We start from the raw sequence: 114880 nt of genomic DNA on the forward strand, positions 1-114880 counted from the left end.
TCCGCGTCGCTGCAGCGTCCACCAGGTCTTGCCGATCAGGCTTCGCTCGAGGCTTGCATAGGCGGCTTCCGCTTCCCCTCTTGCGAGCAGCAACATGGCGCGGCCCGGCTCCGGGCACCAGCCCAGCGTGTAAGCCCTGTCATAGGCTTCGAGCGCTGCGTCGTCATTGCCGATTGCCGCCTGAATATCGCCCAGCACCCGGTTGGCATCGCCCAGAGACCAGGGCGCATCGCTGGTCAGGCGCGCGAGCGCGTCCTGAATGCGCGCCAGCGCTTCGTCGAGCGAGCCTCGGATGCCGAGCACCTCGGAGCGGTGCAACTGGCACGAGCCCGTCAATTCCATGCCGCTGCCCGAGCAGAAGTTCTGGTAGCTCCGCGTCCACTGGTCGGCGCGTGCCCAATCTCCGAACATCCGGGCCGCCCAGAGGATGTTGCAATAGAGGTTGCCGCCCATGATCGGGTCCAGATTGTTGCTGGACAGGGCAACTGCGGCGGCATGGTCCTGATCGGACAGTCCTCCGTGTGTGTCGCCGAGGCATAGCCGATAGAAGCCGCGATAGGCGAGGCTCAGCGCTTCGATATTGATTGCATCCTTGTATCTGACGGCGGTGTAGGCAGCATCGGCCAACGCGAGTGCCTGTTCCGGCTCGCCATCGAAAGCAGCCAATTTCGACTTCATCCATAGTACCAGGGCCGTCGTCGGAGGATCGTCGAGCGTTGAAGCCCAATCTTCCGCCCGCGCGAGCCAGCCCTTTCCGATCGCGGCCTGGCCGCTTTCGAAATGCAAGGCCGAGAGTGCTATCGCGTCGACCGTGGCGCCAGCGGCGTCACCGGCCTGGCTGCGTGCGCCGACCGCGCGAACCAGAATCGGAATCGCTGCCGTGGCCCTGCCGAGGCACTGCAGGGCAAGCGCCCAATCGTGGAAATCTTCAGCGTTGAGCTGGCCGCTTTCATCCGCGCTCGCGAACAGGGTCGCTGCCTGCAACCACAATTGTCCGGCCGCTGCGCGTCGGGCGAGACCGATTGCACCGACGGTGCCATCGACTTGCTTGGGGTCGATGCGTTCCGGCTGCCGGATCTCGGACTCGAGGAAGAAGCGATAGCCTTTGCCCGGCAGATTTCGGATCGCGCCGTCCATGCCGCCGTTGCGCAGCGCGGCGCGCAACGCACTCACCGCCCGCTGCAGCGAGTTGTCTGTGACCGTCACATCCGGCCAGACGGCTTCGAGGAGTTCTTCCTTGGGGATGACCCGGTCGCGGTGTCGAACCAGATAAATCAGCAGATCGAACACACGCGGCTGCAATGGGACCTCTTGGCGCGCGCACAGCAACACGCGTCCAGCTTCATCAAGCTCGAACAGTCCAAATGAGAATGCCATGTGTATGAGTGCGGGCTCGGCGGAAAAGGTTCAGGCAAGGATCAGACAAAGATCAGGCAATGATCAGTCCGCGGTAAGGACAGTCGGCATCGACAGCGCCTATAGCTGATCATGGCTCGCCACGAGCGCCTGCCGTTCAATAATTGCAACCGAGGAGATTTCGATGGAACTCTATGTCATTCGCCGTCCGAGCGCCTGGGCGAACATGAGCGAGCTGGAACTCGCCGGCGCAACGTCCGCAAGGGTCGGCGACGAGCAGATGCCGGACCGTGTCCGCTGGATCCGCAGCTATGTGGTGCATGAGGCGGATGGTCGCATCGGCACATTCTGCATATACGAGGCGCGTGACGGTGACTCGATCCGGGAGCATGCGCGCTGCGTCGGCATGCCGGGCGAGGAATTCTACAAGGTCGCGGCAACCGTGGTGGTGCGTGGTGATCCGGTCCAACCGCCCATTGCAGCCGAATGACGCCTGAGCGGCGTCGCATGGCGTATCCCGACCAAACCTGATCCGGAGCGCCATCACACTTCGATCAAGGAAACAATTATGTCGATTTCATTCATGGAATCCATTTCAAGTCCGGTACGAAGGCATTTTTCCTTCCTGCTTTTGCGGATCCGCCGGATCGTCAATCAATCGGTTGCAGGCATGCTCGCCCATCGCGAGCGGCAGGCCAGTCGCCTGATGCCGCGCGAGGCCGGCGGCCAGTCGAAGGGCGCCGGGAACCGCTGCTCACGGCCGATCGGGCGAAGCGCGCTGCTCGGGCTGGTGATCGCGGGTTTGTCCTCGCCCGTGTTCACCCGAGCGGAGGAACCTGTCGTTCGGGAGCATCGTGCAGCTCCGGCGCAGCAGGCCGCCTCGACTCAGCGTAGCAGCCACGGCTGCAGGCATCGCTCCGACTGGAGCATAGTTGCCGCATCGACCATCCCGATCCTGCTCGACCGCCGCACATAGCGCGCAGCACATTTGAAGTCATTGCACTGCTCGACGCCGTTTTTTGGCGCAACTCGCGGACTCTCGGCGAAGCCAGCGGCCTCGCCACGAGCCGCACCACATTTTCAAAGGAGATGCACATGAACGTTCAGACCGAAATGCCGACTGTCGATCTCGCCGCCGTCAAGGCGCGCCAGCAAGCCACCTGGAGTGCGGGCGACTACGCGATCGTCGGCACCACGCTCCAGATCGTCGGCGAGATGCTCTGCGAGGCAGTCGACCTGCGCAGCAATCAAATGGTGCTCGACGTCGCCGCCGGCAACGGCAATGCGACGCTGGCCGCGGCACGGCGCTTTGCCGACGTGGTCTCGACCGACTACGTCGCGGCGTTGCTCGAGCGCGGCCGCGAGCGGGCGGCGGCGGAGCGTCTGCCCGTCACGTTCCAGGAAGCGGACGCGGAGAAGCTGCCCTTTGCCGATGCCAGCTTCGACGTCGTGCTGTCGACCTTCGGGGTCATGTTCACCGCCGACCAGCAGCAGGCGGCGAATGAACTGCGCCGCGTCTGCCGCATCGGCGGCAAGATCGGCCTCGCAAGCTGGACGCCGGAAGGTTTCATCGGCCAGCTGTTCAAGACCATCGGGAAGTATGTGCCGCCGGCGCCGGGCGTGAAGTCTCCCGCGCTGTGGGGCACCGAAGCGCATCTCGGCGCCTTGTTCGGCCCGCAGGCGACGCTCGATGCCAGGCGCAGGCACTTCAATTTTCGTTACAGGTCGCGCGAGCACTTCCTCGAGATCTTCCGCACCTATTACGGGCCGGTGCTGAAGGCGTTCGGGGCGATCGATCCGGTCAAGCAGCAATTGCTCGCCGCCGACATGTTCAGCCTGATGGACCAGTTCAATATCGCCAGGGACGGCACGCTGGTGATCCCGAGCGAATATCTAGAGGCCGTGATCACCAGGCGCGGCTGATCCGCCGCTCGCCATTGGTCGATCTGTGCATGGCGCCGGCGTAACTCGCCGGCGCCATTCGCTCGTTTGATCGACATTGCTGCGATCGCTCGGTTACTGGCGCTTGTCCCTGGGCGGAGGCTTCGCGCCGCGAGGCGGAGGCGGCGCGCGCCGTTGCTGGAAGCCTGGACGCGCCTGCACCGCGGGCCGTTGGATGCCCGGATGCGCGCCCGGTGCGGCTTGCTGGGTGCCGGGTCGCATCTGGCCGGGCGCCTGCGGCACGGGCTGCGCGGTGCCTTGTCGCGGCGCGCCCGATTGACCCGGCTGGGGCGCTGGTTGTCCTGGCTGGCGCACGTCGCCCGGCGCCTGGGTGCGGCCGGGCTGCAGACCGCCTTGACGTGCCGGCGATTGTTGTCCGCCGGGTTGCGTCGCGCCGCCTTGGCGCGCGGGCTCTTGCGTGGGGGCTTGGCGCGTTGGCTGTTGTCCCGCCGGCTGTTGTCCGGCTGGCGTCTGGACGCCGGGCGCGTGCGGCAGCGTCGCGCCGCCGGGTTGGCCGGGCAGCGCATGCTGTGCGCCGCCCTGCTGCTGCGTGCCGGGCCGCTGCTGCGAACCTTGCCGGCCAGGCGTGCCCGGTTGCTGGCCGGGACGGTTCGGCTGACCGGGCTGCTGCATCTGGCCCGGACGGTTCTGCTGACCCGGCTGCTGCGGGGCGTTGCGGTTCTGGCCCGGCAGGCCGTTCTGCCGCTGCGGGTTCGGCTGCACGGGCTGGCCGCGGTTCGGATAGGGCGCGGCCGGATTGGCCCTGCGGAAATCGGGATTGGCGCGGCGGAAGTCGCGCTGCTCGGTCACGACCTGGCGGCCCAGCGTCTGCGCGCTATGGACCTGGCGCACAAAGCCCTGGTCGCGCGTGATCTGTTGCGGCGAGATCGTCAGCGGCACCGCGGCGAAGCGGGCACCGCCGGCGCCCGGACGAATCGCAAAGCCGCTGGCGCCGCGCGTCAGCACGCCGAGCGAGGCACCGCTGCGGTCGTTGACCTCGATGCGGCCGACATGTCCGTCGGCGTCGGGATAGAGCTTGATGCCGACATTTCTGCTGGTCGCGGTGGCGCCTTCGGGCACCTCGACGAGGCCGGTGGTGCCGCGGATGCCGAGCGTCGCGGTCGGGGTCGAGATCTTCATGTCGCCGGTCTTGGCGACCGCGGCGGCGACGAAGGCCGCCGTTCCCTTGGTGACGTTGAACAGCGCGCTGTTCTGCTGGCCGCCGTCCTCATAGACGTAATTGTCGATCGTGATCCTGGCATTGGCGCGCAGGTTGAAGGTGGTGCCGTCGTTGAAGGTGATGCCGAGCGAGGAGGTCGCTGATGTCGCGACCTCGTCATTGGCAAAGATGTCGTCGCGGATCTGCAGCGGCGTCGCGGTGTTGTTGCGCGTGACGGTCGCGGTTCCTGTCAGTGTTGCCACGTTGCCGATCGGCTCGGGCGCCGCGGGCTGCGCGCTCGCGGCCGGCGCCGGCGTTGCAGGCGCGGGTGTTGCGGGAGCGGGCGTAGCCGGCGTCGCACTCGGCGCCGGGGCGGGCGCCTGTGCAGGCTGCGCCTGTGCAAGCCGCGTCAAATCCGGCGCGGCATTGGCCGTTGATTGCCAACCGATCGTGACGCCGGCGCCAAGCAGAAGCGCAAAGAGAAAGCTGCGGCGCATCGCCATCGATTCCCGGGGGAGGCAGTGGGGACGGCAATTGAGCCGCGTCAGGCTGAATGCCGGATGAACGGTCGTGCCTTGTTGTCATGGCGGACCGAAACGATCAAGCACCGCGCTCCGTTGCCGGAAGCGCGGTGCTTGGTCGCTGTTGGGGTTTTGCTTAGCCGCGCTTGTGAGGAGTGATATTGAGCGGTTTCGCCGGCTTGGCCGCGGGCGCATAATTCGCGGGTTGCGCAGCCGTCGGCGGCACGTAGTGGAACACCGCCTTGCAGCCGTCGCTGAGCAGCGCGCGCTGACGGATCATGCAGGCGGTGACGCGATCGACGTCGGGAATTTCCGAGCTGCACAGCCGCATGGCGTCGCTGGTGCACATCTGCTGCTGCTCGTCGGTGTAGGCATAGGACGCCGAGGTCAGCAGACCGAGCGTGAACGCGGTTGCCGCCAGCAGTTTGCCGTGACGAAGCGCGGAAGCGGTGAAAGCCATCATGTCCCCCTTATGATCGCGCCGAAGCAGCGCGTTGTCGAAGCCATCACTAGGTAGGCTTGGTTTCGGCAATTCTTCGTCGTCGGGACAAAATGGTTTCGTCGCGCGGGCCGTTTGTTTCGTCGACCACACCCCTGGTCGGGGGCTACGGCGCAGCTGGCGCCGGTGCCCCTTCGAGCGCGAGCACGGCCTCGCGCTGGGCCTCTGGCATGGCGCGGATGCGGCGCCTTGCGGTGAGGCGGAGCGCGGCAAAGCCGCCGAGGAACACCACGATCTTGCTCACGATGCCGAAGATCGGCATCACGACGGCCCATGTCGTGATCTCGCAGGTCAGCGCGACGATGGCGTTCACCGCGGCGGAGATGAACATCAGGGCGGCCCAGGCATAGCCGACCTTGACGGCGACATCGGGCACGACTTTCTGGGCGATCTCGGGCAGGTAGCGGTTGAGCCAGCCGGGCTTCAGCATCACGACGCCGACGATGGCGTAGATCACGCTCGGCTTGAACAGCACGAAGCGCGGGTCGTGGGTCAGCAGCGTGGCGGAGCCGGCGGCGACAACCAGGAACAGGCTCAGCCATTCCATGGTGTCGATCCGCTTGCCGCGCACCATCTGGACGCCGATCTGCACGACGCCGAATGCGATGCCGAGGCCGACCGCGAGCGCAGTGTTGTGCGTCAGCAGGAACAGAACAAGAAACACAAGCGTCGAGGCGAGGTCGAGGGCCAACAGCCTTGCCGCGGTGAGGAAATGCTTCATTGATTGCCAGTCGCCCGCAGGTTCAATTCATTCTCGACAATGCGGCTCTTATAGCGGGTCCGGCGACGCACATGAAGCGACCGCCGGGCAGATACAAGCCATTACCTGAAGGGCGACTCGCAAAACTCGACCCGCCGTTGCACGGCGCCGCGCTGCACGCGCATCGCATTCGAGCCCTCATCGCGATCGTCGAGCTGTAGTTGTGGCGGAGTGAACGCAAAACAGCAAAGCGCCGGCGGGGGCGGCCGCCGGGCGCTGAACTCATGCCTGTCGAATGTCCTAGAACACGCCGAGAATAATGGCGCCGACGAAGGCTAACGCGATGTACGCGGCCACAATGCTCAGCTTGCTCAGCAGAGGACTCGCGAAATCCATTGGGGAAACTCCCTCGGTTCACACAACGCTGCCCGCATTAACGTCCAAGCTAGCAAGGGGTTCCAGGCCGAAAAAGGCAGTCTTGTTGTCAGGCTCGCTATTCGCGGCAATGCCGCATTGCGATGCACGGCTCAAATAGCCGCCGAATCAAGGCGTTGACGCGCCGCAAATATATTCAGCGGCGGCGCCGGTTCCAGGCGCCGATAGCAGTACCCGCTTGGATGTCCGTCGGTTGCTCTCGCGCCAGCTGCCCGTGAGCCTGTGTCGTTGCGCCGCAAGGCAGCGCCGGCATTTGTTGTGCGCCTGTCACAAACCATACCCAGATTGCCGCCCGCAATGACCGGGGCTCTACCCCGGTAATAAGTACTTGGGGGCGTTACGTGAAATCTGAGTTTCTGAGCCGCGCAAGCCGGCTTGCGCTGGCTATTTCTGCGACTTCGTTGGGGTTCTCCTGTCCGGCATTGGCCGCAAGCTTCAGCACTCCTCCCAACAGCACGACGGCGCAGACCGTCTCCAACAATGATACCGGCTCGGTCGCCGCCGGCAGCAGCCTGTCGGTGACGGGCACCGCGATCACCTGGATCACCGGCCTGTCGTCGCCCGGCGTCGTCATCACCAACAACGGCACCATCTCGGCGACCTCGCGCGGCATCGACACCTCGAGCAGCGCCATCAGCGGCAATCTCACGCTGATCAACAATGCCGGCGCGCTCTTCACCGCGTCCAATGATGCATTCCGGATCAATGGCGGCCTGAGCAGCGGGTCGGTCACCGTCGACAATGCCGGCACCATCCAATCGACGGGCAATGGCCGCGTCTTCGACTTCGTCAATGCGACGTCGAACACCACCGTGTTCTCGATCACCAACCAGAGCGGCGGCACCATCAGGTCATCAGGCAGCGACGTGATGCGGATCGGCGGCGAAACCACCACGATCACCAATTCCGGCATGATCGACGCGACCAATACGGCCGGGTCTCGCGCGATCCGCGCCACCACCAATCTCAACAACGTGATCTCACTGTCGGTCGTCAACAATGCGGGCGCGACGATCCAGTCGGCGGACGACGCCATCCAGATCAACGGCGCGTCGGGCAGCAACAGCACGACCGCGGCCAGGTTCTCGGTCGACAATGCCGGCACCATCAAATCGGCGACCGGGCAGGCGATCGACTTCGACAATCTCACCTCGACCGCCGCGAGCGTTCACATCACCAACCGCGCGACCGGCCTGATCACCGCGGCCAATGCGGACGCGATCCGTCCGGGCGAAAACTTCACGATCGACAATTACGGCCAGATCATCGCCAATGGCACGATCGATCCCGCAACCGGCCGGCCCAGCGCCGATGCGATCGATCTTCAGGGCGGCCACAACGGCACCGTCAACAACTATGCCGGCGGCCTGATCTCGGGTGCCAAGAACGGCACCGCGGGCGACGCCGGCACCATCACGGTCAACAATTTTGCCGGTGCAACCATCATCGGCCGCAACGGTGCGGGCGTCGGCGGCGGCAACGCCATCGTCACCAATTACGGCACCATCACCGGGGCGATCGACGGCGTATCGACGCGCAGCGATGGCGACGGCATCGATATCGACAATGTCCTGACGCTGACCAATTACGGCATCGTCCAGGGCACCGGCGCGACCGGCGCCGATGACGGCGGCCGCTTCAACAACAGCGAAGGCCTTGCGATCGGCGGCGGCACCATCCGCAACTACGGCACCATCAGCGGTGCCGCGGCGGGCATCGTCGTCAACAACGATTCAAATCCGGACAATTCGCGCAGCGGATCGGCGGCCCTCGACCTGATCAACTACGCCGGCGCCACCATCGTCGGCAACAACAGCTATGCGATCCGCTCCGAGAACAAGACCGGCAATGCCGCCGTCGACAACGACAGGATCGTCAACTACGGCACCATCATCGGCAACGGCACGATTCCCGATCCCAACGGCGTGACGCTGCTGCAGAACGGCACGCCCGACACCGGCTCGGTCGGCACGCTGAACGGCGTGACCTATACCGGTACCGGCTCGACCCGCTTCATCCGCGGCGACGGCGCGGCGATCCAGACCGGCGAGGGCGCCGATGTGCTGTCCAACTTCGGCACCATCATCGGCAATACCGGCCGCGCGATCAGCATGGAAGGCGGCGACGACACGCTCAATCTCTATGGCGGTTCGTCCATCACCGGGCGGATCGATGGCGGCGTCGGCACCGATACGCTCAATCTGTTCGGTCCGGGCACGGGCACGCTCTCGAACGTGATCAATTTCGAGGTGCTCAACGTGCGGGGTGGCGTCTGGACCGTGACCGACACGCAGAGCTACCAGAACGGCGCCACCATCGGCTCCGGCGCGACGCTGTTGGTCAACGGCTCGCTTGGCAATGCCGTGACCGTCAATGCCGGCGGCACGCTCGGCGGCAATGGCGGCGTCGGCAATGTCCTGGTCAATGGCGGCACGCTGTCGCCGGGCAATTCGATCGGCATCCTGACGGTGCAGGGCAGTCTCACCTTCACCGCCGCATCGACCTATCTGGTCGAAGTGTCGGCCGCGGCGTCCGATCGCACCAATGTGACAGGCGTGGCAACGCTCGGCGGCGCCACGGTCAACGCGTCCTTCACCGGCAGCACGTTCCAGAAGCAGTACACCATCCTCAACGCAGCCGGCGGTGTCAGCGGCCGTTTTGCGGGGTCGGTCAACAGCAGTTTGCCATCGAACTTCATCTCCAGCCTGAGCTATGACGCCAACAGCGTCTATCTCAATCTGGCGCTGAATTTTGCCGCAGCCTCGAAGCTCAACGGCAATCAGGCCGCGGTCGGCCATGCGATCACCAACGCGTTCAACGGCAGCGGCAGCATTTCCGCCGCGTTCGGCGCGCTGACGCCGGCGGGGCTGACGCAGGCGTCGGGCGAACTCGGCACCGGCTCGCAGCAGACCACGTTCGATGCCATGAACATGTTCCTCGGTGTCATGACGGATCCATTCACCGAAGGGCGCGGCGGCGTGCCTGCAAATGGCGGCGCGTCGCAATTCGCTGATGACACCATGAACTACGCGTCGACTGGCATGTCGCGAGCGAATGCCGCGCCCGACGCCTATGCCGCGATCTATCGCAAGGCACCGCCGCTGCAACAGATGTTCGAGCAGCGCTGGAGCGTCTGGGCGGCGGGCTTCGGCGGCGGGCAGAGCACTGATGGCGCCACCGCCGTCGGATCGAATTCGACGACGAGCCGCATTTTCGGTGTCGCTGTCGGCGCCGACTATCGGATCTCGCCCGACACGATCGCGGGCTTTGCGCTCGCCGGCGGCGGCACCAATTTCACCGTGGCCAATGCACTCGGCGGTGGACGCTCCGATCTGTTCCAGGCCGGCGCCTTCATCCGTCATGGATTCGGGCCGGCCTATCTGCTGGGCGCGCTGGCCTATGGCTGGCAGGACGTCACCACTGATCGCACGGTGACAATCGCCGGCATCGACCGGCTGCGCGCGCAGTTCAACGCCAATGCGCTGTCGGGCCGGATCGAAGGCGGCTATCGCTTCATCACGCCGTGGTCGCTGGCGCTGACGCCTTATGCCGCCGGACAGTTCACGACCTACGATCTGCCGTCCTATGCCGAGCAGGTGCTGTCGGGATCGAGCGCGTTCGCGGTGGCCTATGGCGCCAAGACCGTCACCGCCACGCGCAGCGAACTCGGCGTCCGCAGCGACCGCTCGATCGCGTTGCAGGATGGCATTCTCAGCCTGCGCGGCCGACTCGCCTGGGCGCACGACTACAACACCGATCGCAGCGTTGCCGCGACATTCCAGACGCTGCCGGGCGCGTCCTTCGTGGTCAACGGTGCGGCTCCTGCGAGCGACGCGGTGCTCACCACCGCGAGCGCGGCGATGAACTGGACTAGCGGCTGGTCGGCGGCGCTCACCTTCGAAGGCGAATTCTCCGACGTCACGTCGTCCTATGGCGGCAAGGGTGTCGTTCGCTACACGTGGTGATGGCGATCATTCTCGGCAGGGCGCGTGTCGCCCTGCCGGGTTCCGCCGCATGGTTAAGGACAGCTGAAAACAACGCATCGAAATGCGTTGAAGAGTCTTTAATCAAATTCGCAGAACCTCCGCGCCATGACGCGTGGAGTTCGTTTGTATCTCGTCGGCTCCCTTGTCCTTGTGTCGCTGGCTGGTTGCGGTCGCGGTCTGTTTCAGACCGCCGAGCGCGAACCGTGGCGGGCCGAGGCCGAGGCCGCATGCCTGAAGTCGGGCGCGGTCAAGGAGAGCGCCGACCTCGTCCGCATTGATCCGATCTCCGGTCCTGGCGTTTGCGGCGCCGAGTTCCCACTCAAGGTCGCCGCACTCGGTGAAGCCAGTTCGGCTTACGGATTCGCCGACGACAGCCTGCGGCCGCCGGCATCGATCGGCAACCAGCCGCGCTGGCCGATCAACCGCCAGCCGCCTCCGCCGCCCGCGCAGGCGCCGTATTCCAATCAGGCCGTTGGCCAGCCGAGCTATGGCAACGAGCCGAGCTATGGCAGCCGTCAGAATGGGCCGGTCTCGCTGTCGGCGCCCGGCGTTCCGCCGCAGCAGGACGAGATCGATTTGCCGTCGGAAGGCTCGCCCGATGCCAGGCGCGAGCGACCTTATTATCCGGGCCTGCCATCCAATCCGCAGCGCGACAGCGCGGCCGCGCCCTATTCACCGGCACCGTATTCCCAGCAGCCGCCCGGCGCGCCACCGCCGCCGCGGCTCGGTCCCTCGGGCGGCAATCCGGTGGTGACGGTCGGCCCCGTCGCAGTGAAGCCGGCGGCAACGCTGGCGTGCCCAATCGTCTCGGTGCTCGAGCGCTGGCTCGCCGATTCCGTGCAGCCGGCGGCGCAGCGCTGGTTCGGTGCGCGTGTCGTCGAGATCAAGCAGATCTCGGCCTATTCCTGCCGCGGCATGAACGGCAATTCGCACGCGCATATTTCCGAACACGCCTTCGGCAATGCGCTCGACATCGCAGCTTTCACGCTGGCCGACGGGCGCCGCATCACCGTGAAGGATGGCTGGAAGGGCCTGCCGGAAGAGCAGGGCTTTCTGCGCGATGTCCAGGCCGCCGCCTGCCAGCAATTCACCACGGTGCTGGCACCGGGGTCCAACGTCTATCACTACGACCACATCCATGTGGATCTGATGCGCCGGGCCAGCCGGCGCCTGATCTGCCAGCCCGCCGCCGTCTCGGGCGAGGAGGTCGCGGCGCGTGCCGGCGGCCGTAACCCCTATGCAACGCGCGAACCTTATGTCACAGGATCGCTCGGCGGCAGAAAGCCGGCCCCGCGGGGTAAGGCGGGGGTCAACGAAGAAGACGAATTCGCCGACGAATAGGGACGCGTCTGATACCCGTATTTTTACTGGGTGACACCGTGCAAACGGTAGCCACTTTTATGCTGCATATGCTTCGGAGCCGGGCGCACCCGGCTGATTTCTGGGGGATAGCTTTGCAAGACGCGCCGATCATTCTCGTCATCGAAGACGATCGTGATCTTCAGATGATGGTAGAGGACGCCCTGAGGGACGGCGGCTATGAGCCGGCGATCGCGGGCTCGGGCGAGGAAGCGTTGACGCTGCTGAAGGCGTTCCGCACCAAATACAGCGCACTGGTCACCGACATCCGCCTGCTCGGACGGCTCGACGGCTGGCGCGTGGCGCGCGGCGCCCGCGAGATCGACCCGTCATTCCCGGTGCTCTACATCACCGGCGGCGGCGGCGACGAGTGGCCGACCCGGGGCGTGCCGGACAGCGTGCTGCTGAACAAGCCGTTCTCGCCTGACGAACTGGTCGCGGCCGTGGCCAAGTTGCTCAAGAACGGCGCGCCGGCCTGAGCGACTGATCGTTCCTGCGATTTGACGATGCGCACGTTGCGCGGGCAAAACGTGCCGGCATGAATGATTTCGCACAGTCGATCACGGCGGCGGCATCGCTGATAGCCGGTCGCGATCCGGTCCTGCTTGGGATCGTCGCATTGTCGTTGCGCGTCAGCCTGCTGGCGAGCCTGCTCGCGCTTCTGATCGGCGCGCCGATCGGCGGCTGGCTTGCGATATCGAGGTTTCGCGGACGGCAGGTGGTGATCGTGCTCGCCAATGCCTGTCTCGGCCTGCCGCCGGTCGTGGTCGGCCTCGGGCTTTATCTGCTGCTGTCGCGATCCGGACCGCTGGGCTTCGCCGGGCTGCTGTTCACGCCGACGGCGATGGTGGTGGCGCAGGTCATCCTGGCGACGCCGATCGTGGTTGCGCTGGTGCATCGTCCGGTCGCGCTGCTGTGGGCGGAATATGCCGATTTGATCCGCACCGACGGCCTGTCCCGCCTGCGCAGCCTTGCGCTGGTGTTCTCGCTCGGCCGCGCCTCGCTGCTCACCGCGTTCCTCGCCGCCTTCGGCCGCGCCATCGCGGAGGTCGGCGCCATCATCATCGTGGGCGGCAATATCAGCGGCTATACGCGAACGATGACGACCGCGATTGCGCTCGAGACCAGCAAGGGCGAGTTGGCGCTCGGTCTCGGGCTCGGCGTCATCCTGCTTGCGCTGAGCGTCAGCGTCAGCACGATCGCGTTTCTGCTAGTGCGCGGCGTTGGGGAAAAATAGCTGCTCGCCGCCGACCTTGTAGCCGGCGATGGCCGACTGCCCGGCCTGCGAGACCAGCCAGTCGATGAAGGCCTCGCCGTCCGCGGCCTTCACCGTCGGATGTTTCGCCGGATTGACGAGCATCACGCCGTACTGGTTGAACAGCCGCCGGTCGCCTTCGGTCAGCACGGCCAGCTCGCCGCGGTTCTTGAACGACAGCCAGGTGCCGCGGTCGGACAGCACATAGGCGTTCGACGCGGATGCCATGTTGAGCGCCGGACCCATGCCCTGGCCGATCTCGCGATACCACTGGCCCTTCGCTGAGCCGAGATCGACGCCGGCCGCTTTCCAGAGCCGCAGCTCGGCCTCGTGCGTGCCGGAGCGGTCGCCGCGCGAGATGAAGGCCGAACTGGTCGCAGCGATCTTGCGCAGGGCATCCGCGACATCCTTGTCGCCGGCGATATGCGCCGGATCGGCCTTCGGGCCGACGATGACGAAATCGTTGTACATCACGTCATATCGCCTGGTCGCAAAGCCCTCGGCCAGGAATTTCTCTTCGGCCACGCGATCATGCACGAACACGACATCGGCATCGCCGCGCCGTCCGATGTCGAGCGCCTGTCCGGTGCCGACCGCGACCACCTTCACGGCAATGCCCGAGGCCTCCGAGAACCGCGGCAGCAGATAGCCGAACAGGCCGGACTGTTCGGTCGATGTCGTCGAGGCGACGGTGACGGACCGGGTCTGCGCGAGTGTGGGGCCGGCGAACAGCAGCGCGGCGGCGATGACAAGGTGTCGAAGGAGGGATGTCATGTGAATACTGCGTACCGGAGAACGATGTCGGTCACCATGCCGCATTTCGTCCGGTGACGCAAAGCAGGCGCGATGTCGCGCGCTGCGATCGGCGGTGATAGGGTCGCCTCGAACGAAGCAACAAGAAGGGATATCAGGTCATGGCTTTGGAGAAGGTCGCGCTCGTTACCGCAGGCGGCAGCGGCATGGGAGCGGCGGCGGCGCGGCGCCTCGCGGCCGATGGTTTCCGCGTTGCGATCCTGTCGTCGTCGGGCAAGGGCGAGGCGCTGGCGAAGGATCTCGGCGGCCTCGGCTTCACCGGCTCGAACCGTTCCAACGATGATCTGAAACGCGCCGTCGATGGCGTGGTGGAGCGTTGGGGCCGCATCGATGCGCTGGTCAACAGCGCCGGCCACGGCCCGCGCGCGGGCGTGCTCGAACTGACCGACGAGCAGTGGCACACCGGTCTCGACGTCTACCTGATGAACGTGATCCGCCCGACGCGTCTCGTCGCGCCTCACATGCAGGCGCAGAAGTCGGGCGCGATCGTCAACATCTCCACTGCCTGGGCGTTCGAGCCGAGCGCGATGTTTCCGACCTCGGCGGTGTTCCGCGCCGGGCTCGCCGCGTTCACAAAACTGTTCACCGACAGCTACGCCGCCAGCAATGTGCGCATGAACAACGTGCTGCCGGGCTGGATCGACAGCCTGCCGGCAACCGACGAGCGCCGCGACAGCGTGCCGATGAAGCGCTACGGCAAGGCGGAAGAGATCGCCGCAACCATCAGCTTCCTCGTCTCCGACGGCGCGGGCTACATCACCGGCCAGAACATCCGCGTCGACGGCGGCCTGATGCGGTCGATTTGAGGCAACTGCTAACCCGTCATCCTCAGGGGTGACTCATAGTCAGACTCTGAGGCGCAAGTGAGCTAGAGATTCACAAGCGGCACCAAATGTTCGGTGTCGTCCCGGCGTAAGCCGGGACCCATAACCACCGATGGTCATCGTTTGCGCGTCGATGGAACGACGAGTCCCGTCCACAACATCCGCCGCGGAGTATGGGTCCCGGCTTTCGCCGGGACGACATCAAAGTGTGCGGCGCCGTTCGTACCTGTTGCGTCGCCACAACTTACTTCACCAGTTGCGTCTACGCGCTGCGCGGCGCGCTCCAGGCCGCGGGCGTCACAATTGCGGCGACCTCTGATTGCGTTTGTCGTGATGACAAACTGAAGGCGCAGGGCTAGCCTTCCGTCAAATCAAAACATACGGAGGAATGGCATGCCAGACGCAGCAGTTGCAGCACGCGCTTCAGACTCCACGCAGAGCGGAACCACGCAGCAGGTCGACGTTGCGGTGGTCGGCGCCGGCTTCGCCGGACTTTACCTGCTGCATCGGTTGCGCAAGGCGGGCTTCTCGGCGGTCGCGCTTGAAGAGGGCTCCGATGTCGGCGGCACCTGGTACTGGAACCGTTATCCCGGCGCACGCTGCGACATCCAGACCATCGACTACAGCTACACCTTCGATCCCGAGCTCGATCAGGCCTGGACCTGGTCGGAGAAATACGCGACCCAGCCGGAAATCCTGCGCTATCTCGGCTTCGTCGCCGACCGCTACGATCTGCGTCGCGACATCAGGTTCGGCACCAAGGTCACGCAGGCGACCTGGAATGATGCGACCTCGCGCTGGCAGATCTCGACCAACAACGGCGCCAACGTCTCGTGCCGCTACTACATCATGGCGACCGGCTGCCTGTCCTCGCCGAAGCCCCCGGAGATCGACGGCGTCAAGGACTTCAAGGGCGAGATCTATTTCACCGGCCGCTGGCCGCATCAGGGCGTCGATCTCAAGGGCAAGCGCGTCGCCGTGATCGGCACCGGATCGTCGGGCATTCAGTCCATACCGATCATCGCCGAGCAGGCCGCGCATCTCACCGTGTTCCAGCGCACGCCGAACTTCGCGCTGCCTGCGGGCAACGGCCCGGCGCCGGAGGATCGCAAGACCTATTTCGAGAGCGATCGTGCTGCCTATCGCGACCAGGCGCGCTGGTCGATGGCCGGCGTGCCCTATCCGCAGCAGACCGTGGTGAGCTGGCAATTGAGCGACGCCGAGCGCCGCGAGCGGTTCGAGAAGGCGTGGGCGGCGGGCGACCTCGTCCACATCCTGACCCAGCTCTGGGCCGACCAGGCGGTCGATGTCGACGGCAACAGACTGGTGGCCGATCTGATCCGCGAGAAGATCGGCGCTGTGGTCAAGGATCCGGAGACGGCGGCGGCGCTGGCCCCGCATGATCATCCGTTCGGCGCCAAGCGTCCCTGCCTCGATACCAACTACTACGCGACCTACAACCGCCCGAACGTGACGCTGGTGAATCTGCGGCAGGAGCCGATCAAGGGGATCACCGCTAGCGGCATCTTCACCAACGGACGCAAGTTCGACGTCGACGTCATCGTGTTCGCCACCGGCTTCGACGCGATGACCGGGGCGATCATGGCGGTGCATCCGATCTCCGGCCGCGGCGGCAAGTCGCTGTCGGATGTCTGGGCGCACGGACCGCAGACCTATCTCGGCGTCACCGTCGCGGGCTTCCCCAATCTGTTCATGATCACCGGCCCCGGCAGCCCGTCGGTGCTGTCGAACATGGCTGTCTCGATCGAGCAGCATGTCGATTGGGTGGTGGAGCGGATCGCCGCGCTGCGCGACGCCGGCTTCGCCACGATGGAAGCGACCGAGACCGCGCAGGCCGGCTGGGAACGCCACATGGCCGATTGCGCGACGCTGACGCTGCACCGGCTCGCCAACACCTGGTACACGGGCGCCAACGTGCCCGGCAAGCCGCAGGGCGTGATGCCGTATACCGGCGGCGTCGGTCCGTATCGCAGCATCTGCAACGAGGTGGTCGGTCGCGGCATGCTCGGCTTCAGGCTCACGGGCCCCGGCGTTGCCGAGCAATGCAATGACGGCGAGATCGTGCGCTTGCAGCCGGATGTGCGGCTGGTGCTGAACCTGCTCGGCGAGATGAACCTGCCGCCGCTCGAGACGATGGGGGCGCAGGGCGCGCGCGACTTCCTTACCGAGTTCAACAAGGGCCGTCCTGCCGGCCGCCCGGTCGGCGAGGTCGGCAGCGGCATGCTGCAGGGCGCGGACGGTCCGCTGCCGTACAAGCTCTACCGGCCGGCGACGCCGGGGCCGCATCCGATCGTGGTGTATTTCCACGGCGGCGGCTGGGTGCTCGGCGACGAGATGTCGGACGATCCGTTCTGCCGCGACCTGTGCCGGCGCACCGGCATGATCGTCGTCAGCGTCGGCTATCGCCATGCGCCCGAGCATCGCTTCCCGGCCGCGGCCGAGGACGGTTTTGCCGCGGCGCGCTGGATCGCAGCCCACACCGCCGAGCTCGGCGGCAGGGCAGGGCCGCTGCTGGTCGCCGGCTGGAGCGCCGGCGGCAACATCGCGGCCGTCACCTGCCAGCTCGCGCGCGATCGCGGCGGGCCCGAGATCGCGGGCCAGCTCCTGATCTGTCCGGTCACGGATTCCACATTCGACCGGCCGTCCTATGTCGACAACGCGACCGGCTATTTCCTGACCCGCGGGCTGATGTACTGGTTCTGGGACCTGTACTGCTCGCCGGCCGACCGCACCGACCCGCGCGTCGCTCCGCTGCGCGGCAAGCTCGAAGGCCTGCCGCCGGCGTTCATCGCGACCAGCGAGTTCGACCCACTGCGCGACGAGGGCATCGCCTATGGCGACGCGCTCGCCAAGGCCGGCGTCAAGGTCGAGCAGCTCAAGGCGCAGGGCCACTTCCACTCGTCGTTCGTGATGGTCGACGTCATCATCACCGGCGTCAGCGGCCGCGTGAAGATGGCGAAGGCGCTGCGGCGCTTCGCCGGCCTGCCCGAGGAGGTCGAGCAGGACAACGTCGCCGCGCCGGAGGTCAACGCGGCGGCGAACTAGATCGGGTTTGAATTGCAGCCGCGCTCCTCTCCCGCTTGCGGACACTTGCGGGGGAGGCGCGTTGCGAAAATATCGAAAACAACCCCATGCAAAGGGGCCGGCGGCGGCAGACGTTCGACCAAGCCACTTGACACGTCGGGCAACTCACGGATATATTTCTAATATCCCGAAATCGCGCAGACGCACGCTCGCCTCAGCGTGCGTATGGCATTTGCGTGCTTCTGTAACCGACGTTTCCACGTCGTTATGGCCGATAGCCATATGCTATAGCCCTGCGTTTGCGGGGGAGGTGTAGCAGTCTGCGGCGATACTTATCCGGCTTCATCTAGCGCTAACCGAGTTCGAACGTCGTCACGCCGAACACGCGATCAATCCGCAATGGCGGGATCGTACCGGTATACATCCGCGCGGTCTCGAACACCGGTGACAACCCGAGGTCTTGCGCCAAGGCGACGGCGTCGCGGTTGACCGCGGGGACGTCGAGGAAGATCTCGCCGCCGCCTGCGCTCGCAAGCAATGCCGCGAGAACGGCCCCGGCGCCGGCACGGTCGTCGGCAACGAGCGGGCCGATCTTGCAGCCGGTTCGGCAGGGGCGGATCACGCCCCAGCCGGCCAGCTGGCCGCCGCGCATCAGCGCGCGTCCGACATGTCCCGGCGTGTTGATCCAGCTGCGCAGGAAGGCCGGGCGGGGCGCGGGAAATACCGTGGCGTCATCGGCCTCGATCAGCGCCATCGGTACATCGCTCAGCGCGACGATGCCGGCATTCGGTGCCGGCGGTGCGGCGACAGTGCCGCCATAGCGCACATTGGCGTAGGCGAGCGCGAAGCCGGACTTCTGGTAGTTCGCCTGCTGGGCCACCACGCCATCGAGCCCGATCACGCGCGGGCGCGCATGCGCGATGGCCGCATTCCAGATCTTCAGGCCATGGCCGCGGCTGCGCAGATCCGGACGCACGATGTAGATGCCCAGAAAGGAAAATTGCGCGCCGTAATTGACGCAGGAGATCACCGCGGCCGGCTCGCCATCGAGCTCGCCGATGAAGAAGCCCTGCGGGTCCTCGGCGGCAAAGCAGGGCGCATCGGCGAGACCGGGATTCCATCCCTCCGCCGCGGCCCAGTCCACCGCGAGCGCGATCTCGTTTGGCCGCATGTGTCGGATGGTGAGGTCGTTCATGGTCGATCGCCTCGTCGTGCTGGAGTTATTGATCGTGCACATCGACGGCTGGAGAACAATACCCCCCGTGACGATCTAAAGAACCTACGTCCGTCATGTTGATGAGGCTGCCAACGGTCCGCGCAAAGCGCGGCCCGTTGATAAACTACGCGGTCGTCTCAAGCACGACGGCCAATCGGGCCGCGCATGCTTCGAGGCTCGCTACGCGAGCACCTCAGCATGACGGGCCGAAGAGCGCGCTGGTCCGCGATAAGACGTCGATCTCACCCGGCCTTCGGCCGGTACGCCGCGAAGAACACGCGCGTCGCGCTGTCGACGACGGTTGCGATCCGCTCCGGCGAGGGCGACGGCCTGGCCTGGAAGATGAACGCCTGGAACAGCGTCGCCTGGCACATCTGCATGAACTGCCAGGCCGCGAGCTGGTAGTCGTCGATCACGAGCTCGCCGAGCGCGGCGCGCGCCTCGAGATAGGCGGCGAAGCGGTCGACGGTGTGGGCGATGACGTGAGTGTAGAACCGGCTGCCGAGCTCGGGCATCCGCTCGGCGATCGCCATCACGGTTCGGATCGCCGAGCCGCCGCCGGGCCGGCACAACACCGCGACATAGGCGCGGCCGAATTCGGGGAGGGTGGTGTCGACGTCGCGCGCCGGATCGAAATTGAAGGCGACCTTGCCCTGCTCGAGCTTCTCTTCCTCGACGATCGCCGCGAACAGCCCGGCCTTGTCGGGGAAATAGACGTAGAGCGTGCCCTTGGAGACGCCGGCAGCGCGCGCGATCTCGCCCATGCTCGCGCCGTCAAAGCCGAGCTCCAGGAACACCTTGCGGGCGCCGTCCAGGATCTGGCGACGTTTCGACGATTCCTCCTCGCCGACGGATTGGAGGGAGGTTCGGGGCGCTGCAACCATTGATTTAGCTTCTCGGGAAAGAACTCAACCCAGAGTAGGAAAGGGAAGAATCGAAGCTTTATAATCTAACAGGCGGAATATAGATTGACCGAACCGTTCGGTCAATGGTATCTCAGGAGTGACGATGCGCCGCACGGCCCTTATTCTGCCATCGCGCGCGTCAAGATTTTTGTGGGGAGCCTCGGCTATGGCCGCAGCACGGGATCAGGCTGCACGCATTGTTCGTTCCGAGCCTGAGATGGCCGAGGACGCGATCGCACGCGACGCATCCGCCGATCTCGGCGAGCAGGGCCGGGCCGATGAAGCCAAGCGCCCCGCTGAGGCGCCGCCCGCTTCTGCGCCCGAGCAGCCGGCGGCTTCGCCCGCTGCGGCGCCGGCGCCGAAATCCGGCAAGCGCAAATTCGTGATGATGGGCGTGGTCGGCCTGCTCGCGCTCGCCGCAGCAAGCTATGCCGCCTATTACCTGATGGTCGGGCGCTTCTACGTCTCGACCGACGATGCCTATGTCCGCGCCAACAACTCCATGCTCGGCGCGCGCGTCGCGGGGCATATCGCGGCGATCCTGCCCGGCGACAACGCACTGGTGCGCGCGGGCGACGTGATTTTCCGGATCGATGACGGCGATTACCGTATCGCGGTCGACGCCGCGCGCACCCGGATCGCGACCCAGCAGGCGACGATCGAGCGCATCGGCCGCCAGGTGGCGGCGGCGGCGAGCTCGGTCGAGCAGGCGCAGGCCCAGCTGGTGTCCGCGCAGGCCGGCCTGAAGCGCGCCGATCTCGATTTCGACCGCCAGCAGGCGCTCAGCACCAAGGGTTTTGCTTCGCGCGCCACCTTCGAAGTCTCGGAGGCCGGCCGCGATCAGGGCGCGGCCAGCGTGCGTTCCGCGCAGGCGGCCTATGATGCTGCCAAGGACAATGTCGAGGTGACCAAGGCGCAGCAGGCCGAGGCCCGCGCCCAGCTCGCCGAACTGCAGACCCAGCTCGCCAAGGCCGAGCGCGATCTCGAATTCACCAATGTCCGTGCGCCGGTCGACGGCACCTTCTCCAACCGCCTGGTCAACACCGGCGACTATATCAATGTCGGTCAGCGGCTCGGCAACGTGGTGCCGCTCGACGGCGTCTACATCGACGCCAACTATAAAGAGACCCAGCTCAAGCGCATCCGCACCGGGCAGCGCGTGACGATCAAGGTCGACGCCTACGGCTTCCGCAAGTTCACCGGCCTCGTCGACAGCATTTCGCCGGCGGCGGGCTCGGTGTTCACGCTGCTGCCGCCCGACAACGCCACCGGCAACTTCACCAAGATCGTGCAGCGCCTGCCGGTCCGCATCCGCGTGCCTGCCAGCGTCGCCAGGCAGGGCCTCTTGCGCGCCGGCATGTCGGTCTACACCACCGTCGACACCCGCGAGGGCGCGGCGGATGCCGATGCCGAAACCGATCTCGACGCGCCGATGATGATCCATCCGCAGTGATGTCTTGAAGCTTCGGACAGTGTCCGAGGCTCGGAGCCGATGAGCCCATGGCCGACGCGACCACTGCTTCGCCCTCGATGATGACCGGCGCCTCGGAGTCCGAGCGCATCCAGCCGAAGCGGCTGGTTGCCTTCATCATCATGGTGTTCGGCATGTTCATGTCGATCCTGGACATCCAGATCGTCTCGGCCTCGCTGTCCGAGATCCAGGCCGGCCTGTCGGCGAGTTCGACCGAAGTGTCGTGGGTGCAGACCGCCTATCTGATCGCCGAAGTGATCGCGATTCCCTTGTCTGGATTCCTGTCGCGCGCGCTCGGCACAAGGCTGTTGTTCGCGATCTCGGCGTTCGGCTTCACCGCCTCGAGCCTGCTGTGCGGCTTCGCCTCCTCGATCGAGCAGATGATCCTGTGGCGCGCGCTGCAGGGCTTTCTCGGCGCCGGCATGATCCCGACGGTGTTCGCCTCGGCCTACACGATCTTCCCGCGCAGCAAGTTCCACATCGTGGCGCCGATCATCGGCCTCGTCGCGACGCTGGCGCCGACGGTTGGACCGACCGTCGGCGGCTACATCACCGACCTGATGTCGTGGCACTGGCTGTTCTTCATCAACATCGTGCCTGGCGTCATCATCACGGCAGGCGTGCTGGCGCTGGTCGATTTCGACCAGCCGAACTTCGCGCTGCTCGAGCGCTTCGACTGGTGGGGCCTGATCTTCATGGCCGGTTTCCTCGGCTCGCTCGAATATGTGCTGGAGGAGGGTCCGCAATATGAGTGGCTGCAGGACACCTCGGTCGCGGTCTGCGCCGCGATCGGCTTCGTCTCGGCGGTCGCGTTCTTCTGGCGCGTCTTGACCGCGGAGGAGCCGATCGTCGATCTCTACGCCTTCAGTAACCGCAACTTCGCGGTCGGCTGCGTGCTGCAGTTCTGCATCGGCATCGGGCTCTATGGCCTGACTTACGTCTATCCGCGCTATCTCGCGGAGGTTCGCGGCTACAGCGCGCTGATGATCGGCGAGACCATGTTCGTCTCCGGCGTCACCATGTTCTTGATGGCGCCGGTGGTCGGGCGGCTGATGCAGAAGGTCGATTTGCGCTACATCATCGCCTTCGGCCTCGTCACCTTCGCGCTCGGCTCCTGGCAGATGACCTGGATCACCCGCGACTATGATTTCTACGAGCTGCTGCTGCCGCAGATCCTGCGCGGCATCGGCATGATGTGCGCGATGGTGCCGACCAACAACATCGCGCTCGCAACGTTGCCGCAGGATCGCGTCAAGAACGCTTCCGGCCTGTTCAACCTGATGCGCAACCTCGGCGGCGCGGTGGGGCTCGCCGTCATCAACGAGGTGCTCAACGACCGCACCGATCTGCACATCTCGCGGCTGCATGACCGCGTGACCTGGGGCAACACCACCGCGGTCGAGACCCTCAACATGTTCACCCAGCGCATGCAGGGCATGGGCGATTCCGCCGTCATGGCGATGAAGCAGCTCTCGCAGATCGTGCACCGTCAGGCAGCGGTGATGGGCTATGGCGATGCCTTCTTCATGCTGTCGCTGTTCTATGTCGCGCTCAGCCTTCTGGTGCTGTTCGTCAACAAGCCGCCGTCGATGACCGCAGGCGGCGGCGACGCGCATTAGGTGGTGTCATCGGTTTTTCGTAGCCCGGATGCGCGAAGCGATATGCGGGACCGATCTCGGCAGTTCATCACTGAACGTGACGCGCCCCCGGATATCGCTTCGCGCATCCGGGCTACGAAGCTTCGAGATCCCAGCCGCTGATCTGTATTGACGCAAGCGTCTGCTAGTCTGCAATATTCTGGCATCGTAGCCCGCATGAGCGAAGCGACATGCGGGACCGATCTCAGCATTTCATCACTGAACGTGACGCGGCCCCGGATATCGCTTCGCTCATCCGGGCTACGAAGCTTCGAGATCCCAGCCGCTGATCTGTATTGACGCAAGCGTCTGCTGATCTGCAATATTCTGGCATCGTAGCCCGCATGAGCGAAGCGACATGCGGGACCGATCTCGGCAGTTCATCACCGAAAGTAACGCGGCCCCGGATATCGCTTCGCTCATGCGGGCTACGAAGCTTCGAGATCCCAGGCATTGATCTGTATTGACGCGAGCGTCTGCTAGTCTGCAATATTCTGGCATCGTAGCCCGCATGAGCGAAGCGACATGCGGGGCCGATCTCAGCATTTCATCACTGAAAGTGACGCGGCCCCGGATATCGCTTCGCTCATCCGGGCTACGAAGCTTCGAGATCTCAGGCGCTGATCTGTATTGACGCAAGCGTCTGCTAATCTGCAATATTCTGGCATCGTAGCCCGCATGAGCGAAGCGACATGCGGGAATGCTGCGGGAACTGGGGCATGGTCAGATACCGACGCAACTTCATCCCGGGCGGTACCTTCTTCTTTACGGTCACACTCGATGACCGGCGATCCAGCCTACTCGTGGATCATATCACGGCGTTGCGGGATGCGTTCGGTATCGCCCGTCGCGAACGTCCGTTCTCAGTCGACGCAGTGGTGGTGCTCCCCGATCACCTCCACGCGATCCTTACACTGCCGCAAGGCGATTCCGATTTTGCAGGTCGTTGGCGTCGGATCATCAAAGGACACTTCAGCAGCCGGTTGCTTGCTGCCTCGATAGAGCTGAAGCGTCGATCGAATGGTGATCTGGCGCTTTGGCAGCGGCGGTTTTGGGAGCACACTATCCGCGATGAAGATGACTTCGCGCGGCACGTTGATTACATCCATTTCAACCCCGTCAAACATGGCTTGGTCCGGCGCGTGTGCGATTGGCCGCATTCCTCGTTTCATCGCTATGTGAGGGAGGGTGTGTTGCCATTCGACTGGGCGGGCGATGCGGGAGAAGGCGGAAGTTTTGGCGAACGTCCTGAGTGAGAAGGGTTGGCGGATCTTCATTCGTAGCCCGCATGAGCGGAGCGATATGCGGGACCGATCTCAGCAGTTCATCACTGAACGTGACGCGGCCCCGGATATCGCTTCGCTCATCCGGGCTACGAAAGTGTGCCGTTGTCGCCGGGCTGAGTGCATCGCATCGGCGCGCGGGCTGCGCCCGGTCGCGTGAATAGCTGATATCGCCGACACATTGACGCACTCACGCCGATGTTACCTTGCCAATCGCGCGTGATGCATTTATAAGCAGCGCTTCCTTACTCGAACCGGGGAGATGCGCATGAAGTCGTTTATTTCGCAGATCGCGCGCCCGCGTTCGACGGTGCTGGACGCGTTTAAGCGTTAGCTCCCGACGTTGATCGGGCCTGATCCCCGATCAGCAAAACTTCCCAACACGCTATCGACAATTTCCAGCGGCGCTCGCGGTCGGATTCTGCCCGCACGTCGCCTCAGATGGAGCCGGCACGCGCTGCAAAGGCGTGGCCGGAATGTGCCATGACCTCTCTGACGACCAAGCGGCCGGCCGCAATCCGGATCGTGCTCCCCTTTGTCTTCCGCCATTGGCTGGAACAGCCGCTGCGTGCCTCCGCGGTGACGGCGGGATTCCTCGGCGCAACCGCGGCCGACCTGTTCATGCCGGTGTTCTCCGGCCATCTGGTCGACGCGCTGACCGCGGGCGCCACCGATGCGGCCGCGCGCCATGCGGCGATGCTGGCGTTCGGCGCCATCGTCGGCCTCGGCGCGCTGTCGCTGGTGCTGCGGCTGGTCGGCATCCAGACCATCGTGCCATTCACGCTGAAGACCATGTCCGATGTCGGGCAGCAGGCCTTCATGCGGGTGCAGCGCTTCTCGACCGACTGGCACGCCAATTCGTTCGCCGGCTCCACCGTGCGCAAGATCACGCGCGGCATGTGGGCGCTCGATTTGCTGAACGACACCATCCTGATGGCGCTGCTGCCGTCGGTCGTGGTGCTGCTCGGCTCGATGATCCTGCTCGGCGTGCATTGGCCGCAGCTCGGCGCGGTGATCGCGGTCGGCTCGGTGATCTATGTCGCGATGACCATGGTGTTCCAGGTGCGCTACGTGGCGCCTGCCGCGCGCGTTTCCAATGCGTGGGACACCAAGGTCGGCGGCACGCTGGCCGACGCCTTGACCTGCAACGCGGCGGTGAAATCGTTCGGCGCGGAGACGCGCGAGGACATGCGGCTCGACGGCGTCATCAGCCGCTGGCGCCGGCGGGTGCGGCGGACCTGGTTCCGCTACAACCATACCTCGACGGCGCAGCTCGTGGTGCTGCTGTGCTTCCGTGCCTCGGTGATCGGTGGTGCGATCCTGCTGTGGGCGCAGGGCCGTGCCACGCCGGGCGACGTCACCTATGTGCTGACCAGCTACTACATCATCCACGCCTATCTGCGCGATGTCGGCATGCACATCAACAACCTGCAGCGTTCGGTGAACGACATGGAGGAACTGGTGCAGATCCATGGCGAGCCGCTCGGCATTGTCGATGCGGATGATGCTGGGACGATCGACATCCAGGGCGGCCGCATCGTGTTCGACGACGTCACCTTCCACTATGGCGGCCATCGCCGGCCGCTCTATGACGGGCTGTCGGTCGACATCGATGCCGGCGAGCGGGTCGGCCTGGTCGGGCGCTCCGGCTCCGGCAAGACGACCTTCGTCAAGCTGGTGCAGCGGCTCTACGACGTCTCCGCTGGCCGGATCCTGATCGACGGTCAGGACATCGCCAAGGCGACGCAGCAATCGCTGCGCAGCCAGATCGCGATCGTGCAGCAGGAGCCGATCCTGTTCCACCGCACGCTGGCGGAGAACATCGCCTATGGCCGGCCGGGCGCCGGCATGGAGGCGATCGAGCAGGCGGCGCGGCTTGCCAATGCGCACGACTTCATCATGCGGTTGCCGAAGGGGTACGGCACGCTGGTGGGCGAGCGCGGCGTCAAGCTGTCGGGCGGTGAGCGGCAGCGCGTGGCGCTGGCGCGCGCCTTCCTGGCCGATGCGCCGATCCTGATCCTGGACGAGGCGACCTCGAGCCTCGATTCGGAATCCGAGGCGCTGATCCAGCAGGCGATGGAACGGCTGATGAAGGGCCGCACCTCGATCGTGATCGCGCACCGGCTGTCGACCGTGCGCAGCATGGATCGCATCCTGGTGTTCGACCGCGGCGAGATCGTCGAGCAGGGCACGCATGAGGTGCTGGCCGCGCGTCAAGGCGGCATCTATCGCGGCCTGTTCGAGCGCCAGGCGACCGAGTTCGGCCAGGCCGCGGCTGAGTGAGATGGCGCGCGAGCTGGAGCGTCGATTCTGATTGGATCAGAACCGGCGCTCTCGCATCGCCTGCGCTATTTCGGCGCCAGCCCGTTCCACACCAGCGCGACGCCGGACAGGAACAGCAGCAGCAGCACGACGTCGGAAAAATTGCGGTCGCTGAGCGCGTGATAGAGCCGCGCGCCGAGCCAGGCGCCGAGCAGCGTCCCCGGAAACGCGCATGCCACCAGCCAGATCAGCTCGGGCTTCACCAGGCCGCTTGCGATCTGCACGCAAAGCGCGGCCGCCAGGATCGTGAAGTTGAAGATCTGGAACACGCCGCGGCGCTGCTGCTTGCCCCAGCCGCGCACGCTGGCCCACAGGATCGGCAGCGGGCCGGACAATCCGGCGAGGCCGCCGAGAATGCCGCCGGCAAATCCGATCGCGCCGTCGGCCCATTTGCCGCCGAAGGCGATCGACATCGGCTTGCGCTGCAGGAACAACGCGGTCGGAAACACCAGCAGGAAGACGCCGATGGTCAGCTTGAAGACCTCGGGGTCGGCCCGCGCGATCAGCAGGATGCCGATCGGCACGCCGGCGAGGCCTGCGATGACGAACGGCCAGACCAGACGGAAATCGATGCTCTTCCAGATCGACGGCAAGGTCGAGAGCTGCGCGATGACCGAGCAGACCAGCACCAGCGGCACCGCGAGTGTCGGCGGCAGCACATAGAGCCAGATGCCGAGCGCCATCAGCGCGGTGCCGAAGCCGGCAAGGCCGGAGACGAAACCGCCGGCAAGCGCGCCGAAGAACAGGATCGCATAGCTTGCCGGGGTCATTTTTTCTCCTTCGTCATTCCGGGATGGTCCGAAGGACCAGACCCGGAATCTCGAGATTCCACAATGCGCAGTTGCGCATTAGGGTTCGATGCTGGCGCATCGCCCCGGAATGACGGTGGTATTTGGCGCCACGTTTACACAACGCGTCTCGCAGGTACTATTCAAAATCGCGGCTCATCAACGACAATCGGAACGGAAGCATGCCCAACACTTCAGGCTCGCCTGCGAATTCGCAAAAAACCTTTCTGGTCTGTCACGGCGCCTGGTCGGCAGGCTGGGCATGGAAGAAGATGCATCCCCTGATGCAGGCCGCCGGACATCGGCTGGTCACGCCGAGCTACACCGGGCTTGGCGAGCGCGCGCATCTTGCGCATCAAGGACTCGACCTCGAGGCACATATCCAGGATGTGCTCAGCGTCATCAGTTACGAGGACCTGCACGACATCGTGCTGATCGGGCACTCCTATGGCGGCATGGTCGCGACCGGCGTCGCCGACCGGGTGCGCGAGCGCATCGCGCAGATGATCTATATCGACGCCTTCGTGCCGAGCGACGGCCAGTCGCTGTTCGATCTCAACGAATCGGCGATCGAGACCATGCGTGAGTTCGCGAGCGACGGCGACGGCTGGCGTATTCCGCCGATGCCGGTGCCGCCGGACACGTCGCCCGCAGACGTCGCATGGCTGAGCGCGCGGCGCGTCGACATGCCGATCAAATGCTTCGAGCAGAAATTGAAGTTGAAGCACGGCGAGAGCAGCCTGCCGCGCAGCTACATCTACGCCACCCGCACCACGCAGGCCGACACGTTCGGCCAGTTCGGCCGGCGCATCAGGAACGAAGCCGGCTGGCGCTATTTCGAGATCGACGCCAGCCATTCGCCGAACGTCACCGCGCCGGAGGCGCTGATGGCGATGCTGCAGGAGATCGTCGCGTGATGAGCCGTCGTACCATACAACGCGCAGCATCGAGGCGTCGCGGTTAGCACAGCGAGTTCCAACTATCCTTCCGAAGGATCGTGCACTTCGCCGATCTTGTGGACTGCGACATTGATCGACATGCCGAGGTAATCGGTGGGTTCGCCGAACCACGAGCCGGCCAGCGGAACAGCCTGGCCCGGATGCCGCGCAATGGCCACCGGGATGAGGTCAAAGCCGCTGCTGAGGCAGTTGGTCGGGTCATAATCCAGCCAGCCGGCGCCGGGAAGGAACACCTGCACCCATGCGTGGGTCGCGCCCGAGCCGGTCATCCCCACGTCGCCGCCATCGAGCGCCGCGTCGTACAGATAGCCGCTGACGAAGCGGGATGCGAAGCCGAGCCGGCGCAGCGTCTCGATCATCAGCCAGGCAAAGTCCCGGCAGGTGCCCGATTTGGTGCGTAGCGTCTCGTTCGGAGATTGGGTGCCTTCCGCATCTCTCCCGCGATAGCTGAACCCGCTGCGAAACGTCTCGAGCATCCGGTGCAGCACGTCGATGGTGCGATCCTGATCGCCGGCAACGAAGCTTTTGGTCCAAGCCGCGAGGCTGCCGTCCGGATCTTCGGCATGCGGACGCAGGTAACCGGAAAGGTCGGTCCATTCGTCCGGGGTATACTGCACGGGGACTTCGTCAGCCCGGGACTCCAGCGGAAACGCCTCGATCCCCTTGATGCCGAAATAGATGCCGCGAACCTTGAACGTGAATGTGAGCTCGCTGCCCTGTGCGTTGAATTCAATCACCGTGACGGCGTTGGAGCGGGAGTCGGTGACCCAATGCACCTTCGACGGCACGCTCGTGCGTGCGGACCAGCTGAGCAGGCGGGTTGAGGCGCCACGCCGCGGCAGGAACATCGCCCGGTGCGTCCCGAACCTGACCGGCTTTGCATAGCGGTAGATCGTGGTGTGCGTGATTTCGCCAATGATCGCCATGCCCTGGTCCGCTTAGCGACGTGTGCAGCACGGCGGCCGCGCCACGCCAAGTCATGTCGAGCCCGCCTCCGCTGCCGGATACAATGGGTTTGGCCGGGAGAACGTTGATCTATCTCAATGGTCGCGGGTTCGTTTGGGGCGTGGATGCGCGAATTAACCGAATGGAGCGATGGAAATGGGCATCCTCTGGACGATCATCATTGGATTTATCGTAGGAGTAATCGCGAAGTTCATCATGCCCGGCAACAAATCCGAGCCCACGGGATTCATTCTGACCACGGTCTTGGGCATCGTCGGCGCGTTCGTCGCGACCTATCTCGGTCAAGCGGTGGGATGGTATCGGTTCGGGGAGGGTGCAGGCTTCATCGGCAGTGTCGTCGGCGCAATCATCCTGCTTTTCGCGTACGGGCTTTTCACTGGCCGCGAAGGGCGCGCTTGATTGCGATTGCGACCAGCGTTGCCGACGGCGAGCGCGATTGCGCAAATGCACCAGATCGCTTCCTGGTGAGCGAACTGGTGCAAGCCTTCCGCACCGACGGCGCTGTTCTGGACTGCAGGTGCGGGCTCTCCGCCATGTGGCGCGGCCCGCACGCATGCCCTGCGATCAGTCGGCGCTGGCCTTTTCCTGCATCGCCGCCTGCAGTTTTTTGATGTCCGCGGGCGTGAGTTGCGGCCGGTCGACCTTGATCGTGAGTTTGTTGAGCTTGGCCGTCAACGGGAATGGAGGCCTATAGTCTGCATCGTTCACGCTCGTGAGCGTGTCGGAGCCGATGTCGAAGCTCTCGTCCCACTGGAGGATCATCGGCAGCGTCTTCTCCATCTTCTGGCTAGCAACCGCCTTGCCGTCGACCTTCAGCGTGCCGGTGCCGGGCTGAGCGAGGCCGCTGAAATCGTTGTACGCGAGCGTGCCGGCACCAATGCCGTCGTATTTGAAATCGAACTCAACCGTGTGCCGGCCCGGCGACAGCGCATCAGGGCCCTCCCACCTGATGCGTTCGAGATCGACCATGTTCCAGAGGAAGACCGGTTTGCCCTGCAGCAGGTAGAAGCCATAGCCGGCGAAGCGGCCCCCCGAAGTCAAGATCATGCCTTCGGCGCCGCCCTGCGGCACATCAATGTCCGCAGTGATCGTGTACGAGGTATTGAGCAGCGCGGGCGAATCCCCCTGCGGCAATCCCGTCATCGGCCGCGTGTACACGAATTCCTTGCGGCCGGCGGTGATGTTCGGGCGCGGTGCCACGATGCGGGCCGCGACGGAAGCATCGAGCGGGAAGACCTGATACTTCCTGGCTTCGGAAACGAACTTCTGCCGCATCGCCTTGACCTTCTGCGGGTTCTGCGCCGCGATGTCCTCGGTCTGGCTGAAGTCGTTGTTCAGGTTGTAGAGCTGGAAGACCTGATTGTTGAGCGGATCCGGGTTCGCCGGGCCGAACGTCTGCCAGGGCGCGCGGTTGACTTTGGTGGAGAGCATCCAGCCGTCGTCATAGAGAGCCCATTGGCCGAACATCTCGAAGTACTGGGTCTTGTGACGCGAGGAGGTCTTCGCGTTCGCCGCGTCGAAGGTGTAGGCGAAGCTGGTGCCTTCGATCGGTGCCTGCTTGATGCCGTCGACGATCTCGGGCGCGCGGATGCCGGCCGCCTCGAGGATCGTGGGGACGACGTCGATCACATGCACGAACTGCTCGCGCAAGGCTCCCTTGTCCTTGATGCGTGCCGGCCACGACACCACCATGTTCTGGTTGATGCCGCCGAGCCTGGAAGCATTCTGCTTGAACCAGTCGAACGGGGTGTCGAATGCCCACGACCAGCCGGCGGACATGTGGTTGTAGGTCTGTTCGGTGCCCCAGACGTCGTAGAACTTCATCTGCACGTCTGCCGGCAGCTCGTTCAGGCCGTTGAAGAACGCAACCTCGTTCGGCGTGCCGAGTGGTCCGCCTTCGGCGCTGGTGCCGTTGTCGCCGTTGATGTAGATGACAAGCGTGTTGTCGAGCCGGCCAAGATCCTGGAATTGCTGGATCACGCGGCCAATCTCGTGGTCGCTGTAGGCGGCATAGGCGGCAAAGACCTCGACCTGGCGGATGAAGAGCTTCTTTTCCACGGGGCTCAACTGGTCCCACGGCTTCAGCATCTCGTTGGGCCATGGTGCGAGCCTGGTGTTCCTGGGAACGACGCCGAGACGCTTCTGGTTCTCGAGGATGCGCTCGCGCAGCTTCTCGTAGCCATCGTCGAACAAATGCATCGCGCTGATCTTGTCGACCCACTCCTTGGTGGGGTGGTGCGGCGCGTGGGTGGCGCCGGGCGCGTATTTGATGAAGAGCGGTTTCGACGGATCGGTCTGGTGCATCCGCGTCATCCAATCGATGGCGTCGTCGGCCATCGCGGTGACCAGGTTCCAGGTGCCGGGCGGCTTGCCCTGGAACGGATAAATCTGCGTCGTGTTGCGGAACAGGTTGGGCTCCCACTGGTTGGCGTCGCCGCCGACGAAGCCATAGAAATACTCGAAGCCCATGCCGACCGGCCATTGGTCGAACGGCCCGACCTGGCTCGCGGCAAAGGCAGGCGTGTTGTGCTCCTTGCCGAACCACGAAGTGCCGTAGCCGTTGTCGAGCAGGATCCGACCGATTGTGGCTTTATCCTTGCCGATAATGCTGTTGTAGCCCGGGAAGCCGGTCGACTGCTCGGAGACCACGCCGAAGCCAGCCGAATGGTGATTGCGCCCGGTGATCAGCGCCGCGCGGGTCGGTGAGCAAAGCGCGGTGGAGAAGACGCGGTTGTAGCGCAGGCCGTCATTGGCGATGCGGTCCATCGCCGGCGTCGGGATGACGCCGCCAAAGGTGCTCGGCACGCCGAAACCGGCGTCGTCGGTGATGATCAGGAGTACGTTCGGTGCGTCCTTGGGCGGGACGACACGCGACGGCCACCACGGCTTCGACTGCAGGGCGCCGTCCTTGATGATACCGCCGAACTTGGGATCGGGTGGCGGAAGCTGCCTTCCGTCGATTGCTGTCGTGGCGCTGGGCGAGCCGGGTGCGCCGGTGCTTTGCTGGGCTAGCGCCGAAGTGGAGATGAGCAATCCAAGGGTAAGAGCTGACACAGCTTTGGGGCAATGCATGGCGACGCTCCCGATTCAAAAAATATGGGCAGCGTCACCTGTCATGGCGGTTGCGACATTGATGTACATCAAGCCGGAAAGCGCGGGCGAGGATTGGAGCGATCTCGACCAGGTCAGCGGCATTGACCAATGCCGCTGAAACGCCGCGCCCTGTCCGCTTCGGCATGGGGGAGGCCGCGCGCAACCGCGACGGCTGGCATATGCCGCGGGATGCCGATGCCGCGCCGGAATCAATCAGCCGCTTGTTTGCGCGGGATCATGCACCGCGCGCGTCGCGGACGGCTTGAGCGACCTTTGTCGCCTGCGATACGCGTCCGATCTTTGCGCCTGCGATGATCTTTCGTCGGCGTTCGCTTGGCTTCGACGCCATGCCTTCGCCCGCGGTGGCTCCAGCCGGGGGACGCGTTGTGAAGTTCGCGGCCCGGTGCAGCGCGAGGGCCTTTCGCGCCGCTTCGACATGCGCGGTCCGGGTTGCCAGATTGTGCTGACGCCTCAGCTCCGTGTTGACCCGTTTCAGCGCCGCCGCGAACACCTGCTTACGCTCCGAGGCATGCTTGGCGGTTCCTGGAAAGCTCGTGCCGCGAGCCTCGGCTTTTCCGCGGCTCTCTCGCTGCTTTTGTCGGCCGACCGTTCGCTCCTTGTCGCGCATCTTGCGCAAGCGGGGTCGCATGGCCTCGAGCTCGCTCACCTCGACGTCGTAGATGGCGGGATGATGCGTCAGGCGGATTGCTTCATATTCTTCGTGGCTGAGGATGCTGCGTTCGAACTTGCAGGCGACCGACATTCCTATTCCTCCTCTTGATCTTCTTGAATCTCGGGGCAGAAGGACACGTCCAGCTCTGGCGGATCATAGCTGCAATGCCGCCGGATGGCCAATCTGCCACTATCCAAACTCGGCCAGCGCTTCGATCGCAGTGATCGATTGTCTTGCTGTGGCGTCAAAGCACAGTGGCTCCTACTTTGGGCTCCTACTTTTCTGCTTCGTCGTCCTTGAGACGAATCCCCTCAGTCCGCAGAGCCGCAAACAGAGCCGCGATATCTTCGGGCTCCATATTGTTGGGGCACATCCCGTTCAGTTGCTCCGTCGTGATCGAGCCGGTACTCCTGGCGATGTCTCTCGCCTTCGCCATGATCTTCTGAAGGTCCATCTGCGATCCTCCGCGAGAGGCACACTCTACGCCCGCCACCCCATGCATGTCGCCTTTTAAGAAACGTGGGCCTGTGGCGGCACTGAAGCGATCGCTTCGCTTCGAGTTGAGATAATATCGTTCGAAGTTCGCCATCGGAATTGGGCAGCGACCGCAACTTTGTCTCGCATGTTCGGTTAAACTGCGACATAATGAACGCCTCGCGTGCTGGTGAGCATGGATTCATGAACCGCAGCCCCGTGCTCGTAGACCTGGCGCTTCAAGGTGGGGGATCGCACGGTGCGTTCACGTGGGGTGTCCTGGATCGGCTTCTCGAAGAACCATGGTTTCAGATTGCGGGCATATCCGGGACATCGGCCGGAGCGATGAACGCAGCCGTGCTGGCGGATGGTTGGACCGCGGGCGGCGCTGCCGGCGCACGCGAAGCGCTTGAAAAATATTGGCGAAGCGTCTCGCGCGCCGCCGCATTCAGTCCGTTGCAACGGTCGCCGCTCGACCGCCTGATGGGACGCTGGTCGCTTGACAGCTCCCCGGCCTATCTCTTCACCGATTTGATGTCGCGGATGCTTTCACCCTATGACCTCAATCCGCTTGGCTTCAATCCGCTACGCGACATATTGAACGACAGTATCGATTTCGAGCGTCTTGCACGCGCGCCGATCAAGCTCTTCATCACCGCCACGCGCGTGCGTACGGGCCGCGGACGGATTTTTCGCAACGCGGAGATTACCGCGGAAGTCCTGCTTGCGTCGGCTTGCTTGCCAACGATGTTTCGCGCGATCGAGATCGATGGCGAGCCCTATTGGGACGGCGGCTACGCGGGCAATCCCACGATTACACCGCTCGTTCGCGAGACCGACGCGCGCGACACCGTCGTCGTCCAGATCAACCCGACCGAGCGTCCGGAGCCGCCGCGCACGGCCGCTGACATTCTCAACCGGCTTAACGAGATCTCATTCAACTCGCCGTTGGCAAAGGAGCTGCGGATGATCGCGTTGCTTCGCCAGGTCGCCGACCCCGGCACAGGGGAAGGCGCCCGCTGGGCGCAGATGAAGACGCACCGGATCAAGAGCGACATGCTCGCGACGTTCGGTTCGTCATCCAAGCTTAATGCCGAATGGGCGTTCGTGGCGAAGCTGCACGAGGAAGGGCGGCGAGCCGCCGGTGAATTCCTTGACGCGCATGGCGCCGATCTCGGTGAGCGTTCGACCGCGGATCTCGATATTCTGCTGGCGGAGTGCTGAGACGATGGGTCTTCTCGGCATTGTCGTCGGGCTTGGACTGCTGGTCTGTCTTGCTTTCCGCGGTTGGAGCGTGCTGCTGCTCGCGCCGCTCTGTGCGCTGGTGGCCGCAGCCTTCGGTGGCGAACCGCTGCTCGCCAACTGGACGCAGACCTTCATGGGTAGTGCGTCGGAGTTTCTCGCGCAGTTCTTTCCTATTTTTCTGCTTGGCGCCGTGTTCGGAAAGCTGATGGATGACAGCGGCGCGGTCGCTGCGGTCGCGGGCTTCATCTCCCGGTGCCTGGGCGAACGCCGGATCATCCTCGCGGTCGTGCTCGCAGGCGCACTGGTCACCTACGGCGGCGTCAGCCTGTTCGTCGCCTTCTTTGTCATCGTTCCGATGGCGCAGTCGCTGTTTCGCACGGCGGGGATTCCACGTCGTCTGGTACCGGCGGCGGTCATTCTCGGGACTTCGACCTTCACCATGTCGGCGCTGCCGGGCACGCCGTCGATACAGAATGCGATACCGATGCCTTTCTTCGGCACGACCCCCTTTGCCGCACCGGGCCTCGGCGTTGTCGCATCGATCATCATGCTGGGCGTCGGGCTGTGGTGGCTGCTTCGCGCGGAGAAAGCAGCGCATCGCGCAAAAGAGGGCTATGGCGACGAGCCGCCGGTGCCGGCGGATGCAGCCGACGATGAGCTGTTGCGCGAGCGGGCTACGACGGCGCGGGAATTCGACCCGGCGGAGTTCCGCCACGGATATCACAGCGATGCCGCCGTCCCGATTTTCAACGCCTTGCTTCCCCTGATCGTCGTCGTCGCCGTCAATCTGGTGATGTCGCTGGTTGTGCTGCCTCGGCTTGATTTCTCGTTCCTGGCCGAACAGCGGTGGGGAAATACATCACTGGCTGCCGTGGCAGGTGTCTGGTCGGTGGTCGTGGCGTTGGCGGGAGCGATCGTGACGGTCATCCTCTGCAACTGGACGCGGCTGCCCGCACTGCGACGAACCATGGATGCCGGTGCCAACGCGTCAGTCTTGCCGGCGCTGAGCGTCGCAAGCCTTGTCGGATTCGGCGCCGTTATCGCCTCGCTTCCCGCTTTCGGCGTGGTGCGGGACTGGGTGTTGCGAATTGAGGGCGGTCCATTGGTGTCGCTCGCGGTCGCGACGAACATCCTTGCGGCGCTGACGGGGTCGGCTTCCGGCGGCTTGACGATCGCGCTCGATGCGCTGGGACGGACCTATATGGATCTTGCCGCGGAGGCGGGTATTGACCCCGGCCTGTTGCATCGCGTCGCGGTGATCGGTTCGGGAACGCTGGACATTCTACCTCACAACGGCGCTGTCGTTAGCCTGCTTGCGATCTGTGGGCTCAAGCATCGCGATAGCTATCTCGACATTGTCATGGTCGGCATTGTGAGTTCTGTCATTGCTCTCGCAGCGGTGATTGCGATCGGCACCGCATTCGGGTCGTTCTGACGCAAGCTGACGGGTTGGCTCTACTTCCCGCCGGCGCGCGTAGCTGGAACGATGCTGATCTGAAAATGGCGAGGGGCCCGGCGTGTCGCGCCGAGCCCCTCATACTCCAAGATATCAGCCGGCCTGTAAGCCGGGTTCTGTAGGGCACCATTCTCGCGAATGGTACGCGACGGCCATTCCTCTGGGACAAGGTTTGCACCTTGCCTCGGGCAACCTACCCGGACAGCGGGCCTGACATCGCCCTGCGGTGTTATCGCGCGTGCGCGAACTAACCGCGTTGCCGTCCCTATTCGGTTTTGCTCCCGGTGTGGTTTGCCATGCCATCTCCGTTGCCGGAAACGCGGTGCGCTCTTACCGCACCTTTTCACCCTTACTTCCTCCGAGGAGGGAGCGGTTCGTTCTCTGTGGCACTTTCCCTGGGGTCGCCCCCGCCGGATGTTATCCGGCACCGCATGTCGATGGAGCCCGGACTTTCCTCCCCCGCGGCCTTTCGGCGCTTGCGGGAGCGGCCGTCCGGCCGACTGACGGCGTACGCATGCGGGCTTTGGCCGCCCGCGTCAAGCGATTGCGATGGTTAACCTTGGCCTGGCGCCCGGCTGGCTCTCGATTTTGACATTCGCAGAGGAAGGGCCTTTGATATCGATTTGATCGATCCAAAGGTCGAGGCGCGCCATGGATACCGAGCTGGCCCGGACGTTCCTGACGGTGGTGAGCGCCGGCAACTTCATCACCGCGGCGGAGCGGCTGCATGTCAGCCAGTCGACCGTCAGCACCCGCATCCACACGCTCGAGCAGCAGCTCGGCTGCGTGCTGTTCGTGCGCAACAAGGCCGGCACCACGTTGACGCCGGCCGGCCGCCAGTTTCAGCGCCACGCCTCGGTGCTGGTCCGCACCGTCGAGCAGGCGCGCCATGATGTCGGAATCCCCAAGGGATTTTCCGCGACGCTGGTGGTCGGCGGCCGCATCGGACTTTGGGAAGAGTATCTGCTGCGCTGGCTGCCGCTGATGACGCGGGCGCATCCCGACATCTCGATCCGCGCCGAGAGCGCGCTCGAGCCCGAGCTGATGCAGGGGCTGGTCGAGGGACGCATCGACATCGGCGTGATGTACACGCCGCAGAGCCGCCCCGGCCTCAAGGTCGAGCAGCTGTTCGAGGAGCAGCTCATCCTGGTGTCGACCGATCCGAAAAGCGCACCGGAGCCGGGACCGGGCTATGTCTATGTCGATTGGGGCCCCGAATTCTACGCGCGTCACGCCACGCTGTTTCCGAATTTCGCCGGCCCCGCGCTGACGGTGAATATCGGCTGGCTCGGATTGCAGCATCTTTTGGAGAATGGCGGCTCTGGCTTCTTCGCGCGTCGTATCGTGGAGCCGCTCCTGAAGGCGCGGCGGCTGCACGCCGTCGCCGGCGCACCTGGCTTTGCGATGCCGGCCTATGTCGCCTATCCGGCGGATAGCCAGGACGATCATCTGGCGCGCGCGGTCGAGACCATGCATCGGCTTGCCGCGTCGCAGGTTAACGCCGCTACCGATGTCCCGCGGGCCAGGCCTGCCGCGCGGCGGCGGCGCTGACCGCGATTGCTATCGGCATCACCGATCCGTTCCATCGGCTTTCTTCGCTTGTCAGCGCAAACGTCCGCGTTCACAGCAGGATCGGGATCAGCAGGAGGTCAAACGATGGATATTGCGGCAGAAGTGGGAGACGCGTTGCTCAAGGGCGCCTCCGACGCGATCGTTGCGACCGATGTCGAAGGCCGCATCACCTTGTGGAATCCCGGTGCAGTCAGGATGTTCGGCTTCGGCGCCGAGGAGGCGATCGGGCAATCGCTCGATTTGATCATTCCGGAGAATCTGCGCGCGCGTCACTGGGCCGGCTTCCGGCACACGATGGCGACCGGGACGAGCCGCTACGGTCAGGGCGATCTGCTGTCGGTGCCGGCGCTGACCAGGCACGGGACGCGCATCTCCGTCGAATTCACCATCGTGATGCTGCACGATGCGGCGCACAAGGTCGCCGGCACTGTCGCCGTGATGCGTGACGTGACCAAGCGTTTCGAGGAGCTCAAGGAGTTGCGGCGCCGCGCCGCGCAGCAGGCCGGACCATCGTCGTAAAGGCTGTGAAGCCATGCCGTCACTGCGAGGAGCGGTAGCGACGAAGCAATCCATCGCTCCGCACCTGCTACAGATGGATTGCTTCGCTTCGCTCGCAATGACGCGGATAAGGCTACAAGCAAATGCCAGGTTCTCGGTCATCCCTCCGGAACTGGTCACGGCAGCTGGAGCTATTTTCCCGATCGCAGGCGGGTTTCCGCCAGCGCGGTCACAAGGCCGATGACCAGCATCGAGGCGACGATGTCGGCTTCCGCACCGAAACCAAATGCGATCACCGTCGCTGCGGCGACCGCCGCAAGGATCGCGATGGTCAGCCCTTCGTCGGCGATCAGCTGACGCAGCGCCTTCAGGCGCGTGATGCCCCGTTGCATTGCCTCCTCACACGCCGAGCGGATTGCCGCCCGCGGCGATGTTCGAGGCGACCTGACTGGCGTGGTGGCGCGGTTTCGCCACGATCCGGCTGCGCAGGATTCGGTACAGCATCGACAGCAGGAGCCGGGAAAGGCGTGTGGCTGTCTGCGGCAGTGGTGTCATGGCGAAGTCCTCCAGGCATCCGAAGGCTACGCGCAGCCATGAATTTAACAAACGAATAATATTGGCGATTACTATCGGGTTATCCGATATAAGCTTGCTCTGCGGCCCGCCGGGGCCAGTGAGACATTCACGCCGGGCGGCCAAAATAATTTATCCTGACGATGTCGTCCTGCGTGTCGCCCGTTCGACTGGGTGTCGGCGATCCAGCCGATCAAGAGGAGTTCTCAAGATGCAATATCTGTTGCTGATCTACCGGAGCGACGCGGAATATGGCCGCATGAATGCCGACGACCGCAAGGCCCTGTCGGCGGAATATGGCGTCTACACCCAGTCCATCATCCAGAGCGGACACTTCAAGGCGGGTGACGGGCTGCAGCCGGTGTCGACCGCGACCACCGTTCGGGTGCGCGACGGCAAGACGCTGACGACCGACGGGCCATTTGCGGAAACCCGCGAACAACTCGGCGGCTATTATCTGGTCGATGCCAAGGATCTCGACACGGCGCTCGGCCTCGCGGCGCGGATTCCCGGCGCCAAGACCGGCTCGATCGAAGTCAGGCCGGTGATGATCTACGACAAGTGATGGTTTCGTCGTTCCGGGGCGCGCGAAGCGCGAACCCGGAACCTCGAGATTCCGGGTTCGATGCTTCGCATCGCCCCGGAATGACGGTGAGACCATGACCCCCAGCCAGATCGAAAAAGTGTTTCGCGACGAGGCGGGCCGGGCGCTCGCAACGCTGATCCGTCTCGTCGGCGATTTCGACCTGGCCGAGGATGCGCTTCAGGATGCTTTTGCGGTGGCGCTGCAGCGCTGGCCGATCGGCGAATTCCCCTCCAATCCGCGTGCCTGGCTGGTCAATGTCGGCCGCAACAAGGCCATCGACCGCGTTCGCCGCGCGGCGACGTTTCGCGGCAAGCAGCAGGAACTGACGCATCAGATCCTGCTCGATGCAGAGTCCTCGCCCGAGCCGGCCGATGCAACGCTCGACGACGACATGCTGCGGCTGATCTTCACCTGCTGCCATCCGTCGTTTGCGGCGGAGGTCCAGGTCGCGCTGACCTTGCGCACGGTGTGCGGGCTGACGACGGTGCAGGTCGCGCGCGCCTTCCTGGTGAGCGAGGACGCCATGGCGCAGCGCCTCTTGCGCGCCAAGCAAAAGATAAAACTCGCCGGCATTCCCTATGAGGTGCCGGAGCGTGAGGCGCTGGAGCCGCGCCTCACCGGCGTGCTCGCGGTGATCTACCTCGTCTTCACCGAAGGTTATGCGGCGACCGCCGGCGAGGATCTGATGCGGCCCGATCTTGCCCGCGAGGCGATCCGGCTGGCGCGGCTGATCGATGCGCTGATACCGGCGCGCGGCGAGATCAAGGGGCTGTTGGCGCTGATGCTGCTGCATGATGCGCGCCGCGCCGGCCGCCAGACCGCCGGCGGCGATATCGTGCTGCTCGAGGAGCAGGACCGTTCGCTGTGGGATTTCCAGCAGATCGCCGAAGGCCTCGAACTGGTCGAGGAGGCGCTGCGAATGCCGGGCCGGCCGCAGTCCTACGCCGTGCAGGCGGCGATCGCCGCGCTGCACGCGCGGGCGCCGAGTTATCAGGACACCGACTGGCCGCAGATCGCCGGTCTCTACGAGGTGCTGCTGCGCATCAGCCCGTCGCCGGTGATCGAGCTCAATCACGCCGCCGCAGTGTCGATGGTCGATGGTCCGGCGCGCGCGCTCGACCTGATCGACGCGCTGGACGCGCGCGGCACATTGAAGGGATATGACCAACTGCCCGCGGTGCGCGCCGATTTGCTGCGCCGCCTCGGCCGCAGGGACGAAGCGCGGCAGGCCTATCTCGCCGCCTCGGCCGCCACGCAACTCGAACCGCTGCGGCGGCTCTATGCACGGCGGATCGCCGAGATGGGGTGACGCACCCCATCTCGTGCGTAGCCTGTGACGGCGCGCTATTCATTCACGCTATTCATTCACGATGGTCAGCGCGCCATACGGCGTTGAGCGTGCTCAGTACCCTGTCTTTGCCTTGGCGCCGGTGCTCGATTGCCCGGTCGTCGTCCCCTTCGACATGCCGGTCGTGGTGCCGGGTGCCATCTTCTTCTGCGCGTGATGGACCTTCTGGGTCTTGTGATGGGTCGACGACATGGTCTTGCTTTGGGTCGACATAGCGCCAGCGGCTGCCGGAGCGACAATGAGGCCGACGGCGGCGGCTCCTGCGATCAGTGCTTTGAACATGGACGAATCTCCACTCGGACCGCCCCACCTACAAAGACCGCTCATGCCGAAAAGTTCCAACGTGCACGCACACTTGGCCGGTAAATGCGCCGCTCCTCGCGACGACGGACGGAGGCGAGCCTAGCTCGACGCGACCACCGTCGCCGCATCCGGCGGCAGGCTCTCGAGCAGCGCGTGCAGTGTGGCCATGGTGGAACGGTCGGCGATCCCGTCGATGCGCTCCGGGCGGAAGTGGCGCTGGAAGGCGGTGACGACCTCCATGGTCGGGCCGTCGAACTTGCCGTTGTTCGGGATGTTGTAGCCGTAGCGCCGGAACGCGGCCTGCATGTTGGAAACGCTGTCGCTGATCGCACCGAGCTGCAGCGCGTCGCCGCGCACGATCGGCGCCGGCTGCACCCAGTGCCCGACGCCGGAATTGGCCAGCGAGTGCCACGGGAATTTCTCGCCGGGATCCTTCTTGCGCGCCGGTGCCACGTCGGAATGGCCGAGCACGCGATGCGCTACCACCTTGCGGCGAAGCATGATGCCGCGGCAGAGCGCGATGACGGCCGCGATCTGGCGCAGCGGAAAATCCGGATAGCCCCAATCGTGGCCGCGATTGACGATCTCGACGCCGATCGAGCAGGAGTTGATGTCGTCATCGCCGGCCCACGCGGACACGCCGGCGTGCCAGGCGCGCTTGCTCTCCGGCACACACTGCACGATGCGGCCGTCCTCGAGCACGATGTAGTGCGCCGAAACCTCGGTGCCGGCCGTGCAGAGCTGGGTGATCGCACCTTCGACGTCGGGCATGCCGGTGTAGTGCAGCACGATCATGTCGGGTTGCCGGCCATTGGCGCGATCGCCGAAGTTCGCCGACGGGATCACGTCGGAGGCGATCGAGGAATCCGGCGTGAACGTCTTCGCGTCCGCCACCCCCTTTGGAACAGGGAGGGCGCGCTGACGCTTCGAATCAGCGTTGCCGGACGAAGACGAACTTGAAGCCATACGAATCACTCAAACCCGAACCAGGAGAAAGCATTTTGACATATGGATAAACAAATAGGCGTTTACTATTCCTTTACCGTGCGGGCCGCGCAATCGACCCCTGCCGGTTCCACGATCCGCATGATGCGCTGCGCCATTGTGCCCGGAGTGGGTCGCGAGGGTATCACTCGAATGCGGATCAAAGCCGCGCGATTCCGCTAACCGATCATCAACGTTTTCTTAACGTTAAGTGCCGTTACTGAGAGGTGAAGTGCCGAACCGGTTTCGGGGGACGGCCAAAGGACGCTGAGCCCCGCTGTTTGCGCGAAATCCCATGGAAACCCTCCCAATTCCGGTCGGATATCAGGATTTGCGGCCGAGGACGGGAGTTGGCGCTGGCGTCACGCAGCGGCTTTTTCACGCGTTTTCGAGCGAAGTGGATACCGGTTCGCGTGAAGAAAACGCGTCAAGACAGGAATCCAGAGCCCCGTTCCGATCCAATCGGAACGGAGAGGGCTCTGGGCGCGAGGATTCGAGGCGCAATGAGTCGGCGCGCACCCAGCTTGCATGCCAGTTACGCGGCCCCGCCCGGGAGCGGCGCATGAGCGAGCGTGCGCCGCGTCACATTTCGGTGCTGGGCCGCGAGGCGGTCGCGTATCTCGCTCCGCGCGCCGGCGGCATCTATGTCGACGCGACCTTCGGTGCCGGCGGCTACAGCCGGGCGATCCTCGATGTCGCCGATACCCGCGTGATCGGCGTCGACCGCGACCGCACCGCGATAACCGGCGGCTTCGATCTGGTCGACGGCGCAGGCGGTCGGCTGACACTGGTCGAGGACCGCTTCTCCAACCTCGCCGAGGTCTGCGCATCGCAGGGGGTGGATAAAGTCGACGGCGTCGTGATGGATGTCGGCGTCTCCTCGATGCAGCTCGACCAGGCCGAACGCGGCTTCTCATTCCGGCTCGGCGGTCCGCTCGACATGCGGATGGCCCAGAGCGGCCCGACCGCGGCCGACGTGGTCGCGACCGCTTCCGAGAAACAGCTCGCCGACATCATCTATATCTTCGGCGAGGAGCGGCATTCGCGCGGCGTTGCCCGCGCCATCGTCGCCGCGCGCAAGGACGCGCCGATCACGACGACCGACGCGCTTGCCGACATCGTCGCGAAGATCGTGCGCGCCAAGCCGAACGAGATCCATCCGGCGACGCGGACCTTTCAGGCGCTGCGCATCTTCGTCAATGAGGAGCTCGATGAGCTCTATCTGGCGCTCGCAGCGGCCGAGCGCGTGCTGAAGCCGGGCGGCCGGCTCGTCGTGGTTTCGTTCCATTCGCTGGAAGACCGCATCGTCAAGAATTTCCTCAGCCTGCGCGGCAAGGTCTCCGCCGGCTCGCGGCATTTGCCCGAAATGGCGCAAGCGGCGCCGAGCTTTCAGATCCTGACCAAGCGTCCGGTGACGCCTGATGAGGCCGAGCTTGCCGCCAATCCGCGCGCGCGATCGGCCAAGCTGCGTGCCGCCGAACGCACCGCGGCGCCGGTGCACGCCGACGACGACCTGCCGTCATGGCCGCGTCTGTCCGACCTGAAACGGGGAGGGTGACGATGCGCCTTCTCCATCTCCTCGTCATCGGCATGCTGATCTTCGCGGCGTCCTATGTCTACCGCATCAAGATGGAATCGACCGCGCGCGTCGAACGCGTGTTGCAGCTCAATGCCGAGATCCGCGAGCAGCGCAATGCGATCGCCGCGTTGCGCGCCGAATGGGCCAAGCTCGATGCGCCGCTCCGGCTGCAGGGCCTCGCCGAGCGCCATCTGCCGCTGAAGCCGGTCAACGCCAACCAGTACGATTCCCTGAAGAACCTGCCGGAGCGGCCGCCGAGCTTCACGCGGCCCGGTTCGCGCGATCCGATCGGTGCGATGATCGACACCATCGAGGCCGCCGCGGCGCCCGACAGCACCACCGGATCGATCGACAAGGCGGCGACCGACCAGCCGGCCGCCGACCAGCCTGCGCCCGACAACTCCGGGCAGGGCGGGGGAGACCAGCAATGACGGGACCAGCCATGACCGATCCGGCACCCGCCAACACACCGGCCGTGAAACCGGCCGAGCCCTGGAACCAGCGGCTGATCCGCACGCTGCTGTATGGCAGCAATGTCGACCGCGCCGCCAAGGCGCGCGCGCGCGTTGGCCTCGCCATCCTCGCTTTCGCCGCGGTCTATTGCGTGTTGGCCGGACGTCTCGTGCTGTTCGCCGTCGGCGCCGACAGCCATGGCGCGCGCCGCACCGCCTCGCAGGACGCCATCGCGACCGCGCGGCCGGACATCACCGACCGCAACGGCGAAATCCTCGCCACCGACGTCAAGGCGCCGAGCCTGTTCGCCGAGCCGCGCCGTCTGATCGACAAGGACGAGGCGATCGAGCTTTTGACCGGAGCCTTGCCCGATCTCGACACCAGCGAGGTGCGCGATCGCCTGTCGTCGCGCAAGGGCTTCGTCTGGCTGAAGCGCGAGATCACGCCGAAGCAGCAGAGCGACATCCATCGCCTTGGCCTTCCCGGCGTCGGCTTCCTGCGCGAGAACAAGCGCGTCTATCCGACCGGCAACGAGGTCGCCCACCTGATCGGCCTCGTCAACATCGACAACCAGGGCATCGCCGGCATGGAGAAGTGGCTCGACAGCAACGGGCTGGCCGATCTGCATCGCGCGGGTTTCGCCACCGACCGGCTGCAGAAGCCGGTGGAGCTGTCGGTCGACCTGCGCGTCGAGCACGCGCTGCGCGACGAACTGCTCAAGGCGAAGGAGAAGTTCAAGGCCAAGGCCGCCTCCGGCCTCGTCTCCAACGTGCGCACCGGCGAGATCGTGGCGATGGTGTCGCTGCCGGATTTCGATCCGAACAATCCGAAGGAGGCGCACGATCCCGATCGCATCAACCGCCTGACCACCGGCGTCTACGAGATGGGCTCGACCTTCAAGGCGTTCACGCTGGCGATGGCGCTGGATAGCGGCCGGTTCGACCTCAACTCGATGTGGGATGCGCGTGGCCCGCTGCACTACGGCAAGTTTGCGATCCATGACGATCACAACATGGGCCGCATGATCAACATGAAGGAGGTGTTCTACTATTCCTCCAACATCGGCGCCGGGCGCATTGCGCTGGCGATGGGCGTCGATGCGCACAAGGCGTTCCTGCGCAAGATGGGCCAGCTCGAGCGGCTGCGCACCGAACTGCCGGAGAGCGCCTCCCCGATCGTGCCGAAGAAGTGGGGCGAACTGAACACCGTCACCATCTCGTTCGGTCACGGCATCGCGGTGGCGCCGCTGCAGGCGGTGATGGGCATCGACGCGCTGGTCAATGGCGGCTACCTGATCCCGCCGACCTTCCTGAAGCGCACCGAGCAGGAGGCGATGGCGCTCGCCAAGCGCGTCATCAAGCCCGAGACCTCGGACAAGATGCGCTATCTGATGCGGCTCAATGCCGAGATCGGCACCGCGAAGAAGGCCGACGTCAAGGGCTACTATATCGGCGGCAAGACCGGCACCGCGGAGAAGGTGATCAACGGCCGCTACGCCAAGAAGCGCGTGCTCAACGCATTCACCGCGATCCTGCCCGCCGACAATCCGAAATACCAGCTGCTGATCATGCTCGACGAGCCGCAGCCCCTGAAGGAAACCTACGGGTTCATCACCTCGGGCTGGAATGCGGTGCCGACCGGCGGCAATGTGATCGCCCGAATTGCGCCGCTTTTGGGCGTTGAACCGCGATTCGACCTGCCGCCGTCCGACCGCCTTATTCTTGCGGCATCCAGAACAACCCAGTAAGGCGTATACTCACGCGGCGCCAGAACGGCGCCGGCCAGACTGGAAGATCATGAGACTTCGCGACCTCTTCAGCGATGATGCCACGATCGATCCGAGTGCCTCCTCGCTCATTGTCGGAGGGCTTGCGGTCGACAGCCGCGCGGTGAAGCCGGGCGACCTGTTCTTCGCGCTGGCCGGCAGCAGGACCGACGGCGCGCGCTTCGTCGATGCGGCGATTGCCGCCGGCGCGGTCGCGGTCGCCAGCGACCATCTGCCGCAAGGTCACGCGCGCGCCCCCTTCGTCATCACGCCGAATCCGCGCCGTGCGCTGGCGCTCGCCGCGGCGAAATTCTTTTCCCGCCAGCCGGCGACGATCGCGGCGGTGACCGGCACCAGCGGCAAGACCTCGGTCGCAGCGTTCACGCGCCAGATCTGGCAGCGGCTCGGTCATTCCTCCGCCAGCATCGGCACCATCGGCCTCGTCTCGGACAAGCGCACCGTCTACGGCTCGCTGACCACGCCGGATCCGATCGCGCTGCATCGCCAGCTCGACGAGATCGCGAGCGACGGCGTCACCCATCTGGCGTTCGAGGCGTCCTCGCACGGCCTCGACCAGTATCGTCTCGACGGCGTACGCATCGCCGCCGGCGGCTTCACCAATCTGTCGCGCGACCACATGGACTATCATCCTGATGTCGCGCATTACCTCAACGCAAAACTGCGGTTGTTCCGCGATCTGGTCGCGCCAGGCGGCGCTGCGGTGATCTCGGCCGATCATGACTGTTCGGGCGAGGTGATCGATGCGGCGCGCTCGCGCGGCCTGCGCATCATCACGGTCGGGCGCAACGCCGATGCAGGCGATGGCATCAAGCTCACCGATGCTGTCATCGAAGGCTTTGCCCAGAAGCTCGCGATCGAGCACCGCGGGCGCAAATATGCGATCCGGCTGCCGCTGGTCGGCGAATTCCAGATCGAGAATGCGCTGGTCGCGGCCGGGCTCGCGATCGGCACCGGCAGCGCCGCCGCCGACGTGTTCGGCTGCCTCGAACATCTCGAAGGCGCCAAGGGCCGGCTGGAATTCGTCGGCGAGCACAATGGCGCGCCGATCTTCGTCGATTACGCCCACAAGCCCGACGCACTCGCCAAGGCGCTGCAGGCGCTGCGGCCTTATGCCAAGCGCAAGCTGGTCGTGATCTTCGGCGCCGGCGGCGACCGCGACGCCGGCAAGCGTCCGATCATGGGCGCGATCGCGGCCGAGAATGCCGACCAGGTCATCGTCACCGACGACAATCCGCGCAGCGAGAAGCCGGAGGCGATCCGCGCCGCGATCATGGCGACGGCGAAGGGCGCGCGCGAGATCGGCGACCGCGCCGCGGCGATCCGCGCTGGCATTGCCGGCCTCGCGCCGGGCGATGCGCTGGTGGTCGCCGGCAAGGGCCACGAGGTCGGGCAGATCGTCGGCAACACGACGCTGCCGTTCAGCGATCATGAAGCGGTCGCCAGTGCACTGGCTGCGGAGGGCGCATGAGCACGATGTTGTGGACCTCGGATGCGATGGCGACGGCGATGCGGGCCGCCACGCAGGGCGCGCTGCCCGACGGCGTCACCGGTCTCTCGATCGACAGCCGCACCATCGCGCCCGGCGAGGCGTATTTCGCGATCAAGGGCGACGTCCATGACGGCCATGCCTTTGTCGAGGCGGCGCTGAAGGCCGGTGCCGGGCTCGCGGTGGTCGAGACCGCGCAACGGGCAAAGTTTCCCACTGATGCGCCGCTGCTGGTGGTCGACGACGTGCTCGCCGGCCTCGTCGAGCTCGCGCATGCCTCGCGCGCGCGGCTCAACGCGCAGATCATCGCGGTGACCGGCTCGGTCGGCAAGACCTCGACCAAAGAGGCGCTGCGCCGCGTGCTGTCGGCGCAGGGCGAGACCCATGCGTCCGTGGCGTCGTTCAACAATCACTGGGGCGTGCCGCTGTCGCTGGCGCGCTGCCCGGCCAGCACGCGCTTTGCGGTGTTCGAGATCGGCATGAACCATGCCGGCGAGATCACGCCGCTGGTGAAGATGGTGCGCCCGCACGTCGCAATCATCACCACGATCGAGCCGGTGCATCTGGAATTCTTCGCCGGCATCGAGGCGATCGCCGACGCCAAGGCGGAGATCTTCGCAGGGCTCGAGCCCAATGGCGCCGTCGTGCTCAACCGCGACAACGGACAATTCGCGCGGCTGCAAAAGCAGGCCAAGCAGGCCAGCATCTCGCGCATCGTCTCGTTCGGCGCCGACAAGCGCGCCGAAGCGCGGCTGCTCGACCTGTCGCTGCATGCGACCTGCTCGGCGGTGCATGCGGATATTCTGGATCATGACATCACCTACAAGATCGGCATGCCCGGCCGGCACATGGCGATGAACTCGCTGGCGGTGCTCGCTGGCGCCTCGCTGCTCGGCGCCGATATCGCGCGCGCGGCGCTGTCGCTGTCGCAGCTCGAGGCGCCGACCGGCCGCGGCTTCCGCCGCACCCTCGAGGTCGCCCATGGCGAGGCGATGCTGATCGACGAGAGCTACAACGCCAACCCGGCCTCGATGGGGGCCGCGCTCAACGTGCTCGGCCAGGCCCAGACCGGGCCGCATGGCCGGCGCATCGCGGTGCTCGGCGACATGCTCGAGCTCGGGCCGACCGGGCCCGAATTGCACCGCGGCCTCAACGAGGCCGTGACCGCCAACCGCATCGACCTCGTATATTGTTGTGGTCCGCTGATGCGGAATCTGTGGGATGCCCTTTCCACCGGCAAGCGGGGAGGCTATGCCGAGAGCTCGGCGGCGCTCGAAGCGCAGGCGGTCGCCGCGGTCCGTGCCGGTGACGTGATCATGGTGAAGGGCTCGCTGGGATCGAAGATGAAGCTCATTGTCAGCGCGCTGGAAAAACGCTTCCCCGACAAGGCCGCGCACGAAGAAGCGGTATAGGACTCCTCGAATGTTCTACTGGTTGATCGAACTGTCCAACACCGTTCCGGGGTTTGGGGCGTTCCGCAGCGCTTTGAACGTGTTCCGCTACATCACCTTCCGCACCGGCGGCGCGATGGTGACCGGCGCATTGTTCGTGTTTCTGTTCGGGCCCTGGATCATCGATCATCTGCGGCTGCGGCAGGGCAAGGGCCAGCCGATCCGGACCGATGGCCCGCAGTCGCATCTGATCTCCAAGAAGGGCACGCCCACCATGGGCGGGTTGATGATCCTGTCCGGGCTCGTGGTGTCGACGCTGCTCTGGGCCAACCCGCTCAATCCCTATGTCTGGATCGTGCTGGCGGTGACGCTCGGCTTCGGCTTCGTCGGCTTCTATGACGATTATCTGAAGGTCACAAAGCAGTCGCACAGCGGCTTCGCCGGCAAGCTGCGGCTCCTGATCGAGGCGGCGATCGGGCTCGCCGCCACCTACGCGCTGGTCCGGCTCGGGCGCGACGTGTCGTCGACCTCGCTCGTGATTCCGTTCTTCAAGGACCTCGTGATTAATTTCGGCTGGTTCTTCGTGATCTTCGGCGCCTTCGTGATGGTCGGCGCCGGAAACGCGGTGAACCTGACCGACGGCCTCGACGGTCTTGCGATCGTGCCGGTGATGATCGCCGCCGCCAGCTTCGGCATGATCTCGTATCTGACCGGCAACGCGGTGTTCTCGGATTATCTGCAGATCAATTACGTCGCCGGCACCGGCGAACTGGCGGTGCTGTGCGGCGCGGTGCTTGGCGCAGGCCTCGGCTTCCTCTGGTTCAACGCGCCGCCGGCCTCGATCTTCATGGGCGACACCGGCTCGCTGGCGCTCGGCGGCATGCTTGGCGCGACGGCAGTTGCGGTGAAGCACGAGATCGTGCTCGCCGTGATCGGCGGCCTGTTCGTGCTGGAGGCGGTCTCGGTCATCGTCCAGGTCACCTCGTTCAAGCTCACCGGCAAGCGCGTGTTCCGGATGGCGCCGCTGCACCATCATTTCGAGCAGAAGGGCTGGACCGAGCCGCAGATCGTGATCCGGTTCTGGATCATCTCGGTGATGCTGGCGCTCGCCGGCCTCTCCACCCTCAAGCTGCGCTGATGGCTTCGCATCCCATTGACTGTCATTCCGGGGCTCGCGCAGCGAGAACCCGGAATCTCGAGATTCCGGATAACCGCTGCGCGGTTTCCGGAATGACAGGGAGATAGACATGATCCCGGTCACCTCCTTCTCCGGCAAGACGGTTGCGGTGTTCGGGCTCGGCGGCTCCGGGCTCGCGAGCTGCCACGCGCTGAAGGCCGGTGGCGCGGAGGTGATCGCGGCCGACGACAATGCCGACAACGTCGTCAAGGCGGCGCAGGCCGGCTTCACCACCGCCGATCTGCGCACCGTGTCGTGGGCGAATTTCGCCGCGCTGATCCTTACCCCGGGCGCGCCGCTGACCCATCCGGCGCCGCACTGGAGCGTGCTGAAGGCGCGCGAGGCGGGCTGCGAGGTGATCGGCGACGTCGAACTGTTCTGCCGCGAGCGGCGCCGTCACGCGCCGAACGCGCCGTTCGTCGCCATCACCGGCACCAACGGCAAATCGACCACCACCGCGCTGATCGCGCATCTGATTGATGTCGCCGGCTACGACACCCAGATGGGCGGCAATATCGGCACCGCGATCCTGTCGCTGGAGCCGCCGCGCATGGGGCGTGTCCATGTGATTGAGATGTCGTCCTACCAGATCGACCTCGCACCGTCGCTCGATCCGTCGGTCGGCATCCTGATCAACATCAGCGAGGATCACATCGATCGCCACGGCACGCTCGAGCATTACGCCGCGGTGAAGGAGCGGCTGGTCGCCGGCGTCCAGGCCGGCGGCACCGCGATCACAGGCGTCGACGACATCTGGTGCCGCAACATCGCCGACCGGCTCGATCGCGCCGGCAAGCGCGTGGTGCGCATCTCGGTGAAGAATTCGCTGCCCGACGGCCTCTATGTCGAGCACGAGACCATCGTGCGCGCATCTGGCGCGGCGCGCAGCGAGATCGCGCGGCTAGGCGGCATCGGCTCGCTGCGCGGCCTGCACAATGCGCAGAACGCCGCCTGCGCCTCGGCCTGCGCGCTGGCGATGGGGATCGCGACCGACGTCTTACAGAACGGCCTGCGCAGCTTCCCGGGTCTCGCGCATCGCATGGAGCAGGTCGGCCGCCGCGGCAACGTGCTGTTCGTCAACGACTCCAAGGGCACCAACGCGGATGCGGCCGCGCATGCGCTGTCGTCGTTCGCCGACATCTACTGGATCGCCGGCGGCAAGCCGAAGGCCGGCGGCATCACAAGCCTGACCGAATATTTCCCGCGCATCCGCAAGGCCTATCTGATCGGCGAGGCGGCGGCCGAATTCTCCGGCACGCTCGGCGAGCGCGTCCCGCACGACATGTCCGGCACGCTCGACGTCGCGATCGCCAGCGCCGCGCGCGATGCCGAGGCATCGGGGCTCGCGGAAGCCGTCGTGCTGCTGTCGCCGGCCTGCGCCTCGTTCGACCAGTACCGCAATTTCGAAATCCGCGGCGCCGCCTTCCGCGACATCGTGCAAGCGCTGCCGGGCGTGAAGCTGGTGGTGTGACGACACGCAGGGCGGATTGGCACAGCGTAATCCGCCGTTCGGTGCCGGGCGATGACACCGAGATGAAGTACGCACTGACGGTGCGTCGTATCGCGCGAGAACCATCCTCATCGTCGTCCTGGCGAAAGCCAGGACCCATTACCCCAAATCTCAATCGTTGCGCGACGCTGGGGCCGCGGTAGCGTCCATTATCAAGTGCGGTGGTTATGGGTCCTGGCTTTCGCCAGGACGACGTCGGGATGGGGGCTCATTCACCTCCCTCAAAAGTTACCCATCCCGTTAACCCCTTGGAAACCATCCTGCGCCACGAATGGACGTTATCTCTGCCATCTGGGGACGCCCATGCTCGCCCGTGACCAACGCACCCCGTTCTCGGACTGGTGGTGGACCGTCGACAAGCTCCTGCTTGTCGCGATCGCCGCGTTGATGCTGGCCGGCGTCATCCTGTCGCTGGCGGCGAGCCCGCCGGTGGCGACCCGGATCGGGCTCGATCCGTTCCACTTCTTCAACCGCCACGTCATGTTCCTGGTGCCGTCGCTGATGGTGCTGATCGGCGTCTCGTTCATGACGCCGCGGCAGATCCGGCGCACCGCGCTGATCGTGTTCGCGGTCTCGATCGCGCTGATCGTGCTGACGCTGCTGCTCGGCCCCGAGGTCAAGGGCTCGCGGCGCTGGATCACGCTGCTCGGCGTCAACATCCAGGCATCCGAAGCTGCAAAACCCTCTTTCGTCATCGTCGCGGCCTGGCTGTTTGCGGAATCGACCAAGCGGCCGGAGATGCCGGCGACCTCGATGGCGCTGGTGCTGCTGCTGACGCTGGTCACGCTGCTGGTGATGGAGCCCGACTTCGGTCAGACCATGCTGATCCTCACGGTGTGGGGCGCGCTGTTCTTCATCGCGGGCATGCGGATGATCTGGGTGTTCGGGCTCGCCGGCGCGGCGGGCGCGGGCCTGTTCGGCGCCTATCTCCTGGTGCCGCACGTCGCCGGCCGCATCAAGCGCTTCATGAATCCCGCCTCCGGCGACACCTTCCAGGTCGACACCGCGATGGAGGCGTTCTGGAACGGCGGCTGGTTCGGCTTGGGGCCGGGCGAGGGCATCGCCAAGCGCAGCCTGCCGGACAGCCACACCGACTTCGTGTTCGCGGTCGCCGCGGAAGAGTTCGGCATCATCCTCTGCTTGATGCTGGTTGCGCTGTTCGGTTTCGTCGTGATCCGCACGCTGACCCGCGCCTATGCCACCGAGGACATGTTCTCGCGCTTCGCAGCCTCGGGGCTTGCGATCCTGTTCGGCGTGCAGGCGACGATCAACATGGCGGTCAATCTGCAATTGATCCCGGCCAAGGGCATGACGCTGCCGTTCATCTCCTATGGCGGCTCCTCGTTCGTGTCGCTTGCCTATGGCGTCGGCATGATGCTGGCGCTGACGCGGCAGCGGCCGCGCACCGAGATCGAATCGATGGAAGGCGCCAGCGCTCAGCGCGCCTACGCGTAGGTGACTGTGACGGTCGTGTCGGTTATCTGGAAACCATGGACAACGCGCCCCTGATTCTGCTGGCGGCCGGTGGCACCGGCGGCCATTTGTTCCCGGCCGAAGCGCTCGCCGTGGAATTGATCAGGCGTGGCCTGCGCGTCCGGCTCGCCACCGACGGCCGCGCGCTGCGCTATTCCGGTCTGTTCGGCCGGGAGAGCATCGACCTCGTGCCGAGCGCGACCGTGCGCAGCCGCAACCCGATCTCGCTGGCGCGGACCGCGCTGATGCTCGGCTACGGCACGCTGGTCGCTGCCAATCTGGTGCGGCGGCTGAAGCCCGCGGCCGTGGTCGGTTTCGGCGGCTACCCGACCTTGCCGCCGCTGATGGCGGCGCGGCTGCTCGGCGTTCCCGGCATCATCCACGACGCCAATGCGGTGCTGGGCCGCGCCAATCGTTTCCTCTCCGGCCGCGTCAATGCGATCGCGACCTCGCTGCCCGGCGTGCTCGATCGCGATCCCGCGCTCGCGGGCAAGGCCACCACGGTCGGCACGCCGATGCGGCCGGCGATCCTCGCCGCGGCCGCGGTGCAATACACGGCACCCGAGCCGAACGGGCCGCTGCGCCTGCTCGTCGTCGGCGGCAGCCAGGGCGCGCGGGTGATGAGCGATATCGTGCCGCCGGCGATCGAGCAGCTCGCGCCCGCGCTGTGGAGCCGTCTGATCGTCACCCAGCAGGTGCGCGAAGAAGACATGGATCGGGTGCGCGCGGTCTACGACCGGCTCGAGATCAACGCCGAGCTCGCGCCGTTCTTCACCGACCTGCCGGCGCGCCTCGCCTCGAGCCAGCTCGTGATCTCGCGCTCCGGCGCCGGCACGGTCGCCGAGCTCGCCGCGATCGGCCGGCCCTCGATCCTGGTGCCGCTGCCCGGCGCGATCGATCAGGACCAGTTCGCCAATGCCGGCGTGCTGTCGCAGGCGAACGGCGCGCTGCGCATCGCGCAGAGCGACTTCACGCCCGTGCGGCTGGCGGCTGAAATTTCGGCCTTCGCCGCCGAGCCCGCGAAGCTGACCGCGATGGCGGCGGCGGCGCGCGGCGTCGGCCGGCTCGATGCCGCCGAGCGGCTCGCCGATCTGGTGGCGAAAGTGGCCGGAATTTAGGCCGCTTTCGAGGAATTTCGGCCGTGGGACGCCATGGCCGGGCTTGTCCCGGCCATATCAGTCTTTCATAAGTCGGAGAATTGCCGGGGTGAGTCCGGAGACGATGAAGGTGTTAGCATCATGAGACTGCCGCGCGAGATCGGACCCATTCACTTCGTCGGGATCGGCGGCATCGGCATGAGCGGCATCGCCGAGGTGCTGATCAATCTCGGCTACACCGTGCAGGGTTCCGATGCTTCGGACAATTACAACCTCGACCGCTTGCGCAAGAAGGGCGCCAAGGTTTCGGTCGGCCACACCGCCGAGAATGTCGACGGCGCCGATGTCGTCGTGGTCTCGACTGCGATCAAGCGCGACAATCCCGAACTGATGGCGGCGCGCGCGCGACGCATTCCGGTGGTGCGGCGCGCCGAGATGCTGGCGGAACTGATGCGGCTGAAGAGCTGCGTCGCGATCGCCGGCACCCATGGCAAGACCACCACGACCACGATGGTGGCGACCCTGCTCGACGCCGGCGGGCTCGATCCGACCGTGATCAATGGCGGCATCATCAACGCCTATGGCTCCAACGCGCGGCTCGGGGCCGGCGACTGGATGGTGGTCGAAGCCGACGAGAGTGACGGCACCTTCCTGAAGCTGCCGTCCGACGTCGTCATCGTCACCAATATCGACCCCGAGCATCTCGATCACTTCAAGACCTTCGAGGCGATCCAGGACGCGTTCCGCAATTTCGTCGAGAACGTCCCGTTCTACGGCTTTGCCGTGATGTGCACCGATCACCCCGTGGTGCAAACTCTCGTCGGCAAGATCGAAGACCGCCGCATCATCACCTACGGCCAGAACCCGCAGGCCGATGCGCAGCTCAAGGATCTGACGCCGATGGGGGGCGGCTCGAAATTCTCGGTCGCGATCCGCGATCGCAAGTCCGGCGCGGTCCATGAGATCGCCGATGTCATGCTGCCGATGCCGGGGCGCCACAACGCATCGAATGCGACGGCGGCGATCGCGGTCGCGCACGAGCTTGGCGTGTCCGATGACGTCATCCGCCAGGCCATGGCCGGCTTCGGCGGCGTCAAGCGGCGCTTCACCAAGACCGGCGAGACCAACGGCATCACCGTGATCGACGATTACGGTCATCATCCGGTCGAGATCGCAGCCGTGCTGAAGGCGGCGCGGGAATCCGTCAACGGCAAGATCGTCGCCGTGGTGCAGCCGCATCGCTATACCCGCCTGCAATCGCTGTTCGAGGAATTCTGCACCTGCTTCAACGATGCCGATGCGGTCGTGGTCGCCGAGGTCTATCCGGCCGGCGAGGCGCCGATCGCCGGCATCGACCGCGACCATTTCGCCGCCGGCCTGCGCGCCCACGGCCATCGCAACGTTGTCCCGCTGCCGAACGCGGGCGAGCTCGCGAAGATCGTGCACGGCCTCGCCAAGCCCGGTGACCTCGTCGTCTGCCTCGGCGCCGGCAACATCACGCAATGGGCCTACGCGCTGCCCGGCGAATTGAAGGCGTTGGGGTGATCGTGACCTTCCCCGACATCACGCCCGATCTGAAAGCCGCGATGCCGGAGCTGCGCGGGCGGCTGCTGGCGAACCAGTCGCTGGCGGAGCTGACCTGGTTTCGCGTCGGCGGCCCGGCGCAGATGCTGTTCACGCCGGCAGATGAAGATGACCTCGCCTATTTCCTGAGACGCCTGCCGCAGGAATTGCCGGTCTATGTCGTCGGCGTCGGCTCCAATCTGATCGTGCGCGATGGCGGTATGCCCGGCGTCGTGATCCGGCTCGCGCCGCGCGCCTTCGGAGAGACCAGCGCGGCGGGCGATGTCGTTACCGCTGGTGCTGCGGCGCTCGACAAGCGCGTCGCCGAGACGGCTGCGGCTGCTGACATCGGCGGCATGGAATTCTTCTTCGGCATTCCCGGCACGGTCGGCGGCGCGCTGCGCATGAATGCCGGCGCCAATGGCGGCGAGACCAAGGACGTGCTGATCGAGGCCACCGGCATCGGCCGCGACGGCGTGAAGCATACGTTCGGCAATGCCGACATGAAGTTCGTCTATCGCAACAGCGGCGTCGATCCGTCCATCGTCTTCACCTCGGCGCGCTTCCGCGGCAGGATCACCGATGCTGAGGCGATCCGCGCCCGCATGAACGAGGTGCAGACCCATCGCGAGACCGCGCAGCCGATCCGCGAGAAGACCGGCGGCTCGACCTTCAAGAATCCGCCCGGCAACAGCGCCTGGAAGCTGATCGACGCCGCCGGCTGCCGCGGCCTCAAGGTCGGCGGCGCGCAGGTGTCGGAGATGCACTGCAATTTCCTGATCAACACCGGCAACGCCACCGGGCACGACATCGAGACGCTCGGCGAGACGGTGCGTGAACGGGTCAAGCAAAGCAGCGGAATTGAGCTACACTGGGAAATCAAGCGGATCGGGAATTCATCGTAGTCGTCATTCCGGGGCGATGCGCAGCATCGAACCCGGAATCTCGAGAGTCCGGTCTGGTGCTTCGGACCATCCCGGAATGACGGAAGCAGCGAAGACAGGCAAAGAAGATGCAGGTGACCATTCTGTTCGGCGGCACCAACAAGGAGCGGCTGGTCTCGGTGGCGAGCACGCAGGCGCTGCACCGCGCGCTGCCCGACGCGGATCTCTGGTTCTGGGATGTCGACGACACCGTGCACGCGGTGACGTCGGAAAAACTGCTCGGCCACACGCGGCCGTTCGAGGTCGACTTCAAACCCGACGGTCGCGGCATCGCGCTCGACCAGGCGCTCGACAAGGCGAGCGCCGAGCAGCGTGTGCTGGTGTTCGGTTTGCATGGCGGCCGCGCCGAGAATGGCGAATTGCAGGCGATGTGCGAGATGCGTGGCGTCGCGTTCACCGGCTCCGGCTCGGCATCGTCGCATCTGGCGTTCGACAAGCCGTCGGCCAAGCGTTTCGCCGCGATCGCAGGCCTCAACGCGCCGCAGGGCATCAATGTCGAACAGATCGATGACGCCTTCGCGAAACACGGCAAGCTGATCGCAAAACCCGCCAAGGACGGATCGAGCTACGGGCTGATCTTCGTCAACGCGAAGCAGGATCTCGTCGCGGTCCGCAATGCCGCAAACCATGAAGAGTATCTGATCGAGCCGTTCGTATCGGGCGTGGAGGCGACCTGCGGCGTGCTCGAGCAGTCCGACGGCTCCGTGTTCGCGCTGCCGCCGATCGAGATCGTGCCGGGCGAGGGAACCTTCGACTACACGGCCAAATATCTTTTGAAGTCGACCCAGGAGATCTGTCCCGGCCGCTTCGCGCCCGAAGTCAGCGCCGCGATCATGGACCATGCGCTGCGGGCGCACCGCGCGCTGTCCTGCACCGGCTACTCGCGCAGCGATTTCATCGTCTCGGCCAATGGCCCGGTCTATCTCGAGACCAACACCCTGCCGGGGCTCACCGCGGCATCACTGTACCCTAAGGCCTTGAAAGCACAGGGTATCGCCTTTGCCGACTTCCTCACCGACCAGATCGAGCTGGCCCGCCGCCGCGTCCGAAGTTAATGCCCGGCCGGGGGGAACCCGCCCTGGTCGGCCGGATGGAACCCGGGCGCTGTTGCTAAAATGCTAACGAGTTCGCGGCAAAGTACTCACAGCGTTGGTCAAAACACGCTCCAGGCCGAAGTCATTTACCCTTTGTTTACCAGGAAGCCCGAAGGTTAACGCTGGCGGCGCATGTAGCGCTTGGCTGCCGGGGCGTGAGCTGTCGCGGATTACCGCTTCGAGGATCGCAACCAGGGAACAGGGGGCCACTCTAATCCCACCGGTCTAGCCGAGACGTGATTTGTGCCGGGACCCGCGGGGTTTGCGGGCGCAACATGTGACGAGCTCGTGCAATGGATGGTGCAGGACGCCTCACCCGATCGCTGCGATCGCTGGGGCCTCAAGCTGACCTGAGAGCAGCCGCTATTGGAGCGGCGGTGCTGCTGCGCGAGTATGTCGGCGCCCATCTCGCGCGCCGCAGGCGGCGTCCCGCCAAGCGGCCGCAAGTCATCATCGATCGCGAGCCGCCGAACCGCTACATCCTGATGGTCGAACGCTATCTGCCGCGCCGCATCGGGCTGGTCGCGACGCTCGCGATCCTGTTCGGCAGCCTGGGCCTCGGCATCGTCAAGGGCGGCCATGTCGAGGAATTCACCACCGCGCTCAGCGACGCCCGCAACGCGCTTGCAAATACTGCCGGCTTCCGCATCACCACCGTCGGCATCAACGGCCGCAAGCAGCTAAGCCAGGACGAGGTGCTCGCGATCGGCGGCGTCAACGGCCGCTCCTCGCTGCTGTTCCTCGACGCCGACACCGTGCGCGCCAAGCTGAAGGCCAATCCCTGGATCGCGGATGCCACGATCCTGAAGCTCTATCCGGGCCGGCTGCAGATCGACATCGTCGAGCGCACCGCCTTCGCGCTGTGGCAGCAGAACGGCCGCCTGTCGGTGATCGCCTCCGACGGCGCGGTGCTCGAGCCCTACGTCTCGCGCCGCTTCCTCAATCTGCCGCTGGTGGTCGGCAAGGGCGCCGACGTCAGGGCCCACGACTTCCTGGCGCTGCTCGACCGTTATCCGCAGGTCCGTTCGGTGACCAAGGCCGCGATCTTCGTCGGCGAGCGGCGTTGGAACCTGCGTCTCAAGGACGGTCTCGACGTTCGCCTGCCAGAGAACGACGTCGGCAACGCGCTCGCTGCGCTCTCCAGGCTCGACAAGGACGAGAAGCTGTTCTCGCGCGACATTGTCGCCGTCGACATGCGGCTGCCCGATCGGCTGATCGTGCAATTGTCCGAGGACGCCGGCAAGGCGCGCGACGAGCTGTTCAAGGACAAGAAGTCCAAGAAGAAGGCCGGTGACTCCGCATGACCGGCCTCGATCGCAACCTGACCCCGAAGACCCGCCCGATGCAGAAGCGCACCGCGATGGTGGCTTCGCTCGATGTCGGCTCCAGCAAGATCGCCTGCATGATCGCGCGGCTGAGGCCGTCGCCGCCGAACGAGGCGCTGCGCGGACGCACCCATGCGGTCGAATTGATCGGCTACAGCCAGATCCAGTCGCGCGGCGTCAAGGCCGGCTCCGTCGTCGATCTCGCCGAATGCGAGAAGGCGGTGCGTCACGCGGTGGCGCTGGCCGAACGCATGGCCAAGGTCCGTGTCGAATCCGTCCTACTGTCGGTCTCCGGCGGCCGGCAGCATGGCCAGCTGGTCGAAGCTGCGGCCGATATCCGCGGCGGCTCGGTGACCTCGGACGATATCAGCCGCGTCACGTCCGCCGGCATGCGCCACGCCGCAGGCGCGGGCCGCACCGTGCTGCACGCGCTGCCGGTCGGCTACGCACTCGACGGCGTCAAGGGCATCCGCGATCCCAGAGGCATGGTGGCGCGCCAGTTCGGCGTCGACATGAACGTGGTGACGTCGGACGCGACGGTCGCCAAGAACCTGATGCTGGTTGTCGAGCGCTGCCATCTCAACGTCGAAGCCATGGCGTCGAGCCCCTATGTCGCGGGTCTCTCGGTGCTGACCGACGACGAAGCCGATCTCGGCGCTGCCGTTGTCGAGATGGGCGCGGGATCGACCACGATCGCGACATACTCCGGCGGACGTCTCGTGCACGCATCCGGATTTGCGCTGGGCGGGCAACACATCACGATGGACCTTGCGCGCGGCATCGGCGCATGCATTGCGGATGCCGAGCGAATCAAGACCTTATACGGCACGGTGCTGACCGGCGGTTCGGACTCGCGCGAGCTGATGTCCGTTCCCACTGCAGGCGATGATCGGGAGACACCGCAAATCGTGTCCCGCGCCACGATTGCGAACATTGTCCGGCATCGCGCCGAGGAGATTTTCGAAATGGTCCGTGACCGGCTCGCGGATTCCCCCTTTGCGGCAGAGCCGAGGGCGCGCGTCGTGCTGAGCGGCGGCGCCTCGCAGCTCACCGGCACCGTCGAGCTTGCCACCCGCATCCTGAACCGTCAGGTCCGCATCGGCCGTCCGCTCGGCTTCGGCCGGCTGCCGAACGAGGCGAAGGGCGCCTCATTCTCGGTGCCGACGGGCCTCCTGGTCTATCCGCAATACGCACATCTTGAACATGTCGAACCGCGGCGCACGCGGCAGCTCAGGACAGGGACAGACGGTTACTTCGGAAAGGTCGGACGATGGCTTCGCGAGGGCTTCTGATGACCGCACCCCGGCTCACAGCATTTTCACCAGCTCCGGCGGCCAGCGGCCGGGACGAATCAACGCGCGCATAATCGAGAGAGGCAACCATGGCACTCAATCTGACACCCCCTGACATCAGCGAGCTGAAACCGCGGATCACCGTCTTCGGCGTCGGCGGCGCGGGTGGTAATGCCGTCAACAACATGATCACCGCCGGGTTGCAGGGCGTCGACTTCGTCGTCGCCAACACCGACGCGCAGGCGCTGACCATGTCGAAGGCGCAGCGCATCGTGCAGATGGGCACCCAGGTCACCCAGGGCCTCGGCGCCGGTTCGCAGCCCGACGTCGGTGCTGCGGCCGCGCAGGAGGTCATGGACGAGCTGCGCGATCACCTCACCGGCGCCAACATGGTGTTCGTCACCGCCGGCATGGGCGGCGGCACCGGCACCGGTGCTGCACCCGTGATCGCCAAGGCCGCGCGCGAGATGGGAATCCTCACCGTCGGCGTGGTGACGAAGCCGTTCCACTTCGAAGGTCAGCGCCGCATGCGCACCGCCGAGCACGGCATCGCCGAACTGCACAAGGTGGTCGACACGCTGCTGATCATCCCGAACCAGAACCTGTTCCGGGTCGCCAACGAGAAGACCACCTTCGCCGACGCCTTCGCGATGGCCGACCAGGTGCTCTACTCGGGCGTCGCCTGCATCACCGACCTGATGGTCAAGGAAGGTCTGATCAACCTCGACTTCGCCGACGTCCGCGCCGTGATGCGCGAAATGGGCAAGGCGATGATGGGCACCGGCGAAGCCACCGGCGAGAAGCGCGCGCTGACCGCCGCGGAAGCCGCGATCGCCAACCCGCTGATCGACGACAGCTCGATGAAGGGCGCCCGCGGCCTCTTGATCTCGATCACGGGCGGCAAGGACCTGACCCTTTTCGAGGTCGACGAAGCCGCCACCCGCATCCGCGAGGAGGTCGACGCCGACGCCAACATCATCGTCGGTGCCACCTTCGACGAATCGCTCGACGGCGTCATTCGCGTCTCGGTGGTCGCAACCGGTATCGAGCAGGCCGCGATCGCCTCCCGCGCCCAGGCTCCCGCCGCGCAGCAGTCGGGCGGTTCGCCGGAGAGCCGGCTGGCCGATCTGACCGCCCGCCTGCGTGCCGACAATCAGCGCATGGCCGAGCGTGCCCAGAAGCTGGAACCGCCGACCGGCGTGACGGTCGCCCCGATTGCAGCTCCCGCCGCTCCGCAGCAGCGTCCGGCCGTCGAGCGCGCCGCGCTCGCGGCGATCGCCGCCGCGGTTGCTCCCGACAGCGCGCCGGCTGCCCAGGCGCCGATGCAGCCGGCCTCCTACGGTGACGTCACCGTGCGGCCGATTGCCCAGAAGCCCTCGCTGTTCCCGGACCACGAGGCCGCCCGGGCCGAGCAGCATGAGCCGATGCCGCCCGAGACCTTCATCCCGCAGGCGGCGGAACGGTCGCCGGTCCGTGCTCCGCGGATGCCGAAGTTCGAGGATCTGCCGATGCCGGCGCAGGCCGAAATCCGCCAGGCCAGCGGTGACGGCGAACCGGAACACCCGCAGAAGACCCGCCTGTCGCTGCTGCAGCGGCTAGCCAATGTCGGCCTCGGCCGCCGCGACGAAGAGACCGAGCCGCCGATCGCGGCCCGTAGCTCCGGTCCGGCCATGCCGACGATGCCGCCGCTGCCCGAGCGCAAGCCGGCCCGCAGCGTCGCCCAGCAGATCTCGGCGAACGAATCGCCGGTATCCGAATATGCAAAGCGCCCTGCGCCGCAGGGTCTGGACGCTCATGGCCGCCAGGCACCTGTTGCCCCGGCGCCACAGGGCGACGACCATCTTGATATCCCGGCCTTCCTGCGCCGGCAGGCAAACTGAAGTTTGTTACAATCTTGGCCACGAAGAAGGCCTCGGCGGGGAACCGCCGGGGCCTTTTCCTTGTCGCGGGCAGGCGATCGCGCCGGATGAACAAGCAACTGATTTTAAATGATTAATTATTCTTTCGGTGGTCAGATGGCGGCTCGCCGAGGACCGCTTTCGCTGCCGTAGTTTGGTTTACCTTGGGCGTGAATGCGGCGGAGATGGGGTAACAATCGGTAAAGAAGCGTGAGTTGGCGCGGTTTAGGGCCGTGACTATGGTCTGCCGTGACTTGGGGAGCTCAAGCGAGTCGGCCTTGGGGAAATTTGGCCACTTGAATTGAGTGAAGTCGGTAGTGGGCATTATCGAATGAAGTTCAGCCGTCAAACAACGCTTCGGTCGCAAGCCACCGTGACTGGCGTAGGCGTTCATTCCGGTCTTCCTGTCAGTCTCACCCTGGGACCTGCACCTGTTGATGCGGGTTTTATTTTTGTCCGCACCGGTCTCGACGGTTCCGACCGCGAAGTCGTGGCCACCGCCGATGCGGTGATCGCGACCGAGTTCGCGACGGTGCTGGGTGACCGCGAAGGGCCGCTGGTTTCCACCGCCGAGCACGTGCTCGCGGCGCTGCGCGGCATGGGCGTCGACAACGCCACCATTGAAGTCGATGGCGCCGAAGTTCCGATCATGGACGGCAGCGCTGCAGCGTTCGTCGCGGCCGTCGATCAGGCCGGCATTGTGACCCAGCCCGGTGTCCGCCGCTTCATCCAGGTTTTGAAGCCGGTGCAGGTCAAGATCGGCGAATCGGTTGGCGAACTGCGTCCGTTCGCCGGCGGGTTCCGCACCGAAGTCGAGATCGATTTCACCAACCAGGTGATTGGCCGCCAGACCTTCACCTTCGATCTGTCGCCGGAAGGTTTCCGCCGCGAGGTCGCGCGGGCCCGCACGTTCGGCTGCATGAGCGACGTGGCGCGGCTGTGGGGTGCAGGCTTCGCGCTCGGCGCGTCCTTCGACAATACCGTGGTGTTCGACGAGGCCCGTCTGCTCAACGCCGAGGGCCTGCGCTACGCCGACGAATGCGCCCGCCACAAGGTGCTCGACGTGATCGGCGATCTGGCGCTGGCCGGCCTGCCGCTGCTCGGCAGCTACCGTTCGGTACGGGGTGGCCACAAGCTCAACAACGCGGTGCTGAAGGCGCTGCTTGCCGACCGCAGCGCCTGGCGGGTGGTCGAATCGGAGACGGCTCGGCGACCGGCCCGTGGCCATGTCGAAGCCGGTGCAGGCACCGTGGGCGGCCTCGTCGCCCCGGCCTATGGCCCGGACGTGTCCTGATCGCCCAAGTCCTGATCGCCTGGCCGGTCGGGCCCAATTTCCGTAATAACCACAGCAGGCTGTGAGCTTCGTCGGGTCGCCTTATTCCCGGCGGAATGGCTCCGTATTCGGTTGGTCCACGGTCATTTTTCGGCTAAGCAGGCCTGCGGTTGCGAGTAACGGCAGTCAAGGCACTGGAAATATTACATCCATGACCGCGGTTCATGGGTGGAGTGGGGTCGCCGTTAACCGCATCAAAGGCGTCAGGTTCTAAAATTCATGTCGGCAATGCGTATGGCGCTCGAATCACGCAATTCTTCTGACGTCTCCGGCCTGACCAAGGCCGCGCGCACGCTGCGTTTTGCGGCGGGCCTGATCGTGCTGGCCATGCCGCTCAGCGGCTGCGGCACCGGCGCGCTGTGGGACAAGTTCATGGCCAAGGACGACACGTTCGTCGATGAGCCCGCGGACAAGCTCTACAATGAGGGCTTGTACATGATGAACGAGAAGAAGGACCTGAAGGCCGCCTCGAAGAAGTTCGAGGAAGTCGACCGTCAGCATCCCTATTCCGACTGGGCGCGCAAGTCGCTCTTGATGTCGGCCTATTCGTTCTACCAGGCGGGCGACTACGACAGCTGCATCGGCTCTGCCACCCGCTACGTCACGCTGCATCCCGGCAGCCCGGACGCGTCCTACGCCCAGTACCTGATCGCGGCCTCGCATTTCGACCAGATCCCGGACATCTCGCGCGACCAGAGCCGCACCGAGAAGGCGATCGCGGCGCTCGAAGAGGTGGTGCGCAAATATCCGACCTCGGAATACGCCACCCAGGCCAAGTCCAAGATCCAGGCTGCGCGCGACCAGCTCGCCGGCAAGGAAATGGCGGTCGGGCGCTATTACATGGGCAAGCGCGACTTCACCGCCGCGATCAACCGCTTCAAGACCGTGGTCACGCAGTACCAGACCACGCGCCACGTCGAGGAGGCGCTGTACCGCCTCACCGAGGCCTACATGGCGATCGGCATCGCCGGCGAGGCGCAGACCGCGGCCGCGGTGCTCGGCCACAATTTTCCAGACAGCCGCTGGTACAAGGACGCATATAATCTAGTAAAGTCCGGCGGTCTCGAGCCGAGCGAGAATCAGGGTTCCTGGATCAGCAGGACCTTCAAGAAGATAGGTCTCGGCTAGGAATTGTCCTCGCATGCTGGCGCGTCTGTCGATCCGTGACATCGTCCTGATCGAACGGCTCGATATCGAATTTTCCCGTGGCCTCGCGGTGCTGACCGGCGAAACCGGCGCAGGCAAATCCATCCTGCTCGATGCCTTTGCGCTGGCGCTCGGCGGCCGCGGCGATGCCGGACTGGTGCGCCACGGCGCCGAACAGGGGCAGGTCACCGCCATGTTCGACGTCCCGAAGGGGCATCCGGCGGCCGGGATCCTGGCCGAGAATGGCCTCGACGACACCGGTGAGATGATCCTGCGCCGCGTGCAACTCGCCGACGGCCGCACCCGCGCCTTCATCAACGATCAGGCGATCAGCGTGCAGACCCTGAAGGCGGTCGGCGCCGCGCTGGTCGAGATCCACGGCCAGCATGACGAGCGCGCGCTGGTCGACGCCTCCACCCATCGCCAGCTGCTCGACGCCTTCGCCGGACACGAGAAGGACGTCGCGGCGCTGGAAGCGCTGTGGGATATCAGGCGGACCGCCAATGCCGATCTCGACGAGCATCGCGCCGGCATGGAGCGCGCCGCGCGCGAGGCCGACTATCTGCGCCATGCCTCGCAGGAATTGAAGACGCTGGCGCCGAAGGAAGGCGAGGAGACCGAGCTCGCGGGTCGCCGCACCACCATGATGCAGGGCGAGAAGATCGCAACCGATCTGCGCGAGGCGCAGGAGGCGATCGGCGGCTCGCATTCGCCGGTGGCGTCGCTGTCGGCCGCGGTCCGGCGGCTGGAGCGGCGCGCCGCCAATGCGCCTGCGCTGATCGAGCCCGCGGTCAAGGCGATCGATATTGCGATCAACGCGCTGGAAGAAGCCGACCAGCACCTCAACGCCGCGCTGGCGGCGACCGATTTCGATCCGGCCGAGCTGGAGCGCATCGAGGAGCGGCTGTTCGCGCTGCGCGCCGCCTCGCGCAAATATTCGACGCCGGTCGATCTGCTGGCCGCGCTGGCGGCGCAATATGCCGGCGACGTCGCGCTGATCGATGCCGGCGCCGACCAGCTGAAGAAGCTGGAAGCGACCGCCAGTGAAGCCGACAAGCGCTATGCGGCGGCTGCCGCCAAACTGTCGGCGGCGCGCACCAAGGCCGCCGAGAAGCTCAACAAGGCCGTCAACGCCGAGCTTGCGCCGCTCAAGCTCGAGCGCGCGAAGTTCATGACCCAGGTCGAGAGCAACGCGGCCGCGCCGGGGCCCCAGGGCATCGACCGTGTCGAGTTCTGGGTGCAGACCAATCCGGGCACCAAGCCGGGGCCGATGATGAAGGTCGCCTCCGGCGGCGAACTGTCGCGCTTCCTGCTGGCGCTGAAGGTCGTGCTGGCCGATCGCGGCTCGGCGCCGACCTTGGTGTTCGACGAAATCGACACCGGCGTCGGCGGCGCGGTGGCCGATGCGATCGGCTCGCGGCTGGCGCGCCTCGCCGGCAAGGTGCAGGTGATGGCGGTGACGCACGCGCCGCAGGTTGCCGCCCGCGCCAGCCAGCATCTCCTGATCTCCAAGGACGCGCTCGACAAGGGCAAGCGGGTTGCCACCCGCGTCAACGCGCTCGCCGCCGACCACCGCCGCGAGGAGATCGCGCGCATGCTGGCCGGCGCCGAGATCACCGCGGAGGCGAGGGCGGCCGCGGAACGGCTGCTCCGGGCGGCGAGTTAGTTCGCCGATGGCCACCAAAGCCAAGAAAGCGCTGGTCGACGTCGACAAGCTCACCAAGCCCCAGGCCAAGGTCGAGTTGATGCGCCTTGCGCTCGAGCTCGAAGGTCACGACAAGCGCTACTATCAGGACGATGCGCCGAGCGTCACCGACGCCGAATACGACGCGCTGCGGCAGCGCTACAATGCGATCGAGAAACGCTTCCCTGAATTCGTCACCGCGGAATCGCCGTCGCAGAAGGTCGGCGCCGCGCCGTCGGGGCGCTTCAGGAAGGTTCGTCATTCGCTGCCGATGCTGTCGCTCGACAACGCGTTCGCGGAAGCCGACGTGGTCGACTTCGTTGGACGCATCACGCGCTTCCTCAAGTTGCCGGATGACAAGATCGATTTCTCGGCCGAGCCGAAGATCGACGGGCTCTCGATGTCGCTGCGCTACGAGGGCGGCGAGCTCGTCACCGCGGCAACCCGCGGCGACGGCGCCGAGGGCGAGGACGTCACCGCCAACATCCGCACGCTCGAGGACGTGCCGCAGAAGCTGAAGGGCCGCAACGTGCCCGACAATTGCGAGGTGCGCGGCGAGGTCTATATGACCAAGAAGGCGTTCCTCGCGCTGAACGAGCGGCAGAAGGCGGCCGGCGACACCATCTTCGCCAATCCGCGCAATTCGGCGGCCGGTTCGCTGCGGCAGAAAGATCCCACAATCACTGCCTCGCGGCCGCTCGGCTTCTTCGCCTACGCCTGGGGCGAGATGAGCGCGATGCCGGAGGATACCCAGACCGGCATGATCCACTGGTTCGAGCGGTGCGGCTTCAAGACCAATCCGCTGACCAAATTGTGCCACTCGGTCGAGGAGCTGATTGCGTTCCATCGCAAGATCGAGGAGCAGCGCGCCGAGCTCGACTACGACATCGACGGCGTCGTCTACAAGGTTGATCGCATAGACTGGCAGGAGCGGCTCGGCTTCGTGTCGCGCACGCCGCGCTGGGCGATCGCGCACAAATTCCCGGCCGAGCGCGCCATGACGGTGCTGCGCGACATCGAGATCCAGGTCGGGCGCACCGGCTCATTCACGCCGGTCGGCAAGCTCGAGCCGGTCGGTGTCGGCGGCGTGATCGTGCAGAACGTCACGCTGCACAATGAGGACTACATCAAGGGCATCGGCAACAAGGGCGAGGTGCTGCGCGAGGGACGCGACATCAGGATCGGCGACACCGTGGTGATCCAGCGCGCCGGCGACGTGATCCCGCAGGTCGTCGACGTCGTGATCGACAAGCGGCCGAAGAGCGCGAAGGAATTCCACTTCCCGAAGAAATGCCCGTGCCCGCTGCACACCGACGTGGTGCGCGAGGAGACCGCGGCCGGCGAGGAGGGCTCGCGCGCCCGCTGCACCGGCGAGTTCGCCTGTCCGTTCCAGAAGGTCGAACACCTCATTCTGTTCGTGTCGCGCCGCGCCTTCGACATCGACGGTCTCGGCGTGAAGCAGTTGCAATATTTCTTCGACGAGGGATGGGTCAAGGAGCCGGCTGATATCTTCACGCTGCAAAAGCGCAACGCGAAGCTGAAGCTGGAGGACATCGAAGGCTACGGTGAGACCTCGGTGCGCAATCTGTTCGCCGCGATCGACAGCCGCCGCAGGATTGGCCTGGAGCGCTTCATCTACGCACTCGGCATGCGCCATGTCGGCGAGACCACCGCGCTGGCACTGGCGCGCGGCTATGGCTCCTGGGACGCGTTCCACGATGCCTGCCTCAAGGTCGCCAAGGGCGACGAGGAAGCGATGGCGGAGATGGATGCGCTCGACCAGATCGGCGACACCGTGATCAAGAGCATCGCCGACTATTTCGGCGAGAGCCACAATCGCGGCATCGTCGAGCGGCTGACCGGAGAGCTCGACGAGATCATCGACGCCGAGAAGCCGAAGAGCAATTCGGCGGTGGCCGGCAAGACCGTGGTGTTCACCGGATCGCTCGAAAAGATGACACGTGACGAGGCCAAGGCGAGGGCCGAGCGGCTGGGCGCCAAGGCGGCCGGCTCGGTGTCGAAGAAGACCGACTATGTCGTCGCGGGGCCGGGCGCCGGCTCGAAGCTTGCCGAAGCGCAGAAGCACGGCGTCCAGGTGCTCACCGAGGACGAGTGGCTGAAGCTGATCGGGGAGTAGGGTTGTCCGTCATTCCGGGGCGCCTCGAAGAGGCGAACCCGGAATCTCGAGATTCCGGGTTCGATGCTGCGCATCGCCCCGGAATGACAAACTGTTCACATCATCCCCTGCTCATCCTCCTCGGCCTGCGCGATCAGCTCTTCGCTCACCACCACCTTCCGCCGCGGCACGACGAAGATCATGGTGCAGGCGCAGGCGATCGAGATCGCGAAGATCGCCGCGGTCAGCGGCAGCGTCGTGGTGGAGTGGCCGCCGAGATAGGCGCCGAATTGCGAGATCAGCGAGCCGATGCCCTGCTGCAGGAACCCCATGGCGCCCGAGGCGGTGCCGGCGGCTTCGGGCCGGATGCTGATGGCGCCGGCGGCCGAATTGGCCATCACGAAGGCGTTGGCGATCATCACGATCATCTGGGTGCCGAACAGCCAGAGCGGGGCCTGGTTTACTCCGGTAAAACTCCAGACCAGGTTCAGCAGGCTGCCGCCGACCTGCAGCGCGAGGCCGAACCAGATCAGTTTCTCCAGCGAGTGCCGCGGCGCGAAGCGCACGCACAAGAGATTGCCGACGAAGTAGCCGAACCCCGTCATCGCGAACCACGCGCCATACTCGGCGCTGGTCCGGCCCATCTGGGTCACCACGATGTAAGGGCCGCCGCCGGCGAAGGCGAAGATGATCTGCGACGCCAATACCTGGCACAATAGATAGCCGACGAAGGCGCGGCTCGTCATCAGCTTGCCGAGGTCGCCGCGAAAGCTGCTGCTCTCGGCGCGGTCGCGGCGGGTTTCCGGCAGCGCCAGCGCGATGAAGATCGTGGTGATCAGCGACGCCGCGGTGATGAGATAGAGGATCGCGCGCCAGCCGAATGCGGTCTCCAGCAGGCCGCCGGTCAGCGGGCTCACCATCTGCGCGATCATCAATGCGGCGACGACGAGGCTGATCATGGCGCCGACCCGCTCGCGCGGATAGAGATCGCGGATGATGGCACGGCTGATCACCATGCCGCTGGCGCCGCCGAGCGCCTGGAAGAAGCGCGCCGCGATCAGTTGCGGCAGGGTCTCGGCGAACACCGAGCCGACGCCGGCCACGACCATCAGGCCGAGGCCCGCGAGCAGCACCGGCCGACGGCCGAACCTGTCGGACAGCGGCCCCATGATCAGCTGTGAAAGCGCGATGCCGACCATGTAGAGCGACACGGTCATCTGCGCGATAGAGATGTCGCGGCCGAAGGTGGTCGCCAGCACCGGCAGCGCCGGCACCAGCATGTAGAGCGAGATCGGCGCCACGCCCGTCATCACGACGAGCATCAGCAGCATGACCTTCGATGTCGCGATGTTGTCTTTGGCCGCGCCGGGCGGCTTGCCCATCACGCCGTGCATTCAGGTCCGATCCAGCATTGTGAAAGGACTGTAGCGCGCCTGTCCGCGCGGAATACGGGCGTTTCGGCATACGCCCATGCGAATTCAGGAGACGCTGCGACGATGTTTCGTCCCGCGCAATAAATGTACTGTCGTCAGCTGCGAATTCCGCTGTTGTCCTCGGCGAAAGCGGGGACCCAGTACTCCAGAGGCAGGCGTATTTGAATTGAGAGGCCGCGGCGTACTGGATCCCCCGCTTTCGCGGGGGATGACACAGAGCGTTGGGGGGACGACGTCGAGTGTGCGGATGCCGGGGCGCGCCGCTACTTCAGCGCCGCCGTTGCCTCGTCCAGCCACAGCTTGGTGGCGTTGTCGTCGAGATGCGGGCGCACCACCTGCGCGACGCGGGCGTGGTAGTCGTTGAGCCAGGCCAGTTCGTCCGGGCTCAGCAAGCTGACCTCGATCAGACGGCGATCGATCGGCGCCAGCGTCAGCGTCTCGAATGCATTGATCGGCTTCTCGGCGCCGGCAATGTCGGTGCCGATCACGAGCTCGAGGTTCTCGATCCTTATGCCGTAGGCGTCGGTCTTGTAGTAGCCGGGCTCGTTCGACAGGATCATGCCGCGCTTCAGCGGCGTGGTGCCGAGCTTGGAAATCCGCGCCGGCCCTTCATGGACGCTGAGATAGCTGCCGACGCCGTGGCCGGTGCCGTGCTCGAAATCGATCCCGGCCTGCCAGAGATATTGCCGCGCCAGCGTGTCGAGCTGCGCGCCGGTGGTGCCGTCGGGGAAGATCGCGCGGGCGATCGCGATATGGCCGCGCAGCACGCGGGTGAAGCGGTCGCGCATCTCGTCGGTCGGCTTGCCGATTGCGATGGTGCGGGTGACGTCGGTGGTGCCGTCCTCATATTGCGCGCCGGAATCGATCAGCAGGAGGTCGCCGGGCTCGATGCGGCGGTTGCTCTTGCGCGTCACGCGGTAGTGCACGATGGCGCCGTTCGGCCCGGTGCCGGCGATGGTCGGGAAGGAGACGTCTTTCAGCGCGCCGGTCTGGCGGCGGAACGTCTCCAGCGCCTCGACGGTATCGATCTCGGTGAGGCTGCCGGAGGGCGCCTCGCGATCGATCCAGGCGAGGAAACGCACCAGCGCCACCGCGTCGCGCTGATGCGCCGTGCGCGTGCCCTCGATCTCGGTGACGTTCTTGACCGCCTTCAAGAGGCTGACCGGATCGCTGCCGCGCACCGGCTTGCCGCCGGCACCCGCGATCAGGCGGCTCAAGGCATCGGCCGCCGTCGCGCTGTCGAGCGCGATCGAGGCGCCGCGCTTGGCGAGCTCGGTGAGTTTTGCCGCCAGCGCCGCGGGCTGCTCGACATCGGCCGATTGCTCGAGATGGTCGCGTGTCGAGTTGGACAGCTTGCGCTGATCGATGAACACCAGCGGCCGGCCTTCCTTCGGTACCAGCGCATAGGACAGCGGCAGCGGCGTATGCGAGACGTCGGCGCCGCGGATGTTGAAGGTCCAGGCCACCGCGTGGCTGTCGGACAGCACCAGCGCGTCGACGCCGAGCTTGTTGATCTCGAGGCGGATGCGCTTGAGCTTCTCGGCTTCGATCTCCCCGGAAAACTGCGCGCCGTGGATCGTAACCGGGCCGAGCGGCGGTGCCGGCCGCTCGTGCCAGATCGCATCGAGCGGATTGCTGTCGACGGCGACCAGTTCCGCGCCGGCCTTGGCGCAGGCCGCTGCCAGTCGTTCGGCTGCCGCAGAAGTGTGCAGCCAGGGGTCAAATCCTAGGCGGTCGCCGGCCGCCAGATGCCGGGTCAGCCAGTGCTCCGGCGGCGGATCGACCAGCGGCTCGACCTGCCAGGCCTTGCGGTCGACCTGCTTGCCGGCCTGCAGCGTGTAGCGGCCGTCGACGAACAGGGCGGCCTCCTTGCTCAGCACGATCGCGAGCCCGGCCGATCCGGTGAAGCCGGTCAGCCAAGCGAGCCGTTCCTCGGAGGCCGCGACATATTCATTTTGCTGCTGGTCGGCGCGCGGAACCACGAATCCGGTCAGCTTGCGCCGCGCCAGCTCCTCGCGCAGCGCGCTCAAGCGGGCAGTCAGCGCCACGCCGCCTTCAGGCTCTTCGAACGTCTGGAAATGGGCTTCGAACATCGCCGTCGCACTCTCTTCAGATGGAGCATGACCTTCGCGCGAGCGCGGTCAAGCATGACCATATTTTTGGCATAACTTATGCTTGAATATGGCATAGTGGAATTGGCCGGACGATGTCCACTGCACGTCAACGGTCAAGCGTACGGGGAGTGTCCAGGAGTGTCTCAACTCAACGGTGAGGAGATGCACGATGCCTGCATTCACGTTTGAGAAGATCTCGCCGCCGGTCCGCCGCGGCCCGATCGCGCCGGTCGAACAGAAGCAGCGCGGCGTCATCGTCCAAATGCTGGAACGCCTGGTTGAGGCGCGCGCCAAGCGCGCGGCCGGTCAGGACAAGGTCGAGACCATCCGTAGCGATTCGCCAGCGCCCGAATAAACAACCCACGGATCGCGGCTACCGTGCCAGATCAGATGCCTTCGCCACGGTCACATTGACGACCTTGCCGTCCTCGAGCTCGCGCACGATCCGCTCATCGGGGCCGACGATGCCGAGATCGAATTCGCGCTCGGGCGTCACGAGCGTCATGCGCTGGCCGGCGATCACGACGACGGTCATGTCGAGCGTCTCGCCGGAGATCGCCCATTCCCTGAGCTCGTTGCGAAACGGCTCTTTGCGCCAGGCGTCGGGGAAGCCCGGATCGCATCTGACCTCAAGACCATCTTCCGACGTGGTCAGGACGAGCTTCGACCTGGAAGGCTTCCAGTGCTCCTCGAGCAGCTCGTTCGCCAGCCAGACGCAGCTGAACGAGCGGCATTCCGCCGGCCGGCCCGGATAGATCCGGCAGCCGCGCCCCGGCTTGCAATGCGGGCACCACGTGTTGGCGGGCTTGGCCAGTTCCTCGATCGCCATCACCTTGCAGCAGAGCGTGCAGTCGCCGCACTGTCTGCCGGTCGCGGTCACTTCACGAAACGCAGCAACAGGCTGCTCCAGCCCTCGATCTTCAGATGCCGCAGCGGCACCAGCCCGCGGGCGCGGTAGGCGGCGATGACCGCCGGCGCCTGGTGCGTCAGCAGGCCCGAGAGAATGACCTGCGCCGACGAGGCGAGGTGGCGCGCCATCGGGCCGGCCAGCTGCCGCAGCGGATTGGCGAGGATGTTGGCGAGCACCAGGTCGAACGGACCGTCCTCGGCAAAGCGCGGAGCGGCAAAGCCGGTGGCGCGGATCACGTCCACCAGATCGCCTGCGCCGTTCAGCCGGGCATTCTCCTCGGCGACCCTGACCGACGGCGGGTCGATGTCGCTCGCCAGCACCTTGCCGTGCAGCGCCTTGGCGGCGGCGATCGCCAACACGCCGGTCCCGGTGCCGAGATCCAGCACGCGGCGGGGCTGATACGCTTTCAGCACGTGGTCGAGCAGCAGCAGGCAGCCGCGGGTGGTGCCGTGATGGCCGGTGCCGAAGGCCAGCGCCGCCTCGATCTCGATCCCGAGCTTGTTGGGGGGTATCCGGTGCCGGTCATGCTGGCCGTGGACGATAAAGCGGCCGGCGGCGACCGGGACAAGATCCTCCAGGCTGGCCTTGACCCAGTCCTTGGCCTCCACGGTATCAAAAACTAAAGTAGATGCGACATCCCGCCGCACCACTTGGCCAACCAGCTCGCGCAGTAAATTTTGGTCCGGCGGCTCGGCAAAATGGACGGTGACGTCCCAGCGGCCATCCGGCCGCTCGAAGGCCGCAAACGCCGCCTGATCCTCGAAAAACAGCTCGGAAAGCGCGTCTACCACGCGCTTTGCGGTCGATTCATCTGGAAGGGTGACGCTGGCGCGGTGTGTGGACGGGGTCATCGGAGGCCGGTAGCGCGGTTTTTGTTAAAATTTCAAGCCGGATTCAATCGAATATCGCGAGAATTGAGAGGTTCCCGGTTCAGACAACCTTAGATGTTGCCGTACTACTACGGTGGCGGAACTGGGAACACCCTTCGTTCCAAGGCATCACAACCAAGGGCAGGGCTGCAATGAAGGCTTTTATCGTTAAGTTTTTGCGGAATGAATCCGGCGCGACCGCCATCGAATACGGACTGATCGCAACCGGTATCGCCATCGCCATCATCGCTGCGGTGAATGGCGTCGGCACGGCACTGAGCGGGACCTTCAACTCGATCAGCGGCTCGCTGAAGTAATTTCTCGAACGGCGTTCTCAGGGAAACACCGGGCGACATGTCGCCCGGTGTTTCTTTTTGGCCGGTTGTCCACAGAGCCACACGCAGCTTGTCGACAAGACGTCAACAGCGTTCTCCCGGGATTGTCAGCGTCGGTCGCACAGCCGGTCCACAGCGACGTCCACCGGTTATCCCGTCTTGAGACAAGGCCGCTGTCCACCGCAGACCCACAGCTTCTCAACACGCCTGTCCACAGCTTGTCCCGCGGCGCGCGGTGTGTCGTCTACGAGAACAGCGCGCGATGGTCGGCCAGGATGGCCCGCGCGGCATTGTGGCCGGGGGCGCCGGTGACGCCGCCGCCGGGATGGGCGCCGGAACCGCAATGGTAGAGACCCTTCAGCGGTCCGCGATAGTCGGCATGGCCGAGCATCGGCCGTGCCGAGAACAATTGGTTCAATGTCAGCGCGCCGTGAAAGATGTCGCCGCCGAGCAGGCCGAATTGCCGCTCGAGGTCGAGCGGCGACAGGATCTGTCGGCCGATCACGCTGCCTGCGAACCCGGGCGCGTAGTGGTCGACGGTTGCGATCATCAGATCGGCGACCTCTTCGCGATGATCGTCCCACGTTCTGCCGTCGGGTAGTTGCGGCGCGACGTGCTGGCAGAACAGGCTCGCGACATGCTGGCCCGGCGGGCTCAGGCTGTCGTCGAGCGTCGAGGGGATCAGCACCTCGACGACCGGGGCGCGGCTCCAGCCGAATTCGCGCGCATCGTGCCAGGCGCGATCCATGTAGCCGAGGCTCGGAGCGATGATGATCCCCGCCGTGAGGTGATCGCCGGGACCGGGCAGCGCGGTGAACGAGGGCAGGGCACTTAGCGCCACATTCATCCTGAACGTGCCGGACCCGTTCCGCCATCGGGAGATGCGCGCGCGAAACTCGGGCGCCAATGCGCCCTCCGGCACCAGGCGTGTGTACAGCAGCTTCGGATTGACGTTCGAGACGACGTATTTGGCGCGCACGGTCTTGTCATTGTCGAGGATGACGCCGACGGCGCGCTCCTTCTCGACGATCACCTCGCGGACGGCAGCATCGGTTTCGATCTCGACGCCATGGCTGCGCGCGGCACGCGCCATCGCCTGGGTGATCGCACCCATGCCGCCGATCGCGTGGCCCCAGACGCCCTTCTTGCCGTTCACCTCGCCGAACGCATGATGCAGCATCACATAGGCCGAGCCGGCCGCGTAGGGGCTGGCATAATTGCCTACGATGGCATCGAAGCCGAACAGCGCCTTGACGAGGTCGTTCTCGAATCGCTCGTCGAGCATCTCACCGGCCGATCGCGTGAACAGGTCGAGCAGATTGCGCTGCTGTTCCAGCGACAGCCGGCGCAGGATGTTGGCGGTGCCGAGCGCGTTGAAGGCCTCGCTGATCGCGCTGATGCCAAAGCCCTCGACGAGGTTCGGCGGTGCGCGCAGCACGAACTGCCGGAGCACGTCGGCGATGGCTTCGAGTTCCCCTGAGAAAGCGTCGATTGTGGCGGCGTCCTTGCGGCTGAGCTTTTCGACCGACTCCTGGGTTCGGCCTTCGCCCGTCAGCAAATAGCTGCCGTCGGGCGCGGGGAGGAAGTTCTGCGCGCGCCGCTCGACAATCCTGAGGCCGTGATCGGCAAGTTTCAGGTCAGACATGATCTGCGGATTGAGCAGGCTCACCGTGTAGGCGGCGACCGAATTGCGGAAGCCCGGGCAAAATTCTTCGGTGACCGCGGCGCCGCCGACCACCTTGCGGCGTTCCACGACCTTCACGCGCAGCCCGGCCATCGCAAGATAGGCCGCGCAGGTGAGGCCGTTGTGCCCCGCACCGATGATGACGACGTCTGTTTCGTTCATGTCCGCTTCAAGAAGCAGTGATTAGAGCATGTGCTGTGGCGCCGCAGCGCCGCGTCGTCAAGTCCGCGTGACCGCCGTTTCTTGTCCGTGATAGTGCCGTATGCTCAACTGAAATCCTCCGGTGGAGTGCCACCGGACTGTCCGCCTCCGGCGCCCGCCGGGTCCATGCCGGAGCTTTCATGACGTCTGAGCCGACCGCCTCGCGCAACCGGCTGGTGCTGGTTGTCTACACCGCCGCGATCTTCGTCAGTGCCCTGTTGCTGTTCTCGGTGCAGCCGCTGTTCACCAAGATGGTGCTGCCGCGGCTCGGCGGCTCGCCGGCGGTGTGGTCGGTGGCGATGGTGTTCTTCCAGTCGCTGCTGCTCGGCGGCTACGCCTATGCGCATCTCTTGATGAAGCTGAACGGCCGTATTGCGCCGGTCGTGGTGCATCTGGTGCTGCTCGTCGTCGCGTTGCTGACCTTGCCGCTGGCGATCAGGAGCGGCTGGGGCGAGCCGCCGACGTCCGGCTATGCGATCTGGCTGCTCGGCCTGTTCGCGGTTTCGATCGGCCTGCCGTTCTTCGCGCTCGCCGCCAACAATCCGCTGCTGCAGGCCTGGTTCGTGCGCACCGGACATCCCAATGGTCCCGATCCGTATTTCCTCTACGCATCCTCGAACATCGGCAGCTTCCTCGCGCTCTTGTCCTATCCGGTGCTGCTCGAGCCGATGTTCACGTTGCGCACCCAGAACCTGATCTGGACCGGTGGTTATGGTCTGCTGATCGTTCTGATCGCGAGTTGCGGCATGCTGCTGTTGCGGTCGCCGGCCAATGCCGCCGCGCTCGACATGCAGGTCGATGACGCCAATGCGCCGGCGCCGTCCTGGCCGCTGCGGGCGCGCTGGATCTTCCTCGCCGCGGTGCCGTCCGGCCTCTTGATCGCGGTGACGGCGCATATCTCGACCGACGTCGCCGCCGCGCCCTTGCTGTGGGTGCTGCCGCTGTCGCTGTATCTCTTGACCTGGGTGCTGGTGTTCCAGTCGCGGCCGCTATTGCCGCACAAATGGATACTGCGGGCGCAGCCGCTGGCGATTGCCGGCGTCGTGATCCTGCTTGCGGTCGGCGGCGAGCAGAACCTGCTGCTCACGCTCGGCGGCCATCAGCTCTGCTTCTTCGTCATCGCGATGGCCTGTCATGGCGAGCTCGCGCGCACCCGCCCGGCGGCGAAGTATCTCACCGGCTTCTACGTCGCGCTGTCGTTCGGCGGCATGGTCGGCGGCCTGTTCGCGGGGCTTATTGCGCCTTTTACTTTCTCGTGGGTCGCCGAATATCCGATCCTGCTGGCGCTCGCGGCGCTATGCCGTCCGCCCGGCGGCGCGGAGCGGCTGCCGCGCTGGAGCGCCTGGTACTGGCCGTTCCTCGCGGTGCTGGCGGTGGCGCTGATCGCGCCGAGCCATTCGGCCGGCGACATCTTCAACTGGTTCGACGTGCACCGGGTCTGGGTGATCGGCGCGGTCGGCGTGCTCTCGGCGCTGCTGGCGCTCGCGCTGAACGCCAATCGCTGGAAGATCTTCGCCACCGTCGTGGTCGCGCTGGTGGTGCTGCGTGCCTATCCATCCGACGACGGCCGCGTCGAAACCGTGCGCAGCTTCTTCGGCGTGCACAAGATCGTGGTGACGCCGAACGGGCAGTACCACGTGCTGATGCATGGCACCACGATCCATGGCGCCGAGAAGTTCAAGAACGATGACGGCACGCCGGTCGCCGGAAAGCCCGAACCGATCAGCTACTATCACAAGGACGGCGGCATCGGGCGGGCGATATCAGCGATCCGCGAGCGCAAGGGCGCGCCGCTGAAGGTGGCGGTGATCGGGCTCGGTTCGGGGACGCTGACCTGCGCGTCGGCCCCCGGCGAGGACTGGCGCTTCTTCGAGATCGACCAGTCGATGGTCGATACCGCGCGCGATCCGAAATACTTCACCTACATCCAGAACTGCGAGCCGAACCTCAAGCCTGTCATCGGCGACGCGCGGCTGACCTTCGCCAAGGAGCCGGACGGTGCCTACGATCTGATCATCGTCGACGCCTATTCGTCCGACGCGATCCCGATCCATCTCGCGACCGAGGAGGCGATGGCGATCTACAAGGAGAAGCTGGCCCCGCAGGGCGCCGTCGTGATGCACGTCTCCAACCGTCACCTCGAACTTGCCAGCGTCGTGGTCGGCATTGCCGACGCCAACGACATGAAGAGCTGGGTCTACAGCGAGGATTCCGGCCGCGACAACGAGTACATCTTCTCGACCTCGGTCGTGGTCTCCGCGCGCGAGGAGGAAGACGTCGGCAAGCTCGCATCGTCTGACGTCTGGACCGAGACCGAAGCCGACGAGAAGCAGCGGGTCTGGACCGACGACTATTCGAACGTGCTGGGCGCGGTGTACCGCCGCCTGCGCGACGGCGAGCAGTAGGACCTGCAAGCCGAGCCAATCGCGGCGGCTTCCGCGCGATAATTCTCTAGCGATCGGATACCAGCAGTCTGGCGAGCTGGGGCTTGACGATCGCGGCAAACATTCCGGGATCGTCGAAAGCCCTCGCCGAGAGCATTGCCCCATGAACCGATGCCATCAGCATCTGGGCCTCCTCGTCCGGCCGCTTGTCCAGCCGGAACAGATGCTGCTCCGCGCCGGCCCGCAGCACCGTGCTGAGCCATCCCGCAAGATGATGGAAATGGGCGCGGACGCGCGATGCGACCTCGTCCGGCAGCATCGGCATCTCGCCGGCAAGCATCGCGCAGACGCAGAACGGCAGCGAGGCATCGCCGATGCACGCCTGCCAGAAGTTCACGTAAGCCTGCAGTTGGTCGGCCGGGCTTGCGAATTGCTCCCGAAGCGACTTCAGGCCCAGCTCGGTCTGCTGCCGGTAGCGATCCACCAGCGCCGAGACCAGCTCGGCCTTGGTCGGGAAGTGATGGTGGATGCTCGCCTTCCGGATGCCGATGGCATCGGAGATGTCGGCATAGCTGAAGCCGTTATAGCCCCCCGCGACGATGAGGGGCTGCGCGACGTCGAGAATTTTTTCAGAAGTCGAAATCATCACGTTCACGTCATGCCTACCTTCCAGTAGGTAAATCCACAAGATAAATCAAGGCCTTCCTCTCCACACGGGGCGTCCGAGCGCCAGATTGACTGGAACTCGACAGCTACCTACTAGTAGGAAGACAAGCAAGGAGCCCTGTCAATGCAAAGCCACCTTTCGACGCAATCCACCTGGCTGCGATCCTATTATCTCGGGCGCGCCATCTTCTCGGTCGCCTGGGTCGCCGCCGCCGTTCTGTTCAGCGGCCAAGCCGGCCCTGCCGCGCTTCTGTTCGTGATCTACCCGGCGTGGGACGGCATCGCCAATCTGGCTGATGCCCGGGTCAATGGCGGGCTGAAGGCCAACCCATCCCAGGCCCTGAATGTCGCGGTCAGCGCGATCACGACGCTCGCCGTGATCGTGGCGCTCAGCCACAGCAGCTATGCCGTCCTGGCCGTGTTCGGGGTTTGGGCGATCCTCGCGGGCGTGCTGCAATTGTACACCGGCGTCAGGCGCTGGCGTCATTATGGTGCGCAATGGGCGATGATCCTCAGTGGCGCACAGTCGGCACTCGCCGGCGGCTACATGATCAGCCAGTCCATCGGCACCGTTGCGCCGACCATTCTCGACGTCGCTCCCTATGCGGGCTTCGGCGCGTTCTATTTCCTGCTTTCCGCAATCTGGCTCGTTGCCACCGGCTATCGCCACGCGCGCGCCTAGAGTCAAAGCAAGAAGCTGGAGCTCCGTTCCGATCCAATCGGAACGGAGAGCTGTCCGACGGAGAGCGCCAGCTCGCCTTCAGCGCGACGCGACTATTTGTTCTCTGGCGGCGCCGCACCCGCGGAGGCGGGAGTCGAGGCAGCGAGCAGCGGCATCGTCGGCGTACTCTGGCCGGCATCCTCGTCGAGGAATTGCTCCACGCCGGCCTGGATCGACGATTTCGCGCTGTCCGGGCCGCGGTCGCTGAGATCGTTGTGCTGGAATTCGGTTCTGACCACCTTGATGCCGAGTCTGGCACAGGTCTCGTCGTCCGGCACGACGCCGGGATCGGCCTTGAACACCGGATCCCTGGAGCGGAACGAGAGGATCTTGATCCTGCCGTCGGTGATGAAGGGGACGCGCAGATTGTCCAGCGTGACGACCTTCTTGACCAGGTCGGGATGCTGCTTGGCGAAGAACATCGAGATGTCGCCGCCGTTGGAATGGCCGATCAACGTCAGCTGGCGATAGTTTGCGTTCGGATAGACCTTCTTGAGCTCGTCGATCGCATACATGATGTTGAAGACGCCGCGATTGTACTGCATGCGGCGGCCGACATATTCCTCGCCGACCTTGGTAACCATCGGCGCGTCGGTGTCGAGATCATGCTGAATGCTGATCACGAGGTATCCGCGCGACGCGAACAAATTGGTGAGGAACGAGTACTCGGTGTTCTTGACGGTGTTGCCGTGGCTCAGGATCGCGACCGGCAGCTCGATCATCTCGGCCATTGCCTGCATTTGCCGGTCGCGGCGCACCGCGACCTCGACCGTGACGTCGCGGTCGTCGCGCAGAACGTCGTGGAACGTCAGCGTCGTGTGACGGATGGCCCATCTGTCCGTCGTGAAATAAGCGGCCATCGCCACGATGCACAGGCAAAGGACAATGATGCCCCGTTTCATGTCGACCTCTGATCTTGCCTACGTGACCCGCGCTTCTCGCCCTGATTTCATCGGGCATGCCGCGTGAATCGGCCTCCAGGGGCCAGGCGGGCGCTTGTGCCGCCGAATATCGGGCTAGTTTTACAATCAGATGACGACGCGACGACGGGCCACGGCGCACGATGACGGGCGGCCTTTGCGACGGTCACAAGCGGGTGAGGGGAGCGTGAACTGACGGCGCGCTGCCTGCGGCGCCGTCAGCGGACGAGGAGCGCGCGGCAGATTTCTTTTGACGCGTTTTCTTGATGCGAACCGGCGCCTACTTCGCTCGAAAACGCTCTAGTGTCCCGAATCCGAAGTTCGCATCATTTGCCGCACCTTCGGAGCGAACTTCGGATTCGATAAGGACACTAGCAAACTTATGATTCTAGTGTGCTTTATGAATGCGAAGTTCGTGAAAGTGGCTGCCGCGAAATCGCACGAACTTCGCATTCAGCACACTAGTCCTGATAGGTGTTGCCGTAGAAGCCGCGCGGCTGATAGGCGGGGCGCGGCTGGTAGTAGCCCTGCGGCGCCGGCGCGTAGCCCTGATTGCCGTAATACTGCTGCTGCTGGCCATAGGCCTGCGCATCGTAGACGCGGCGGCTTGACGGCGGTGCCGGATAGCGGCGATCGGTCGAGCTGCCGTCGGCCGGATAGATGTAGCCGTCGTCGGTGCGGGCCTGCGCCGGATAGTCTCGCGGCTGCGGCGTCAGCACGACCGGATCGCCGGCGGCGGCGGTGCCGTACTGCTCGTCATATTGCTGCGGCGCGCGGCGGGCGACGGCGGTGCCATTGCGCCCACGCGGATTGCGCGCCAGCGCGACCTGCGACGAGCCGGTCAGCGTCACGGTGGTGTTGAGCACGCCTTCCTTCTGGACCAGCGAGTAAAGCGTGGTTGCGTTGTCGCGCGACAGCCGCACGCAGCCATGCGAGGCCGGCGTGCCGAGGCGGCTCACCGAGTCGGTGCCGTGAATCGCGTGCCCGATCTTGGTGAAGAAGATCGAGTGCGGCATCGGCGCGTCGTCGAATTCCTTGGAATAGTGATCCTCTTCCATGCGGAAGGCGCGGAAACTGCCGTTCGGCGTTTCGCGCGACGGGATGCCGGTCGAGACCGGCCAGTGATAGCGCGCGACGCCGTCGACCGCGACGGTCATCTGCTGGTTGTCCTTGTCGATGGTGATATCGACCTTGGCCTGTGCGGCGCCGGCGGTGAAGAACATCACGGACGTGAACGCAATGAGGAACGAACGCATTTTACCTTTGGCCTCCAGGCCTGCTCGCGAAGCCGCGGCTCTCCGTCCCCGGCAATCAATATGCACGGAATCCGAACTTGGTTCCAGTGGCGGGCCAAGGCTGTGATCAATCGCCATGGTTAATCCCGCGCGCGGCGCAAACAAGGCCGAAGCCGGGCCTGCCAGTCACGGCGGGCTGACTTTTTCGCGAGCAGGCCGCGACGACGGCCCAATCGGTCTCCGACACGCAACCATTTGGCCGCATGGGCGTTTCACAAATCCCCGGCGGCGCGTTCGCGCCGCGCATCAAGGAATCCAGATGAACAACACCAAGGTGAAGACCGCGGCCGTCGTCCCAGCCGGCCTCTCCGCGCGGCTCCTGCTTGCGGCCGCAGCCCTCGCTTTGACGCTGGTCGCAGTCCCCCATGCAAGCCATGCCCAGGGCATCGTCCGCGGCGCTCATGAGGGCGCCTATGAGGGCAATCGGGTCGCAGGCCCGGTGGGCGGCGTGGTTGGCGGCGCCGTCGGCGCCGGTGTCGGTGGCGCCATGGGCGCGGTCAAGGGCGTGTTCGGCATCCCCGATCGCGGTTACCGCCGTGGCCACCGCTGCCGCGGCTATTACCGCCACGGCCATTTCCACTGCTATTGATCGTTGAAGAACCTGTAGCCCGGATGGAGCGAAGCGAAATCCGGGTTCTGCAGGCTTGGCGATAAAGGTCCCGGATTGCGCTTCGTTCCATCCGGGCTACGGGCGAGGGTCATTCCGGGGCATGCGAAGCATGAACCCGGAATCTCGAAGTGACGGCGCGAGATTCCCCGATGCGCAATTGCGCATCTGAGGTTCGCGCTGAGGCGCGCCCCGGAATGACTTGCTTGCAAGTCAGTTCTTCAGCCGGTAGCCGGTCCTGAATATCCACGCCACGATGGCCATGCAGGCCACGAGGAATCCCACGGTCATGCCGAGGCTCAGCGGCACGCTGACATCGGCGATCTCGTAGAAGCTCCAGCGGAAGCCGGAGATCAAATAGACCACGGGATTGAGCAGCGTAATGGTGCGCCAGCCCGACGGCAGCATGTTCACCGAATAGAAGCTGCCGCCGAGGAAGGTCAGCGGTGTCACCACCAGCATCGGGATCATCTGCAGCTTCTCGAAGCCATCGGCCCAGATGCCGATGATGAAGCCGAACAGGCTGAAGGTGACCGCCGTCAGCACCAGGAACGTCAGCATCCACACCGGATGCTGGATATGCAAGGGGACGAAAAGCCCGGCCGTCGCCAGGATGATCAGGCCGAGGATGATCGACTTGGTGGCGGCGGCGCCGACATAGCCGATGACGATCTCGAAATAGGAGATCGGCGCCGACAGGATCTCGTAGATCGTGCCGACGAATTTCGGGAAGTAGATGCCGAACGAGGCGTTGGAGATGCTCTGGGTCAGCACCGACAGCATCACGAGCCCCGGCACGATGAAGGTGCCGTAGCTGACGCCCTCGACCTCGGTGATGCGCGAGCCGATCGCGGCGCCGAACACCACAAAGTACAGCGAGGTCGACACCACCGGCGAGACGATGCTCTGCAGCAGCGTGCGCCAGGTGCGCGCCATTTCGAACAGGTAGATGGCCCGGATTGCGCGGTAGTTCATGGCGCCCTCACGAGGCTGACGAAGATGTCTTCGAGGGAGCTTTGTTTGGTATCGAGGTCCGAGATGCGGATGCCGGCATTGCGGAGATCGTTGAGCAGGCTGGTGATGCCGGTGCGGTCGCCTTTGGTATCGTAGTCGTAGGTCACGGTGCGGCCGTCGTCGGACAATTCGAGATTGTAGGCAGACAGAACATCGGGAATGGCCTCGAGCTTGTTCTGCAACTGCAGGGTCAGCTCCTTCTTGCCGAGCTTCTGCATCAAGGTCGCCTTGTCCTCGATCAGGATGATCTCGCCCTTGTTGATGACGCCGATGCGGTCGGCCATCTCCTCGGCTTCCTCGATGTAGTGCGTGGTCAGGATGATGGTGACGCCGGAAGCCTGCAGCGTGCGGACCACCTCCCACATGCCCTTGCGCAATTCGACGTCGACGCCGGCGGTCGGCTCGTCGAGGAACAGGATCTGCGGTTCGTGCGACAGCGCCTTGGCGATCATCACGCGGCGCTTCATGCCGCCGGACAGCGTGATGATCTTGTCGTCCTTCTTGTCCCACAGCGACAGGTCGCGCAGCACCTTCTCGATATGGGCGGGGTTCTTCGGCTTGCCGAACAGGCCGCGGCTGAAGCTGACGGTCGCCCAGACCGACTCGAACGCGTCGGTGTGCAGTTCCTGCGGAACCAGCCCGATCATCGACCGCGCCGCGCGGTAGTCGGCGATGATGTCGTGCCCGCCGATCGTGATGCGGCCCTCGCTCGGATTGGCGATGCCGCAGATGATGCTGATCAGCGTGGTCTTGCCGGCGCCGTTCGGCCCGAGCAGCGCGAAGATCTCGCCCTTGACGATATCGAGATTGATGCCCTTCAGCGCCTTGAAGCCGGAGCCATAGGTTTTTGAAAGATTGGATACGGAAATGATCGGCGACATGGAGGATCGAAAGCGTGAGGGAAGGGCGCGCGCGGATTGGGGCCCGGGCGGGCAAGATGCGGGTCAAGCGCAGATAGGGACGGACAATCCGTTCTGCAATCGCCCGCCAGGGCAGAAATTTATTCCGCGGCGTGCGCTCTGACGGGCAGTTCGACCAAGGCGACCATGTAGGTTTTCAGGTCGTCGGCGACTTCGGGGTCTGCCTTCAGCTCGGTCAATGTCCGGGGACGGGGCAGTTCCTGTCCATCGTCCCCTTAGGCCCTCGGCATAGAGCTCCAGCGCCTCAGGGGCATTGCGCAAAGCCTCGTCGATATCATCGCCCGCGGATGTGCAGCCGGGCAGGTCCGGAAACCAGACGCCTACGGCGTAGTCCGGTCCGGCGTCCTCAATGATGGCAACGTAGTGAGCCAAGGTGTGCCTCAATCGGGTTTCCAGCCCGCTCCCCTATAAATGGCACGCACCACCAAGCCTTTTCCCAAGTCCTTCTTGGGGTGCGGAACGACCAGCGTTTCGCCCGATCGGGGGGTCTTGAAGACGTGGTGAGAACCGGCAACGCGGACGGGGCTCCATCCCTCTCGCTCCAGGTGCCGAATGATATCGCGGCTGTTGGTCAACATGGCAATTCCGAGAACCAAGCAATCCGGACATGATGGTCCGAATCTTACCGCGTTAAGTGAGCGGCATCAGGCTAGTGCTTCTTGGCTGATTTCGCCGGCTTCTTGGCGGCGGCCGCCGGGGCTGGGTGCGCGGGCGGCGCGCTGTCGGCGACCTTGGCGACCAGCATGATCTGCACCTGGTTGTTGACCGGCCCGTTGGGCCGAGCGGGATCGAGCAGTTGCTCCTCGCCGAGCCCGACCGATTGCAGGCGCTTCGCGGTGATCTTGAAGGTGTTGACCAGGATGTCGCGGATCGCGTCGGCGCGCCGCTGGCTCAGCAGCACATTGTTCTCGCGTCGTCCGGTCGATTCGATGTGGCCGACGATCAGGAAGGTGTAAGGCAGCAGCGAGGAGTGCGTCAGCGCATCGGCGATCCGCCCGACCGTCTGATACGATTCCGGCAGCACGATCGGCGTGTCGACGTCGAACGCGATGTCGACGTTGAACGTCGGCAGCTTGGTCAGATCTGGAGCGATCGGCGGCCGCTTCGAGGGCGGCGGCTCGTTCTTCGATCGCGACTTCGATCGTTCGGCCACCTGCTGGCGCAGCGCAGGGACATCGATCTCGGCGTCTGTCTCAAAATGATTGAGCTTGGCGATGACGTCGTCGCGTGTGATGGCGGTCTGCGCCGGCGCCGGCACAATCGGCATCGCCAGCAAAGCCAGCGTGCCCAGCAGGGCCAAAAGGCCAGGATCGCGCAAGCCTCGCCTCGACAGCCGCATCATTGATACCCCGCGTCATTGATCGCCTGGGTGCAGTTGCGGCTGAGGCCCTTGGCGCTGACGAGGCAGGGCACCGACTTGCTGGTCTCCTTGGTCGAGCCGCCGCAAACCTTGACAATCTCGCGGGTGCAGGCGTTCGCAACGGTGACGCGCGCCGCGATCCGCTTCTGGATCGCATCGAGGGTGGAGAAGTAGCTCTCCTTGCACTGCGGCGATATCACGTCGCGGTTGCGCGACAGGCATTCCTTGAGGCGGTTGGAGTCGAGATTGACGCCGCGGCAGTTCGCGGTGATGTCGGCGCCGCAGGCCTTGGCCAGTTGCGCTGCCGAATCGCCAAAGCTCATCGTCTCCGCGACCGCCAGCGACGGCGCAGTGAGCGCGATGACAAAAAGGAAAAACCTCCCCCGGACCATGGGGCCATCTCAACCCATGAAATCAACTGGGGTCAAGGGCTACGAACAGGGAAGGCCGCTAAAGAAGGTCGCTATATCACACCCGTTGCACAAAGCTGTCGACCACCTTCTTCTCGCCGGCCTTCTCGAAGGCGATGGTCAGCTTGTTGCCGTCGATCTTCACCACATGGCCGTAGCCGAATTTCTGGTGAAATACCCGGTCGTCCAGCGAAAAATCCGACGTCGTGCCGGTGGACTTCGCCACCAGCTCGCCTTCGATCACTACAGGGCCGCGCTTGGCGCGATTGAAGCTTTCGGAGGAAAAGGAGGATTGCCGCTCCTCGAAGCCGCTCCCGCTACGGCCCCCGCCGCTGCGGTTGCGGTTGGCCTGGGCGCGCTGCCAGCCCGGGGTCGAATAGCTCGAGCCGAATGATTCGAGGTTGTCGAAGCGCGAGGCGCCATAGCCGCCGCTGCCGCCCCAGCCCGATCCGCCCTTGGATTCGGTGATTTCGACATTGTGCGCCGGCAGCTCGTCGAGGAAGCGCGAGGGAATCGTGGTCGACCAGGTGCCATGGATGCGGCGGTTGGTGGCGAAATAGATCTTGGCGCGGCGGCGGGCGCGGGTCAGCCCGACATGGGCGAGGCGGCGCTCCTCCTCGAGCCCGGCGCGGCCCTGTTCGTCCAGCGTGCGCTGGCTCGGAAACAGGCCTTCCTCCCAGCCTGGCAGGAACACGTTGTCGAATTCCAGCCCCTTCGCCGAATGCAGAGTCATCAGCGACACCGCCTCGTCGCCGGCCTCGCCGTCGCGGTCCATCACCAGCGAGATATGTTCGAGAAACCCTTGCAGGTTCTCGAATTCCTCCATCGAACGCACCAGCTCCTTGAGGTTCTCCAGCCGGCCGGCGGCATCCGCCGAGCGGTCCTTCTGCCACATCTCGGTGTAGCCGCTCTCGTCGAGCACGATCTCGGCGAGCTCGGTATGCGAGGTGACCTCGCGCTGGGCGCGCCAGCGGTCGAACTGCATGACGAGATCGCGCAACGACCCGCGCGCCTTCGGCTTCAGCTCGTCGGTCTCGACCACGGCGCGCGCCGCCTCGAACAGCGGAATGCGGCGCTTGCGGGCATGGTCGTGCAGCAGCTGCACGGTGGCGTCGCCGAGCCCCCGCTTGGGTACGTTGACGATGCGCTCGAAGGCGAGATCGTCGGCCGGCGAATTGATGGTGCGCAAATAGGCCAGCGCATCGCGGATTTCGGCGCGCTCGTAGAATCTGGGGCCGCCGATCACGCGGTAGGGCAGGCCGAGCGTGACGAAGCGGTCTTCGAACTCGCGCATCTGGAACGAGGCGCGCACCAGGATGGCGACGTCGTTGAGATTCTCGCCCGCGCGCTGCAGTTCCTCGAGTTCCTCGCCGATCGCGCGCGCTTCCTCTTCCGAATCCCAGGAGCCGGTGACGGTGACCTTCTCGCCGTCGACATCCTCGGTGCGCAGCGTCTTGCCGAGCCGGCCTTCATTATGCGCGATCAGATGCGAGGCCGCGGCCAGGATGTGGCCGGTGGAGCGGTAATTGCGCTCGAGGCGGATGACCTTGGCGCCGGGGAAATCGTGCTCGAAGCGCAGGATGTTGTCGACCTCGGCGCCGCGCCAGCCATAGATCGACTGGTCGTCGTCGCCGACGCAGCAGATGTTCTTGAGGGGTTGTTGCGTGGTGACGTTTTCCTCGTCATTCCGGGGCGCACCGCCAGGTGCGAACCCGGAATCTCGAGTTGAGTCCTCATTGCTTCGGGATTCCGGGTTCGCCTCTTCGAGGCGCCCCGGAATGACTGGCGCGTTGGTTGCTCCCGGAATGACGTCGGCAAGGCGTCGCTCCGGCCGCGACGGCGCCTGCGACAGCAGGCGCAGCCACAGATACTGCGCGACGTTGGTGTCCTGATATTCGTCGACCAGGATGAACCTGAAGCGGTTCTGGTACTGCCGCAGCACATCCGGATTTTCGCGGAACAGGCGGATGTTCTCGAGCAGCAGGTCGCCGAAATCGGCCGCGTTGAGGATCTTCAGCCGCTCCTGATAGGTCGCGTAGATCTTGCCGCCCTTGCCGTTGCCGAACGAGGCCGCTTCGCCCGCCGGCACCTGCGACGGCGACAGGCCGCGGTTCTTCCAGCCGTCGATCAGGCCGGCCAGCATCCGCGCCGGCCAGCGCTTGTCGTCGATGTTCTCGGCCTGCAGCAATTGCTTCAACAGCCGCACCTGGTCGTCGACGTCGAGCACCGTGAAGTTGGATTTCAGCTGCACCAGCTCGGCATGGATGCGCAGGATGCGGCCGCCGATCGAGTGGAAGGTGCCGAGCCACGGCATGCCCTCGACCGCCTGGCCGAGCATCTGGCCGAGCCGCAGCTTCATCTCGCGCGCCGCCTTGTTGGTGAAAGTCACCGACAGGATTTCGTGCGGCCGCGCGCGGCCCTGGCTCAGGATATGCGCGATGCGCGTGGTCAGGACGCGTGTCTTGCCGGTGCCGGCGCCGGCAAGCACCAGCACCGGACCGTCGAGCGTCTCGACCGCCTCGCGCTGCTCCGGATTGAGGCCGTTCAGATATTGCGGACCGGCCGCCGCCCGCGCACGCGCGGCGATGCCGCCAGCCGCCGGCTGGTGCTCGGGAACGCCGTGATGGGGCAATTTGCTCGGCTCGGTCATTGGCGAATCGTCTCGGCCCCACGATGGCACCGCAGGATGGTGAAGGGGAGCCTTCTTAACAGGGATTGAAGGCCATATAGGGCCTGATCGGCCGTTTTGACAGGTTTTATCGCGGCTGACGGGAACGCTTTTGGCAGCAGCCCGCCATCAAACCTGGTTCCGGAAATCGACGAAAATTTCGCGGTTTCATGCTCAGGAACCAGCATTTCCCCGCCGGATTGTTTCAACAGGTGCGGCGCCGGGCTGAGGTCCGCGCCAAGCAACAACAGGGAAAACGAAGCGGAGTTTTGATCATGCTGAGCTGGGTCGTCACGTTCCTGGTCATCGCCCTGATCGCGGGCATTTTGGGCTTTGGCGGCATCGCCGGCGCCTCCGTCGAAATCGCCAAGGCGATCTTCTTCATCGCCGTCATCCTGTTTCTGGTGTCGGCGGTGGTCGGATTGGTGCGCGGCCGCACAAGGGTCTAGCGAGGCCGCGAACCGGCGGCGCCGCTTCGCCTCAAAGCGCCAAGTTATTTCGCCGAGGGCATCGCCACGTTGCGGCCGATGCCCTCGGGGCGCGGGACGCCCGCATAGCTGTCCACGATCGCTTGCGCCCGGGCGCGGATATCGGGCGGAAACGGCGCCACCTTGCGCGCCTCCATGTCGATGTGCAGCGTGAGATTTTCCGAGGTCGCGGAGAGCCAGCCTTCGGTGGCATGGCGCAGCTCCTCGAATGTGTGCAGCCGCTTCTCGTCGGCGCCGAGCAGGTGGACCTGGACTTGCACGGGATCGCCGAGATGAATTTCCCTGAGATAGCGGACGTGGCACTCGGCGGTGAAGGTCGAGCACTGCCGCGCCTTCATGTAGTCCGGCCCGATGCCGAGCTGCAGCCACATCTCGTCGATGGCGCGGTCGAACATCACATTGTAGTAGGCCATGTTGAGATGGCCGTTGTAGTCGATCCATTGCGGCTCGATCTGCATCACCGAGGATCTGAACGGAGCCGACGGAAGCGGCATCTCGCTGGTGGCAGTCGCTGAAGTCATGATCCGTCCCCGGTTCGTTGGCGTTCGAGCATGAGCTTTTCTGTGACTCCGGCGTCCACTTTTTCAAGTCAGGCTCTCTTGACCCCTTATACAAGCTTTGCCACGGTCGGCTAAAGGTGGGAGGAAATTTGACGTGGCGACAACGATTTCGGGCAATGTGACGCGACCTGATCCGCAGGCCCTGAAGCGCGCGATCGACGCGCTGGCGGCGCGGTTCGGCAACCGGCTCGTCACGTCGCAGGCGGTGCGCGAGCAGCACGCCCATACCACCACATGGCTGCCGACCCAGCCGCCGGACGCCGTCGTGATGGCGCAGGAAACCGCTGACATCCAGGACGTGGTGCGAATCTGCGCCGCCAATCGCGTGCCGGTCATCGCCTTCGGCACCGGAACCTCGCTCGAGGGTCAGGTCAACGCGCCCGCGGGCGGCATCTGCATCGATCTGCGCGACATGAACAAGGTGCTCGAGGTGCATGCCGAGGACCTCGACTGCGTGATCCAGCCCGGCGTGACGCGGAAGGCGCTCAACGAGCATCTGCGCGACCAGGGTCTGTTCTTTCCGATCGATCCCGGCGCCGACGCCTCGCTCGGCGGCATGACCTCGACCCGCGCCTCCGGCACCAACGCGGTGCGCTACGGCACGATGCGCGAGAACGTACTGGCGCTGAAGGTGGTGCGCGGCGACGGCGAGATCATCACGACAGGCACGCGCGCCAAGAAGTCGTCGGCCGGTTACGACCTGACGCATCTGTTCGTCGGCGCCGAAGGCACGCTCGGCATCATCTCCGAACTGACCATCCGTCTGCGTGGCATTCCCGACACGATCGCGGCGGCGGCCTGTTCGTTCGACACGGTGCGTGGCGCCTGCCAGGCGACAATCCTCGCGATCCAGACCGGCATTCCGGTCGCCCGGATCGAGCTGCTCAATGCCGCGCAGGTGAAAGCCTGCAACAGCTATTCGAAGCTGTCGCTGCCGGAGACGCCGCTGCTGCTGCTGGAATTCCACGGCAGCGAGGTCGAGGTCGCCGAGCAGTCGAAGAATTTCCGCGACATCGCCGCCGAATGCGGCGGCGGCGACTTCACCTGGACCACCAAGCCTGAAGACCGCACCAAGCTGTGGCAGGCCCGGCACGACGCCTACTGGTCGGTGAAGGCGCTGCGCCCCGGCGACAGCATCGGCGTGGTTGCGACCGACGTCTGCGTGCCGATCTCGCGGCTCGCCGACTGCGTCACCGAGACCGAGGAGGATCTGCAGCGGCTCAACCTGCTGTCGCCGATCGTCGGCCATGTCGGCGACGGCAATTTCCACTGCTCGCTGCTCTGCGACGTCAACGACAAGGGCGAGATGGCGCGCGGCGAGGAGTTCATGCACCGCCTGGTCGAGCGCGCCCAGGCCATGGACGGCACCTGCACCGGCGAGCACGGCATCGGCCAGGGCAAGCAGAAATACTTGCAGGCCGAGCTCGGCCCGGAAGCGCTCGACGCGATGCGGGCGCTGAAGCAGGCCCTCGACCCGCAAAACATCTTCAATCCCGGAAAGATCGTCCCGGCCGCTTGAGGCGTCGTCACGCCGCGCAGCGTTCGCGAGCCCGCGCGCGGCGCGTGTCACGCGCGGAACTTTTCTGCCCGCCCGGCGTCTCTCTTGTGTTGCCGCGATATGTGCGGTGCGCGGAGGGAACGCCGTGATCGGACGGGCAATCGGAATTGCGGTCGTGGTGCTTGCGATGGCGCTGTCGGGCGATGCGATCGCCCGAGGCGGCGGCGGGCACGGTGGCGGCCATGGCGGAGGACATGGTGGCGGCCATGGGCATGGTGGTGGCCACGGGCACGGCGGTGGCCATGGTCGTGGCGGGCATGGCTTCGGCCACATGCATTTTGGCGGCGGCCATCATGGCGGGGTCGGCCGCTCGCATGCGATCTCGCGATCAGGCTTCGCCGGCCATGGCGCCTTCGCATCGCGCGGGGGCGGCAATTTCGGCCGGATGCGCAATGCCGCGATCGCACCAGGCCATATGCGCAATGCGTTCAACTCGCTGTCGCGCAACGGCGCATTGCGCAACGGCCGACTGTTGAGCAACCCGGCGGCGCGCGCGCAGATCGCCGCGGCTGCGGCGCTCGCCGGCTGGCACGGCGGGACTGTCGCCAACGGCTGGTGGCAGCATCCCGGCGGCGGCTATGGCTGGGTTGGCCCGCTGTTCTGGCCGTTCGCGTACAACGACATCTACGACTACGCGATCTGGGGCGACGACATCGGATTCTGGGGCTACGGCTATCCGGACATCTATGCCGGCATCTTCGGGCCTTATGGGTATGACGATCTCAGGGCCTATCTGCCGGAGCGCCGGACGGGCCGCCGTTACCGCGGCGGCGGGCGCATCGAGCAGATGTGCGGCAATGACAGCCGTTCGGTCGCCGGCCTGCCGGTAGATCAGATCGCGGATACGGTGCAGCCGACCGAAGCGCAATCGGCGGCGCTCGGCGAACTCGGCAACGCGTCGCTCGCGGCTGCCCAGGTCATTCGCGCGGCATGTCCCGCGCAGGTGGTGTTGACGGCGCCGAACCGCCTCGCCGCCATGCAGCAGCGGATCGAAGCGATGGTCACCGCAGTCGGAATCGTCAAGCCTCCGCTGGAAAAATTCTACGGCCTGCTCGATGACGAGCAGAAGGCGCGGCTCAACGCGCTCGCCGAGAACCAGCGCAAGGAAGCCGCAGCCCGCGATCCGAACGCGACGGTTGCCCAGAGCTGCGGCGCCGCACAGCCGGCGATGCAGGAATGGCCGACCGGCGAGATCGAGGCGCGGCTGCAGCTCAGCGACGCCCAGCGCGGTGCGCTTCAGGCGCTGCAGGATGCCAGCGCCGACGCCGCGCGGAAGCTGAAGGCCGCGTGCCAGACCAACGAGGCGATGACCCCGCCCGCACGTCTTGCCTTCGTCGTCAAGCGGCTCGACGTCATGCTGCAGTCGGTCAAGGATGTCCGTGCCGCGCTTGAGAATTTCTACGCCACGCTCAGCGATGAGCAAAAGGCGCAGTTCGAGGCGATCGGGCCGAAACGATCGGCTTAGAGCCTCGTCGGTTCGCGTGAAACGGGCTTTATTCCATGGGTTCGACATCAATTCGCGCGCGGATCAGCCGCGGGTGTGGCCGCCGGGCCATAGTGTGCACCTCTTGCTCGGCACCGAGCCGACTCTGCGGTTCACAGGTTGCGCCAAGGCCAGCTATGTTTGCCGTGCTTTCAAGGTGCGGCGATGTGGTGGTTCAGCAAGGACGAGCACAAGGATATCTGGGACGATCCCGTCGCGCATCCGCTCGGCGACATCGAAGCTGCGCAGCGGATCCGTGCGATCTGCCGCGATGCCGCCGGCTGCGCCGAGGCGGTCGGCTCGCCCGACAAGCGCTCAGCGAAGAAGCAGCAGATCGAGCGTGATCGCTACGAGCGTGCCGCCAAGGTCGCGATGGAGACCGCGATGAAGATCTCCGACGAGCTGGTGCGGGATTCCGCGGTGCGCGAGATCGTCGGTCTCTGCATGAAGGCCAATAACATCAAGACGGGGCGGGCGCTGCTGCGCGCCATCCACGCGGGCTCGATCAAGGCCGAGGTCCTGAGGGAGCATCCGACGCTCGAGGGTGAGCAGGCCTGAGGTCGTCCAGTAGCCCCGGATGGAGTGTAAGCGAAATCCGGGACGATTTATCAACGCGCGAGAAGATCCCGGATTGCGCTTCGCTCCATCCGGGCTACGCAGCTGAGTCGCCCTAAATTTGTAGCTCCGTCATTGCGAGGAGCGATAGCGACAAAGCAATCCATGCTTCCGCATATGCCACACGATGGATTGCTTCGCTTTGCTCGCAATGACGGAGGATCGTGCGTAGCCCGCATGAGCGAAGCGATATGCGGGAACGGTTTCCCGGGTATCGCTTGGCTCACCCGGGCTACGGACTGATCTCATCAATTTCTACGCCTGTCCGCCGAGCGTGCGGACCGCTTCGTCGACGCTATGGAAGACGTGGTCCCGCGGCAACACCTCGTAGAGACCGAAGCGCCCGAATGCATCCTGCGCGCGCTCGGATTCGAGCCGCGCCACCGCCACCGTCACGCCGTCATCGCGGCATTCGCGAAACAGGTCGCGTAGCGCCTGCGCCGCCGTGAAATCGATCTCGATCATGCCGCTGGCCTCGATCACCAGCAGCCGCGGCTTGGGCGTCGCCCCGCCGATGGCCTTGAGCACGCCGCTGTGGAAGCTTTCCGCGTTGAGGAACGACAATGGCGCCTGCAGGCCGACGACGGCAATGCCGGGCTTGCGCTCGCCTGTGACATGCGGGCCCGTCGGCCACCAGATCGTGGTGCCGGGCACATGGATGAACTCGACCAGTTGGCCGCGCGTCGTGGTCCAGATGCCGTGCAGCAGCGACAAGGCGATGCCGACGGCGACGCCTTGCTCGATCGGCAGCACGATGATCGCGGCCGCCGTCGCCACCACCAGCAGGAATTCATAGAACGACTGGCGGAAGATCGCGACGATCTGCTTCACGCGGATGATGCGCAGCGCGACGAACAGCAGCACGCCGCCGAGTGCCGCGTCGGGCACGTGTCGCAGCAGCGTTGCGCCGAAGGCGAGCAGCGCGAGCACAATGGCCGCGGCAAACAGCCCGGAGAGCTGCGTGCGTCCGCCGGTCTCCGACACGATGCCGGTCCGCGGCGGGCTGGCGTTGACCGGAAAGGCGCCGAACAGCCCGGACAGCAGGCTGCCGGCACCGGCGCCGAGGAAGTCGCGATCGACGTCGGCCGGCTTGTCCGGATCGGACAGGAACGAGCGCGTCGTCGCCGCGGTCTGCACCATGACGACAACCGCGATCAGGATCGCTAGCGACAACAGTTTGATCCATCGCTCCGGCGCGATGTCCGGAAACGATGGCGTCGGCAGCGTCCCGGGCACGGTGCCGACCACCTTGACGCCCTTGCTTTCGAGATGGCCGGCGATCACGGCAACGGTGGCCACGACAAGGCCGATCAGCGCGCCCGGAATGCGAGCGCTGATCTTCTCCGATCCGGCAACCAGCGCCAGCACGCCGAGGCCGATCGCTAGCGTGTAGAAATTGGTTTGACCGATCTCCTCGGTGAGCACCCCGAGCTTGTAGAGCGTCGGCCCGTCCGGCGTGGTCAGGCCGAGCACGCCGGGCAATTGCGAGACCACGATGTGGACCGAGATGCCGGCGAGGAAGCCGACCGTCACCGGCGTCGACAGCAAATTGGCGATCCAGCCGAGCTTGAACAGGCTGCCTGCGATCATGATGGCGCCGACCATCAGCGCCAGCGCCATCGCCAGCGCCTGATAGTCTGGCGAGCCGGCGGTCGCCATCAGCGCGAGGCCGCCGGCGAAGATCGGCGTGATCGTGGAGTCGGCGCCGCAGGACAGGAAGCGGTTGGCGCCGAACATCGCAAAGCCGAGCGAGCCGGCCATGAAGGCGAAGAAGCCGACTTGCGGCGAGAAGCCGCCGAGCCGCGCGGTCGCCATTTGCTCCGGGATCGCAATCGCGGCGAGCGTCAGCCCGGCGATCAGGTCACCCGGCAGGTCGCTTGGCCGGAACGCCCTGAGCGAACGGAAGATCGGCCAGCTGGCGCGCGTCTGACGATCCTGGCCCATCGGTGCCCCGTGAGGATTGCGGCGATTCCCCGATAGTCCGACATCGCGCGGCCAAAAGCCAGCCGACGGCAGCCTGCGCCGGCGCGCAGGCCTAGCCGATATTTTGCAGCGCCGGGAAGGTTTCCAGCAGCCAGACGCTGACGCTCGAGACTGCGCCGGTCAGGAAGCCGATGCCAGTGACCACCATCAGCACGCCCATCACCCGCTCGACGGTGTCGAGATGGCGCTTCATCCGCGCGAACAGCGAGGAGAACTGCTTGACCATGAAGGCCGCAAGCAGGAACGGGATGCCGAGCCCGGCGGAATAGACCGCGAGCAGGCCGGCGCCCTTCGTCACCGTGGCCTCCGCGGCCGCGATCGAGAGGATCGCGGCGAGGATCGGCCCGATACATGGCGTCCAGCCGAAGGCGAAGGCCAGACCCATGACGTAGGCGCCCCACAGCCCGACCGGCTTCGGCGCGGTCAGCCGCCCCTCGCGCATCAGCAGGCCGATCCGGGTCACGCCGAGGAAGTGCAGGCCCATGATGATGATGACGATGCCCGCCAGGATCGAGAGCTCGGCCGACCAGGCGCGCACCAGCCCGCCGACGAAGGACGCGCTGGCGCCGAGCGCGACGAACACGGTGGAGAAGCCGAGCACGAACATCAGCGCCGCCGTCATCACCGCGCGCTTGGAGGCCGCGGTGGCGCCGTCCTGGTTGACCTGCTCGATGGTCGCGCCGGTCAAATAGATCAGATAGGGCGGCACCAGCGGCAGCACGCAGGGCGAGAGGAAGCTGACCAGACCGGCGATCAGGGCCGCCGGGATCGAGACGTCGTGCATCAATGAAACCTTCGCAGAATAGCGCTCCTGTCTTGGCGTCTACGCGGCCAACAATCCAGAAGTTTCGTCGTCGCAGCCTTCAACTATGGTCACAGGCCCGTGTGCGGGTCGACTCTGACGTGGCGGGCGCGGAATGACAGTGAGGCGAGCACGCCGCGCGGCTCCCACTCTCGCAAGGGGCAGGGAACCCTTCTGGCGGTGCCTCGCTCACGCGTCAATCACTGATGCCCATTTTTGACCTGCAAGCGGCACCACACATTCGCTGTCGTCCCGGCCTAATGCGCAATTGCGCAGGGCGGGCCGGGACCCATAACCACCGCTGAACTTGGTTGCGCGACGCTGGAACGACGAGTCCCACCGACAACATCCGCTGCGGCGTATGGGTCCCGGCTTTCGCCGGGACGACTATTGGGATGTAGGTCGCGCCGCATATTCGATGTCGTCCTGGCGAAAGCCAGGACCCATTACCCCAAATGTCAGGTCTTGCGCGACGCTGGGGCCATGATCCCGGTCACAACCACTTGCGGTGGTTATGGATCCTGGCTGTCGCCAGGACGACCATGTGGAAGCAGTGAGCGCATCACGACCGCAGTCACCAACATCATCGGCGCTTGGCTGGACGTGGCGTGTCGAACTCCCGGCCACGGATTCGCACCAGATCGTCGGCGGAGTTCGCCAGCAGCACGACCGTAGCTTGGCGCGCGCCGTCTGCATCTCCGGCGGCGATCGCGTCCAGCACCGCGCGGTGCTCGCGCAGCGCCCGCGGACGGTGCGAGCCCGGCGCTGCGATCGTAAAGCTCTGGCGCAGCGTGATCTCGAACATCTGCGCGATCGGCCAGAAGAATTCGTTGCGGGTGGCGAAATAGATCGCCTGGTGGAACGCAATGTCGGCGGCGACGAACTCCTCGTTGGTTTGCGCGGCGTCCATGCCGTCGCATCCGGCGCGGATGCGGGCGATGTCGACCTCCTCGGCATGGGTCGCCGCGAGCGCTGCCGCGGCCGGCTCGACCGCGGCGCGCAGCTGGAACAGCTTGGCGAGGTAACGGTCGATCTCCGCGGTCTCGAGGTGCCAGCGCAGCACGTCAGGATCGAGCTGATTCCACTGCTCGGGCGGCCGAACCCGCGTGCCGCTCTTGGGTCGCGACTCGATCAGGCCCTTGCCGGTCAAGGTGCGGATCGCCTCGCGCACCACGGTGCGGCTGACGTCCATCATCTCGCAGATCCGGATTTCCGGTGGCAACGTTTCGCCGACGCCGATCTCACCGCGCACGATGCTGCTGCCGACGCGGTCGGTGACCTGGCTGTGCACGCTCCGACGCAACGCGTTGGATGTCTGGAACATCGAGGGGCCTCGCGGCGGTTGCAGCCTGCGCCGCCGCCGAGCCGCGCCCTTGCACAACCGTATCCGTTTTGTCATACATTATGACAAATCGGCTGCCAAGCTCACGCCGTCAGGCGGGTGGCCAACACAATAAAGATCCGTCCCCGGGAGGAGCACCATCATGACGTCGAACCGCGTGAGCCGCCGCATTGTGCTGCAGTCGTCGGTCGCAGCGACAGCGTGGCTTGCCGCCGCGCCCGCCATCATCGGCCGCGCCGAGGCTGCGGTGATGAAAATGCGATGCTCGTCGTCGCTTCCGAACGATCCCAAATATGCCAATGGCCGCGTCTACTACGACAATCTGGTCAAGAGTCTGAAGGCGAACGGGCTCGGCGAGCAGATCGAGGTCACCTTCTTCCCCGACAATCAGCTCGGCCAGGAGATCGACGTCATCAACTCGGTGAAGCTCGGGGTGATCGACCTGATGGTGTCGGGCTCGTCGATCTCGGCGAATCTCGTGCCGCTGGTCGGCACCTTCGACCTCGGTTACCTCTTCACCAGCTTCCAGCAGCAGACCAAGGCGTTCGACGCCGGCGCGGCGAAGCCGATCGAGGCTGCGCTGCTCAAGGGCGCCGGCATTCACATCATCGGCTGGGCCTATAATTTCGGTGCGCGCAGCGTGCTGGCGAAGAAGCCGGTGAAGACGCCGGAGGATCTCGCCGGCCTGAAAATCCGCACCTTGCCCAATCCGATCATCACCGAATGCCTGCGGCTGATGGGCGCCGCCGCAACGCCGCTGGCGTTCGGCGAGATCTATACGGCGCTGCAGGCCGGCGTGCTCGACGGGCTCGAGCACGACCCGCCGACCATCCTGGCGAGCAAGTTCTACGAGACCGCGAAGCACTATGCGCTGACCCAGCACATCTTCTCGCCGCTCGCGGTCTATTTCAGCGACACCAGCTTCAACCGCATGGCTCCCAAGCTGCGCGAAGGCTTCCTCGATGCGGCGAACAAGGCCGCGATCGACACCCGCGCGCACGGCCTTGCGGTGGAGAAGGAGGCGCTGGCGGCGCTGGTGGAGAAGGGCGTCACCGTCGTCGAATGCGACAAGGAGGCGTTCCGCAAGCGCGTGCTGCCGCAGACCGACAATTTCATCAAGGCGCGGCCCGAGGCCAAGGCCGTCGTCGACCTGATCCGCGCCACCCAGGCCTGAGGTCGGCGCATGTCAGTCGCCGCAGTCGAGGCGAGAAGCAGCGCCGATCGGATCACGGCGCCGCTGCTTGCCGTCAGCGACGCGATCGCCGCGCTCCTGCTTGCCGCCGATCTTGTGGTGGTCTGCGTCTCGGTGCTTGCCCGCTTTCTGTTCAACGCGCCGGTCGAATGGTCCGACGACGTCGCCCGCGGCCTGATGGTCGGGTCGAGCTTTTTCGGCGCGGCAAGCGCGCTCGCCCGCAGCGAGAATCTCGGCGTCGCCTTCTTCGTCAACATGCTGCCGCCGGGCGTGCGGCGGGTGGTCGACGCGGTCGGTGCGCTGCTCGTCACGATCATCGCCGGATACGTTGCGTTCAATGCCGTCAAGATGGGCTGGCTGACCACCGGTCAGACCTCGGGCTCCGGCCTGCCGCTGGAATGGACGTTCTATCCGATGGGCATCGGCGCGGCGTTCATGACGATCTTCGCGTTCGAGACGTTCTGTGGCCGGCCGCTGCGCGACATGGCGGTGGCCATCGTCGCGACTGCCGTCATCGTGGGTCTCTATCTCGCCTGGGATGCATTCGCACCATCGTCCGTACCGTCATCGCAAACGTTGATGCTGATCGGCTTCTTCCTCACGCTGTTCGGCGGACTGCCGATCGGTTTTGCGCTGGCGCTGGCGGCGCTGATCTTCATCTGGGTCGAGGGCACGCTGCCCGGCGTGATCTTCGCCCAGCAGATGGCGCGCGGCATCGACAATTTCGTGCTGCTCGCGATCCCGTTCTTCATCCTGGTCGGCTACCTGATGGAAGCCAACGGCATGTCGGTCCGGCTGATCGAGCTGCTGCAACGCGCGGTCGGACGGATGCGCGGCGGGCTCAACGTCGTCATGGTGATGTCGATGGTGCTGTTCTCCGGCATCTCGGGCTCCAAGATGGCCGACGTTGCCGCGGTCGGCTCGGTGCTGATCCCGGCGGCGCGCCGCTCGCGGCAGAACCCGGGCGGAGCGGTGGCGCTGCTCGCCGCCTCCGCGGTCATGGCGGAGACCATTCCGCCCTGCATCAACCTCATCATCCTCGGCTTCGTCGCCAACCTCTCGATCGGCGGACTGTTCGTCGCCGGCATGTTGCCGGCCGCGCTGATGGCGCTGGCGCTGATCGCGGTGTCGATCATCTTCGGCAAGCGCCCCGCGGCGAACGTGGAAGCCGAGCCGCGCGTCGCGGTATCCGGGCTCTGGACCGGTGCGATCGCCTCGTTCGGGCTGATCTTCATGATCTTCTTCGGCTTCAAGAGCGGCTTCGCCACCGCGACCGAGATCTCCGCCTTCGCCGCGGTCTACGCCATCGCCGTCGGCAGCCTGCTGTTCCGCGAGCTCGGTGCGAGGAGTCTGGCGCACTGCTTCGTGCAGTCGGCTGTTCGTTCGGGGCTGGTGCTGTTCATCGTCGCCGCGGCGCAGTCGCTGGCCTTCATCCTGACGCTGCAGCAGGTGCCGCATGCCGTCGGCGATCTCATGCTGGCGATCTCGGGCAGCCACGGTGTCTGGTTGTTCATGCTGCTGTCGATCCTGGTGCTGGTGGTGATGGGCTCGGTGCTCGAAGGCGCCGCGGCGCTGATCATTTTCGGCCCGCTGCTGCTGCCGGTTGCCGTCAAGCTCGGCATCGATCCGCTGCATTTCGGCGTCGTGCTCGTGATCGCGATGGGGCTCGGGCTCTTTGCTCCGCCCCTTGGCCTTGGGCTCTACGGCGCCTGCCTGATCGGCAACGTGCCGATCGAGCAGACCATCAAGCCGATCGCGGGCTATCTCGGCCTGCTGTTGCTGTGCCTGCTGGTGATCGCCTTCGTGCCCGCGATCAGCACGGCGTTGCCGCATGCGCTTGGCTACTAGGGGAGTGGGATTGTGAAGGTGCTGCTCGCCCATACCCCGCAGATGCGCCGCGACTATTATGGCGAGCGCAGCCTGAACGGCCTGCGCGCGGTCGCCGACGTCGAGCTGCACGAGGGCGAGGAGGCGCTCGATGCGGCGGCGCTGGTCGAGGCCGCGGCCGATGTCGACATCATCGTCGCCGACCGCATGACGCAGGGGCGTGGGGAGATCTTTCCGCAGCTGCCGAAGTTGCGCGCCTTCGTGCGCTGCGCGGTCGATATCCGCAATATCGACGTGGCCGCGGCCTCCGCCGCCGGCGTGCTGGTGACGCAGGCGAGCGCCGGCTTCGTCCAGTCGGTCGCCGAGCTCGCGCTCGGCTTCATGGTCGATCTGTCGCGCGGCGTCTCGCGCGCGACCGCGGATTATCACGCGGGCAGGGCGCCCGAGGTCGTCATGGGCCGCCAGCTGGCGGGAAGCACGGTCGGCATCATCGGCTATGGCAGCGTCGGGCGCTATCTTGCCGGGATCGCAAAAGTGCTCGGCATGAGTGTGCTGGTCGCCGATCCCTACGTAACGATCGATGATGCGGCGATCGCGCATCTGCCGCTCGACGATCTGCTGGCGCGCGCCGACTACGTTGTCTGTCTCGCGATCGCCAACGCGCAGACCGAGAACCTGATCGGGCAGGCCGCACTGGCGCGGATGCCGAAGCACGCATTCTTCATCAACCTCTCGCGCGGAAACCTCGTCGACGAGGCGGCGCTGTCGGCCGCGCTGCGCGATGGCCGCATTGCGGGTGCCGCGATGGATGTCGGCCGCGCGTCGGACCAGATGCCGACGCCCGAGCTTGCGAAGCTGCACAATGTGATCGCAACGCCGCATGTCGGCGGCCTGACGCCGCAGGCGATCGAGCATCAGTCATCGGAGACGGTACGCCAGGTCGCGAAGATCATTGCCGGCGAGATACCCGTCGGCGCGGTCAATGCCGGCTACTGGACGCGGCGGCCTCGGCCATGAAAGTTTGGCGAAGCCCAATGTCGTCCGCGGGGCTGGACAAGAGCTTCGCATCCGGCCCAGACTTGGCCCGCATAACCGCGGCCCCTGAGCGCGCGGACAATCAATGAACGGACGTCCCGCAACAAACGACGGGCGCCGAGAGGGAAACAGGGAGGCATCACATGGCTATTTCACGCCGTGACGTTTTGTTGGGCAGCGCCGGTGCATTGAGCGCCGCATCATTTTCCTTCCCGGCGCCAGCCGTCGCACAATCGGAACCGATCAAGATCGGCTGTCTCGCGGCGATCACCGGCCCGAGCTCGGCGCCGACCGTCGGCTTCAATCGCGGCGTCAACTTCGCGGTCGACGCCATCAACGGTGCCGGCGGGGTGAAGGGCCGCAAGATCGAGCTCGTGATGCGCGATACCCAGGGCGATCCGACCAAGGCGGTGAACGCCACGCAGGAGCTGATCAGCCAGGCCAAGGTGCACGCGATCTGGGGGCCGCTGAACTCGGGCGAGGCGCTGGCGACGACGCCGATCATGGCGCGCGCCAAGATGCCGGACCTGCATCCCTGCGTCGTCGAGACCCTGATCGACCCGGTCAAGTTCCCCAACGCGTTCCGCATCGCGCCGTCGAACAACCAATGGGACGATGCCGTGCGCAATTACTGTCTCAAGATCCTCAAGGTGAAGAAGGTCGCCGTGATCGGCGACACCACCGGCTATGGCGTCACCGCGGTCGGCGCTTCCGTCGCGGCGTTCAAGAAGGACGGTGCCGAGGTGGCCTACCAGGCCAACATCGACGCCACGCAGCCCGACATGACGCCGGACATGCTGCGCGCCAAGAATGCCGGCGCGGAAGCGATCGTGGTGTGGAGCGTCTCGACCGGCATGGAGGCGCGCATGTTCAACACCCGCGCCGCGATGAACTGGGACGTGCCTTTTGTCGGGCATCCCTCGATGGCGTCGGGCGAGCTTGCGAGCCTGGTCGCCAAGCCGGAGAACTGGAAGAAGGTCTACGCGATCGGCTACAAGAGCTGCAGCTATGACGGCGCCGGCAAGCTGCCGCCGAAGAGCGCGGACCTGGTTGCGCGCCTGACCAAGGCCAACATCGCGCTGAACGACACGCTGTTGTGGTGGGTCGCGGGCGGCATCGATTGCATCGAGCTGATCGCCAAGGCGGTCGCCGAAAGCGGCTCGACCGACAGCGCCGGCATCATCAAGTACTGGAATACGCTGTCGACCTATCCCGGCTATTTCGGCAATTACCGCTTCTCGCCGACCGAGCACAACGGCTATTTGACCGAAGAGATCGTGATGTCGGAAGCCTCTACCGCCAAGGACGGCACCTTCGCGCTGGCGCCGGGGTATACATAGAAGGGCGAGGCGCAGCCGATGCTGGCCTCGATCCTTGCATCCGGTCTCGCGGCGGGCGCGATCTACGCGCTCGTCGGCGTCACCTACAACACGATGTTCTCGACCTCGCGGGTGATGAGCTTCACCGCCGGCCAGCTGGCGATGCTGGGCGGCGTGTTTGGTTCGATGTTCACGCTGAAGCTCGGCCTGCCCATTGCCGTCGGCTTCGTGCTGACGCTGCTCTGCTGCGCGGTGATTGGAATCATCACCGAATTCGTCGCGGTGCGGCCGGTGCTCAAGAGCCTCGACCAGCATCTCTATGTGCTCTCGACCCTCGCGGTCGCGCTGATGATCCAGCAAATCACCGCGATCAAATGGGGCACCGAGCCGCAGCCGTTCCCGCGCATCGCAGGATTCGGCGAGGGCCTTTGGGACGAGAAATTCTGGCTGCCGGTCCTCGCCTGTGCCGTCACCATCATCGGCCTTGAGTATCTCTACCGCCGCACCCTGGTCGGCCGCGCGTTCCTGGCCATCGCCGAGGATAATTTTGCGGCGCGGGCGCTCGGCCTGCCTGAGCGCAATCTGCGGGTCGCGAGCTACGCGCTTGCCGGCGTGGTCGGCGGCATCGCCGGGTTTTCCGGCGGCCAGTTGCTGCTCGCCTTCTTCGCCAACGGCGCGCTGCTCAATTTCTACGGCTTCGTGCCGGTGGCGCTGGGTGGGCTCGGCAACAACAGAGGCGCGATCATCGGCGGGCTGGCGCTCGGCCTGTTCCAGCAGGCCGCGAACTTCCTGGTCGGCGGCATCTTTTCCTCGGTCGCGGTGTTCACGCTGTTCATCGTGGTGCTGCTCGCCGCGCCGCAAGGGCTGTTCGGCGCCTCGACCGCGCGGAGGGTGTGATGACGTCGGTCGTGGCCACGCCGTCCCGAACCGACAGCGGCGTGTGGCGCGCCGCGCTGCCGCACGTCCTGCCGTTCCTCGGCATTCTGGTGGCGGCGGTGCTGCTGCCGTTCGTCAGCAACGATTACTGGGTGCTGATCGGCACCCGCATGGCGATCTACTGGGTGCTGGTATCGGGCCTCAATCTGGTGGTCGGCTTCGCCGGTCACCTTGCGATCGGCTATGTCGCGCTGCTGACGCTCGGCGCCTACACGACGAGCGTGCTGGTTGCCGGCAACGTGATGCCGGCGCTTCCGGTATTCGTCGCCTTGCCGATCGCCGGCCTGATCGGCGCGATCTTCGGCGTGGTGGTCGGCTTGCCGGCGCTGCGCCTGCGTACCTTCTACTTCGCCATGTCGACGCTCGGCTTTGCGACCATCGTGACCCAGATCGCGCTGGCCTGGCAGAGCGTGACCGGCGGCGGCATCGGCATTGCCGGTCCGGAATTCCCGCCGCCGTTCAACACGCCGTGGGGCTTCTACGCCCTCTGCATCGCCTTCGCCGCCTTGACCACCTGGATGAGCGCCAACGTCGCGCGCAGCCGGTTCGGCCGCGCGCTGATCGCGGTGCGCGATGCCGAGGTCGCCGCTGAGGCCAGCGGCATCTCCAAGCCGAAAATGCTGATCGCGATCTTCCTGTTCGCCGGCGCGCTGGCGGCGATCGCCGGCGGATTGTTCGCGACCCTGCAGACCTACATCACGCCTGATGCGTTCACCTTCGATCTCTCGGTGCTGTTCTTCATCGCGATCCTGATCGGCGGCCGCGGCTCGATCCTCGGGCCCATGCTCGGCACCATCATCCTGACCATCCTGCCCGAGATCGCGGCACCGCTCGCGGCGTGGTCGACCTTCCTCTACGCGGTGCTGCTGCTCGTGATCGTACTGGTGATGCCCGGTGGCATCGCGGCGTTGCTCGATTTCCGCAACCGTCGGCCGCTCGCCAGCAACCGTGCTATCGTTCCGCGGCCCGCTGCACTCGCCGACATCGTGCGCCGCAGGGACGGCGGCAAGACACTGCAATTGCGCGGCATCGCGCTGAGCTTCGGCAATGTGAAGGCGATCGACGGCCTCGATCTCGATATCGCGCCCGGCGCGATCCACGGGCTGATCGGACCGAACGGCAGCGGCAAGACCACGACGCTCAACGTGATCTCGGGCTACTATGCCGCCAAAGCCGGCACCATGACGCTTGGTGGCGAAGTCCTGGCCGCGGGTCAGCCGGTCAAGCGCGCCGCGTGCGGCATCGCGCGCACCTTCCAGACGCCGCGCGTGATCGGCGAAGCCTCGGTGCTGGAGAACGTCATGATCGGCGGCTCGATCGAGGGCCGGGCCAATTTCGTCGAGGCGATGCTCGCGCTGCCGCGCAACGGCGCCGACGAGCGTCTGCTCGCGGCCAAGGCGCACGCGCTGCTCGGCGTCGTCGGCCTCGAGGCGCTCGCCGACATCCGCGCCGATCGCCTGCAGCACAGCGAATTGCGCTTCATCGAGATCGCGCGGGCGCTGATGCTCGATCCGGACTTCCTGCTGCTCGACGAGCCCGCCGCGGGTCTCTCCAATGACGAGATCGAGCGGCTTGCCAGCCTGATCAAGGCGGTCTGCGGCCGCGGTACCGGTGTGCTGCTGGTCGAGCACCATGCCGATCTGATCTTCGATATCTGCCACCAGGTCACCGTGCTCAATCTGGGCCGGACGCTGGCGGCGGGAACCCCGGCGGAGATCCGCGTCCACAAGGAGGTCGTCAGTGCCTATCTCGGCGGCTGAACCGTTGCTCTCGGTCAATCGGCTGGAGTCCGGCTACGGCAAGATCCGTGTGCTGCACGGCATCGACATCGCGATTGCCGCCGGCGAGGTCGTGGCGCTGCTCGGGCCCAACGGGGCCGGCAAGACCACGCTGCTGCGCGCGATGTCCGGACTGTTGCCCGTCACTGCCGGACAGGTCCGGTTCGGCGACCGCGACATGACCAACGCCACGCCACGCGATGCCGCGCGGGCCGGGCTCGTGCATGTGATCGAGGGACATCGCGTGTTCACGCAGATCTCCGTGACCGACAATTTGCTGCTCGCAGGTTATGACCTGCCGCGCGCCGAGCGCGCCGTGCGCATCGAGGAGGCATTGGCGTTCTTTCCCGAAATCGCCGAGAAGCGGCATGAACGCGGCGGCGCGCTGTCGGGCGGGCAGCAGCAGATGCTGACGGTGGCGCAGGGCCTGGTCCGCCGGCCGCGGCTGTTGATGCTCGACGAGCCGTCCGCGGGACTGTCGCCGGTGCTGGTCGATCGCGTCCTCAACGTCATCGGCCGGCTGCGCGAGCAGGGCACCTCCGTGCTGCTGGTCGAGCAGCTCTTGGAGAAGGCGCTCGCCTGCGCCGATCGCGTCTACGCGCTGGTGCAGGGTGCGATCGCGCTGGAGGCGTCGACCGGAGAGAGCGACTTGGCGCATCGGCTCGAGCGCGCCTATTTCGGCCATGAGAGCCACGCGTTGCAGACTTAGCCAATGCAACCTGTGTGCTCGACGCCAACGGCGACGCAACTTGTGATCGGATGCGGCGTCGACTGCCGTTTTGGCGCAATCTGCACGTGCGCCATAAAATGGCACGACAGGTGCAGGCGGCTTTGCTAAGCTTCACAACGATACCCGATTGTGATCATTGTCGCGTTGTTTTTAAGACTTGTTGCTGTTGCCTGCGTCTGCAGCTCTCTTCAAGAGGCCTACGATGCAATGTTTGCGTTGCGGTTGTCAGAACAGGGCGACCAATGAGTATTGCGAAGGGTGCGGGGCCACTCTCGGAATTACGTGTGAAGCTTGCGGCCACCTGAACGGATCAAGCAGCCGCTTTTGCGGAAAGTGCGGCGCTGCGTTGGCGACGGCGATTGACGCGACCCGGGTTCAGCCGTCGCACGAGCATGCCCTGAGGAGCTTGCATGCCAAGGGTGGGGAGCGGAAGCGCCTCACGATCCTTTTCGCTGATATCAGCAACTCGACGGGCATCATCGATAGCCTCGGAGATCCCGAACTGGGCATGCGCCGCTTGCAGCCGGTACTCGACCTGATGAACGAGGCGGTTCACCGCTACGGCGGCGTCGTCAACAAGGCCCAGGGCGACGGCGTCATGGCGATGTTCGGCGCCCCGCAGCCTCATGAGGATCACGCCGTTCGGGGCTGTCTCGCGGCGCTGGCGATGCAGGATGACGTCAAGCGCCTGCATGACGTCGATATGCAAATCCGCGTCGGCGTCCACACCGGTGAGGTCGTCTTCCAGGCCATCGAGCACGGCATCTATCAAACCTATGACGCCGCGGGCGCGAACGTGCACCTCGCCAGTCGACTGGAGCACCTTGCCGAGCCCGGCACCATTCTGGTCTCGAGGGAAACCTACGCTGTCGCGAAGCAGTTCGTGGAGGTGGAGTCGCTTGGCGAGCAGGCCATTCGAGGGCTGGCGGCCCCCATCGAGGTGCTCAGGCTGAGGGGCCTCCAGCATGCGCCGTCGAGCGGTGTGTTCCGGACCGGACGACGGTTGAGTCCCTTGACCGGCCGCGCCGACGAGTTTGCGGCGCTGACGGCTGAACTCGAGAACACCCGCAAGGGAGATGGCCGGGCGATCGGTGTCGTTGGCGAAGCCGGCATAGGAAAGAGTCGCCTTTGCTTCGAATTTGCCGAGAGTTGTCGCAGCAAGGGCATCCGCGTCTTTGAGGCGCGTGTGCTCGCGCACGGCCGCGCAACGCCGTTTCAGCCGGTGCTGGCGCTGCTTCGGGATATTTTCGGCCTTCGCATCAAGGAGGAAGCGCCGGACGTCTCGCGCCGCCGTGTCTTCGACCGGTTGGCGGCAATGCCGGTCTCCGATCATCTGGCACCCGTGCTGCTGGAATTCCTCGGTCTGGCGGACCCGCACCAGCCCGCGCCGAAACTGGATCCCAAGGCCCGCAAGGCCCAATTGCTCGATTTCGTCGGCGAACTGGTACGCGCCGCACCTCGTGACAATGTGACGGTCGTCCTGATCGACGATCTGCACTGGATCGATCCGGCGAGCGAGGAGTTCGTCGAGGCCCTTGCCGACGCCGTGGTCGGAACCACGACGATGCTGCTGGTCAATTTCAGGGCCGGATTGAGCGCGCCGCTGATGCAGCGGTCGCATTACCGGCAGATCAACATGGCTCCGCTTGGGCCCGCGGAGGCGCAATCGATCTTGCGCGATCATTTTGGTACCGACCCGTCGCTGGCGCTGTTGAGCCGGAACATCGTCGAGCGCGCGCACGGCAATCCGTTCTTCCTGGAAGAGCTCATGAGCGCCCTCGTCGAGCGCGGCGACTTCGAGGGCGAGAAGGGCGCGTACCGGCTGAAGGGCGGCATCGACACAATTCCGCTTCCGACGACCGTGCAAGCAGTGGTCGCGGCGCGCATCGATCGCCTCGACGAACACGCAAAAAGAGCCCTTGAGGTCGCTTCGGTTGCCGGGCGCGAGATTTCGTTGTCGGTTCTCGATGCCGTTGCCGGACTGGCGAAGGCCGAGCTGCTGGAAGCCGTGGGACATTTGCGACGCGCCGAATTGCTCTACGACGTGCCTCCCTTTGAGCAGCGGCTGATCGCGTTTCGTCATCCGCTGATCCAGGAAGTCGCTTATCTGTCGCTGTTGCACGAACGGCGCCGCGAGCTTCACGCGGCCGTCGCGCAGGCGATCGAGAAGCTGTTCAAGGATCGCGCCGAGGAACGGGCGTCGCTTCTCGCCTACCATTGGGAGCATGCCGGCGAACATTTGAAGGCGGCGCAGCAGCACATGCGCGCGGCGGTCTGGGTCGGCGCGAACGATCCCAGTCAGGCCTTGCGAAGCTGGAAGAAGGTGCGTGAACTCCTGACGCACCAGCCTCCGTCGCAAATGACCGACTATCTGAAGATGATGGCCTGCGGCCAGATCGTGAATTTCGGCTGGCGCGAGGGAATTTCCGCCGCCGATGCGCAGGTCTATTTCGAGGAAGCCCGCGGCCTCGCGCTCGCGATGGGGGACCTGCGCGCCAACACGCTGATTCACGCTGCCTACGGCCGGATTTTGGCGAATGGCGGCTCGGCCGACGAATATGTCGAGCGGGTGCTGGAAGCCAAGGCGCTTGCCGACACCGGCACCGACTCCAGCGTCCAGGTCACGCTGAAGGCCATTCTCTGCCACGCGCTCCGGCTCTCGGGGCGGATGTCGGAGGCGCTGCAGATGAACATGGAGGCGGCCGCACGCGCCTCGGAGATCGTGAAGTCGGACCGGGAGACGCTTGGATTCGACGTCGAGGTCTGGCTGACCGCCATGCGCGGGCAGACGCTCGTGATGCTGGGGCGCGGGTCCGAGGCCCGGCCGCTGCTCGATCGCGTGCTGCAACTGGATGGCAGCCAGGTCGATGCCATTCACTACGTCATTCCGAGCCTCGCCTATGTCGACCTCGCCTGGTCCGAAGGCGACGTCGGACTGGCCCAGCACCACGCCGATCGCGCCTTCTCGCTCGCGGTCAAAAGCGGCAATCCATATTTGCGCGTCTACGCCCAGGCCAGCCGCGGCCTGTCCCATATGGTGGCAGGCCGGATCACATCATCGATCGAGGATCTGACGGCCGCGCTCGACTTCGCGCGAACTCGCAAGGCCGGCCTCGAAAACGAAGCACGGATTCTCGCCGATCTGGCGAACGCGTATCGGCAGAAGGGAGATGCGGCGGCAGCGTTGTCCGCCGTCGACGAGGCGATTGCGGTTGCGGTCAAGCGGCACGCGCGCATTCCGGAATGCCTTGCCCGATCGGTTCGCGCCGATCTGCTGTTGCGCTCCGGGCGCGGCAATGAGGCCGAGGAGAGCACGAAGGAACTGGATCGCGCGACCGCGCTGCTTCACGAGACCGGCGCAATGATCTTCGCGCCCTTTGTCGGTGGCGCGGGAAAGACGGTCAAAGCGAGTCGAAGTTCGAACGAAGCCAATAATATTTGAGTTGCGAGTGAAATTGTTCTGATCCCATTCGGATGATCTCATGTTGTTCGCGAATGTGACGGGCGAACCGGTCGGCAAAGGAAGCGCCCGCGCGTGCAGGGACGCGCTCCTTTGCGAGATCCTGGCCGATTTCAGGCGTGCGTTTTCCGATCTGCTTTTCGAGCTCGACGAAGGAAGCGCAACCGTCAATGCTCAGGCCTTCATTCGTGGCAACGACCGCGTCGTGCGGATCTATGGCGGACTGGCTTACCACGCGGCGATGAACGCCGACGGCCTTGTCTTCGCCCTGCTTCACGAAGTCGGACACCATCTGTCGAAAGGCGGCCGGCTCGCCGCCAATTCCGAGCTCGGTTGCGAGTGCGCGGCGGACCGCTGGATTCTCGCCAAGGGCGCAGCCCGGTTACGCAAGCAGACCGGGCGCACGCTCTCGATTCAGCGCGCGGTATCGAGCATCGAGCAATTGACCGCGCTTGCCGCCTGCGGCCTGGGAGCTCGCAAGCGCGGTCCAAGCGTGTGCTGGGCCGATCATTGGCCGAGGCGCAAACGCGTACTGGTTCGACCGGAGGCCGCGCCGGCAATTCCGCGGTGCTATCTGTCCGAGTTTTTACGACTGAATCAAATTGCACAAAGGGAGACGACAAATGGGTGCGCTACTTCCCGTCGGCAGCGGTCCCGATGCTGAAATCGTGGACCGGCTGAATGAGCTCTTCAGCGGCAAGGATCTGGCTACTCTTCGCAAGCACAACAAGAAAGAAAAGCTGTTTGATCCGAGCCACAGGTTGCGGCGCGTCGCGTTCCGCATCGGTGCCTATCCGAGCAAGGATTACGGGAAGGATGATGCCAAGCGGAAATGGTTCTTCTTTCTCCACCATGTGCTGCCTCAGGAGACGCAGGAGGCGATCAAGAAGATCCTGGGCGACGCGATGACCCGAACCGCGATCAAGGCGGTGAAGTTCTCGGTTGAGGAAAACAGCGTGGTGACCCATCCGCATCTGTTTCCGAGCAACAACGAGCCGCTCGCGAACTACCTGAATGGGGCCGGCACCGCCTATCTTGTCCATCTGGTCGTGCAAGGGCCGATGGATGACAGCGCCGAAGATCCGCCCGGCGACAACGACCCAGACAGCGGTGAACAGCCGATCGCCTGGCCCGAGCTTTCGCTCCGCAGGCCAACGTTCAGGCGCACCAAATCAGGCGGCGGGAAGCGCGCCGGCAAGAAGAAGGTCGTTAGCAAGAAGAAGGCAGCCAAAAAGGCGGCTAAGCGTCCGCGCAAGCGTTGACGAGGCGATCACGGCGGTTGATTGTGGCGGCAAGGGTCGACGGATACGTCGGCCCTTCTGTCTCCAGGTCGTCCTGAAATCTGGCTGGTGGCAGCGCCTGCTGCCGGCTGCCCAAAGTCCGCTACGGCGCCGGTCCAGCCTGTTCCGTTGCGGATGGAATGCTGCCTCCGATGCGACTTCCCTTTTTCTACGGCTGGATCATCGTCGCGGTGACCTTCGTCACCATGGCGATCGGCGTCAACGCGCGTACGGCGTTCTCGCTGTTCTATCCGCCGATCATCTCGGAATTCGGCTGGGAGCGCGGCATCACGGCGGGCGCCTTCTCGTTCGGCTTTGTCGCCTCGGCGATCGCAAGTCCGCTGATCGGCCGGTTGATGGACCGCGGCGGTCCGCGCGCAGTGATGGAGCTTGGCGTGCTCTTGATGGGCTCGGGTCTGCTGTTGGCGCCGCTGACGACGCAGCCCTGGCACCTCTATCTCACGATCGGCGTGCTGGTCGGCGCTGGCAGCGTCTGCCTCGGCTATTCCGGACAATCGCTGTTCGTGCCGAACTGGTTCCTTCGCCGCCGCGGACTCGCGATCGGGCTCGCCTTCGCCGGCGTCGGTATCGGCTCGGTGACGCTGCTGCCGTGGGTGCAGCACATGATCGAGCACACCGGCTGGCGCACCGCCTGCACCGCAATGGGGATCGTGGTGCTGGTCGTGCTCGCGCCGATCAATCTCTTGCTGCACAAGCGGCCGGAGGACATCGGCCTGCAGCCGGACGGCGATGCCGCACCGACGGCGACGTCAGCCAGGCCGGCATCGAATATCGTCGACCCGGTGTGGGCCGGCACCGACTGGACGCTGTCGCGTGCGCTGCGCACCGCGCGGTTCTGGTGGATCGCGATCGGTTATTTCTGCGGCCTGTACATCTGGTACGCGGTGCAGGTGCATCAGACCAAATTCCTGCTCGACATCGGGTTCAGCTCCAGTGTTAGCGTCTGGGCGCTTGGCGTCGTCAGCCTGCTCGGCATTCCCGGCCAGATCTGGCTCGGGCATCTCTCCGATCGCATCGGCCGGGAATGGGTGTGGGCGATCTCCTGCTTCGGCTTCGTGATCTGCTTCGCCGCGCTCGCCGCCTTGAAATACTGGCCCAACATGGCGCTGATCTATCTCATGGTCTTCACCCAGGGCGCGCTTGGTTATGGCCTGACATCCGTGATGGGACCGGTCGTGCTGGAGATCTTTCAGGGCAAGCATTACGGCAGCATCTTCGGCACCGTGATGCTGGCTGCGCTCGCCGGCGGCGCTGCGGGCCCCTGGATCACCGGCCAGCTCTATGATCTCTCGGGCAGCTATACCAGCGCCTTCCTGCTCGGGATCGCCGTCAGCCTGCTGTCGGCATTTGCGATCTGGCAGGCCTCGCCCCGCAAGGTCCGCGCCGTCGCCGGACAGGTGCACAAGGTCGCAAGCGCGGCCTGACGCGTCAGGCTGCCGAAACGCCGATCGCGCGCTGCAGGTCGGTGATCGCGCGCAGGCAGCTGTCGGCGGGGGTGGTTTCCGGATCGATCAGGCGGTGCAGGCGGAAACCATCTTCCAGCGCCAGCACGATCGCTCCGGTCCAATCCGGATCGAGCCTGCCGTTCCTGCCGCTATTCTTCTGCGCAGTCGTGACGATGTCGGCGATCAGCTTGCGCCGCGCGCGCAGGCGCTTGGCGAGCTCGGGCCGGCGCTTCTCGGCGCGCGCCACGAACAGGATCATCTCCATGTGCAGGAGAGGGGAGCGGCCGAGCGGATCCTGCCGGCTGCGATCCATGGTGCGCAGCGCCTCGAGGAAGTCGGCCAGGTTGCTGTGCCGGGCGAGCAAATCGAGATTGCGCCGGATCGATTGCTCGACGTGATCCTCGAGCATCGCGAAGATCAGCTCGTCCTTGCTCTTGAAGTTCGAATAGAAGGCGCCGCGGGTGAAGCCCGCCGCGGCCGCAATCGCCTCGATGCTGGCGCCGCCGATGCCCTGTTCCTCGAACACCCGCGCCGCCGCCTCGAACAGCTTCTCGCAGGTGTCGTCCCGTGTCGGTCTGGTTCGAACCCTTGACATCGGCGCATTTTAGGGCACAATGCAACTCGATACAAGAGTGTATCGAGTTGCATTCGACAGAACCAGAACAGCCGCATCCGTGATGATGCGGACTTGAGGATGACACCAGGGCACGCCAGGCTGCATGCACCGGCGTAGCGAGCGAACGAGGTCACCATGAACGAGCAAGTTCAGCCGGCGAGCGGCGAGCCGCTTTTCAATCCACTGGCGCCTGAATTCATTCGCAATCCCTATCCGTATTACGAGCGGCTACGCCGCCTCGATCCGATGCATGTCAATGTGCACGGCGCCTTCGTCGCCAGCCGGCACGCCGAGGCGAGCCTCGTGCTGCGCGACAAGCGGTTCGGCAAGGATTTTGCCGAGCGCTCGATCCGCCGCTACGGTCCGAAGATCATGGAGGAGCCGGTCTTCCGCAGCATGAGCCACTGGATGCTGCAGCAGGATCCGCCCGACCACACCCGCCTGCGCGGCCTTGTCGTCAAGGCCTTCACCGCGCGGCGGGTCGAGGACATGCGGCCGCGCATCCAGCACGTCGTCGACGAGACGCTCGACCGCATCATTCCGCAAGGCAAGATGGACCTGATCGAGGATTTCGCGTTCCGCCTGCCGGTCACGATCATCTGCGACATGCTCGGCATCCCCGAGGAACACCGCGAGGCCTTCTACAACGGTTCGCGCGATGGCGGCCGTATCCTCGAGCCGGTGCCGCTGACGCCCGAGGAAATCAAGCAGGGCAACGCCGCCAATGCGATGGCGGCGATGTATTTCCATCAGCTGTTCGAGCTGCGCCGCAAGCAGCCCGGCGACGACCTCACCACCCAGTTGGTGCAGGCCGAAGAGGACGGCCAGAAGCTCACCAATGAGGAACTGACCGGCAACATCATCCTGCTGTTCGGCGCCGGCCACGAGACGACCGTGAACCTGATCGGCAACGGCCTGCTGGCGCTGTTCCGCAACCCGGACCAACTCGCGCTGCTGAAGGCCAATCCCGGCCTGATCACCAATGCGATCGAGGAGTTCCTGCGTTACGATTCCTCGGTGCAGCTGACCGGCCGTGTCGCGCTGGAGGACATCGACGACCTCGGTGGCAAGCGCATCCCGAAGGGCGAGAGCGTGCTGTGCCTGCTCGGCTCGGCCAATCACGACGAGGCTGTCTACCCCGATCACCCCGAAAGGCTCGACATCCGGCGGCCGAACGTCAAGCCGCTGTCGTTCGGCGGCGGCATCCATTTCTGCCTCGGCGCCCAGCTGGCGCGGATCGAGGCCGAGATCGCGATCTCGACACTGCTGCGCCGGATTCCCGACCTGCGGCTCGATGACGCGGAAAA

Annotated in this window: 98 protein-coding genes, 1 other RNA gene and 2 pseudogenes (2 of these 101 cut by a window edge); 64 read left to right on the top strand and 37 right to left on the bottom strand. The window is 65.3% G+C overall.

Annotated features, from left to right (window positions below):
- Positions 1 to 1377 carry the 5' portion of a winged helix-turn-helix domain-containing protein gene (locus QA635_RS13245; protein ID WP_283069540.1) on the bottom strand. Its footprint begins 429 nt before the window's first position, so the window shows 1377 of its 1806 coding nt (coding positions 1–1377); its start codon is at positions 1375 to 1377; its stop codon lies beyond the left edge, outside the window.
- 163 nt (positions 1378 to 1540) lie between these two features.
- Here QA635_RS13245 and QA635_RS13250 point away from each other — a divergent pair, with 163 nt between their 5' ends.
- The 3 genes from QA635_RS13250 to QA635_RS13260 all read left to right on the top strand — a co-directional run bounded on the left by QA635_RS13250 (position 1541) and on the right by QA635_RS13260 (position 3279).
- Positions 1541 to 1846 carry a nickel-binding protein gene (locus QA635_RS13250; RefSeq protein WP_057014965.1) on the top strand — a complete coding sequence of 102 codons (306 nt, stop codon included), beginning with the start codon at positions 1541 to 1543 and terminating at the stop codon, positions 1844 to 1846.
- A 78-nt stretch (positions 1847 to 1924) separates the two neighbouring features.
- A complete protein-coding gene (locus tag QA635_RS13255) occupies positions 1925 to 2332 on the top strand; it encodes a hypothetical protein (RefSeq protein ID WP_283069542.1) in 408 nt (135 codons plus the stop codon).
- 119 nt (positions 2333 to 2451) lie between these two features.
- The gene (locus QA635_RS13260) at positions 2452 to 3279 is read left to right on the top strand and encodes a class I SAM-dependent methyltransferase (RefSeq protein ID WP_283069544.1); all 828 of its coding nucleotides are present in this window, start codon (positions 2452 to 2454) and stop codon (positions 3277 to 3279) included.
- Positions 3280 to 3372: 93 nt separating this feature from the next.
- On the opposite strand, the gene QA635_RS13265 is transcribed toward QA635_RS13260, so the two are convergent.
- The 3 genes from QA635_RS13265 to QA635_RS13275 form a co-directional block, all read right to left on the bottom strand.
- Positions 3373 to 4959, bottom strand: a complete 1587-nt coding sequence (locus QA635_RS13265) for a FecR domain-containing protein (protein WP_283069545.1) — start codon at positions 4957 to 4959, stop codon at positions 3373 to 3375.
- 154 nt (positions 4960 to 5113) lie between these two features.
- Positions 5114 to 5440 carry a hypothetical protein gene (locus QA635_RS13270; protein ID WP_283069546.1) on the bottom strand — a complete coding sequence of 109 codons (327 nt, stop codon included), beginning with the start codon at positions 5438 to 5440 and terminating at the stop codon, positions 5114 to 5116.
- A gap of 142 nt (positions 5441 to 5582) precedes the next feature.
- Complete coding sequence (locus QA635_RS13275) at positions 5583 to 6197, bottom strand: inner membrane-spanning protein YciB (protein WP_283069547.1); 615 nt, start codon at positions 6195 to 6197, stop codon at positions 5583 to 5585.
- On the opposite strand from QA635_RS13275, the gene QA635_RS13280 reads away from it, so the two are divergent.
- The 5 genes from QA635_RS13280 (at position 6197) to QA635_RS13300 (ending at position 13193) form a co-directional block, all read left to right on the top strand.
- The gene (locus QA635_RS13280) at positions 6197 to 6397 is read left to right on the top strand and encodes a hypothetical protein (RefSeq protein WP_283069548.1); all 201 of its coding nucleotides are present in this window, start codon (positions 6197 to 6199) and stop codon (positions 6395 to 6397) included. The genes QA635_RS13275 and QA635_RS13280 overlap by 1 nt on opposite strands.
- 555 nt (positions 6398 to 6952) lie before the next feature.
- Entirely contained in the window at positions 6953 to 10576 is a 3624-nt protein-coding gene (locus tag QA635_RS13285) for an autotransporter domain-containing protein (RefSeq protein ID WP_283069550.1), read from the top strand.
- 126 nt (positions 10577 to 10702) lie between these two features.
- Positions 10703 to 11938 (top strand): extensin-like domain-containing protein, encoded by a 1236-nt coding sequence (locus QA635_RS13290; protein WP_283069552.1) that lies wholly within the window; start codon positions 10703 to 10705, stop codon positions 11936 to 11938.
- Between the two features lie 164 nt (positions 11939 to 12102).
- The gene (locus QA635_RS13295; RefSeq protein ID WP_375167091.1) at positions 12103 to 12435 is read left to right on the top strand and encodes a response regulator; all 333 of its coding nucleotides are present in this window, start codon (positions 12103 to 12105) and stop codon (positions 12433 to 12435) included.
- Positions 12436 to 12494: 59 nt separating this feature from the next.
- Positions 12495 to 13193, top strand: a complete 699-nt coding sequence (locus QA635_RS13300; protein ID WP_016845814.1) for an ABC transporter permease — start codon at positions 12495 to 12497, stop codon at positions 13191 to 13193.
- On the opposite strand, the gene QA635_RS13305 is transcribed toward QA635_RS13300, so the two are convergent.
- Positions 13167 to 13985, bottom strand: a complete 819-nt coding sequence (locus tag QA635_RS13305) for an ABC transporter substrate-binding protein (protein WP_283069555.1) — start codon at positions 13983 to 13985, stop codon at positions 13167 to 13169. The genes QA635_RS13300 and QA635_RS13305 overlap by 27 nt on opposite strands.
- Positions 13986 to 14125: 140 nt before the next feature.
- On the opposite strand from QA635_RS13305, the gene QA635_RS13310 reads away from it, so the two are divergent.
- Together QA635_RS13310 and QA635_RS13315 are read left to right on the top strand one after the other, a co-directional pair.
- Positions 14126 to 14830, top strand: a complete 705-nt coding sequence (locus tag QA635_RS13310; RefSeq protein WP_283069557.1) for an SDR family oxidoreductase — start codon at positions 14126 to 14128, stop codon at positions 14828 to 14830.
- A gap of 411 nt (positions 14831 to 15241) precedes the next feature.
- Complete coding sequence (locus QA635_RS13315; RefSeq protein ID WP_283069559.1) at positions 15242 to 17914, top strand: flavin-containing monooxygenase; 2673 nt, start codon at positions 15242 to 15244, stop codon at positions 17912 to 17914.
- A gap of 331 nt (positions 17915 to 18245) precedes the next feature.
- On the opposite strand, the gene QA635_RS13320 is transcribed toward QA635_RS13315, so the two are convergent.
- The gene (locus tag QA635_RS13320) at positions 18246 to 19088 is read right to left on the bottom strand and encodes a GNAT family N-acetyltransferase (protein WP_283069560.1); all 843 of its coding nucleotides are present in this window, start codon (positions 19086 to 19088) and stop codon (positions 18246 to 18248) included.
- Between the two features lie 263 nt (positions 19089 to 19351).
- A complete protein-coding gene (locus QA635_RS13325; RefSeq protein WP_038383067.1) occupies positions 19352 to 19993 on the bottom strand; it encodes a TetR/AcrR family transcriptional regulator in 642 nt (213 codons plus the stop codon).
- 187 nt (positions 19994 to 20180) lie between these two features.
- Here QA635_RS13325 and QA635_RS13330 point away from each other — a divergent pair, with 187 nt between their 5' ends.
- The 4 genes from QA635_RS13330 (at position 20181) to QA635_RS13345 (ending at position 26688) form a co-directional block, all read left to right on the top strand.
- Entirely contained in the window at positions 20181 to 21467 is a 1287-nt protein-coding gene (locus QA635_RS13330; protein WP_283069563.1) for an HlyD family secretion protein, read from the top strand.
- 47 nt (positions 21468 to 21514) lie between these two features.
- Positions 21515 to 23104, top strand: a complete 1590-nt coding sequence (locus QA635_RS13335) for a DHA2 family efflux MFS transporter permease subunit (RefSeq protein WP_283069565.1) — start codon at positions 21515 to 21517, stop codon at positions 23102 to 23104.
- Between the two features lie 737 nt (positions 23105 to 23841).
- Complete coding sequence (locus QA635_RS13340) at positions 23842 to 24378, top strand: REP-associated tyrosine transposase (RefSeq protein ID WP_283069566.1); 537 nt, start codon at positions 23842 to 23844, stop codon at positions 24376 to 24378.
- A gap of 510 nt (positions 24379 to 24888) precedes the next feature.
- Complete coding sequence (locus tag QA635_RS13345) at positions 24889 to 26688, top strand: ABC transporter ATP-binding protein (protein WP_283069568.1); 1800 nt, start codon at positions 24889 to 24891, stop codon at positions 26686 to 26688.
- 65 nt (positions 26689 to 26753) lie between these two features.
- Here QA635_RS13345 and QA635_RS13350 read toward each other — a convergent pair whose 3' ends face one another.
- On the bottom strand, positions 26754 to 27497 hold the full coding sequence (locus QA635_RS13350) for a sulfite exporter TauE/SafE family protein (protein WP_018273026.1): 744 nt from the start codon (positions 27495 to 27497) through the stop codon (positions 26754 to 26756).
- A 200-nt stretch (positions 27498 to 27697) separates the two neighbouring features.
- Here QA635_RS13350 and QA635_RS13355 point away from each other — a divergent pair, with 200 nt between their 5' ends.
- Positions 27698 to 28432 carry an alpha/beta fold hydrolase gene (locus tag QA635_RS13355; protein WP_283069571.1) on the top strand — a complete coding sequence of 245 codons (735 nt, stop codon included), beginning with the start codon at positions 27698 to 27700 and terminating at the stop codon, positions 28430 to 28432.
- Between the two features lie 62 nt (positions 28433 to 28494).
- Here QA635_RS13355 and QA635_RS13360 read toward each other — a convergent pair whose 3' ends face one another.
- Positions 28495 to 29400, bottom strand: a complete 906-nt coding sequence (locus tag QA635_RS13360; RefSeq protein WP_283069572.1) for a transglutaminase family protein — start codon at positions 29398 to 29400, stop codon at positions 28495 to 28497.
- 175 nt (positions 29401 to 29575) lie between these two features.
- Here QA635_RS13360 and QA635_RS13365 point away from each other — a divergent pair, with 175 nt between their 5' ends.
- Positions 29576 to 29839: a GlsB/YeaQ/YmgE family stress response membrane protein gene (locus QA635_RS13365; RefSeq protein WP_283069574.1), complete on the top strand. Its 264-nt coding sequence runs from the start codon at positions 29576 to 29578 to the stop codon at positions 29837 to 29839.
- A gap of 165 nt (positions 29840 to 30004) precedes the next feature.
- On the opposite strand, the gene QA635_RS13370 is transcribed toward QA635_RS13365, so the two are convergent.
- Entirely contained in the window at positions 30005 to 32512 is a 2508-nt protein-coding gene (locus QA635_RS13370) for an arylsulfatase (protein ID WP_283069576.1), read from the bottom strand.
- Here QA635_RS13370 and QA635_RS13375 point away from each other — a divergent pair.
- Complete coding sequence (locus tag QA635_RS13375; protein ID WP_283069577.1) at positions 32511 to 32651, top strand: hypothetical protein; 141 nt, start codon at positions 32511 to 32513, stop codon at positions 32649 to 32651. The two genes, QA635_RS13370 and QA635_RS13375, sit on opposite strands and share 2 nt — an antisense overlap.
- Before the next feature lie 117 nt (positions 32652 to 32768).
- Here QA635_RS13375 and QA635_RS13380 read toward each other — a convergent pair whose 3' ends face one another.
- Positions 32769 to 33296, bottom strand: coding sequence for a hypothetical protein (locus tag QA635_RS13380; RefSeq protein WP_283069579.1), 528 nt, complete (start codon positions 33294 to 33296; stop codon positions 32769 to 32771).
- A 184-nt stretch (positions 33297 to 33480) separates the two neighbouring features.
- A complete protein-coding gene (locus QA635_RS13385) occupies positions 33481 to 33660 on the bottom strand; it encodes a hypothetical protein (protein WP_283069580.1) in 180 nt (59 codons plus the stop codon).
- Between the two features lie 224 nt (positions 33661 to 33884).
- Here QA635_RS13385 and QA635_RS13390 point away from each other — a divergent pair, with 224 nt between their 5' ends.
- Together QA635_RS13390 and QA635_RS13395 are read left to right on the top strand one after the other, a co-directional pair.
- Positions 33885 to 34904, top strand: a complete 1020-nt coding sequence (locus QA635_RS13390; protein WP_283069581.1) for a patatin-like phospholipase family protein — start codon at positions 33885 to 33887, stop codon at positions 34902 to 34904.
- A 4-nt stretch (positions 34905 to 34908) separates the two neighbouring features.
- Entirely contained in the window at positions 34909 to 36360 is a 1452-nt protein-coding gene (locus QA635_RS13395) for a GntP family permease (protein WP_283069583.1), read from the top strand.
- Positions 36361 to 36470: 110 nt separating this feature from the next.
- On the opposite strand, the gene rnpB is transcribed toward QA635_RS13395, so the two are convergent.
- An RNA gene (rnpB, locus tag QA635_RS13400) (RNase P RNA component class A) lies at positions 36471 to 36885 on the bottom strand.
- A 147-nt stretch (positions 36886 to 37032) separates the two neighbouring features.
- Here rnpB and QA635_RS13405 point away from each other — a divergent pair.
- Together QA635_RS13405 and QA635_RS13410 are read left to right on the top strand one after the other, a co-directional pair.
- Positions 37033 to 37932 (top strand): LysR family transcriptional regulator, encoded by a 900-nt coding sequence (locus QA635_RS13405; RefSeq protein ID WP_283069585.1) that lies wholly within the window; start codon positions 37033 to 37035, stop codon positions 37930 to 37932.
- 105 nt (positions 37933 to 38037) lie between these two features.
- Entirely contained in the window at positions 38038 to 38472 is a 435-nt protein-coding gene (locus tag QA635_RS13410; RefSeq protein ID WP_283069586.1) for a PAS domain-containing protein, read from the top strand.
- A gap of 170 nt (positions 38473 to 38642) precedes the next feature.
- Here QA635_RS13410 and QA635_RS13415 read toward each other — a convergent pair whose 3' ends face one another.
- Positions 38643 to 38843: a hypothetical protein gene (locus QA635_RS13415; RefSeq protein WP_057014987.1), complete on the bottom strand. Its 201-nt coding sequence runs from the start codon at positions 38841 to 38843 to the stop codon at positions 38643 to 38645.
- Positions 38844 to 38850: 7 nt separating this feature from the next.
- A complete protein-coding gene (locus QA635_RS13420) occupies positions 38851 to 39006 on the bottom strand; it encodes a hypothetical protein (protein ID WP_176937094.1) in 156 nt (51 codons plus the stop codon).
- A 229-nt stretch (positions 39007 to 39235) separates the two neighbouring features.
- Here QA635_RS13420 and QA635_RS13425 point away from each other — a divergent pair, with 229 nt between their 5' ends.
- Positions 39236 to 39589, top strand: coding sequence for a YciI family protein (locus QA635_RS13425; protein ID WP_057014988.1), 354 nt, complete (start codon positions 39236 to 39238; stop codon positions 39587 to 39589).
- Between the two features lie 94 nt (positions 39590 to 39683).
- On the top strand, positions 39684 to 40919 hold the full coding sequence (locus QA635_RS13430) for an RNA polymerase sigma factor (protein WP_283069591.1): 1236 nt from the start codon (positions 39684 to 39686) through the stop codon (positions 40917 to 40919).
- A gap of 93 nt (positions 40920 to 41012) precedes the next feature.
- Here QA635_RS13430 and QA635_RS13435 read toward each other — a convergent pair whose 3' ends face one another.
- Together QA635_RS13435 and QA635_RS13440 are read right to left on the bottom strand one after the other, a co-directional pair.
- A complete protein-coding gene (locus QA635_RS13435) occupies positions 41013 to 41240 on the bottom strand; it encodes a hypothetical protein (RefSeq protein WP_016840052.1) in 228 nt (75 codons plus the stop codon).
- A 120-nt stretch (positions 41241 to 41360) separates the two neighbouring features.
- Positions 41361 to 42227, bottom strand: a complete 867-nt coding sequence (locus tag QA635_RS13440) for an N-acetylmuramoyl-L-alanine amidase (RefSeq protein WP_283069592.1) — start codon at positions 42225 to 42227, stop codon at positions 41361 to 41363.
- A 580-nt stretch (positions 42228 to 42807) separates the two neighbouring features.
- On the opposite strand from QA635_RS13440, the gene rsmH reads away from it, so the two are divergent.
- The 20 genes and pseudogenes from rsmH (at position 42808) to ligA (ending at position 68613) form a co-directional block, all read left to right on the top strand.
- Positions 42808 to 43803: a 16S rRNA (cytosine(1402)-N(4))-methyltransferase RsmH gene (gene rsmH, locus QA635_RS13445; RefSeq protein ID WP_283069593.1), complete on the top strand. Its 996-nt coding sequence runs from the start codon at positions 42808 to 42810 to the stop codon at positions 43801 to 43803.
- A gap of 2 nt (positions 43804 to 43805) precedes the next feature.
- Positions 43806 to 44255 carry a cell division protein FtsL gene (gene ftsL / locus QA635_RS13450; RefSeq protein WP_283069594.1) on the top strand — a complete coding sequence of 150 codons (450 nt, stop codon included), beginning with the start codon at positions 43806 to 43808 and terminating at the stop codon, positions 44253 to 44255.
- A gap of 11 nt (positions 44256 to 44266) precedes the next feature.
- Positions 44267 to 46024, top strand: a complete 1758-nt coding sequence (locus QA635_RS13455; protein ID WP_050385389.1) for a peptidoglycan D,D-transpeptidase FtsI family protein — start codon at positions 44267 to 44269, stop codon at positions 46022 to 46024.
- Positions 46025 to 46073: 49 nt separating this feature from the next.
- On the top strand, positions 46074 to 47531 hold the full coding sequence (locus QA635_RS13460; RefSeq protein WP_283069596.1) for a UDP-N-acetylmuramoyl-L-alanyl-D-glutamate--2,6-diaminopimelate ligase: 1458 nt from the start codon (positions 46074 to 46076) through the stop codon (positions 47529 to 47531).
- Positions 47528 to 48961: a UDP-N-acetylmuramoylalanyl-D-glutamyl-2,6-diaminopimelate--D-alanyl-D-alanine ligase gene (locus QA635_RS13465; protein WP_283069598.1), complete on the top strand. Its 1434-nt coding sequence runs from the start codon at positions 47528 to 47530 to the stop codon at positions 48959 to 48961. Before QA635_RS13460 ends, QA635_RS13465 begins: the two co-directional genes overlap by 4 nt.
- Positions 48962 to 48971: 10 nt before the next feature.
- Positions 48972 to 50078 (top strand): phospho-N-acetylmuramoyl-pentapeptide-transferase, encoded by a 1107-nt coding sequence (gene mraY, locus QA635_RS13470; RefSeq protein WP_016846578.1) that lies wholly within the window; start codon positions 48972 to 48974, stop codon positions 50076 to 50078.
- A gap of 109 nt (positions 50079 to 50187) precedes the next feature.
- Complete coding sequence (gene murD / locus QA635_RS13475) at positions 50188 to 51588, top strand: UDP-N-acetylmuramoyl-L-alanine--D-glutamate ligase (RefSeq protein ID WP_283069600.1); 1401 nt, start codon at positions 50188 to 50190, stop codon at positions 51586 to 51588.
- A 342-nt stretch (positions 51589 to 51930) separates the two neighbouring features.
- Complete coding sequence (gene ftsW, locus QA635_RS13480) at positions 51931 to 53082, top strand: putative lipid II flippase FtsW (RefSeq protein WP_283069601.1); 1152 nt, start codon at positions 51931 to 51933, stop codon at positions 53080 to 53082.
- Positions 53083 to 53117: 35 nt separating this feature from the next.
- Positions 53118 to 54218: an undecaprenyldiphospho-muramoylpentapeptide beta-N-acetylglucosaminyltransferase gene (gene murG / locus QA635_RS13485; RefSeq protein WP_283069604.1), complete on the top strand. Its 1101-nt coding sequence runs from the start codon at positions 53118 to 53120 to the stop codon at positions 54216 to 54218.
- Positions 54219 to 54338: 120 nt separating this feature from the next.
- Positions 54339 to 55742: a UDP-N-acetylmuramate--L-alanine ligase gene (gene murC / locus QA635_RS13490; protein WP_283069607.1), complete on the top strand. Its 1404-nt coding sequence runs from the start codon at positions 54339 to 54341 to the stop codon at positions 55740 to 55742.
- Positions 55743 to 55744: 2 nt separating this feature from the next.
- On the top strand, positions 55745 to 56665 hold the full coding sequence (gene murB / locus QA635_RS13495) for a UDP-N-acetylmuramate dehydrogenase (protein ID WP_283071623.1): 921 nt from the start codon (positions 55745 to 55747) through the stop codon (positions 56663 to 56665).
- 107 nt (positions 56666 to 56772) lie between these two features.
- On the top strand, positions 56773 to 57759 hold the full coding sequence (locus tag QA635_RS13500; protein ID WP_283069609.1) for a D-alanine--D-alanine ligase family protein: 987 nt from the start codon (positions 56773 to 56775) through the stop codon (positions 57757 to 57759).
- A 68-nt stretch (positions 57760 to 57827) separates the two neighbouring features.
- A pseudogene (locus tag QA635_RS13505) lies at positions 57828 to 58152 on the top strand (D-alanine--D-alanine ligase); the annotation flags it as partial.
- Complete coding sequence (locus tag QA635_RS13510; RefSeq protein ID WP_057015001.1) at positions 58092 to 59102, top strand: cell division protein FtsQ/DivIB; 1011 nt, start codon at positions 58092 to 58094, stop codon at positions 59100 to 59102. The pseudogene QA635_RS13505 and the gene QA635_RS13510, both read left to right, overlap by 61 nt.
- Positions 59099 to 60415: a cell division protein FtsA gene (gene ftsA, locus QA635_RS13515; protein ID WP_028332543.1), complete on the top strand. Its 1317-nt coding sequence runs from the start codon at positions 59099 to 59101 to the stop codon at positions 60413 to 60415. Before QA635_RS13510 ends, ftsA begins: the two co-directional genes overlap by 4 nt.
- Before the next feature lie 89 nt (positions 60416 to 60504).
- Entirely contained in the window at positions 60505 to 62295 is a 1791-nt protein-coding gene (gene ftsZ / locus QA635_RS13520) for a cell division protein FtsZ (RefSeq protein ID WP_092088690.1), read from the top strand.
- A 349-nt stretch (positions 62296 to 62644) separates the two neighbouring features.
- A complete protein-coding gene (lpxC, locus tag QA635_RS13525) occupies positions 62645 to 63607 on the top strand; it encodes a UDP-3-O-acyl-N-acetylglucosamine deacetylase (protein WP_283069615.1) in 963 nt (320 codons plus the stop codon).
- A 258-nt stretch (positions 63608 to 63865) separates the two neighbouring features.
- Entirely contained in the window at positions 63866 to 64774 is a 909-nt protein-coding gene (locus QA635_RS13530; protein ID WP_028332540.1) for an outer membrane protein assembly factor BamD, read from the top strand.
- Positions 64775 to 64787: 13 nt separating this feature from the next.
- Positions 64788 to 66458 (top strand): DNA repair protein RecN, encoded by a 1671-nt coding sequence (recN, locus tag QA635_RS13535; protein WP_283069617.1) that lies wholly within the window; start codon positions 64788 to 64790, stop codon positions 66456 to 66458.
- 7 nt (positions 66459 to 66465) lie between these two features.
- Positions 66466 to 68613, top strand: coding sequence for an NAD-dependent DNA ligase LigA (gene ligA, locus QA635_RS13540; protein ID WP_283069618.1), 2148 nt, complete (start codon positions 66466 to 66468; stop codon positions 68611 to 68613).
- A 95-nt stretch (positions 68614 to 68708) separates the two neighbouring features.
- Here ligA and QA635_RS13545 read toward each other — a convergent pair whose 3' ends face one another.
- Together QA635_RS13545 and QA635_RS13550 are read right to left on the bottom strand one after the other, a co-directional pair.
- Positions 68709 to 69986, bottom strand: a complete 1278-nt coding sequence (locus tag QA635_RS13545) for a multidrug effflux MFS transporter (protein WP_076824142.1) — start codon at positions 69984 to 69986, stop codon at positions 68709 to 68711.
- Positions 69987 to 70288: 302 nt separating this feature from the next.
- Positions 70289 to 72118 (bottom strand): aminopeptidase P family protein, encoded by a 1830-nt coding sequence (locus QA635_RS13550; protein ID WP_283069621.1) that lies wholly within the window; start codon positions 72116 to 72118, stop codon positions 70289 to 70291.
- Positions 72119 to 72308: 190 nt separating this feature from the next.
- Here QA635_RS13550 and QA635_RS13555 point away from each other — a divergent pair, with 190 nt between their 5' ends.
- Positions 72309 to 72494 carry a hypothetical protein gene (locus QA635_RS13555; protein ID WP_225162859.1) on the top strand — a complete coding sequence of 62 codons (186 nt, stop codon included), beginning with the start codon at positions 72309 to 72311 and terminating at the stop codon, positions 72492 to 72494.
- Between the two features lie 18 nt (positions 72495 to 72512).
- On the opposite strand, the gene QA635_RS13560 is transcribed toward QA635_RS13555, so the two are convergent.
- Positions 72513 to 73019, bottom strand: a complete 507-nt coding sequence (locus tag QA635_RS13560; RefSeq protein ID WP_283069623.1) for a hypothetical protein — start codon at positions 73017 to 73019, stop codon at positions 72513 to 72515.
- Positions 73016 to 73900 (bottom strand): 50S ribosomal protein L11 methyltransferase, encoded by an 885-nt coding sequence (locus QA635_RS13565; protein WP_283069625.1) that lies wholly within the window; start codon positions 73898 to 73900, stop codon positions 73016 to 73018. The genes QA635_RS13560 and QA635_RS13565 overlap by 4 nt, the downstream gene beginning before the upstream one ends.
- 170 nt (positions 73901 to 74070) lie before the next feature.
- On the opposite strand from QA635_RS13565, the gene QA635_RS13570 reads away from it, so the two are divergent.
- Positions 74071 to 74235 carry a Flp family type IVb pilin gene (locus QA635_RS13570; RefSeq protein ID WP_016841571.1) on the top strand — a complete coding sequence of 55 codons (165 nt, stop codon included), beginning with the start codon at positions 74071 to 74073 and terminating at the stop codon, positions 74233 to 74235.
- Positions 74236 to 74497: 262 nt separating this feature from the next.
- Here QA635_RS13570 and QA635_RS13575 read toward each other — a convergent pair whose 3' ends face one another.
- On the bottom strand, positions 74498 to 76099 hold the full coding sequence (locus tag QA635_RS13575) for a phytoene desaturase family protein (protein ID WP_283069628.1): 1602 nt from the start codon (positions 76097 to 76099) through the stop codon (positions 74498 to 74500).
- 179 nt (positions 76100 to 76278) lie between these two features.
- Between QA635_RS13575 and QA635_RS13580 the strand changes: the two genes are divergently transcribed.
- Complete coding sequence (locus QA635_RS13580; protein ID WP_283069629.1) at positions 76279 to 78543, top strand: spermidine synthase; 2265 nt, start codon at positions 76279 to 76281, stop codon at positions 78541 to 78543.
- Positions 78544 to 78589: 46 nt separating this feature from the next.
- Here the strand turns inward: QA635_RS13580 and QA635_RS13585 are convergent, their stop codons facing one another.
- Positions 78590 to 79177 (bottom strand): TetR/AcrR family transcriptional regulator, encoded by a 588-nt coding sequence (locus tag QA635_RS13585; RefSeq protein ID WP_283069631.1) that lies wholly within the window; start codon positions 79175 to 79177, stop codon positions 78590 to 78592.
- Positions 79178 to 79312: 135 nt separating this feature from the next.
- Between QA635_RS13585 and QA635_RS13590 the strand changes: the two genes are divergently transcribed.
- The gene (locus QA635_RS13590) at positions 79313 to 79870 is read left to right on the top strand and encodes a DUF308 domain-containing protein (RefSeq protein WP_283069632.1); all 558 of its coding nucleotides are present in this window, start codon (positions 79313 to 79315) and stop codon (positions 79868 to 79870) included.
- 92 nt (positions 79871 to 79962) lie between these two features.
- Here the strand turns inward: QA635_RS13590 and QA635_RS13595 are convergent, their stop codons facing one another.
- Both QA635_RS13595 and QA635_RS13600 read right to left on the bottom strand, forming a co-directional pair.
- Positions 79963 to 80811 carry an alpha/beta fold hydrolase gene (locus QA635_RS13595; RefSeq protein WP_283069634.1) on the bottom strand — a complete coding sequence of 283 codons (849 nt, stop codon included), beginning with the start codon at positions 80809 to 80811 and terminating at the stop codon, positions 79963 to 79965.
- A 479-nt stretch (positions 80812 to 81290) separates the two neighbouring features.
- Positions 81291 to 82085, bottom strand: a complete 795-nt coding sequence (locus tag QA635_RS13600) for a L,D-transpeptidase (RefSeq protein ID WP_283069635.1) — start codon at positions 82083 to 82085, stop codon at positions 81291 to 81293.
- 298 nt (positions 82086 to 82383) lie between these two features.
- Between QA635_RS13600 and QA635_RS13605 the strand changes: the two genes are divergently transcribed.
- Positions 82384 to 82713 carry a hypothetical protein gene (locus QA635_RS13605; RefSeq protein WP_028342161.1) on the top strand — a complete coding sequence of 110 codons (330 nt, stop codon included), beginning with the start codon at positions 82384 to 82386 and terminating at the stop codon, positions 82711 to 82713.
- A gap of 231 nt (positions 82714 to 82944) precedes the next feature.
- Here the strand turns inward: QA635_RS13605 and QA635_RS13610 are convergent, their stop codons facing one another.
- From QA635_RS13610 to QA635_RS13640, 7 genes and pseudogenes are all read right to left on the bottom strand, one after another.
- Positions 82945 to 83706: an ABC transporter permease gene (locus QA635_RS13610; RefSeq protein WP_028342160.1), complete on the bottom strand. Its 762-nt coding sequence runs from the start codon at positions 83704 to 83706 to the stop codon at positions 82945 to 82947.
- Positions 83703 to 84626, bottom strand: a complete 924-nt coding sequence (locus tag QA635_RS13615; protein WP_018273008.1) for an ABC transporter ATP-binding protein — start codon at positions 84624 to 84626, stop codon at positions 83703 to 83705. Before QA635_RS13615 ends, QA635_RS13610 begins: the two co-directional genes overlap by 4 nt.
- Before the next feature lie 119 nt (positions 84627 to 84745).
- Positions 84746 to 85037 (bottom strand): annotated as a pseudogene (locus QA635_RS13620) (type II toxin-antitoxin system HicB family antitoxin).
- An 8-nt stretch (positions 85038 to 85045) separates the two neighbouring features.
- Positions 85046 to 85243, bottom strand: a complete 198-nt coding sequence (locus QA635_RS13625; RefSeq protein WP_283069641.1) for a type II toxin-antitoxin system HicA family toxin — start codon at positions 85241 to 85243, stop codon at positions 85046 to 85048.
- Between the two features lie 71 nt (positions 85244 to 85314).
- Entirely contained in the window at positions 85315 to 86007 is a 693-nt protein-coding gene (locus QA635_RS13630; protein WP_425249152.1) for an OmpA family protein, read from the bottom strand.
- Positions 86004 to 86417 (bottom strand): hypothetical protein, encoded by a 414-nt coding sequence (locus QA635_RS13635; protein WP_057015016.1) that lies wholly within the window; start codon positions 86415 to 86417, stop codon positions 86004 to 86006. The genes QA635_RS13630 and QA635_RS13635 overlap by 4 nt, the downstream gene beginning before the upstream one ends.
- A gap of 76 nt (positions 86418 to 86493) precedes the next feature.
- Positions 86494 to 89085, bottom strand: a complete 2592-nt coding sequence (locus tag QA635_RS13640; protein ID WP_283069643.1) for an ATP-dependent helicase — start codon at positions 89083 to 89085, stop codon at positions 86494 to 86496.
- A 293-nt stretch (positions 89086 to 89378) separates the two neighbouring features.
- Here QA635_RS13640 and QA635_RS13645 point away from each other — a divergent pair, with 293 nt between their 5' ends.
- Positions 89379 to 89552 (top strand): DUF1328 domain-containing protein, encoded by a 174-nt coding sequence (locus tag QA635_RS13645; RefSeq protein WP_016846258.1) that lies wholly within the window; start codon positions 89379 to 89381, stop codon positions 89550 to 89552.
- 44 nt (positions 89553 to 89596) lie between these two features.
- Here the strand turns inward: QA635_RS13645 and QA635_RS13650 are convergent, their stop codons facing one another.
- Positions 89597 to 90085 carry a thioesterase family protein gene (locus tag QA635_RS13650; protein WP_283071627.1) on the bottom strand — a complete coding sequence of 163 codons (489 nt, stop codon included), beginning with the start codon at positions 90083 to 90085 and terminating at the stop codon, positions 89597 to 89599.
- 160 nt (positions 90086 to 90245) lie between these two features.
- Between QA635_RS13650 and QA635_RS13655 the strand changes: the two genes are divergently transcribed.
- The 3 genes from QA635_RS13655 to QA635_RS13665 all read left to right on the top strand — a co-directional run bounded on the left by QA635_RS13655 (position 90246) and on the right by QA635_RS13665 (position 93750).
- Complete coding sequence (locus QA635_RS13655) at positions 90246 to 91670, top strand: FAD-binding oxidoreductase (RefSeq protein ID WP_283069648.1); 1425 nt, start codon at positions 90246 to 90248, stop codon at positions 91668 to 91670.
- Positions 91671 to 91794: 124 nt separating this feature from the next.
- Positions 91795 to 93174 (top strand): Spy/CpxP family protein refolding chaperone, encoded by a 1380-nt coding sequence (locus QA635_RS13660; protein ID WP_283069649.1) that lies wholly within the window; start codon positions 91795 to 91797, stop codon positions 93172 to 93174.
- A gap of 183 nt (positions 93175 to 93357) precedes the next feature.
- Positions 93358 to 93750: a hypothetical protein gene (locus QA635_RS13665; RefSeq protein WP_028332513.1), complete on the top strand. Its 393-nt coding sequence runs from the start codon at positions 93358 to 93360 to the stop codon at positions 93748 to 93750.
- 312 nt (positions 93751 to 94062) lie between these two features.
- Here QA635_RS13665 and QA635_RS13670 read toward each other — a convergent pair whose 3' ends face one another.
- The 3 genes from QA635_RS13670 to QA635_RS13680 form a co-directional block, all read right to left on the bottom strand.
- Positions 94063 to 95751 (bottom strand): SulP family inorganic anion transporter, encoded by a 1689-nt coding sequence (locus QA635_RS13670; RefSeq protein WP_283069651.1) that lies wholly within the window; start codon positions 95749 to 95751, stop codon positions 94063 to 94065.
- A 91-nt stretch (positions 95752 to 95842) separates the two neighbouring features.
- Positions 95843 to 96574 (bottom strand): cytochrome c biogenesis CcdA family protein, encoded by a 732-nt coding sequence (locus QA635_RS13675; RefSeq protein WP_016846251.1) that lies wholly within the window; start codon positions 96572 to 96574, stop codon positions 95843 to 95845.
- A 601-nt stretch (positions 96575 to 97175) separates the two neighbouring features.
- Positions 97176 to 97916 (bottom strand): FadR/GntR family transcriptional regulator, encoded by a 741-nt coding sequence (locus QA635_RS13680; RefSeq protein WP_283069652.1) that lies wholly within the window; start codon positions 97914 to 97916, stop codon positions 97176 to 97178.
- 160 nt (positions 97917 to 98076) lie between these two features.
- On the opposite strand from QA635_RS13680, the gene QA635_RS13685 reads away from it, so the two are divergent.
- The 11 genes from QA635_RS13685 (at position 98077) to QA635_RS13735 (ending at position 112936) form a co-directional block, all read left to right on the top strand.
- Complete coding sequence (locus QA635_RS13685) at positions 98077 to 99108, top strand: TRAP transporter substrate-binding protein (RefSeq protein WP_253591427.1); 1032 nt, start codon at positions 98077 to 98079, stop codon at positions 99106 to 99108.
- Positions 99109 to 99117: 9 nt separating this feature from the next.
- Entirely contained in the window at positions 99118 to 100974 is a 1857-nt protein-coding gene (locus QA635_RS13690; protein WP_283069654.1) for a TRAP transporter large permease, read from the top strand.
- A 12-nt stretch (positions 100975 to 100986) separates the two neighbouring features.
- Positions 100987 to 101970, top strand: coding sequence for a hydroxyacid dehydrogenase (locus tag QA635_RS13695; protein WP_283069656.1), 984 nt, complete (start codon positions 100987 to 100989; stop codon positions 101968 to 101970).
- Between the two features lie 161 nt (positions 101971 to 102131).
- Positions 102132 to 103328 carry an ABC transporter substrate-binding protein gene (locus tag QA635_RS13700; RefSeq protein WP_283069658.1) on the top strand — a complete coding sequence of 399 codons (1197 nt, stop codon included), beginning with the start codon at positions 102132 to 102134 and terminating at the stop codon, positions 103326 to 103328.
- A gap of 18 nt (positions 103329 to 103346) precedes the next feature.
- On the top strand, positions 103347 to 104204 hold the full coding sequence (locus QA635_RS13705) for a branched-chain amino acid ABC transporter permease (protein ID WP_283069660.1): 858 nt from the start codon (positions 103347 to 103349) through the stop codon (positions 104202 to 104204).
- The gene (locus tag QA635_RS13710) at positions 104204 to 106003 is read left to right on the top strand and encodes a branched-chain amino acid ABC transporter ATP-binding protein/permease (RefSeq protein ID WP_283069662.1); all 1800 of its coding nucleotides are present in this window, start codon (positions 104204 to 104206) and stop codon (positions 106001 to 106003) included. The genes QA635_RS13705 and QA635_RS13710 overlap by 1 nt, the downstream gene beginning before the upstream one ends.
- Positions 105984 to 106730: an ABC transporter ATP-binding protein gene (locus tag QA635_RS13715; RefSeq protein ID WP_283069664.1), complete on the top strand. Its 747-nt coding sequence runs from the start codon at positions 105984 to 105986 to the stop codon at positions 106728 to 106730. The genes QA635_RS13710 and QA635_RS13715 overlap by 20 nt, the downstream gene beginning before the upstream one ends.
- A 223-nt stretch (positions 106731 to 106953) precedes the next feature.
- Positions 106954 to 110193, top strand: a complete 3240-nt coding sequence (locus tag QA635_RS13720; RefSeq protein ID WP_283069666.1) for an adenylate/guanylate cyclase domain-containing protein — start codon at positions 106954 to 106956, stop codon at positions 110191 to 110193.
- 40 nt (positions 110194 to 110233) lie between these two features.
- On the top strand, positions 110234 to 110875 hold the full coding sequence (locus QA635_RS13725; protein WP_283069668.1) for a hypothetical protein: 642 nt from the start codon (positions 110234 to 110236) through the stop codon (positions 110873 to 110875).
- On the top strand, positions 110835 to 111473 hold the full coding sequence (locus QA635_RS13730) for a hypothetical protein (RefSeq protein WP_283069670.1): 639 nt from the start codon (positions 110835 to 110837) through the stop codon (positions 111471 to 111473). Before QA635_RS13725 ends, QA635_RS13730 begins: the two co-directional genes overlap by 41 nt.
- 170 nt (positions 111474 to 111643) lie before the next feature.
- Entirely contained in the window at positions 111644 to 112936 is a 1293-nt protein-coding gene (locus tag QA635_RS13735; protein WP_141341109.1) for an MFS transporter, read from the top strand.
- Between the two features lie 4 nt (positions 112937 to 112940).
- On the opposite strand, the gene QA635_RS13740 is transcribed toward QA635_RS13735, so the two are convergent.
- A complete protein-coding gene (locus tag QA635_RS13740) occupies positions 112941 to 113552 on the bottom strand; it encodes a TetR/AcrR family transcriptional regulator (protein WP_050385423.1) in 612 nt (203 codons plus the stop codon).
- A gap of 156 nt (positions 113553 to 113708) precedes the next feature.
- Between QA635_RS13740 and QA635_RS13745 the strand changes: the two genes are divergently transcribed.
- Positions 113709 to 114880 carry the 5' portion of a cytochrome P450 gene (locus tag QA635_RS13745; protein WP_028332498.1) on the top strand. Its footprint extends 61 nt past the window's final position, so only the first 1172 of its 1233 coding nucleotides appear in the window; its start codon is at positions 113709 to 113711; its stop codon lies beyond the right edge, outside the window.

Origin of the sequence: Bradyrhizobium brasilense (genome assembly GCF_029714345.1) — a bacterium.
GTDB classification, from domain to species: domain Bacteria; phylum Pseudomonadota; class Alphaproteobacteria; order Rhizobiales; family Xanthobacteraceae; genus Bradyrhizobium; species Bradyrhizobium australafricanum.

Excerpts from the sequence above, each read along its gene's own strand:
- QA635_RS13250 (WP_057014965.1), top strand. The coding sequence starts at position 1,541 with ATGGAACTCTATGTCATTCGCCGTCCGAGCGCCTGGGCGAACATGAGC.
- QA635_RS13255 (WP_283069542.1), top strand. The coding sequence starts at position 1,925 with ATGTCGATTTCATTCATGGAATCCATTTCAAGTCCGGTACGAAGGCAT.
- QA635_RS13260 (WP_283069544.1), top strand. The coding sequence starts at position 2,452 with ATGAACGTTCAGACCGAAATGCCGACTGTCGATCTCGCCGCCGTCAAG.
- QA635_RS13265 (WP_283069545.1), bottom strand. The coding sequence starts at position 4,959 with ATGGCGATGCGCCGCAGCTTTCTCTTTGCGCTTCTGCTTGGCGCCGGC.
- QA635_RS13270 (WP_283069546.1), bottom strand. The coding sequence starts at position 5,440 with ATGATGGCTTTCACCGCTTCCGCGCTTCGTCACGGCAAACTGCTGGCG.
- QA635_RS13275 (WP_283069547.1), bottom strand. The coding sequence starts at position 6,197 with ATGAAGCATTTCCTCACCGCGGCAAGGCTGTTGGCCCTCGACCTCGCC.
- QA635_RS13290 (WP_283069552.1), top strand. The coding sequence starts at position 10,703 with ATGACGCGTGGAGTTCGTTTGTATCTCGTCGGCTCCCTTGTCCTTGTG.
- QA635_RS13295 (WP_375167091.1), top strand. The coding sequence starts at position 12,103 with ATGATGGTAGAGGACGCCCTGAGGGACGGCGGCTATGAGCCGGCGATC.
- QA635_RS13300 (WP_016845814.1), top strand. The coding sequence starts at position 12,495 with ATGAATGATTTCGCACAGTCGATCACGGCGGCGGCATCGCTGATAGCC.
- QA635_RS13305 (WP_283069555.1), bottom strand. The coding sequence starts at position 13,985 with ATGACATCCCTCCTTCGACACCTTGTCATCGCCGCCGCGCTGCTGTTC.
- QA635_RS13310 (WP_283069557.1), top strand. The coding sequence starts at position 14,126 with ATGGCTTTGGAGAAGGTCGCGCTCGTTACCGCAGGCGGCAGCGGCATG.
- QA635_RS13315 (WP_283069559.1), top strand. The coding sequence starts at position 15,242 with ATGCCAGACGCAGCAGTTGCAGCACGCGCTTCAGACTCCACGCAGAGC.
- QA635_RS13320 (WP_283069560.1), bottom strand. The coding sequence starts at position 19,088 with ATGAACGACCTCACCATCCGACACATGCGGCCAAACGAGATCGCGCTC.
- QA635_RS13325 (WP_038383067.1), bottom strand. The coding sequence starts at position 19,993 with ATGGTTGCAGCGCCCCGAACCTCCCTCCAATCCGTCGGCGAGGAGGAA.
- QA635_RS13330 (WP_283069563.1), top strand. The coding sequence starts at position 20,181 with ATGGCCGCAGCACGGGATCAGGCTGCACGCATTGTTCGTTCCGAGCCT.
- QA635_RS13335 (WP_283069565.1), top strand. The coding sequence starts at position 21,515 with ATGGCCGACGCGACCACTGCTTCGCCCTCGATGATGACCGGCGCCTCG.
- QA635_RS13340 (WP_283069566.1), top strand. The coding sequence starts at position 23,842 with ATGGTCAGATACCGACGCAACTTCATCCCGGGCGGTACCTTCTTCTTT.
- QA635_RS13345 (WP_283069568.1), top strand. The coding sequence starts at position 24,889 with ATGACCTCTCTGACGACCAAGCGGCCGGCCGCAATCCGGATCGTGCTC.
- QA635_RS13350 (WP_018273026.1), bottom strand. The coding sequence starts at position 27,497 with ATGACCCCGGCAAGCTATGCGATCCTGTTCTTCGGCGCGCTTGCCGGC.
- QA635_RS13355 (WP_283069571.1), top strand. The coding sequence starts at position 27,698 with ATGCCCAACACTTCAGGCTCGCCTGCGAATTCGCAAAAAACCTTTCTG.
- QA635_RS13360 (WP_283069572.1), bottom strand. The coding sequence starts at position 29,400 with ATGGCGATCATTGGCGAAATCACGCACACCACGATCTACCGCTATGCA.
- QA635_RS13365 (WP_283069574.1), top strand. The coding sequence starts at position 29,576 with ATGGGCATCCTCTGGACGATCATCATTGGATTTATCGTAGGAGTAATC.
- QA635_RS13375 (WP_283069577.1), top strand. The coding sequence starts at position 32,511 with ATGGCGACGCTCCCGATTCAAAAAATATGGGCAGCGTCACCTGTCATG.
- QA635_RS13370 (WP_283069576.1), bottom strand. The coding sequence starts at position 32,512 with ATGCATTGCCCCAAAGCTGTGTCAGCTCTTACCCTTGGATTGCTCATC.
- QA635_RS13380 (WP_283069579.1), bottom strand. The coding sequence starts at position 33,296 with ATGTCGGTCGCCTGCAAGTTCGAACGCAGCATCCTCAGCCACGAAGAA.
- QA635_RS13385 (WP_283069580.1), bottom strand. The coding sequence starts at position 33,660 with ATGGACCTTCAGAAGATCATGGCGAAGGCGAGAGACATCGCCAGGAGT.
- QA635_RS13390 (WP_283069581.1), top strand. The coding sequence starts at position 33,885 with ATGAACCGCAGCCCCGTGCTCGTAGACCTGGCGCTTCAAGGTGGGGGA.
- QA635_RS13395 (WP_283069583.1), top strand. The coding sequence starts at position 34,909 with ATGGGTCTTCTCGGCATTGTCGTCGGGCTTGGACTGCTGGTCTGTCTT.
- QA635_RS13405 (WP_283069585.1), top strand. The coding sequence starts at position 37,033 with ATGGATACCGAGCTGGCCCGGACGTTCCTGACGGTGGTGAGCGCCGGC.
- QA635_RS13410 (WP_283069586.1), top strand. The coding sequence starts at position 38,038 with ATGGATATTGCGGCAGAAGTGGGAGACGCGTTGCTCAAGGGCGCCTCC.
- QA635_RS13415 (WP_057014987.1), bottom strand. The coding sequence starts at position 38,843 with ATGCAACGGGGCATCACGCGCCTGAAGGCGCTGCGTCAGCTGATCGCC.
- QA635_RS13420 (WP_176937094.1), bottom strand. The coding sequence starts at position 39,006 with ATGACACCACTGCCGCAGACAGCCACACGCCTTTCCCGGCTCCTGCTG.
- QA635_RS13425 (WP_057014988.1), top strand. The coding sequence starts at position 39,236 with ATGCAATATCTGTTGCTGATCTACCGGAGCGACGCGGAATATGGCCGC.
- QA635_RS13430 (WP_283069591.1), top strand. The coding sequence starts at position 39,684 with ATGACCCCCAGCCAGATCGAAAAAGTGTTTCGCGACGAGGCGGGCCGG.
- QA635_RS13435 (WP_016840052.1), bottom strand. The coding sequence starts at position 41,240 with ATGTTCAAAGCACTGATCGCAGGAGCCGCCGCCGTCGGCCTCATTGTC.
- QA635_RS13440 (WP_283069592.1), bottom strand. The coding sequence starts at position 42,227 with ATGGCTTCAAGTTCGTCTTCGTCCGGCAACGCTGATTCGAAGCGTCAG.
- rsmH (WP_283069593.1), top strand. The coding sequence starts at position 42,808 with ATGAGCGAGCGTGCGCCGCGTCACATTTCGGTGCTGGGCCGCGAGGCG.
- ftsL (WP_283069594.1), top strand. The coding sequence starts at position 43,806 with ATGCGCCTTCTCCATCTCCTCGTCATCGGCATGCTGATCTTCGCGGCG.
- QA635_RS13455 (WP_050385389.1), top strand. The coding sequence starts at position 44,267 with ATGACCGATCCGGCACCCGCCAACACACCGGCCGTGAAACCGGCCGAG.
- QA635_RS13460 (WP_283069596.1), top strand. The coding sequence starts at position 46,074 with ATGAGACTTCGCGACCTCTTCAGCGATGATGCCACGATCGATCCGAGT.
- QA635_RS13465 (WP_283069598.1), top strand. The coding sequence starts at position 47,528 with ATGAGCACGATGTTGTGGACCTCGGATGCGATGGCGACGGCGATGCGG.
- mraY (WP_016846578.1), top strand. The coding sequence starts at position 48,972 with ATGTTCTACTGGTTGATCGAACTGTCCAACACCGTTCCGGGGTTTGGG.
- murD (WP_283069600.1), top strand. The coding sequence starts at position 50,188 with ATGATCCCGGTCACCTCCTTCTCCGGCAAGACGGTTGCGGTGTTCGGG.
- ftsW (WP_283069601.1), top strand. The coding sequence starts at position 51,931 with ATGCTCGCCCGTGACCAACGCACCCCGTTCTCGGACTGGTGGTGGACC.
- murG (WP_283069604.1), top strand. The coding sequence starts at position 53,118 with ATGGACAACGCGCCCCTGATTCTGCTGGCGGCCGGTGGCACCGGCGGC.
- murC (WP_283069607.1), top strand. The coding sequence starts at position 54,339 with ATGAGACTGCCGCGCGAGATCGGACCCATTCACTTCGTCGGGATCGGC.
- QA635_RS13500 (WP_283069609.1), top strand. The coding sequence starts at position 56,773 with ATGCAGGTGACCATTCTGTTCGGCGGCACCAACAAGGAGCGGCTGGTC.
- QA635_RS13510 (WP_057015001.1), top strand. The coding sequence starts at position 58,092 with ATGGATGGTGCAGGACGCCTCACCCGATCGCTGCGATCGCTGGGGCCT.
- ftsA (WP_028332543.1), top strand. The coding sequence starts at position 59,099 with ATGACCGGCCTCGATCGCAACCTGACCCCGAAGACCCGCCCGATGCAG.
- ftsZ (WP_092088690.1), top strand. The coding sequence starts at position 60,505 with ATGGCACTCAATCTGACACCCCCTGACATCAGCGAGCTGAAACCGCGG.
- lpxC (WP_283069615.1), top strand. The coding sequence starts at position 62,645 with ATGAAGTTCAGCCGTCAAACAACGCTTCGGTCGCAAGCCACCGTGACT.
- QA635_RS13530 (WP_028332540.1), top strand. The coding sequence starts at position 63,866 with ATGTCGGCAATGCGTATGGCGCTCGAATCACGCAATTCTTCTGACGTC.
- recN (WP_283069617.1), top strand. The coding sequence starts at position 64,788 with ATGCTGGCGCGTCTGTCGATCCGTGACATCGTCCTGATCGAACGGCTC.
- ligA (WP_283069618.1), top strand. The coding sequence starts at position 66,466 with ATGGCCACCAAAGCCAAGAAAGCGCTGGTCGACGTCGACAAGCTCACC.
- QA635_RS13545 (WP_076824142.1), bottom strand. The coding sequence starts at position 69,986 with ATGCACGGCGTGATGGGCAAGCCGCCCGGCGCGGCCAAAGACAACATC.
- QA635_RS13550 (WP_283069621.1), bottom strand. The coding sequence starts at position 72,118 with ATGTTCGAAGCCCATTTCCAGACGTTCGAAGAGCCTGAAGGCGGCGTG.
- QA635_RS13555 (WP_225162859.1), top strand. The coding sequence starts at position 72,309 with ATGCCTGCATTCACGTTTGAGAAGATCTCGCCGCCGGTCCGCCGCGGC.
- QA635_RS13565 (WP_283069625.1), bottom strand. The coding sequence starts at position 73,900 with ATGACCCCGTCCACACACCGCGCCAGCGTCACCCTTCCAGATGAATCG.
- QA635_RS13570 (WP_016841571.1), top strand. The coding sequence starts at position 74,071 with ATGAAGGCTTTTATCGTTAAGTTTTTGCGGAATGAATCCGGCGCGACC.
- QA635_RS13575 (WP_283069628.1), bottom strand. The coding sequence starts at position 76,099 with ATGAACGAAACAGACGTCGTCATCATCGGTGCGGGGCACAACGGCCTC.
- QA635_RS13580 (WP_283069629.1), top strand. The coding sequence starts at position 76,279 with ATGACGTCTGAGCCGACCGCCTCGCGCAACCGGCTGGTGCTGGTTGTC.
- QA635_RS13590 (WP_283069632.1), top strand. The coding sequence starts at position 79,313 with ATGCAAAGCCACCTTTCGACGCAATCCACCTGGCTGCGATCCTATTAT.
- QA635_RS13595 (WP_283069634.1), bottom strand. The coding sequence starts at position 80,811 with ATGAAACGGGGCATCATTGTCCTTTGCCTGTGCATCGTGGCGATGGCC.
- QA635_RS13600 (WP_283069635.1), bottom strand. The coding sequence starts at position 82,085 with ATGCGTTCGTTCCTCATTGCGTTCACGTCCGTGATGTTCTTCACCGCC.
- QA635_RS13605 (WP_028342161.1), top strand. The coding sequence starts at position 82,384 with ATGAACAACACCAAGGTGAAGACCGCGGCCGTCGTCCCAGCCGGCCTC.
- QA635_RS13610 (WP_028342160.1), bottom strand. The coding sequence starts at position 83,706 with ATGAACTACCGCGCAATCCGGGCCATCTACCTGTTCGAAATGGCGCGC.
- QA635_RS13615 (WP_018273008.1), bottom strand. The coding sequence starts at position 84,626 with ATGTCGCCGATCATTTCCGTATCCAATCTTTCAAAAACCTATGGCTCC.
- QA635_RS13625 (WP_283069641.1), bottom strand. The coding sequence starts at position 85,243 with ATGTTGACCAACAGCCGCGATATCATTCGGCACCTGGAGCGAGAGGGA.
- QA635_RS13630 (WP_425249152.1), bottom strand. The coding sequence starts at position 86,007 with ATGATGCGGCTGTCGAGGCGAGGCTTGCGCGATCCTGGCCTTTTGGCC.
- QA635_RS13635 (WP_057015016.1), bottom strand. The coding sequence starts at position 86,417 with ATGGTCCGGGGGAGGTTTTTCCTTTTTGTCATCGCGCTCACTGCGCCG.
- QA635_RS13640 (WP_283069643.1), bottom strand. The coding sequence starts at position 89,085 with ATGACCGAGCCGAGCAAATTGCCCCATCACGGCGTTCCCGAGCACCAG.
- QA635_RS13645 (WP_016846258.1), top strand. The coding sequence starts at position 89,379 with ATGCTGAGCTGGGTCGTCACGTTCCTGGTCATCGCCCTGATCGCGGGC.
- QA635_RS13650 (WP_283071627.1), bottom strand. The coding sequence starts at position 90,085 with ATGCCGCTTCCGTCGGCTCCGTTCAGATCCTCGGTGATGCAGATCGAG.
- QA635_RS13665 (WP_028332513.1), top strand. The coding sequence starts at position 93,358 with ATGTGGTGGTTCAGCAAGGACGAGCACAAGGATATCTGGGACGATCCC.
- QA635_RS13670 (WP_283069651.1), bottom strand. The coding sequence starts at position 95,751 with ATGGGCCAGGATCGTCAGACGCGCGCCAGCTGGCCGATCTTCCGTTCG.
- QA635_RS13675 (WP_016846251.1), bottom strand. The coding sequence starts at position 96,574 with ATGCACGACGTCTCGATCCCGGCGGCCCTGATCGCCGGTCTGGTCAGC.
- QA635_RS13680 (WP_283069652.1), bottom strand. The coding sequence starts at position 97,916 with ATGTTCCAGACATCCAACGCGTTGCGTCGGAGCGTGCACAGCCAGGTC.
- QA635_RS13685 (WP_253591427.1), top strand. The coding sequence starts at position 98,077 with ATGACGTCGAACCGCGTGAGCCGCCGCATTGTGCTGCAGTCGTCGGTC.
- QA635_RS13690 (WP_283069654.1), top strand. The coding sequence starts at position 99,118 with ATGTCAGTCGCCGCAGTCGAGGCGAGAAGCAGCGCCGATCGGATCACG.
- QA635_RS13700 (WP_283069658.1), top strand. The coding sequence starts at position 102,132 with ATGGCTATTTCACGCCGTGACGTTTTGTTGGGCAGCGCCGGTGCATTG.
- QA635_RS13705 (WP_283069660.1), top strand. The coding sequence starts at position 103,347 with ATGCTGGCCTCGATCCTTGCATCCGGTCTCGCGGCGGGCGCGATCTAC.
- QA635_RS13710 (WP_283069662.1), top strand. The coding sequence starts at position 104,204 with ATGACGTCGGTCGTGGCCACGCCGTCCCGAACCGACAGCGGCGTGTGG.
- QA635_RS13720 (WP_283069666.1), top strand. The coding sequence starts at position 106,954 with ATGCAATGTTTGCGTTGCGGTTGTCAGAACAGGGCGACCAATGAGTAT.
- QA635_RS13725 (WP_283069668.1), top strand. The coding sequence starts at position 110,234 with ATGTTGTTCGCGAATGTGACGGGCGAACCGGTCGGCAAAGGAAGCGCC.
- QA635_RS13730 (WP_283069670.1), top strand. The coding sequence starts at position 110,835 with ATGGGTGCGCTACTTCCCGTCGGCAGCGGTCCCGATGCTGAAATCGTG.
- QA635_RS13735 (WP_141341109.1), top strand. The coding sequence starts at position 111,644 with ATGCGACTTCCCTTTTTCTACGGCTGGATCATCGTCGCGGTGACCTTC.
- QA635_RS13740 (WP_050385423.1), bottom strand. The coding sequence starts at position 113,552 with ATGTCAAGGGTTCGAACCAGACCGACACGGGACGACACCTGCGAGAAG.